At 37.0% G+C, this 88,632-nt stretch carries 82 protein-coding genes, 2 tRNA genes and 1 pseudogene (1 of these 85 cut by a window edge); 30 read left to right on the top strand and 55 right to left on the bottom strand.

Translation table 11 applies throughout. The features are described 5' to 3' along the window. Positions 1–63: 63 nt before the first annotated feature. The 13 genes from INT04_RS11945 to gpt form a co-directional block, all read right to left on the bottom strand. Positions 64–156: transfer RNA gene (locus tag INT04_RS11945), tRNA-Ser, on the bottom strand. Between the two features lie 464 nt (positions 157–620). Beyond that, positions 621–809, bottom strand: coding sequence for a carbon storage regulator CsrA (gene csrA / locus INT04_RS11940; protein WP_004244778.1), 189 nt, complete (start codon positions 807–809; stop codon positions 621–623). A 221-nt stretch (positions 810–1,030) separates the two neighbouring features. After that, complete coding sequence (gene alaS, locus INT04_RS11935; RefSeq protein WP_193016350.1) at positions 1,031–3,658, bottom strand: alanine--tRNA ligase; 2,628 nt, start codon at positions 3,656–3,658, stop codon at positions 1,031–1,033. An 894-nt stretch (positions 3,659–4,552) separates the two neighbouring features. Beyond that, positions 4,553–5,620 carry a recombinase RecA gene (gene recA / locus INT04_RS11930; RefSeq protein ID WP_193016349.1) on the bottom strand — a complete coding sequence of 356 codons (1,068 nt, stop codon included), beginning with the start codon at positions 5,618–5,620 and terminating at the stop codon, positions 4,553–4,555. A 107-nt stretch (positions 5,621–5,727) separates the two neighbouring features. Then, the gene (gene pncC / locus INT04_RS11925) at positions 5,728–6,234 is read right to left on the bottom strand and encodes a nicotinamide-nucleotide amidase (protein WP_193016348.1); all 507 of its coding nucleotides are present in this window, start codon (positions 6,232–6,234) and stop codon (positions 5,728–5,730) included. Positions 6,235–6,270: 36 nt separating this feature from the next. Further along, positions 6,271–7,470 (bottom strand): lysophospholipid transporter LplT, encoded by a 1,200-nt coding sequence (gene lplT, locus INT04_RS11920; protein WP_193016347.1) that lies wholly within the window; start codon positions 7,468–7,470, stop codon positions 6,271–6,273. Further along, the gene (gene aas / locus INT04_RS11915) at positions 7,470–9,629 is read right to left on the bottom strand and encodes a bifunctional acyl-ACP--phospholipid O-acyltransferase/long-chain-fatty-acid--ACP ligase (RefSeq protein ID WP_193016346.1); all 2,160 of its coding nucleotides are present in this window, start codon (positions 9,627–9,629) and stop codon (positions 7,470–7,472) included. The genes lplT and aas overlap by 1 nt, the downstream gene beginning before the upstream one ends. 103 nt (positions 9,630–9,732) lie before the next feature. Beyond that, positions 9,733–10,245 (bottom strand): shikimate kinase AroL, encoded by a 513-nt coding sequence (aroL, locus tag INT04_RS11910; RefSeq protein ID WP_193016345.1) that lies wholly within the window; start codon positions 10,243–10,245, stop codon positions 9,733–9,735. 145 nt (positions 10,246–10,390) lie between these two features. Further along, positions 10,391–11,644, bottom strand: a complete 1,254-nt coding sequence (gene proA, locus INT04_RS11905; protein ID WP_193016344.1) for a glutamate-5-semialdehyde dehydrogenase — start codon at positions 11,642–11,644, stop codon at positions 10,391–10,393. Between the two features lie 11 nt (positions 11,645–11,655). Continuing rightward, positions 11,656–12,759, bottom strand: a complete 1,104-nt coding sequence (gene proB, locus INT04_RS11900) for a glutamate 5-kinase (protein WP_193016343.1) — start codon at positions 12,757–12,759, stop codon at positions 11,656–11,658. Positions 12,760–12,873: 114 nt separating this feature from the next. After that, the gene (gene crl / locus INT04_RS11895; RefSeq protein ID WP_193016342.1) at positions 12,874–13,275 is read right to left on the bottom strand and encodes a sigma factor-binding protein Crl; all 402 of its coding nucleotides are present in this window, start codon (positions 13,273–13,275) and stop codon (positions 12,874–12,876) included. Between the two features lie 71 nt (positions 13,276–13,346). Beyond that, positions 13,347–14,597 carry an esterase FrsA gene (gene frsA, locus INT04_RS11890; protein WP_193016341.1) on the bottom strand — a complete coding sequence of 417 codons (1,251 nt, stop codon included), beginning with the start codon at positions 14,595–14,597 and terminating at the stop codon, positions 13,347–13,349. A gap of 235 nt (positions 14,598–14,832) precedes the next feature. Then, positions 14,833–15,294 (bottom strand): xanthine phosphoribosyltransferase, encoded by a 462-nt coding sequence (gene gpt, locus INT04_RS11885; protein WP_193016340.1) that lies wholly within the window; start codon positions 15,292–15,294, stop codon positions 14,833–14,835. A 353-nt stretch (positions 15,295–15,647) separates the two neighbouring features. Between gpt and pepD the strand changes: the two genes are divergently transcribed. Beyond that, positions 15,648–17,105: a beta-Ala-His dipeptidase gene (gene pepD / locus INT04_RS11880; RefSeq protein ID WP_193016339.1), complete on the top strand. Its 1,458-nt coding sequence runs from the start codon at positions 15,648–15,650 to the stop codon at positions 17,103–17,105. Between the two features lie 296 nt (positions 17,106–17,401). Then, positions 17,402–19,564, top strand: coding sequence for a TonB-dependent siderophore receptor (locus tag INT04_RS11875; RefSeq protein WP_193016338.1), 2,163 nt, complete (start codon positions 17,402–17,404; stop codon positions 19,562–19,564). Between the two features lie 78 nt (positions 19,565–19,642). Here the strand turns inward: INT04_RS11875 and dinB are convergent, their stop codons facing one another. After that, positions 19,643–20,698: a DNA polymerase IV gene (gene dinB / locus INT04_RS11870; RefSeq protein ID WP_193016337.1), complete on the bottom strand. Its 1,056-nt coding sequence runs from the start codon at positions 20,696–20,698 to the stop codon at positions 19,643–19,645. 231 nt (positions 20,699–20,929) lie between these two features. Between dinB and INT04_RS11865 the strand changes: the two genes are divergently transcribed. Together INT04_RS11865 and INT04_RS11860 are read left to right on the top strand one after the other, a co-directional pair. Next, positions 20,930–21,802, top strand: coding sequence for a glycerophosphodiester phosphodiesterase family protein (locus INT04_RS11865; protein ID WP_193016336.1), 873 nt, complete (start codon positions 20,930–20,932; stop codon positions 21,800–21,802). 80 nt (positions 21,803–21,882) lie between these two features. Next, positions 21,883–22,095 (top strand): CsbD family protein, encoded by a 213-nt coding sequence (locus INT04_RS11860; protein ID WP_072070896.1) that lies wholly within the window; start codon positions 21,883–21,885, stop codon positions 22,093–22,095. A 132-nt stretch (positions 22,096–22,227) separates the two neighbouring features. Here the strand turns inward: INT04_RS11860 and nqrM are convergent, their stop codons facing one another. The 8 genes from nqrM to INT04_RS11820 form a co-directional block, all read right to left on the bottom strand. Continuing rightward, positions 22,228–22,455, bottom strand: a complete 228-nt coding sequence (nqrM, locus tag INT04_RS11855) for a (Na+)-NQR maturation NqrM (protein WP_036932601.1) — start codon at positions 22,453–22,455, stop codon at positions 22,228–22,230. A 19-nt stretch (positions 22,456–22,474) separates the two neighbouring features. Continuing rightward, positions 22,475–23,497, bottom strand: a complete 1,023-nt coding sequence (locus tag INT04_RS11850) for an FAD:protein FMN transferase (RefSeq protein ID WP_193016335.1) — start codon at positions 23,495–23,497, stop codon at positions 22,475–22,477. 80 nt (positions 23,498–23,577) lie between these two features. Then, entirely contained in the window at positions 23,578–24,804 is a 1,227-nt protein-coding gene (nqrF, locus tag INT04_RS11845) for an NADH:ubiquinone reductase (Na(+)-transporting) subunit F (protein ID WP_193016334.1), read from the bottom strand. 16 nt (positions 24,805–24,820) lie between these two features. Then, the gene (gene nqrE / locus INT04_RS11840; RefSeq protein WP_006534792.1) at positions 24,821–25,417 is read right to left on the bottom strand and encodes an NADH:ubiquinone reductase (Na(+)-transporting) subunit E; all 597 of its coding nucleotides are present in this window, start codon (positions 25,415–25,417) and stop codon (positions 24,821–24,823) included. 5 nt (positions 25,418–25,422) lie between these two features. After that, positions 25,423–26,052 carry an NADH:ubiquinone reductase (Na(+)-transporting) subunit D gene (locus INT04_RS11835; RefSeq protein ID WP_193016333.1) on the bottom strand — a complete coding sequence of 210 codons (630 nt, stop codon included), beginning with the start codon at positions 26,050–26,052 and terminating at the stop codon, positions 25,423–25,425. Then, positions 26,045–26,833, bottom strand: a complete 789-nt coding sequence (locus INT04_RS11830; RefSeq protein ID WP_193016332.1) for a Na(+)-translocating NADH-quinone reductase subunit C — start codon at positions 26,831–26,833, stop codon at positions 26,045–26,047. Before INT04_RS11830 ends, INT04_RS11835 begins: the two co-directional genes overlap by 8 nt. After that, positions 26,826–28,064 carry an NADH:ubiquinone reductase (Na(+)-transporting) subunit B gene (locus INT04_RS11825; protein ID WP_193016331.1) on the bottom strand — a complete coding sequence of 413 codons (1,239 nt, stop codon included), beginning with the start codon at positions 28,062–28,064 and terminating at the stop codon, positions 26,826–26,828. The genes INT04_RS11830 and INT04_RS11825 overlap by 8 nt, the downstream gene beginning before the upstream one ends. A gap of 3 nt (positions 28,065–28,067) precedes the next feature. Beyond that, positions 28,068–29,408 carry a Na(+)-translocating NADH-quinone reductase subunit A gene (locus tag INT04_RS11820; protein WP_193016330.1) on the bottom strand — a complete coding sequence of 447 codons (1,341 nt, stop codon included), beginning with the start codon at positions 29,406–29,408 and terminating at the stop codon, positions 28,068–28,070. A 415-nt stretch (positions 29,409–29,823) separates the two neighbouring features. Here INT04_RS11820 and INT04_RS11815 point away from each other — a divergent pair, with 415 nt between their 5' ends. Further along, positions 29,824–30,585 carry a L,D-transpeptidase family protein gene (locus tag INT04_RS11815; RefSeq protein ID WP_193016329.1) on the top strand — a complete coding sequence of 254 codons (762 nt, stop codon included), beginning with the start codon at positions 29,824–29,826 and terminating at the stop codon, positions 30,583–30,585. Here INT04_RS11815 and INT04_RS11810 read toward each other — a convergent pair. Together INT04_RS11810 and lpcA are read right to left on the bottom strand one after the other, a co-directional pair. Next, a complete protein-coding gene (locus INT04_RS11810) occupies positions 30,556–31,323 on the bottom strand; it encodes a class II glutamine amidotransferase (RefSeq protein ID WP_193016328.1) in 768 nt (255 codons plus the stop codon). The genes INT04_RS11815 and INT04_RS11810 overlap by 30 nt on opposite strands. A gap of 50 nt (positions 31,324–31,373) precedes the next feature. Further along, the gene (gene lpcA, locus INT04_RS11805) at positions 31,374–31,952 is read right to left on the bottom strand and encodes a D-sedoheptulose 7-phosphate isomerase (protein ID WP_193016327.1); all 579 of its coding nucleotides are present in this window, start codon (positions 31,950–31,952) and stop codon (positions 31,374–31,376) included. Positions 31,953–32,190: 238 nt separating this feature from the next. On the opposite strand from lpcA, the gene fadE reads away from it, so the two are divergent. Beyond that, complete coding sequence (gene fadE / locus INT04_RS11800; protein ID WP_193016326.1) at positions 32,191–34,638, top strand: acyl-CoA dehydrogenase FadE; 2,448 nt, start codon at positions 32,191–32,193, stop codon at positions 34,636–34,638. A 111-nt stretch (positions 34,639–34,749) separates the two neighbouring features. Here fadE and lysA read toward each other — a convergent pair whose 3' ends face one another. After that, the gene (lysA, locus tag INT04_RS11795) at positions 34,750–35,991 is read right to left on the bottom strand and encodes a diaminopimelate decarboxylase (RefSeq protein ID WP_193016325.1); all 1,242 of its coding nucleotides are present in this window, start codon (positions 35,989–35,991) and stop codon (positions 34,750–34,752) included. 112 nt (positions 35,992–36,103) lie between these two features. Between lysA and INT04_RS11790 the strand changes: the two genes are divergently transcribed. Next, complete coding sequence (locus tag INT04_RS11790; protein ID WP_193016324.1) at positions 36,104–37,030, top strand: LysR family transcriptional regulator; 927 nt, start codon at positions 36,104–36,106, stop codon at positions 37,028–37,030. Here INT04_RS11790 and INT04_RS11785 read toward each other — a convergent pair. Beyond that, entirely contained in the window at positions 37,007–37,927 is a 921-nt protein-coding gene (locus INT04_RS11785) for a LysR family transcriptional regulator (RefSeq protein ID WP_193016323.1), read from the bottom strand. The two genes, INT04_RS11790 and INT04_RS11785, sit on opposite strands and share 24 nt — an antisense overlap. 105 nt (positions 37,928–38,032) lie before the next feature. Here INT04_RS11785 and INT04_RS11780 point away from each other — a divergent pair, with 105 nt between their 5' ends. Both INT04_RS11780 and INT04_RS11775 read left to right on the top strand, forming a co-directional pair. Further along, positions 38,033–38,905 (top strand): MBL fold metallo-hydrolase, encoded by an 873-nt coding sequence (locus INT04_RS11780; protein ID WP_193016322.1) that lies wholly within the window; start codon positions 38,033–38,035, stop codon positions 38,903–38,905. Then, positions 38,893–39,561: a DsbA family protein gene (locus tag INT04_RS11775; RefSeq protein WP_193016321.1), complete on the top strand. Its 669-nt coding sequence runs from the start codon at positions 38,893–38,895 to the stop codon at positions 39,559–39,561. Before INT04_RS11780 ends, INT04_RS11775 begins: the two co-directional genes overlap by 13 nt. A 123-nt stretch (positions 39,562–39,684) precedes the next feature. On the opposite strand, the gene INT04_RS11770 is transcribed toward INT04_RS11775, so the two are convergent. Beyond that, positions 39,685–40,317, bottom strand: coding sequence for an A24 family peptidase (locus INT04_RS11770; protein WP_193016320.1), 633 nt, complete (start codon positions 40,315–40,317; stop codon positions 39,685–39,687). Positions 40,318–40,568: 251 nt separating this feature from the next. Between INT04_RS11770 and rsmE the strand changes: the two genes are divergently transcribed. From rsmE to ruvX, 4 genes are all read left to right on the top strand, one after another. Continuing rightward, a complete protein-coding gene (gene rsmE / locus INT04_RS11765) occupies positions 40,569–41,300 on the top strand; it encodes a 16S rRNA (uracil(1498)-N(3))-methyltransferase (RefSeq protein WP_193016319.1) in 732 nt (243 codons plus the stop codon). 10 nt (positions 41,301–41,310) lie between these two features. Then, complete coding sequence (gene gshB, locus INT04_RS11760) at positions 41,311–42,267, top strand: glutathione synthase (RefSeq protein WP_193016318.1); 957 nt, start codon at positions 41,311–41,313, stop codon at positions 42,265–42,267. A gap of 143 nt (positions 42,268–42,410) precedes the next feature. Beyond that, on the top strand, positions 42,411–42,974 hold the full coding sequence (locus tag INT04_RS11755; protein ID WP_193016317.1) for a YqgE/AlgH family protein: 564 nt from the start codon (positions 42,411–42,413) through the stop codon (positions 42,972–42,974). After that, positions 42,974–43,393 carry a Holliday junction resolvase RuvX gene (gene ruvX, locus INT04_RS11750; protein ID WP_193016316.1) on the top strand — a complete coding sequence of 140 codons (420 nt, stop codon included), beginning with the start codon at positions 42,974–42,976 and terminating at the stop codon, positions 43,391–43,393. The genes INT04_RS11755 and ruvX overlap by 1 nt, the downstream gene beginning before the upstream one ends. Before the next feature lie 12 nt (positions 43,394–43,405). Here the strand turns inward: ruvX and INT04_RS11745 are convergent, their stop codons facing one another. Next, positions 43,406–44,431 (bottom strand): type IV pilus twitching motility protein PilT, encoded by a 1,026-nt coding sequence (locus INT04_RS11745; RefSeq protein WP_193016315.1) that lies wholly within the window; start codon positions 44,429–44,431, stop codon positions 43,406–43,408. A gap of 21 nt (positions 44,432–44,452) precedes the next feature. On the opposite strand from INT04_RS11745, the gene INT04_RS11740 reads away from it, so the two are divergent. Genes INT04_RS11740 through hemW form a run of 5 tightly spaced genes read left to right on the top strand, consistent with a single transcriptional unit; the run spans position 44,453 to position 48,289 of the window. Beyond that, positions 44,453–45,151: a YggS family pyridoxal phosphate-dependent enzyme gene (locus INT04_RS11740; RefSeq protein WP_193016314.1), complete on the top strand. Its 699-nt coding sequence runs from the start codon at positions 44,453–44,455 to the stop codon at positions 45,149–45,151. A gap of 15 nt (positions 45,152–45,166) precedes the next feature. Continuing rightward, the gene (gene proC / locus INT04_RS11735; protein WP_193016313.1) at positions 45,167–45,985 is read left to right on the top strand and encodes a pyrroline-5-carboxylate reductase; all 819 of its coding nucleotides are present in this window, start codon (positions 45,167–45,169) and stop codon (positions 45,983–45,985) included. An 18-nt stretch (positions 45,986–46,003) separates the two neighbouring features. After that, positions 46,004–46,561: a YggT family protein gene (locus tag INT04_RS11730; RefSeq protein WP_193016312.1), complete on the top strand. Its 558-nt coding sequence runs from the start codon at positions 46,004–46,006 to the stop codon at positions 46,559–46,561. Between the two features lie 11 nt (positions 46,562–46,572). Then, entirely contained in the window at positions 46,573–47,166 is a 594-nt protein-coding gene (locus INT04_RS11725) for an XTP/dITP diphosphatase (RefSeq protein ID WP_193016311.1), read from the top strand. Beyond that, positions 47,159–48,289: a radical SAM family heme chaperone HemW gene (hemW, locus tag INT04_RS11720; protein WP_193016310.1), complete on the top strand. Its 1,131-nt coding sequence runs from the start codon at positions 47,159–47,161 to the stop codon at positions 48,287–48,289. The genes INT04_RS11725 and hemW overlap by 8 nt, the downstream gene beginning before the upstream one ends. Positions 48,290–48,430: 141 nt before the next feature. On the opposite strand, the gene INT04_RS11715 is transcribed toward hemW, so the two are convergent. The 5 genes from INT04_RS11715 to trmB form a co-directional block, all read right to left on the bottom strand. Beyond that, a complete protein-coding gene (locus tag INT04_RS11715; RefSeq protein ID WP_193016309.1) occupies positions 48,431–49,381 on the bottom strand; it encodes a siderophore ABC transporter substrate-binding protein in 951 nt (316 codons plus the stop codon). A 175-nt stretch (positions 49,382–49,556) separates the two neighbouring features. Then, positions 49,557–50,294, bottom strand: a complete 738-nt coding sequence (locus INT04_RS11710; RefSeq protein ID WP_193016308.1) for a DUF2884 family protein — start codon at positions 50,292–50,294, stop codon at positions 49,557–49,559. A gap of 22 nt (positions 50,295–50,316) precedes the next feature. Further along, positions 50,317–51,243, bottom strand: coding sequence for a glutaminase B (glsB, locus tag INT04_RS11705; RefSeq protein WP_193016307.1), 927 nt, complete (start codon positions 51,241–51,243; stop codon positions 50,317–50,319). A gap of 74 nt (positions 51,244–51,317) precedes the next feature. Further along, a complete protein-coding gene (locus INT04_RS11700) occupies positions 51,318–51,644 on the bottom strand; it encodes a YggL family protein (RefSeq protein WP_193016306.1) in 327 nt (108 codons plus the stop codon). Next, positions 51,644–52,363 (bottom strand): tRNA (guanosine(46)-N7)-methyltransferase TrmB, encoded by a 720-nt coding sequence (trmB, locus tag INT04_RS11695; protein WP_193016305.1) that lies wholly within the window; start codon positions 52,361–52,363, stop codon positions 51,644–51,646. Before trmB ends, INT04_RS11700 begins: the two co-directional genes overlap by 1 nt. A 218-nt stretch (positions 52,364–52,581) precedes the next feature. Between trmB and mutY the strand changes: the two genes are divergently transcribed. From mutY to INT04_RS11670, 5 genes are all read left to right on the top strand, one after another. Next, positions 52,582–53,622, top strand: coding sequence for an A/G-specific adenine glycosylase (gene mutY / locus INT04_RS11690; protein WP_193016304.1), 1,041 nt, complete (start codon positions 52,582–52,584; stop codon positions 53,620–53,622). A 29-nt stretch (positions 53,623–53,651) separates the two neighbouring features. Further along, positions 53,652–53,924 (top strand): oxidative damage protection protein, encoded by a 273-nt coding sequence (locus INT04_RS11685; RefSeq protein ID WP_193016303.1) that lies wholly within the window; start codon positions 53,652–53,654, stop codon positions 53,922–53,924. A 63-nt stretch (positions 53,925–53,987) separates the two neighbouring features. Beyond that, positions 53,988–55,058, top strand: coding sequence for a membrane-bound lytic murein transglycosylase MltC (gene mltC, locus INT04_RS11680; RefSeq protein WP_193016302.1), 1,071 nt, complete (start codon positions 53,988–53,990; stop codon positions 55,056–55,058). 249 nt (positions 55,059–55,307) lie between these two features. After that, a tRNA-Phe gene (locus tag INT04_RS11675) sits at positions 55,308–55,383 on the top strand. A gap of 304 nt (positions 55,384–55,687) precedes the next feature. Next, the gene (locus tag INT04_RS11670) at positions 55,688–56,161 is read left to right on the top strand and encodes an Hcp family type VI secretion system effector (protein ID WP_193016301.1); all 474 of its coding nucleotides are present in this window, start codon (positions 55,688–55,690) and stop codon (positions 56,159–56,161) included. An 82-nt stretch (positions 56,162–56,243) separates the two neighbouring features. On the opposite strand, the gene INT04_RS11665 is transcribed toward INT04_RS11670, so the two are convergent. Both INT04_RS11665 and INT04_RS11660 read right to left on the bottom strand, forming a co-directional pair. Beyond that, entirely contained in the window at positions 56,244–56,567 is a 324-nt protein-coding gene (locus INT04_RS11665) for a hypothetical protein (protein ID WP_193016300.1), read from the bottom strand. Next, positions 56,560–57,363: a DUF4225 domain-containing protein gene (locus tag INT04_RS11660; RefSeq protein WP_193016299.1), complete on the bottom strand. Its 804-nt coding sequence runs from the start codon at positions 57,361–57,363 to the stop codon at positions 56,560–56,562. The genes INT04_RS11665 and INT04_RS11660 overlap by 8 nt, the downstream gene beginning before the upstream one ends. A 753-nt stretch (positions 57,364–58,116) precedes the next feature. Between INT04_RS11660 and INT04_RS11655 the strand changes: the two genes are divergently transcribed. Continuing rightward, positions 58,117–59,373 (top strand): Zn-dependent hydrolase, encoded by a 1,257-nt coding sequence (locus tag INT04_RS11655; RefSeq protein ID WP_193016298.1) that lies wholly within the window; start codon positions 58,117–58,119, stop codon positions 59,371–59,373. On the opposite strand, the gene INT04_RS11650 is transcribed toward INT04_RS11655, so the two are convergent. Further along, a complete protein-coding gene (locus INT04_RS11650) occupies positions 59,367–60,251 on the bottom strand; it encodes a helix-turn-helix domain-containing protein (protein ID WP_193016297.1) in 885 nt (294 codons plus the stop codon). The genes INT04_RS11655 and INT04_RS11650 overlap by 7 nt on opposite strands. A 674-nt stretch (positions 60,252–60,925) precedes the next feature. Between INT04_RS11650 and INT04_RS11645 the strand changes: the two genes are divergently transcribed. From INT04_RS11645 to INT04_RS11625, 5 genes are all read left to right on the top strand, one after another. Further along, positions 60,926–62,539: a M10 family metallopeptidase C-terminal domain-containing protein gene (locus INT04_RS11645; protein ID WP_193016296.1), complete on the top strand. Its 1,614-nt coding sequence runs from the start codon at positions 60,926–60,928 to the stop codon at positions 62,537–62,539. Positions 62,540–62,871: 332 nt separating this feature from the next. Continuing rightward, entirely contained in the window at positions 62,872–64,293 is a 1,422-nt protein-coding gene (locus INT04_RS11640; protein WP_193016295.1) for a serralysin family metalloprotease, read from the top strand. Between the two features lie 194 nt (positions 64,294–64,487). Beyond that, positions 64,488–66,200, top strand: a complete 1,713-nt coding sequence (locus INT04_RS11635) for a type I secretion system permease/ATPase (protein ID WP_193016358.1) — start codon at positions 64,488–64,490, stop codon at positions 66,198–66,200. Between the two features lie 16 nt (positions 66,201–66,216). Beyond that, positions 66,217–67,542 (top strand): HlyD family type I secretion periplasmic adaptor subunit, encoded by a 1,326-nt coding sequence (locus INT04_RS11630; protein ID WP_193016294.1) that lies wholly within the window; start codon positions 66,217–66,219, stop codon positions 67,540–67,542. Beyond that, positions 67,542–68,894, top strand: a complete 1,353-nt coding sequence (locus INT04_RS11625) for a TolC family outer membrane protein (RefSeq protein ID WP_193016293.1) — start codon at positions 67,542–67,544, stop codon at positions 68,892–68,894. The genes INT04_RS11630 and INT04_RS11625 overlap by 1 nt, the downstream gene beginning before the upstream one ends. Positions 68,895–69,393: 499 nt before the next feature. Here the strand turns inward: INT04_RS11625 and arnT are convergent, their stop codons facing one another. Together arnT and INT04_RS11615 are read right to left on the bottom strand one after the other, a co-directional pair. Beyond that, positions 69,394–71,040 carry a lipid IV(A) 4-amino-4-deoxy-L-arabinosyltransferase gene (gene arnT / locus INT04_RS11620; RefSeq protein WP_193016292.1) on the bottom strand — a complete coding sequence of 549 codons (1,647 nt, stop codon included), beginning with the start codon at positions 71,038–71,040 and terminating at the stop codon, positions 69,394–69,396. A gap of 365 nt (positions 71,041–71,405) precedes the next feature. Further along, a complete protein-coding gene (locus INT04_RS11615) occupies positions 71,406–71,744 on the bottom strand; it encodes a carboxymuconolactone decarboxylase family protein (RefSeq protein WP_193016291.1) in 339 nt (112 codons plus the stop codon). 135 nt (positions 71,745–71,879) lie between these two features. On the opposite strand from INT04_RS11615, the gene INT04_RS11610 reads away from it, so the two are divergent. Then, a complete protein-coding gene (locus INT04_RS11610) occupies positions 71,880–72,266 on the top strand; it encodes a DUF1992 domain-containing protein (protein WP_193016290.1) in 387 nt (128 codons plus the stop codon). A gap of 59 nt (positions 72,267–72,325) precedes the next feature. On the opposite strand, the gene INT04_RS11605 is transcribed toward INT04_RS11610, so the two are convergent. The 17 genes and pseudogenes from INT04_RS11605 to INT04_RS11525 all read right to left on the bottom strand — a co-directional run. Then, positions 72,326–73,900 carry an AbgT family transporter gene (locus INT04_RS11605; protein WP_193016289.1) on the bottom strand — a complete coding sequence of 525 codons (1,575 nt, stop codon included), beginning with the start codon at positions 73,898–73,900 and terminating at the stop codon, positions 72,326–72,328. 590 nt (positions 73,901–74,490) lie between these two features. Next, entirely contained in the window at positions 74,491–74,808 is a 318-nt protein-coding gene (locus tag INT04_RS11600; protein ID WP_193016288.1) for a helix-turn-helix domain-containing protein, read from the bottom strand. Positions 74,809–74,830: 22 nt separating this feature from the next. Further along, positions 74,831–75,682, bottom strand: coding sequence for an adhesin (locus tag INT04_RS11595; RefSeq protein WP_193016287.1), 852 nt, complete (start codon positions 75,680–75,682; stop codon positions 74,831–74,833). 20 nt (positions 75,683–75,702) lie between these two features. Further along, positions 75,703–76,254 carry a fimbrial protein gene (locus INT04_RS11590; RefSeq protein WP_193016286.1) on the bottom strand — a complete coding sequence of 184 codons (552 nt, stop codon included), beginning with the start codon at positions 76,252–76,254 and terminating at the stop codon, positions 75,703–75,705. Positions 76,255–76,264: 10 nt separating this feature from the next. Continuing rightward, a complete protein-coding gene (locus INT04_RS11585) occupies positions 76,265–76,729 on the bottom strand; it encodes a fimbrial protein (protein ID WP_193016357.1) in 465 nt (154 codons plus the stop codon). Between the two features lie 42 nt (positions 76,730–76,771). Next, entirely contained in the window at positions 76,772–77,329 is a 558-nt protein-coding gene (locus INT04_RS11580; RefSeq protein ID WP_193016285.1) for a fimbrial protein, read from the bottom strand. Positions 77,330–77,340: 11 nt separating this feature from the next. After that, entirely contained in the window at positions 77,341–78,099 is a 759-nt protein-coding gene (locus INT04_RS11575) for a fimbria/pilus periplasmic chaperone (RefSeq protein ID WP_193016284.1), read from the bottom strand. Between the two features lie 45 nt (positions 78,100–78,144). Further along, positions 78,145–80,766: pseudogene (locus tag INT04_RS11570) on the bottom strand (outer membrane usher protein). Positions 80,767–80,786: 20 nt separating this feature from the next. Then, entirely contained in the window at positions 80,787–81,347 is a 561-nt protein-coding gene (locus INT04_RS11565) for a fimbrial protein (protein ID WP_319022968.1), read from the bottom strand. Positions 81,348–81,434: 87 nt separating this feature from the next. Beyond that, complete coding sequence (locus INT04_RS11560; RefSeq protein ID WP_193016283.1) at positions 81,435–81,962, bottom strand: fimbrial protein; 528 nt, start codon at positions 81,960–81,962, stop codon at positions 81,435–81,437. A gap of 1,944 nt (positions 81,963–83,906) precedes the next feature. Beyond that, entirely contained in the window at positions 83,907–84,227 is a 321-nt protein-coding gene (locus INT04_RS11555) for a helix-turn-helix domain-containing protein (RefSeq protein ID WP_226894083.1), read from the bottom strand. A gap of 21 nt (positions 84,228–84,248) precedes the next feature. Then, positions 84,249–85,076 carry an adhesin gene (locus INT04_RS11550; protein ID WP_193016282.1) on the bottom strand — a complete coding sequence of 276 codons (828 nt, stop codon included), beginning with the start codon at positions 85,074–85,076 and terminating at the stop codon, positions 84,249–84,251. A 21-nt stretch (positions 85,077–85,097) separates the two neighbouring features. Further along, a complete protein-coding gene (locus INT04_RS11545; RefSeq protein ID WP_193016281.1) occupies positions 85,098–85,646 on the bottom strand; it encodes a fimbrial protein in 549 nt (182 codons plus the stop codon). Positions 85,647–85,656: 10 nt separating this feature from the next. Then, positions 85,657–86,142: a fimbrial protein gene (locus INT04_RS11540; RefSeq protein WP_193016280.1), complete on the bottom strand. Its 486-nt coding sequence runs from the start codon at positions 86,140–86,142 to the stop codon at positions 85,657–85,659. Positions 86,143–86,153: 11 nt separating this feature from the next. Beyond that, positions 86,154–86,699, bottom strand: a complete 546-nt coding sequence (locus INT04_RS11535; RefSeq protein WP_193016279.1) for a fimbrial protein — start codon at positions 86,697–86,699, stop codon at positions 86,154–86,156. A gap of 13 nt (positions 86,700–86,712) precedes the next feature. Next, positions 86,713–87,471, bottom strand: coding sequence for a fimbria/pilus periplasmic chaperone (locus tag INT04_RS11530; protein WP_193016278.1), 759 nt, complete (start codon positions 87,469–87,471; stop codon positions 86,713–86,715). A 54-nt stretch (positions 87,472–87,525) separates the two neighbouring features. After that, positions 87,526–88,632, bottom strand: the 3' end of a protein-coding gene (locus INT04_RS11525; protein WP_193016277.1) for an outer membrane usher protein. It continues 1,509 nt past the right edge of the window; the window shows 1,107 of its 2,616 coding nt (coding positions 1,510–2,616); its start codon lies off the right edge, out of view; the stop codon is at positions 87,526–87,528.

The following is an 88,632-nucleotide window of genomic DNA, read 5'->3' as shown; positions in this document are numbered from 1 at the left end:
ACCTCTGACCGCTCGGTTCGTAGCCGAGTACTCTATCCAGCTGAGCTAAGGATGCAATCTAAATGGCGGTGAGAGAGGGATTCGAACCCTCGATGCAGCTTTTGACCGCATACTCCCTTAGCAGGGGAGCGCCTTCAGCCTCTCGGCCATCTCACCATATTTAGAACCACTCGAAGAAGTTCTTACTGAACATCTCGTCTCTGTGTGGCGCACATATTACTTTCTCAGCCTAAGAAGTCAAACAATTTTTCTCAACTTTTTACGAATATAGGTTTGTTTGAACACTTCACAAACAAACTGATGCGTTTATCAGCAAGAATGACCAAAAAAGTTCTAAACGTAATGATATCTCTGATGAAAAATCATTCAAGTATTTTATTCTTTTAGTAAATATATTTATTCACGAACCAAATAATTATGAAGCGAATGATTAGAGGTAAAAAGACTTTCAATTCTGTCAATCAGAATAAACGGATAGTGTAATAATAAATGCAGTTCAAGGAGAGCGATGATTGGAACCAGAAAGGAATATTAAGTCTTATAAAGAGAAAAGCGCCCAGACCCGGCAAAAGTGTGGACGCTTACGAATGAATTGTAACTAACTAAAAATAGGAATTACTTTAGTAGTTATCAGTAGGCTGAGTTTTCTCGGCCTGAATTCGTTGATAGATCTCTTCACGATGGACAGATACTTCTTTGGGTGCATTTACGCCAATACGTACTTGGTTACCTTTAACCCCTAAAACGGTTACGGTCACATCATCGCCTATCATAAGCGTTTCACCAACTCGACGAGTTAGAATAAGCATTCTTTGCTCCTTGAAAATTTACAAGAGTCGGGTCTCTAGAATTTCCCGGCCATTATCCATCATACATTGTCAATTCGTATAATCATTATTTATCACAAGTAACTCATACTTCATAACAAAATATAAATTTAGTGACTGATTATTTAACGGATCATCAATATCTCTATAAGGCGTTATCTCTATAAAATCAGAGATAGCGCCTTTTTTCAGGTCATCATCGCTTAAAGATGCGATTCAACCCACTCGTCAACACTTGCTAAAGCCGTAGGTAAAGCATCAATATCAGTACCACCCGCTTGAGCCATATCAGGGCGACCGCCGCCTTTACCACCAATTTGCTGTGCTACAAAACTAATTAACTCACCAGCTTTAACTTTAGCAGTCAAATCTTTAGTGACCCCAACAATTAAGCTCACTTTACCATCAGAAATAGTAGAAAGCACAATAATTGCTGAACCCAATTGATTTTTTAAATCATCAACCATCGTTCTTAACATTTTTGGCTCAACACCATTAAGCTCACGAACTAAAAGTTTGATACCTTTCACATTTTTAGCTTGGCTACCTAAAGACGAACTTTCTTGAGCGGCTTGCTGATCTTTTAGTTGTTGGAGTTCTTTTTCTAATAAGCGATATTTTTCTTGGACCGTCTTAATTCTTTCGACCAAGTTTGTACCATCACTTTTTAGGACTTGTGCAACAAGAGAGATAAGATCTGATTGTTCATGAACACTCTCAATTGCTGTAATACCTGTAATCGCTTCAATACGACGAATACCGGCAGCAGTACCTGATTCACTGATAATACGGAATAAACCAATATCACCCGTTCTTGAAGCATGAGTACCACCACAAAGCTCAGTAGAAAAATCGCCCATGGTTAAAACACGAACACGTTCATCGTATTTTTCACCAAAAAGTGCCATGGCACCTTTTTCTTTAGCGTCTTCCAGATCCATTAACTCCGTTACAACAGGTGAGTTAAGGCGGATTTGCGCATTTACAATATCTTCAATTTCTCGTAATTGTTCTGGTTTAACTGCTTCAAAATGAGAGAAGTCAAAACGCAGATATTTATCGTTAACTAAAGAGCCCTTCTGCGTTACATGCGTACCTAATACTTGGCGTAATGCAGCATGTAATAAGTGAGTTGCTGAGTGATTTAAGCGAATAGCATCACGGCGAGCAATATCAATGGCTGCATTGATTTTATGGTTAACAATAAATGACCCTACGTTAACTTTACCAATATGACCAATAGCTTTACCGTATTTTTGCGTATCTGTGACTTCAAACAGGCTATCTTTACCCGCAAGAATACCTTTATCCCCAACCTGACCACCTGATTCTGCATAAAATGCGGTTTTATTTAAGAAGATAATTCCTTCTTCACCCACTTTTAGTTCAGTCACTGATTGTCCGTTGTGGAAAATGGCCGTGATCGTACCCTGTTGTTCATCATGATCATAACCAGAGAAATCACTGCGGCTATCAACTTTGATAAGATTATTATAGTCAGTACCAAAGCCACTGGATTCACGAGCACGTTTACGTTGCTCTTCCATCGCTAATTCAAAGCCTTTTTCATCAACTTTGATATTTCTTTCACGACAAACATCAGCGGTTAAATCAAGAGGGAAGCCGTAAGTATCATAAAGGCGGAAAGCTGTTTCACCAGGAAGAACGTCATCTGTTAATTGAGCAAGCTCTTCATCTAACAATTGAAGACCGCGTTCTAATGTACGAGCAAACTGCTCTTCTTCTGTTTTTAATACTTTTTCAACAGTAACTTGCTGGCGTTTTAACTCATCACCCGCTTCTGCCATCACGTTAATTAATGGTGCAACTAATTTATAGAAGAAAGTCTCTTTCGCACCAAGCATATAACCATGACGAACAGCACGACGAATGATGCGACGCAACACATAACCGCGACCTTCATTAGAAGGAATAACACCATCACAAATCAGGAATGAACAAGAACGAATATGATCAGCAATAACACGTAATGATTTATTACTTAAATCAGATGCATTGGTTACTTTTGCAACTGATTCAATTAATGAACGGAATAAGTCAATATCATAGTTAGAGTTTACATGCTGTAGAACAGCAGTAATACGTTCTAATCCCATTCCTGTATCAACAGATGGTTTTGGCAGTGGGTCCATAGTGCCATCTGATTGACGATTAAATTGCATGAAAACGATATTCCAGATCTCAATATAGCGATCGCCGTCTTCTTCTGGTGATCCAGGAGGTCCACCCCAAATATGGTCACCATGATCATAAAATATTTCAGTACAAGGTCCACAAGGACCTGTATCACCCATCTGCCAGAAGTTATCTGATGCAAATGGTGCGCCTTTATTATCACCAATACGGATTATTCTTTCGGCTGGAATACCAATTTCTTTATTCCAAATATCGTATGCTTCATCATCTGATGCGTATACTGTTACCCAAAGTCTCTCTTTAGGTAAGTTGAACCATTCTTTGCCAGTTAATAATTCCCAAGCAAAATTGATTGCATCATGTTTGAAATAGTCACCAAAACTGAAATTACCTAGCATTTCAAAGAAGGTATGGTGACGAGCGGTATAACCCACATTTTCTAAATCGTTATGTTTACCACCAGCACGCACACAGCGTTGCGCGGTTGTCGCTCGGGAATAAGGTCTATTGTCCAATCCAAGAAATACATCTTTGAATTGGTTCATCCCTGCGTTTGTAAACAGCAATGTTGGATCGTTATTTGGAACCAAAGAACTGCTAGGTACTATTTGATGTCCTTTAGTATGAAAAAAGTCGAGAAACGCCTGACGGATCTCAGCGGTGCTTTTGCTCATAATTATCCCGAAATCAAGCTGGAAAAACAGAAATTAGAAATCTAGTTAGAGGAGGTTTATTATTACCTCTACTTAGCCAACGAATACATAAGTAGGGATAAGATAGAATTTCTTCTGTCAGAAGTAAAACCCCCGATAAACTTATTCGTGTTGACATTGTAAATCGTCTAGTTTTTTTCTGAAAGTGGGATTGTTATCTGAGAATGGGACTTTTCTCTATTTAAGCGTGATTTTTCTAGAAAATAGTAGTAATTTAAAGTGTTTTCATTTTGTAATTATTAAAAAGTATTTGTTATTGCTGATTTTTTATGGACTTACTTACTACTCATGCCTTTTTCCTGAATAATTTTTTTTCTCATAATATCTAGCAATAAACGCATAAGGATTATTACTTAAAGCAAACAATAAAATCACGATAACTTACTAAAATAAAAGTGCTTCTCAGTATAAAATCTATCTTACCTCTAAATACATTCTTTAATATTACCTTAACCACCTTCAAATATTTTGATGATATTTATCTCTATAAGTCAATTATTTACTATCTGGTGCTATCAAATTATTGTAATGATAATTATTTATATTACTTGAATACTATAATATATCATCAAAATTTCACTATATAACATTTAATACAACACACTAATAAGTGCTGGTAAAAAATATCGTTATATGAAGTAAAGTAGAGTTAAAGGCTATTTATAATAGGAATAAAACAAAATAAGTCTAAGATAAGCTCAGTTTTAGATAAATAATACGACATACAACAAAAAGGAAGCCTTTTAAGGCTTCCTTTTTTAAGTGAGTTAAATCACACTAATTGACTAGTTGTTTTTTATTACAAGAACGGTAACCAGTCTAGACACATAGTCAATTTAGTGATTATCCGAAAGATTAATCTTCTTTATCTTCGGCATCTGCAGCATCACCATCATTAGTGAAATCAGCAGCACTTGTAAATTCACCAGCATGATTTAATAACATTTCACGTAATTTAGTATTTAACTCATCGTACATTTCTGGGTGTTCTTTTAAATAAGTCGTTGCATTGGCTTTACCTTGGCCAATTTTTTCACCATTGTAGCTGTACCACGCACCTGCTTTTTCTACCAATTTATGTTTAACACCTAAATCAATAAGTTCACCGAAAGTATTAATACCTTCGCCATACATAATTTGGAATTCAGCTTGTTTGAATGGTGCAGCAATTTTATTTTTTACGACTTTAACACGAGTTTCACTACCAACAACTTCATCGCCATTTTTGACAGACCCGATACGACGAATATCTAAACGAACTGATGCGTAGAATTTAAGTGCATTACCACCTGTTGTCGTTTCTGGATTACCAAACATAACACCAATTTTCATACGGATTTGGTTGATGAAAATAAGTAATGTATTGGAGTTTTTCAGATTACCCGCTAATTTACGCATTGCTTGACTCATCATACGAGCAGCAAGACCAACGTGTGAATCACCGATTTCACCTTCGATTTCGGCTTTTGGTGTTAAAGCAGCAACGGAGTCAACAACGATAACATCAACAGCACCAGAACGAGATAACGCATCACAAATTTCTAAGGCTTGTTCGCCCGTATCAGGCTGGGAGCACAGTAGGTTATCGATATCTACGCCTAATTTTTTAGCATAGACAGGATCTAACGCATGTTCAGCATCGATAAACGCACAGATTTTACCTTCACGTTGTGCTGAAGCGATAACTTGTAATGTCAGTGTTGTTTTACCTGAAGATTCTGGGCCATAGATTTCAACAATACGACCACGTGGTAAACCACCAGCACCTAAAGCAACGTCTAATGATAAAGATCCTGTAGAGATGGTTTCAACGTTCATGGAACGATCTTCGCCCAAACGCATGATAGACCCTTTACCAAATTGCTTTTCAATTTGACCAAGTGCTGCGGCCAATGCTTTTTGTTTGTTTTCATCAATAGCCATGTTATCTCCCTCAGGGCAGTGAAACATAAGGATGAGTCACTACCATTAAAACGTGTATGATTTTGCTTGTTGAAACTCATTATACTGTATAATCATACAGTATCAAGTTAATTATCAATAATTTCTTTAATTATTGATTTTAAAGAAAAAATAACAGATTCTGCTCTTATTTGCTCTCGTGTACCATAAAATATACTGTGTTTTGCAGTAACTTGAATTCCTGTTGATGTTTTAACAGCAAAGCCAAACCACACTAAACCAACAGGTTTGTCTTCACTACCACCACCAGGGCCCGCTATACCACTCACCGAGATAGCAAAATCTGCGTTAGCTGCTTTAAGTGCACCTTCTGCCATTTGGAGAACGACTTCTTCACTGACAGCACCGAACTTAGCCAAGGTTTGTTCATCAACACCGATCATTTCATGCTTTGCTTCATTACTGTATGTGACAAAGCCTCGGTGATAATAATCAGAGCTTCCTGCAATATCTGTGATAATTTTTGCAATCCATCCGCCAGTACAAGATTCTGCAGTTGTTATCGTGCACCCTTTTTTAATCAATGCATTACCCATCTCAATACTAAGACGGGTCATTTCATCGTAATTTATCATTAAGGCTCATTTAACCTCTATTCTAAATGTCGTTTTTTAAGATTTCTTTCTGGTGCGATCCCATAGCCATAGCCCACCAATTGCCAGTGCAAAAATAACACCAAAACCAATTCCAATAGCGATAACAGAAACACCAATACTGGTGACCAGTGAGAATAGGCCTAGCATTAATAACATTGCCGTATTTTCACCTAAATTTTGTACGGCGATGGCATTACCCGCTCCCACACTGCGCTTTCCTTTGTCTTGTAATAGCGCATTCAATGGCACCACAAAGAAACCACCAAAAATACCAATAATAATTAGAATTAAATAGGATGGAATAATTGAGGTTTGCAACGAAAAATAAACAACACCAAGACCAATCAACACACCTGCTGGCATACAACGACGTACTGTTTTCAGTGTTACAAACTTAGCCGCTAATCCAGCCCCTACAACAATACCTATAGCCACCATCGCATTTAATATCGTTGGTGTAGTGTTATCAGTCATTCCTAATGCAATAGGTACCCACTGAACAAGTAAAAAGCGCAACGTCACCCCTGCCCCCCAAAACATACTTGTTCCGACTAAAGAAAAACGACTCTCTTTATCACTCCATAAGGTACGTGTTGCCTTAATAAATTGAGCAAATATTTTTTTGATATTCCACCCACGCCCAATTTGTGCGACGGATAATTTAGGTATACCAAAGTTAACAAACACAGCGAGAGCGTACATTGCTGCACAAACACCTAACGCAAAAATGATGCTCCAATCAGAAAGCAAACCACCAATTACAGAGCCTAGCAAAATAGCGGCAATGGTTGATGCTTCCATTAAACCATTCGCCTTAACTAAACGATCGCCATCTGTTAATTCACCCAAAATACCATATTTGGCAGGCGAATAAACAGCAGCACCAATACCGACTAGGGCATAACCTAAAAAAGGATCAGAACCAATACAAATAAGAACTGCGCCGACAAACTTTAAGATATTACCACTGAGCATGACCCGTCCCTTCGGGTTACGATCAGCAACTTGCCCCACAAAAGGTGCTAAGAGAATAAAAGCCAGCACGAAGACCATTTGTAAAACAGGTTGGCTCCATTCAGGATAAAGAGCCGATTTAAATTGGGCTAAGATGGCGAAAAGCAATGCATTATCTGCAAAAGCGGAAAGAAATTGTGATAACAAGACTGCTTTCATTCCTCTGCTCATCAGAGGAGGCTGGCTAATATTCTCTGACATTAGTTATTTTCCTGTTCAGCTCGTTTTTTCAATGAGACAAAATCCGTTTTCCCACTTCCTAAAACAGGAATTTCTTTGATAAAACGAATATCCTTCGGTACGGCTATTTCAGCAACGCCTTCCGCTTTAGCCAACGTTGATAACGTACTACGTTCTAATTGCTTATCTGTTGTGAACAGTACCAGTGACTCACCTCTACGCTTATCACTGATTGTCACAACCGCGTGCTCTCCCGTAGACGCTTTACGTGCTAGTTGCTCCACACCTTCAAGAGAAACCATTTCACCTGCAATTTTTGCAAAACGCTTCACTCGCCCTTTAATAGTACAAAAACCTTCACTGTCGATAGCAACGATATCACCCGTGTCATACCACCCTTCTTCATCAATACCTTCCGCATTCGTTGCTACTGGTATTTCTAGTTTTTCGGGGGATTCAACACGTAAATACCCCATCATGACATTAGGCCCACGTAATTGTAACCGTCCACCTTCAGCAATACCGTTCATTGGAATAAGACGGCTTTCCATACCCGGTAATAAGCGTCCAACAGTGTGTGTTTTTGCGCTCATAGGAACGTTGATCGAAACGACAGGAGCACATTCTGTTACTCCATAGCCTTCTAAAATACGAATACCGAACTTTTCTTGCCATAAAATACGGGTTGATTCCGAGAGCTTTTCAGCACCAGCAACCACATATCTCACTCTGGCAAAATCATAAGGATGAGCAAATTTTCCGTAGTTCCCTAAAAAGGTTGATGTACCAAATAATACGGTACAGTTTTGGTCATACACCAATTCAGGCACAACACGATAGTGTAATGGGCTTGGATAAAGAAAAACACGCGCCCCCAAGCAAATTGGGGTTAATAGACAAGCCGTAAGACCAAAAGCATGGAATAACGGTAATGCTGACATAAATTTATCTTTAGGTGAAAAGTCAGCAATAGCCCGAATTTGGTCTACGTTAGCCAGAAGGCTGGAGTGGCTATGAACAACACCTTTAGGTGTCCCCTCAGAACCAGAGGTAAATAGAATAACAGCGGCATCACTCGCTTTTTGCGGTAACATCGCTTTATGTGGCGCAATAAGGTGTTTGAAGATCCAGCGCTTATCTTCGCTGGTGACACTCTCTTTGAGATCCTCAAGATAAATCCAATTAGCTTCTGGTGTTTGTTCAGGAATATGTAATAAATTCCCTTTCTCCAAAAATTGGCGTGACGTGAAAATGGTTTTGATTGATGCCGCCTTCATTGCATTTTGCACACCTAAACTACCCGCAGTATAGTTTAGCATTGCCACAACTCGTTGACGCATAGTAGCACCTAATAGCGCTGCAGCTGTCACTGTTGTATTTGGGAGTAGTAAACCAATACGCTCGCCAGGCTGTGTATAACGTTCAATCAGTCGGCTCATCCCTAACGTTTTTTTCAGTAATCCTTGATAAGAATCTTCTTTTAAATTGATATCTGAAATTAACGGGCTAAATCGACCATACTGAGACATTGCTTGTAAGAATGCTTCATACAGTGTGATATTCGAGCGTGTCTCCATGATGGCATTCATCATGATATCACGCATTGCTTCACCCGCTAGTCGGCGTCGCTCAGAAGATTTTTCAGCTTTAGGCATCGGTAAATCAACTGCAGGAAGTACTTTAATTGTAATTCGAGGAAAGAATTGGGCTTTTACTCGTAAGCTTTTACGTACCCGAGAAAAATAGCTAAATTCAGCACCTTCAATTCTAACAGGAACAACCTTGGCACCTGATTTTGCCGCAATAAAGGCTGCACCTTCATAAATTTTCATCAATCCATTTGTGACCGTAATCCGCCCTTCAGGAAAAATGACAACGGGACGCCCTTTATCCACTTCTTTAACTAATTGACGTACAGCCATTGGATTCGCTGGATCTAGAGGCACAATATCGGCATAACGGCCTAACCATCTTGTCGTTTTTGAAGAAGCAACAGAGGTATAAACAGCAAATACTGGATTAATAGGCAGGAACAAACGTAATAATATACCATCAATAAAAGAAGTATGATTTGGTGTAATTATGCATTTGTCATATTGCGAAAACTGATTAACAAGTCCTTCAATTCTTATTCTAAATAAGAATTTAAATAGTGTTTTAAAAAACGCTATCAACATCATATCCATATCTCATTTTGCTATAATTAGCCTTACTATAAATAGGATATGATAAAAATAAAATAGATGTCCTCTGTTTTGCCCTTTATATCGGACGACTTCCTAATTATTTGGCGAGTTTTGCGAGAATTACCGCAATAATTTCATTTATAGATAATCCAGCATCAACAATAATATCTGCACATTGCAAATATAAAGGTTCCCGTTCAGTCAAAACATCCTGCATTTCTAACACTAAAGTTTTACCCGTCAAGCTTGGTCTTTGTGCTTCATTAGGATCTTGGGATAAGCGTTTAACTAAAGTTTCAACCGATGATTGTAAATAAACCGTAACACCCGAAGATTTCATATAAGCACGATTTTTATCTGCTAAAATCATTCCTCCGCCTGTTGAAATAACTTGGTTAGGTTGGCTTACTTGAACAAGTGCTTCAGATTCAATTTGACGAAAGAAATCCCAGCCTTTTTCTTCGACCATAGAAGATATAGTTTGTTGATATTTTTGTGTTATCCAATAATCCGTATCAATAAATTTATAGTCTAAAGAGAGAGAAAGTGCTTTACCTACTGTTGTTTTTCCTGCGCCTCGAGGTCCGATAAGGTAAATTGTACTTTCCATAAAATGCACTATCTCCATAGTGTGTCCCCTTAAAAGGGTGTAATAAATAATTTACATACTGTAAAGTGTAAAACATCATACCTGATGTAACAAAAAAATAAAGCCACACTTAAAAAAAGTATGGCTTATTTAATAATTCTAGCAATCAACGACGTAATGTATTATCGCCATAGCCTATCCATTTATAGGTTGTTAGGGCATCTAGTCCCATAGGGCCTCTGGCATGTAATTTCTGTGTACTGACTGCAACTTCAGCACCTAAGCCAAATTGCCCGCCATCCGTAAAACGTGTACTCGCATTGACATACACCGCCGCAGAATCTACTTGACGAACAAAGCGATCAGCATTAGCAATACATTGCGTTAAAATCGCGTCTGAATGGGCAGTACCATAACGACGAATATGACGAATTGCCTCCGTTAAATCACTCACCACTTCTACGTTTAAATCAAGTGATAACCATTCATCACAATAATCTGCATCTTTTACATCAACGACTGTTGCCCCACCTTTTTTCAGGCCAGCAAAAGCTTTCTCACTTGAGTGTAAAATGACCTGTTGAGCTGCCATAGCATTACTTAGCTGTGGTAAAAATACATCTGCAATGCTTTCATGGACTAAAAGTGTTTCTAAAGAATTACAAGCACTTGGACGCTGAACTTTTGCATTCACAATAACAGTTAATGCTTTTTCTAAATCGGCACTTTCATCAACAAATGTATGGCAAACACCAATACCACCAGTGATAACTGGAATAGTCGATTGTTCACGACAAAGTTTATGTAATCCCGCACCACCACGAGGAATAAGCATATCAATATACTCATCCATCTTTAGCATTTGAGCGACTAACTCGCGATCAGGTTGTTCAATTGCCTGAATGGCACTCGCAGGGATATTACATTTTTCTAACGCTTTTTGAATAACAGCAACAACCGCTTGGTTAGTATGGTGAGTCTCTTTCCCACCACGAAGAATAGCTGCATTACCCGTTTTTAAGCATAAAGAAGCAACATCGATCGTTACATTAGGACGAGCCTCATAAATAACGCCCACAACACCTAATGGCACACGGCGACGCTCTAAGCGCAAACCACTGTCTAATATACGCCCATCAATAATTTTCCCCACGGGATCTTCTAAGCGACACACTTGTCGTACGTCATCCGCAATCGCTTTTAAACGTGCAGAAGTCAGTAATAAACGATCAAGCATAGCGGCATTAATATTGGCTTCGCGTGCCGCATACATATCTTTTTCATTAGCGGCAAGAATTGACACTTCTTGTTCCTCTAACAAATCAGCAATGACCAGTAATGCCTGGTTTTTTTGCTCTGTTGATAATTGAGCTAAATGCCAAGATGCCTCTCTTGCTGATTTACCCATTTTTTCTAACATCAGAAGGCTCCTTAGCTAACAATCATATCGTCACGATGTACAGCCACACTGCCATACTCGTAACCTAAAATTTGACTAATTTCTTGTGAATGGTGCCCAGCAATTAAACGCAGTGCATCACTATTATAATGTGCAACGCCATGAGCTAGATCTTTCCCCAATAGGCTTTGAATTCTAATCACACACCCACGAGAAAAATCACCTTTGATTTCTCTGATGCCTTTAGGTAAAAGAGAACTTCCTTTTTCTTTAATCGCTTTCTCTGCCCCTTCATCAACCACAATTACGCCTGCGATTGGTGCACCAAAAATCCATCTTTTACGTGCTTCTAATGGGCTTTGTAAGCCATGAAATAGAGTTCCAACAGGTTCATTTTCGATAACTTTAGCGATCACTTCCGGTTGTATACCTGCGGCAATCACGACATCAATTCCTGCACGCCCAGCAACACTTGCGGCTTGCAATTTTGTTGCCATACCACCCGTACCTAAACCCGATACACTATCACCCGCCATTTCGCGTAATTCATCATTAATATCAAATACTTCAGGAATAAGTTTAGCATCAGGATTGCTGCGAGGATCGGCAGTATAAAGCCCTTCGATATCCGTCAGTAATAATAGCTTATCTGCGCTTCCTAAAATGGCTGCTAGGGCTGAAAGGTTATCATTATCACCCACTTTAATTTCTGCGGTAGCAACAGCATCATTTTCGTTAATAACAGGGATAATATGGTTATCTAATAATGCATGTAATGTATCACGTGCATTTAAAAAACGTTCTCTATCTTCAATATCCGCGCGCGTTAACAGCATTTGACCGATATGAATACCATAGATAGCAAATAGCTGTTTCCATACTTGAATTAATGCACTTTGACCTACTGCAGCAAGCAACTGCTTAGAAGCAATTGTTGCGGGTAAATCAGGATAATTCAAATACTCTCGGCCTGCTGCAATTGCACCAGACGTAACGATAATAATCCGGTGACCTTTTTCATGTTGTTTAGCACATTGGCGAACCAGCTCAACAATATGAGACTGATCCAGACGTCGTGAACCACCAGTAAGTACACTTGTCCCTAATTTAACAACCAGTGTTTGGCTGCTACTCATAACATTTACCATTCTTGTTGATTATTTAAAAGATAATACACAGTTTTATCAGGAGAGGCGCGTTATGCCAACCGACATAACGCAAAATCTATGAAAAGTTGCCCTAACACAAAATTAGGGCTGAATGGGGAGAGGAAATTTGTTCATTTTTTCGTCTGGAATAAGTGTCATGTTTAATTCACTCGCGGCCGTTTGAAGAAATGCATGAAAACGAATAAGTGTTTCATTGATTGGTTCAATAACATCATTTTTACTTAAATTCTGCTGGATCCAATCACCATTCTTATCAAATAACCCAATTTGATAAGAATAAATGAGCTGTCCATTGTCGCGTTCCAAATTCATCCACCAGCCCCAAAACTCACGTTTTTCTGGCACGACTTTTTTATTGACACAAACGGCTAAACAGTCAAAAAAGAACTGGCTCTCTTGGCATTGTTGCTCTCGGATGTAGGGGCCGATTTGAGCAAAACGCTTTAATAACTTACCTCGGGTAGGGTACAAAGATGAAGTCATAAATTCAGTCTCCTTAGAAACCCTACTGTTATATAATCAATTATAATTAGCAAGTTATTGTTCAAAATTAATTATATTAATTTATCATAGATCCAATCTGCACTTTTTTGTAGCGCAAGCTCTAACCCTTCATAAAGAGGTTTTTCATTAATAGCAAGAATATCGCCATCCATAGAAGAACGGGCAATTAATTGTGAATCTTCTTTAGGGCTCATTTCATCACCTTTCCAATAAACCCCCATCATAGGAACAGGAATTCGTCGGCCAATCAAACCTTGGTTTTTCAATGAATAACTGCTTAATGATAATCGAAGATTATTTTCATCAATATTCCATAATCCTAATCGACTCGCTAATACATCAAGATACATGACAGGAATTTTTTTCTGTAACTCAGGTTGAGTAAAGAAAGTATGAATTAATGGCCCCAAGGCAACTACACCTTTGATTAATTTGGGATAGATATACGCTAAACGTACCGCAATATTGCCACCAAAACGAAAGCCCATAACACCAACACGCGTATGATCAACCCAAGGTACTTCAGAAAGTTGTTTTAAAATCTCACCTTGCAGTTGGCACGTATCTTCTGTCAGTTTCTGTTTTACCGAGTAACCAATTGAAGGCATATCAAGCGTCAACATAGCAATACCTTTAGGCGATAAATAATCTCTAAAGAAACTAACATAATCGCTTTGTAAACCATCTAATCCACCACAAAATAACACGGTAGGATAAGGGCCTCGGCAATCTTTTGGCAAGTGTAGAAAACCCGTTGTAGTTCCTTTCCCTTCTAATTTAAACGTGAGTTTTTTCACTTCAAAAGATGAAAATTTTGTCGCATTCTCAAATGCTTTCATTGACAACGTAACGGCTTGATCTGCTAAAAAATCACCATTAATAAAAGGATATGCGGCAATACTATACAGATGTGCAGCACGTAACCAACAATCAGCAGCTGCATCTCCTGACTCTTTACGCAATGCCTTTTGTTGCCAGATCATGGCTTGATGTGACCATTCATATGACCAACCGCCTTTACGGTATCCCACAACGGTATCAATAAATTTATCATCGCTGCGGGGAGCATCCTGCACAGCTATTCGGCTTAACACTTCTTCTATCTCAATAGGAGAAATACCTCGCCAAATCCAAAGTAATCGCTGAATAGTACGATACCAATTTTGCTGGCTTGTGCCATTTAGCACAGTATAGGTATTAATATTCGATTTTGGGTGTGTGTACTGAATTAGCGTCGAGGTTTCAGCGTGCCTTGCTCGTGGCTTAAATAAAGTTTCAGAAAGGTTTGTATTATTTGCCATATCACTCTTCAAATCAGTTGATATCGTATAAAGGGGCTTAAAAGTCTGGCTTTATCATAGCACGAAATCAATAGGAACAGAGTGTGTCACAACAGGTGATCGCACGAAGACACAATGTAAAAGAGAGAGAAGACCTTATATCCCCACCCGCATTGAGCGAGGGTTTACGGCGGATCTTGCTAAAGTAAAAATCCCCGCCAGAGCGAGGATCTCAATGTGAACCGCTAAACAGATACTATTTTTGATCGCAAACAGGTGGAACAAAGGCAACCCCCATATCCCAAGGCTGTTCAATCCATGTGTTTTGTGGAATATCAACCACAAAATCATCCACTAATGGGCGCCCTTCCGGTTTTGCAAAGATAGTAACAAAATGGGCTTTTGGATACATATCACGAATAACTTTTGCCGTACCACCGGTATCCACTAAATCATCAACAATGATAAAGCCTTCACCATCACCTTCTGCTTTTTTTAAGATTTTGAGGTCACGCTGATGATCATGATCATAGCTAGAAATGCAGACTGTATCCACATGACGGATACCTAATTCACGAGCAAGGAGTGCAGCAGGAACTAATCCCCCACGGCTGACAGCAATAATGCCTGTCCATTGTTCGACTGGTAGTAAACGTTGCGCCAATTGACGGGCATGTATTTGCAACATATCCCACGTTACAACATATTTTTCGCTCATAATATTGTGATCCTAGCTACTTGAATGCAAGAGAAGCTTTTTTTTGCGGAAAAAAAGGTTGCGCGAGATTATAGTGATTTGAGCGCCTAAAAACCAGAGAAAACGTGCAAACAGGTGAGATTATCCTCATTTTTTTCTGTATTGCCTTTTTATGATTAAAAAATGAACCATATAAAAAATGAATGCAAATAGAGATCTAATTTCTTAGATAACGATGTGAATAGAATGGCGCATTCAACAGAAGAAAGTGATATTCTCAATTATATTGGCGTATAACGCTCAGAATAATAAAGCTAACCCTTAAAAAAGCGGTAGGCTATTAATAACACAGATGCTGTTAGAGGAGATCCACCGTGTCTGAACTATCTACTCTATCCCCACAACCACTATGGGATATTTTTGCAAAAATTTGTTCGATTCCACATCCATCACATCATGAAGAAGCCTTAGCTTCCCATATTCTCTCATGGGCAAGTGAGAAAGGTCTTTTTGCCGAGCGCGATGCTGTTGGCAATATTTTAATTCGCAAGCCAGCAACTAAAGGTATGGAAGATCGTAAAACTGTTGTTTTACAAGCACACTTAGATATGGTGCCACAAAAAAACAATGATACGGTTCACGACTTCACTAAAGATCCTATTCAACCTTATGTTGACGGTGAATGGATCAAAGCGAAAGGTACAACATTAGGTGCTGATAATGGTGTGGGTATGGCGTCTGCATTAGCAGTTTTAGCTGATGACACCGTAAAACACGGCCCATTAGAAGTGCTATTAACCATGACGGAAGAAACTGGCATGGATGGCGCTTTTGGTTTACAACCGGGTTGGTTACAAGCTGATATTCTTATCAATACAGACTCTGAAGAAGAAGGTGAGATCTACATGGGTTGTGCGGGAGGTATTGATGTTAAAACCACTGTCAGCCTCTCTTATGATGCCATCCCAGCAGGTCATGTTGTTAAACAACTGGTTCTTAAAGGATTAAATGGCGGTCACTCTGGTGGTGATATCCATTTAGGCTTAGGTAACGCAAACAAATTATTGGCTCGCTTTTTAGCAAATCATGCTGAAGAGTTATCACTAAAATTAATTGATTTTCACGGTGGTACATTACGTAACGCGATCCCTCGTGAAGCAAACATTATTTTTGCAATCCCTGCGGATAAAGCAAGCCAACTAGATACCGTAAAAGCAAAATTTGAAGCGTTGCTAAAAACTGAATTAGCGATTGCTGAAAAAAATCTAAACATTGAATTAACAGATACAACAACTGACAAAAAAGCGTTCACCGCAGATTGCCAAGAACGCTTAATCAACCTACTTAACGCGATGCCAAATGGTGTTATTCGTATGAGTGATGATGTTGAAGGTGTTGTTGAAACATCATTAAACGTCGGTGTTGTTAGCATTATTGATGATAAAGTCGAAATCCTGTGCCTAATTCGTTCTCTAATTGATAGTGGAAAAACTTATGTTGTTAGCATGCTAACAGCATTAGCGAAACTGGCTAAAGCAGATATCGAAACCAAAGGTGGTTATCCAGGTTGGAAACCAGATGCAGACTCTCCTGTTATGCATTTAGTTCGTGACACTTATCAACAACTGTTTGATAAAGTGCCAAATATCATGGTTATTCACGCTGGCCTTGAGTGTGGTCTATTCAAAAAACCTTATCCTGAAATGGATATGGTCTCTATTGGACCAACTATTCGTGGTGCACACTCACCAGATGAACGTGTTCATGTTAAAAGTGTCGGCCAATACTGGCAGTTATTAACTGCGATTTTAAAAGCAATCCCAGCTAAATAAGTACACTTAAAAAATCATAATGAAACCCGCTTTATTGGCGGGTTTTTTGTAGCTAAAACCATAACTAAAAAATAATTCACCTCTCCTATTCATACTCAATTTCCCTTAAAGATCATAATTTATTCACTATATAGCCAATAACTGAGTCACTTATTCCATTATGGAATAACAATTTAACCTTAATAATTTAAATATATAGAATGCCAATCATTATCATTAGCATTAATGATTTCGGAGTGATATTTTCATGGCTTCCGCATTTAAAGTTAAAAAATAAAAAATAAAAGGGTTCTATTGTGTCTAATAAAAATTGCGTTGCTAGTGCCTTTCTCGCCTTACCTTTAAGTTTACTTTCTATTCAAATTCAAGCGGCGGTCAATCAAAATACACCTGAAAAGATAACTGTTATTGCGTCTCCATCACAAGATCCTCAAGCGCCTGTTTCCGGTTTTGTAGCAACAAAAACGTTATCAACAAATAAAACACCGACTGAAATTGAAAAAACACCACAGTCTATTAGCGTTATTACGCGTGATCAAATGGATGCTCAAGATGTCAGTTCAGTTTCTCAAGCATTACGTTATACGCCCGGAGTTTTTACAGAATATCGTGGAAGTTCTAATCGTAATGACGAGGTTTTTATTCGAGGGTACAGTTATGCACCTCGTTTTCTGGATGGCCTAAGCTATGGAATGGGAGCTTCATCATCAACGGGTGCAATTGATCCATGGTTATTAGAGCGCGTTGAAGTTGTTAGAGGACCTGCATCTGTTCTTTATGGTCAAGTAAACCCGGGGGGTCTTGTTGCTATGACAAGTAAAAGACCGACTGCATCCCCTATTCGTCATATTCAAGTACGAGCAGGCAATGATAAATTAGCAGAAACCGCTTTTGATTTTTCAGGTGCATTAAGCGATGATAATCGTGTACTTTATCGTCTAAACGGTATTGCAAAAACACAACACACACAAATAAAAAACGATAAAGAAGAACGTTTTGCTCTTGCTCCTGCTATTACTTTCTTACCTAATGAACAAACTCGCTTAACGCTATTAAGCTTTATTCAACAAGAGCCTGAAGCGGGATATCGTAATTTTTTACCTGCTTATGGTACGGTTAAAAACACTCCTGCGGGTACTATTCCCTTTGATTTTGATGTCAACAATCCCGATTATCATAAATCATGGCGTCAACAATATGGTATAGGTTATGAATTTGAACACGAATTTAATGACTCACTAAAAATTATACAAAATGCTCGATATAGCCATATTAATCAGAAGTATAAATACCTTGTATTTGGATCTTTGAGAAAAGATAACCCTTATATTCTTGAACGCCGAGCACAACAAGAGCAGCGTGAAACAGATACTTTAGGAATAGATACTCGTTTACAAGCCGACTTCACTACTGCAAAACTTAATCATACTGTGATTGCGGGTATTGATTATCAGTGGAGTAAAGATCAAGATAATTTACTCCGTGCAATGGGCTCTGAGTACGATCTTGATTGGCGTGATCCTAATTATCACTATCCCATTGATATGAGCTTACAAAAACCGGCGACCGACCAGTTACAAAAACGTGATCAAATCGGGTTATATCTACAAGATCAGATCCAATGGAAAAATTGGATCTTACTTGCAGGATTACGCCAAGATTGGGCTCAAGTTCGAACTCATGATTTCTTAGCTAACAGTTATGACCAACAAGATGATAATAAGTTAACGGGTCGTGCAGGGCTTTTATATGCTTTTGATAATGGTATTTCGCCATATATTAGTTATAGCACTTCGTTTGAACCTAATTTACAAACTCGTCGAGCACCAGGAAGTGCTCCTTTTGAGCCTAGCGAAGGCCACCAATTAGAAGCAGGAATTAAATATCTCACACCGAATGAGCAAACATTGGCGACACTCTCTGTTTATCAATTACAACAACGCAATGTTACCAATTACAATGCTGAAAAAGCGTATTTTGAACCAGTGGGTGAAATTAGAAGTCGTGGTGTTGAAGCACAAATTAATAGCCAATTAACTGAAAATATTTCATTTATCAGCAGTTATGCTTATACCGATACTGAAGTAAGAAAAACTATTATTGCAGGAACTCAAGGAAAAGTACTACCTAGAGTTCCTAAGCATATGGCATCACTTTGGGGTCAGTATGATGAAACATCAGGGCTATTTAATGGTGCTAAAGCAGGCGTTGGTGTGAGATATGTAGGTGTATCTCAAGGTGATACCAAAAATACATTCAGTGTACCTGCTGTCACGCTTTACGATGCCATGATTGGTTATTCATTAAGTGAGCTATCACCTTCTTTAAAAGGAGCTGAAATTCAACTTAATATGAATAATATTGCGAATAAACACTATGTGGCATCTTGTGCGGGTGATACTGCTTGTTTTTATGGGATCGGTAGAACGATGACAGCAACAATGAATTATCGCTGGTAATGATACATAAGTTAGCTACGCACTAATTAAATATATTAACCATAGCTTATCTGTTGATTGGCTATGGTTTTTTTAATCTTATAACGCTAAAAGAAGTTGCCGTTCTATTTGTGGATCTTGCAAAGTGACATGAAATCCGATCAACCGCACACCTCGGCCATTTCTACGCTCATGCCATGCTTGGTAGGCAATATTTATTAAATCGGCTTTTTCTAAAATAGGATGAGTATGCTCTTGTGTCGTTAATTGAAAATCATCAAATTTTAGCTTAACACCTTGCCTTGCTATTCTTAAATCAGGTTTTACTTTTGTTAAACGTCTCTCTAATTCATTATACAACCCATCAAGCAATGCTAAGCAGTCATCCCACGAATTAATATCACTAGCAAACGTCCGCTCAACCCCCACTGATTTTCTTAACCTATCAGGGTTAATTTCACGCTCATCAATACCATGACTGCGTTCCCACAAATTTTGACCAAATTTTCCGAGTGCTTTTACTAAAGAAATAACATCCGTATGGCGAATATCAGCACAGGTTTCTAATCCCATTTCTTGTAATCGAGCAAAAGTTACTTTACCAACACCCGGTATTTTATTAAGTGGTAATTTTAAAATAAAATCATCAACTTGTTCTGGTGTAATAACGCATTGTCCGTTAGGTTTATTAATATCAGAGGCAATTTTGGCAAGAAATTTAATCGGTGCAATACCCGCAGATGCAGTGAGATTTAATTCATTAAAGATTTGTTGGCGAATTTCTTGCGCCATCAAGGTTGCAGATCCATGACAGTGCTTACTGTTGGAAACATCAAGGTAAGCTTCGTCAAGTGAAAGAGGCTCAATAAGGTCAGTATAACGGGAGAATATTTGACGGATCTTTACTGATGTTTCTTTATAGAGTGCCATTCTGCCAGGTAGGACTTTTAAATGAGGACATAATTTTAATGCTGTTGCTGTTGACATAGCACTACGTACCCCAAAGCGGCGTGCGGGATAATTTGCAGTACAGATAACACCTCGGCTAGAAGCATTTCCACCAACCGCAATTGGGATCTCTTTTAGTGCTGGATTATCTCGCATTTCAATCGCAGCATAAAAACAATCCATATCAACATGAATAATTTTACGCATACAATCACCTCATTTATTTCACTGTTTAAATATACAGTAAATAAATATTAACTACAATTTTTATTCTTTTTTCCTCCCTCTATCGAGGTGTATTTCTCATAAAAATCTGAATTAGTCCGTTTATTTATAGAATTGTCACAAAGTGATGATAAATTATTTTTGCTTGTTTATTACTAATATTTATTTTAGCTATTGTTTTGTAACTATATATAAAACAAGGAAATAACTTTTATGGTTAAATTATTCATCGCAATTTCTCTCTTTTTTTATTCTGCAATTCTTATGGCATCTCCTAAAATTATCGCACATCGTGGTGGCACAGCTGACGCCCCTGAAAATACTGAAATAGCTATAAAAACAGCACTCGCTCATCAAGCTGATGCAATTTGGATCACCATTCAATTATCAAAAGATAACATTCCTGTACTTTATCGCCCTAGTGACTTAAAAAGCTTAACTAATGGGCAAGGTGCTATTTCTGAATTTACTGCTCAGCAACTTAAACAATGGGATGCTGGTTATAAATTTGGAGAATCTCAGCAATTTCCTTATCGAAATAAAGGTGTCACCATTCCTACCTTGGATGCAATCTTAACTCAATTTCCTACCACTCAATTTTATATTGATTTAAAATCACCAGATGCTGATCCTGTTATTCAAGGTAAAGCGATGTCTGCCCTGCTAAGTAAACATAATGCGCTAGATAGAACACGTATCTATTCTACAAATACAGCATTTCTTGATGCCTTACCTGCCAATGTACAACGATTTGAAAGCCGCGATGTCACTCGTGATATTCTAGCTAATATCACCATGAGCCATACCTGCTTGTTACCTGAAAATTTAGATATCACCCGTTGGTATGGTCTTGAGTTACATCGAAAAGTTGAAGTCGTTGAGAAATATACATTAGGTGAAGCTCGATCTGCTTCAATTCTTAGCTGGGATAAAGATGCAATGTCTTGTTTTCGTGCTGGTGGTAATGCCCATATTGTTCTTTTTGGGATCAATACAGAAAAAGATTATATTCAAGCCACAGAGTTAGGTGCAGATGCCATTATGGTTGACTCTCCTGCTAAAATGAAAGAATTTAGAAAAGAGTAAATAAGCCTATTTAGGCTTTCGCTTTATTCTCTTCTACACTTAATAATGTCATCCGATAGAAATAAGTAAGGAGGAATAAAGTGTTAAACAATAAAATTTCTGGTGATTGGAATTTATTCAAAGGAAAAGTAAAAGAAAAATGGGGAAAGATCACCCATGATGAACTTGATATTATCGAAGGTACACGAGAGCAACTAATTGGTAAGCTTCAAGAGCATTATGACTATTCCTATGAAGAAGCCAAAAAAGAAGTTTTAGAGTGGGAGGGGCAAAACCCTTATCCATGGAAGTAAGCCTTTATTACAAGGGTTCGCTTTTTATTATCCTACTTCTATTCTATTAAAAAACTTTTTTAGAATGCATAAAATAAAAAGAGTGATGGCAATTAAAGTCCATCACTCTTTTTTATCTAAATATATTTATTATTAAAGAATTCGATTCTTTTTTAGCAACTCTTCACGGGCAGACTCTTTTGCCATGCGTTTTTTACGTGCATCGCAAGGTTCTGGGCAATCACACTCTTTTTCGATACCCATAGCCCCTAAACCACCGCAACTGCCTTGAAGACTTTTACGTTTTACAATATATCCTAATGCCATACCAAAGAAGGCAATCAAGAATAAGATGAAGGCAAAAAGAAATATTTTTAGCATAACCTTCTCTCCTTAAATTCTATTTTTTCAAGAATGGGGCGAATGCTTTACTATAACGCTCTTCAAACCCAGTTTCTGTTTTAACTATCATAAAGACAGGTATATTTAACGCATTTGCTACTTCTAGCCCTTTATCAGGTCCTAAGACATTCAATCCTGTTGAAATACCATCAGCACTCATGCACGTTGGTACGATCACCGTGATAGAAACAAGGTTATGTTTAATAGGATGGCCTGTCGTTGGGTCAATAGTATGAGAAAAACGCACACCATCTTCTTCAAAATAATTACGATAATCACCTGAAGTGGCAATCGAGTTATCACCCGGTTCAATGATTAACTGAACACTCTGTTTTGTGCCATCATTCGCTGGTTTTTCAATCGCTATACGCCAAAGCTTGTCATTACCATTCACACCTTGCGTTCTTACTTCACCGCCAATATCAACCATATAGTTAGTGATATTCTGTGAAATTAAATACTCAGCAACAGCATCAACACCATAGCCTTTAGCAATCGAAGAGAGATCGACATAAAGTTCAGGGATCTTCTTGATCAGTGCATTACCTTCAACAGCAAGGTAATTAATGCCAATCCACTGTTTACGTTTGGCTAATTCATCAGCAGAAGGTTGGTGAGTAAATCGGCCTTCTGGGCCAAATCCCCATAAATTGACTAATGGTCCAACAGTGACATCTAAAGCACCGTCCGTGATTTTATTAATACGAATGGCTTCACTTACTACTTTAGCGGTAGCAGGCGAAACAGGAAATGGCGTATTAATTTCACGACTTTGATTGAAACGACTCAATTCAGAATGAGGGCGATATGTTGACATTTGATCGTTAACTTCTTCAAGAATACGATCGATCTCTGTTTGTAAGACGTTTTGTGGAGGTGAATTACTATCAGGGACATATTTAATTGAGTAATAAGTTCCCATAGTTTCGCCTTCTAATACCTGCTGTTTTTCACCACATGCAGACAATAGAACTAAAGCAGACAGCATCACTATCCAATTTATCATCTTTCTTTTTAACATAACTCTCTCTTCTGATCATGAGCGCCCACATAAGTGGGCGCTTGTCATTTCATTCATTTATGCTTTATCGGAAGTTAGGATCAACCGCCAAAGTCATCCAGCATAATGTTTTCATCTTCAACGCCTAAATCTTTGAGCATTTTAATAACTGCTGCGTTCATCACTGGCGGACCACACATATAGAATTCACAATCTTCTGGTGCGGGGTGATTTTTGAGGTAATTCTCAAACAACACATTGTGAATAAATCCAGTATATCCCGTCCAGTTATCTTCAGGTAAGGCGTCTGAAAGTGCGACATTCCATGTGAAGTTTTCGTTTTCTCTTGCAAGCATATCGAAATCTTCAGTGTAGAACATTTCACGAACAGAACGCGCACCATACCAGAAGCTGATTTTACGTTTAGAATGTAAACGTTTTAGCTGATCAAAAATATGTGAGCGCATTGGTGCCATACCTGCACCACCACCAATAAAGATCATCTCAGCGTCAGTTTTCTTAGCGAAGAATTCACCAAATGGCCCTGAAATTGTCACTTTATCACCTGGCTTTAATGACCAAATGTACGATGACATTATGCCTGGTGGTACATCAGGATTACGTGGTGGCGGTGTAGCAATACGCACGTTTAACATGATGATGCCATGCTCTTCAGGGTAGTTTGCCATTGAGTAAGCACGTACTGTGGTTTCTTTTACATCAGAAACGTAGCGGAATAAGTTAAATTTATCCCAGTCTTCACGATACTCTTCTGGCACTTCAAAATCTTCATAACGTACCGTATGAGGAGGACATTCAATCTGAATAAATCCACCAGCACGGAAAGGCACAACCTCACCTTCAGGGATTTTTAATACTAATTCTTTAATGAAAGTCGCTTTATTATCGTTTGAGATAACTTCGCACTCCCATTTTTTAACACCAAAAATTTCTTCTGGTAATTCTAATTTCAGGTTATTTTTTACGTTTACCTGACACGCTAAACGGCAACCTTCTTTAGCTTCACGCTTGTTAATATGTGAAAGTTCCGTCGGTAAAATATCACCGCCACCTTCAAGCACTTTAACGCGACACTGACCACAAGATCCGCCGCCGCCACAAGCGGATGAAATAAAAATACCTTCGTTTGATAATACGTTAAGTAATTTATCACCTGCTGGTGCATTAAAGCTTTTTTCTGGGTCTCCATTGACCTCAACAGAAATATCCCCTGTATTGACCAGCTTTGATTTTGCAAACAAAATCAACGCTGTTAGTACCAATACAATCAGGGTAAACATCACGACACCTAGAATAATTATATCCATGAGTTCTTCTCACCCTTTATAGCTGAACACCAGAGAAGGACATGAAACCTAATGCCATCAACCCTGTGGTGACAAAAGTAACGCCTAATCCTTTCATACCTGCCGGTACATCCGCGTATTTCATTTTCTCACGGATAGAAGCCAGTAATACAATGGCTAACATCCAACCAATTCCAGAACCGAAACCATAAACAATAGATTCGCTAAAGTTATAGTCACGTTGTGCCATAAATGACACGCCACCGAAAATGGCGCAGTTAACAGTAATCAGTGGCAAGAAGATCCCTAATGCGTTATAGAGCGCAGGAAAATAGCGGTCTAAAATCATTTCAAGGATTTGTACCAATGCCGCAATCACACCAATGAAAGTGATAAAATTTAAGAAACTTAAATCAACGCCTTCCATTAGGGCATTATCACGTAACACATAGTTGTAAACTAAGTTATTCAGCGGTACGGAAAGACCAAGAACAACGGTAACAGCGATACCTAATCCAAATGCTGTTTTTACATTTTTAGATACCGCGAGAAATGTACACATTCCTAAGAAGAATGCGAGCGCCATATTTTCAATAAAAACAGCACGAACAAACAGGCTTATATAATGTTCCATGGCGATTAGTCCTCTTCAACCTGTGCAGGTTTTAATGTACGTAATCCCCAAATTAGCAACCCAATGATAAAGAACGCACTTGGTGCTAACAGGAATAAACCATTAGGCTGATACCAGCCACCGTTTTGGATAGACTCCATCACCGTTATGCCGAATAATTTACCAGAACCAAAAAGCTCACGTAAAAATCCAACAAGGATCAGGATAACGCCATATCCTAAGCCATTACCAATACCGTCCATAAAGCTTTCAATTGGAGGTGCTTTCATTGCATAAGCTTCAGCACGCCCCATAACAATACAGTTAGTAATAATAAGGCCAACGAAAACAGAAAGTTGCTTAGATATTTCATACGCATAAGCTTGTAGAATTTGGTCAACAACGATAACTAATGAAGCAATAATCGCCATTTGAACAATAATACGAACACTACTTGGTATGAAATTACGAATAAGTGAAATAAAGAAACTTGAGAATGCGGTAACGAGTGTGACAGCTATGGTCATCACTAACGCGGTTTCAAGTTTTGTTGTCACAGCCAGTGCAGAACAGACGCCAAGTACCTGTAAGGCAATCGGATTGTTATCTAACAATGGCCCAAGTAAAACGCGTTTAATTTCTTTTGTATCAGCCATTGATTTCTCCTTCACGAACTTTTTTCAGGAATGGGCCGAAACCTTTTTCACCTAACCAGAAATCGAACATATGCTGAATGCCATTTGAGGTCAGTGTTGCGCCAGAAAGGCCGTCAATTCCATAAGGATTGCCAAACGCGGCACCACTACGCACAATCTTAATAGCAGGAACACCTTCTTCATTAATCAGGCGCTTGCCTTTCCATTGTGCTTTCCATTGTGGGTTATCAACTTCTCCCCCTAAGCCAGGTGTCTCACCATGAGCATAATAGGTAATACCTTTTGACGTTACACCATCAATATCAACCGCAATAAAAGCATACATAACAGACCATAAGCCAGAACCATAAACAGGCAACACGACTTCGGTAGTTTTACCTTGTTCATCAAGAACAAAGTACACTTCAGCTGTATTTGCACGTCGGCGAATTTTAGCTGCGTCATCTTCTGGTGATAATGCAATTGAAGTGTCGTCACTGCGTAATGCTGTATTTAAGTCAAAATTACCTGTGCTATCAGTCAGCTCACCTGTCTGAAAGTTTACAATTTTTGCTTTGATACGAGTGTCATACACTTTCAATACGTCTGTCGCACTCATTTTGGGAACAAGCAGACCAGCAACATCAAGAATATTACGTTGCTTATCAAGAAGTTTTTGCTCTTCTTGCTTAGATTTCAGCCCAACAGCAGCTCCCGCGACTACAACGGAACACACAAGACACAGAATAAATACAACGAGGAACGTTCTTGCAACGCTATCTTTGTTTTTCTCTTTAGCCACGAGCTTTTCTCCGCTTAATATTCGCCTGAACAACCACGTAATCAAACAGTGGTGCAAATAGGTTTGCGAATAAGATTGCCAGCATCATACCTTCTGGGTAAGCCGGATTGACGACTCTAATAAGCACAGCCATTACGCCAATCAAAATACCGTAAGCCCACTTACCTTTATCAGTAAACGAGGCGGATACGGGGTCTGTTGCCATAAACATCATACCGAAAGCAAAACCACCTAAAACTAAGTGCCAGTGCCAAGGCATTGAGAAGAGAGGATTGGTATCTGAACCGATAAAGTTAAACAGATATGACATCACGATCATGCCGACCATTACCCCAGCAACAATACGCCATGAAGCAATACGAGCAAAAACAATGACAGCACCACCGATTAAGATCATCAGTGTTGAAACTTCACCAATTGAACCTGGAATATAGCCAAGGAAAGCATCCATCCAAGAGATAGGCTGCTGAGTGATCGTGTTTAACAACGCACTTTCGCCAGATACAGACCATTGTGATAATGGCGTAGCACCCGAGAATCCGTCAGCCGCAGTCCAAACTAAATCACCTGAAATTTGAGCAGGATAAGCAAAAAATAGGAATGCACGGCCTGCTAATGCTGGGTTTAAGAAGTTACGACCTGTGCCACCAAAAATCTCTTTCGCAATCACTACACCAAATGTAATACCTAATGCGGCTTGCCAAAGCGGTAATGTTGGAGGAACAATCAAGGCAAACAAAATAGAGGTAACAAAGAAACCTTCATTAATTTCATGTCCGCGAATGAAAGCAAAAAGCACTTCCCAAAATCCACCTACGGCAAAAACAACCAGATAAATAGGTAAGAAGTAAGTTGCACCAAGTAGCATCTTACTTCCCCAACCTGCATCTGCTGTTAATGACGCACCAAGGAATTCAGCGAGGCGATAGTGCCAATCTGAAGCAATAATTTGCTGTAATTCAACACCGCTATATAACTGATTAAGTGCAGGAATAGCTTGATGACCAACGTTATACATTCCCCAAAACATTGCTGGGAAAACGGCTAGCCAAACCAAGATCATCATACGTTTTAGGTCAATGGTGTCACGAACATGCCCACCATTATGCGTTACGGTACCTGGTGTATAAAATACCGTAGTCACCGCTTCATAAAGTACGTACCATTTTGCTAATTTGCCACCGGGCTCAAAATGGTGCTCTACTTTTTCAAATAAGTTTTTCAAACCCATGAGTTACCCTTCCTGCTCAATTTTGGTCAATACTTGGCGCAGTGCTGGGCCATACTCATATTTGCTTGGGCAAACATAAGTACATAATCCCAAATCTTCTTCATCCAATTCCAAACAACCTAATGCTTGAGAACTGTCAGTATCACCAACAACTAAATCACGTAATAAATGCGTTGCCATAATATCTAACGGCATAACACGCTCATAGTTACCAATTGGTACCATTGAACGTTCACCGCCATTCATCGTGGTTGTAAAAGCAAAGCGTTTATTCTTTAAGAAGTGACCAATCGTTGTACGAGTGATAGAAAATTTATCGCTACCCGGCATACCCCAACCAAATAACTCTTTATCACGGCCTTCACGCAATACAGAAACTTGGTTATGGAAACGACCTAAATAATGATGAGCTTCATCTGATTTCCATCCCCATAGTACAGAGCCAGAAATAATGCGGTTTTCATCATCGATTAATTGATCTTTGGTTAACTCATAAAGATCAGCGCCCAAACGAGTGCGCACTAAACGAGGTGCTTTCACTTGTGGACCCGCTAATGCAACAACACGTTCAGTATATAAAGAACCCGTTGTAAACAAATAACCAATAGCAATCACATCTTGGTAGTTTAAATGCCAAACCATTTTCTTCGCACTGACTGGTTCTAAGAAATGAATGTGAGTTCCTACCAATCCTGATGGATGTGGACCCACAAATTGGTTATAGCTAATTTGTCCATCATTTAATTTAGCGGGTGATTTTTCACCATGACAAACATAAACTTTTCCCTCGGTTAATCGAGTTAAAACAATCAGGCCATCATTAAATGCCTTCTCATTTTGCTCAATGATAACCATAGGGTCTGCAGCCAGCGGATTGGTATCCATTGCAGAGACAAAAATTGCAACTGGTGTAGTGCCTAAGTGCGGAGTACGACTATAAGGACGCGTTCTTAACGCAGTCCACATTCCCGAATTAACAAGGTTGTTTTCAACCTGTTCTCGGGTTAATTCTGACAGCGTAGCGCTATCATAACGGTTAAAAGTGATCTCTTCGTCGCCATCAATTTCGATAACGATAGATTGGAACACACGGCGTTCGCCGCGGTTAATTTCAACAACTTTACCACAAGCTGGGCTCGTGAAAACGACACCGGCATTCTTTTTATCTTCAAAAAGAATTTGCCCTTTCTTTACATGCTCACCTTCCGAAACCACCATAGAAGGACGCATACCAACATATTCTTCGCCTAGCAATGCTACGCGTCGAATAGTGGGTCCGTCTTCTATCACTTGGGCAGGCGCTCCTGCAATTGGGAGGTCGAGTCCTTTTTTAATTTTAATCATAAGATTTGCACAAGTTTATCAGTTAAACCCTAAGCTACAAATTCACCCCGAAAATGTAGCGACTCTGTAATAAAAACACCTTAAGGTCTTTTTAAGCCTTAAGTTATTTATCTCCGATAATTGTTACTATTTTCTCTTATTCTGCCGACCTGAATTTTATCATCTCAGTCTAAACCTGTCTGACAATTCGAGTGATTTAGCTCAAGCAAATAAGAATATTATTTTGACTGAAACGTTAACAACTCGTATAAACCGAATTAAAATATCATCTTTCTCGACGAGCGATTAAAATTCATACAGAATATTTTGTAAAAGAAAAGAAACTCTAGTAGATTTTAATTTACAAATTTATTGCTTCATCGCAATCTACGATCTACTTTATCAACAAATTTTAAGCTATTTTTCTGATAAAACCATGACCAGTCACGCAAAACAACTAATCAGTTTTTTAACATTAATGTTAACTTCTTTATTAGTTAACGCTGAGAACAGTTCAAAATTTCTAATGGAACCTGTTGAAAAAAACACAGGCAAGCCTATCTATATCCAAATTTTCAAAGAAGAAAGCCTACTTGAACTTTATACAGAAAAATTAGATGGGCAATTAGAAAAAGTACGTACTTACCCTATTTGTAGCTATTCTGGTGGGTTAGGCCCTAAAAAATCTCAAGGCGATTTAAAAAGCCCAGAGGGCTTTTATCAGGTTAATTTCTCACAATTAAACCCGAATAGTCGATTTTACCGAGCTATTAACCTAGGATTTCCTAACCAATACGATAAATCAAAAGGATATACTGGCGACTTTTTGATGATCCACGGGGCGTGTAAATCTGTTGGCTGCTACGCAATGACAGATTCGGTGATGGATGAAATTTATCAATATGCTGAAATGGCGCTAAAAGGTGGTCAGTCTAAGATCAATATTCATATTTTCCCGTTTAAAATGACTGCCGAAAATATGAAGAAGCATCAGTATTCAACCAATATGGATTTTTGGCAACAACTAGCCCCTGCTTACCAATATGTTGAAGAACGTAAACAGATCCCTTCTGTTATCGTTAAAGATGGACACTATCTTGTCAACAACAACTCAATTACGCCTAATCAAGCCACCCTTAATTTATCACAAAAGAGTGAAAACAAATGGTTACAGAATTCGCATACCTCGATCAAATAACACAAATTCACCAGCAGGAATACGTTGCCAAGACTCATTTCCCGTCAAAGGAAGTGTTGATATAACAGAAACCACATCATCTGACTGTGTATGTTGCTGAAAATCAATCTCAACATCATGATCAAGTAACTTCGCTTTCCCAAAAGGTGCTTTGCGTGTTATCCAATGCAAATTGGTTGAACAATATGCCATAACAAATCGACCATCGGACAACAGCATGTTAAAAACCCCTTTTTGCCTTAATTGATCAGACAAAACGGCAATAAAACGAAAAACTGCCTGCCAATTAGCCGGTGTTCGTTTATAGCGATTTTCGAGCTGATTTAAGATCCAGCAAAAAGCTTTTTCACTATCAGTCTGCCCTATAGATCTAAAACGTCCGGTTTCCAGCGATTGATACCCTTTAAGTTGCCCATTATGGGCATAAGTCCAGTTTTTACCCCATAACTCGCGAGTAAACGGATGGGTATTCTCTAAGGAGACATTACCTCTATTTGCTTGGCGAATATGCGCAATTACCGCCTCTGATTTAATCGGGTACTCTTGAACAAAGCGAGCGACTGGTGATATTGCACTAGCTTGAGGATCTTTAAATGTACGGCACCCCAATCCTTCATAGAAAGTAATTCCCCAACCATCTTTATGAGGCCCTGTTTTGCCCCCTCTCGGAATTAATCCACTTAGACTGAAAGTAATATCTGTTGGTACATTTGCACTCATGCCTAACAATTCACACATCGCTCACTCCTTTTCGTCGATATTTATTGCTGACTTATAGCAATATCAACTTATTTTTCCATTTCTTTTTCAATTAATTGGATCAGAATATGGATAACTTTGATATGGATTTCTTGAATACGATCAGCATAACCAAAATGAGGCACACGAATTTCAATATCCGCAGTACCGTCCATTTTCCCACCGTCTTTACCCGTTAGCGTAATAACTTTCATGCCCTTTTCACGTGCAGCACTAATCGCTTTAATAATATTGCCTGAATTGCCAGAGGTTGAGATTCCCAGTAAAACGTCACCTTCTTTACCTACAGCTTCGACATAACGAGAGAAGATATATTCATAACCAAAATCATTACTCACACATGAGATATGGCTTACATCTGAAATAGCAATAGCAGGATAACCTGGACGATTTTCACGATAGCGTCCGGTTAACTCTTCTGCGAAATGCATCGCATCGCAGTGAGAACCGCCATTACCGCAAGATAATACTTTGCCTCCAGCCTTAAAAGAATCAGCTAATAACACCGCCGCTTTTTGGATAGCGTCAATATTTGCATCATCTTGAAGAAAACGAGAAAGAGTATCGGCTGCTTCTGTTAATTCACCACGGATAAGATCTTGGTACATAGGATTTTTACTCCAGAAAGGGTAATCGAAATTTTCTGTTTCTCAGTGTAACGGATTAGATGACATGAAAGAAGATACCCTTTGTCGACAAATGCTAACTTCTCTCATTTACGAATAAATTGTGAGCTATATTGTAATTAGGATGTAAACATATTGATAAAAATTGGTGACTAGATTAGATCTAAATAACAAACAACAGGTCTGACCTCTGATCTCTTGCTAAATACAGGAGTTTATTATGACACTACTCAGTATCGTACTTTTTATTATTCTTATTGGCGTGCTTAGTTATCGCAAGTTCAGTATTGCGGTAAGTAGTCTCGCACTTATTGCTTATACTTTAGTCATGGGTGTTGCCAATATTTGGAGTTACTGGCTACTCCTTCCCGTTGCACTCGTTTTATTACCTTTCACACTACCTTCTATTCGTAAAGCCTACATCTCGACACCTGCACTTAAAGCATTTCAAAAAGTCATGCCTTCAATGTCAAAAACAGAGCAAGAGGCGATTGATGCAGGTACAACATGGTGGGAAGGTGAACTCTTCCGCGGAGCCCCTGATTGGAAACAACTGCATAATTACCCTAAACCACAGTTGACTGCAGAAGAACAAGCTTTCCTTGATGGCCCTGTAGAAGAAGTTTGTCGCATGACAAATGACTTTGAAATTACTCATGAATTAGCTGATTTACCTCCTGAGATTTGGCAATACCTTAAAGAAAATCGTTTTTTTGCGATGATCATTAAAAAAGAGTATGGCGGGTTAGAATTTTCTGCTTATGCTCAATCTCGAGTACTACAAAAATTGGCTGGTGTATCAGGTATTCTGGCGATTACGGTTGGTGTACCTAACTCTTTAGGCCCAGGTGAATTACTGCAACACTACGGTACTGATGAGCAGAAGAAACGCTATTTACCCGGTTTAGCCAAAGGTGATGAAATTCCTTGTTTTGCCCTAACCAGTCCTGAAGCTGGCTCTGATGCTGGTGCTATTCCTGACAGTGGTGTGGTATGTATGGGAGAATGGCAAGGAGAACAGGTATTAGGCCTTCGTTTAACATGGAATAAACGCTATATCACACTTGCACCTATCGCAACTGTATTAGGATTGGCGTTTAAATTACGTGATCCTGACCATCTATTAAGCGATGACGAAAACCCGGGCATTACCTGTGCGTTAATTCCAACTGATGTCAAAGGTGTTGAAATCGGTCATCGTCATTTCCCACTGAACGTGCCATTTATGAATGGACCGACTCGTGGTAAAGATGTTTTTGTTCCTATCGATTACATCATTGGCGGACCAAAAATGGCAGGTCAGGGTTGGAGAATGCTGGTGGAATGTCTCTCTGTTGGTCGAGGCATTACTCTACCTTCAAACTCTACCGGTGGATTAAAAAGCGTGGCAATGGCAACTGGGGCGTATTCTCGCATCCGTCGTCAGTTCAAAATTCCAATTGGTAAAATGGAAGGGATTGAAGAGCCATTGGCACGTCTGGCTGGTAATGCCTATCTTTTAGATTCTGCGGCAACCTTAATTACTACGGGTATTATGCTAGGAGAAAAACCTGCCGTATTATCCGCTATCGTAAAATATCATTGCACTCACAGAGCACAGCGTGGCGTTATTGATGCAATGGATATTGTTGGAGGGAAAGGGATTAGCCTTGGGCCTTCAAACTTTGTTGCACGTTCTTATCAAGGTTCTCCAATTGCAATCACTGTTGAAGGTGCCAACATTTTAACACGTAGTATGATCATTTATGGCCAAGGTGCTATCCGTTGCCATCCTTATGTATTAGATGAAATTGCAGCCGCACGAGACAATAACCTACATGATTTTGACCGTGCTTTATTTGGCCATATTGGTCATGTAGCAAGTAATACTTTACGTAGTCTATGGTTAGGTATCACCAATGGTCGATTAAGTACTTCACCAACCAATGATGAAACTCGCCGTTATTATCAACAAATTAACCGCTTGAGTGCCAATATGGCACTATTGTCTGATGTTTCTATGGGGGTGTTGGGGGGAAGTTTAAAACGTCGTGAACGTATCTCAGCTCGCTTAGGTGATATTTTAAGTCACATCTTCCTCGCCTCTGCTGCGCTTAAGCGTTATGAAGATGATGGTCGCCATACTGCTGATTTACCATTAGTACATTGGAGTGTAAAAGAGTGCTTATACCAAGCTGAAAATGCGATTGATGAACTACTGCGTAATTTCCCAAGTCGGATGATCGCAGGCACTATGCGCGCTATTATTTTTCCGCTTGGTAAAGCGCAAAAATTACCATCCGATAAATTAGACAGTAAAGTGGCTCAAATTATTCAGCAACCCTCTGAGACACGTGATCGTATTGGTAGGGGCCAGTTCTTAACACCGAGTGAGCACAATCCACATGGCTTAATGGAAGAGGCACTACTTGATATTCTGGCCGCAGAGCCTATTTTTGACCGTATTTGTCGCCTCTATGAGAAAAAATTTAGCTTTACTCAATTAGATAAATTAGCCGACAAAGCATTAGCGGACAAACGAGTAACGCAAGAAGAAGCCGATATCTTACGTAAAGCTGAACAAAGTCGTTTACGGAGTATCAATGTTGATGAATTTGATTTTGATGCACTGGCGGTGCCCGTAAAAAAGCCTAAAACGAGTGATGCCAAAACAGATAAAGCAGCCTAGTCAATTTATATAAGGGTAAATCACACACCCAATAAAACAAAACACCTCATCACTAAACAAGTCATGAGGTGTTTTTATTTCAATAAAAACATATCTAATAAAAAGGACTTACTAGAAATTTAACTCCAACGCTAATAATTCTTCTATTGTTTGACGGCGCCGAATTAATTGAGGAGTCCCTTTTGTCATCAATACTTCAGGAATAAGAGGACGGCTATTATAATTAGATGACATTGAAGCGCCATAAGCCCCTGTATCATGAATAACGATATAATCACCCACTTGAGCCTTAGGTAACAAGCGCGGTGCAACCATCCCGCCCTCCTGTTGAGTAAAAACATCACCTGATTCACAAAGTGGGCCTGCAACAATAGTTTCTTGTTGCTCAGTAAGCGGCTTTACTTTCCCATCACTATTTAACAATGATATTTGATGATAACTGCCATACATTGCAGGACGCATTAAATCACTGAAGCCCGCATCCACCAGCACATAATGACGATCCCCCATTGATTTGACAGCTCTCACTTGTGAAATTAATACACCTGATTCAGCCATTAAGAAACGACCTGGTTCTATTTCGAGTTCAATGTCATGGCCTAAATGTTGTGCAATACGCTGACGCGCGTTATCCCACAAAGAAAAATAGTGATTTAAATCTACGACTGCATCACCTTCTTGATAGGGTGTGGATAATCCTCCCCCCGCAGAAATAGCTTTAATATCGACTTGGGAAGTTAACACTTGCTCTACCATGGCATCACAGACACTTGCAAGGTGCTGATAATCAACACCAGAACCAATATGCATATGAAAACCAATTAAACTTAAATTGTATTGGCGGATAATGGCTAATGCTTCAGGCACATCCTTATACCAAATGCCATGTTTACTGTTTTCCCCCCCCGTATTGGTTTTTTGGCTATGTCCATGACCAAATCCAGGGTTAACTCTAATCCAGACAGCATGACCTTGATTACACTCACCTAATTGACGAAGCATATCAATAGAGCCTGCATTAACAGGGATATCTAACTCTACAACACGCCTAAGGGTGCTTTCATCCAATAAATCAGCCGTAAAAACAATCTCACTTCTTTCTCTACCCGCTTGATAGCCAGCAACTAAAGCACGCTCTATTTCCCCTAATGAAACCGAGTCAACTTTTACGCCTTGTGCTTTCATTAAACGTAAAATATGAATATTTGAGCACGCCTTTTGAGCAAAACGAACCACATCAAACGATTTTAATTGTGCAATACGTTCAGAAATTGTATCGCCTTGATAAATCCATAATGGCGTTCCATAAGTTTGTGCGAGTTGGTATTGAGCCATAGTGATTAATGTTGTCATGATATTTACTCATAAAAGTCGCTGGTGAATAAAATGATTATTGATTAACTTGATGGGGAATAAAAATATCAAATACGCTACACTCTATTCACTTTTGATATGGGAATAATAAATGAAAGCTCCTTTTAATTGGCGGCATATTGAAATTTTTCATGCTGTGATGACGACACAAAACCTCACTGAAGCAGCTGAATTATTAAAAACCTCACAGCCTACTGTCAGTCGAGAGTTATCTCGCCTTGAGCATCTATTATCATTTAAATTATTTGATAGGATAAAAGGTCGTCTTCAGCCAACCACTGAGGGATTACGTTTTTTTGAAGAGGTACAGCGCTCTTATTATGGTCTAGAACGAATAATTAATGTTGCTGAGAGTATTCGTCATTTTCGACAAGCTGAGTTAAATATCACTTGTTTACCTGCCTTTGCTCAATCATTGCTGCCTTCAATTTGTCGGCAATTTATTGATCAATACCCCGATGTTAATTTAACCATTGTTCCTCAAGAATCCCCTTTATTAGAAGAATGGTTATCAGCTCAACATTATGACTTGGGATTAACCGAACACACTCAAACACCCGCTGGAACTCGACAAGAAACACTATTAACACTCAATGAAGTTGCCATATTGCCTAAATCTCATCCATTGTGTCAAAAATCGTTATTACACCCATCTGATTTTAAAAATGAGCGCTTTATCAGCTTGTCAGTAAATGATACTTATCGACAACTTATTGATACCGTTTTTATTCAAGAAGGAATTTCACGACAATTAGTGATGGAAACACAAAGTGCCGCCTCTATTTGTGCCATGGTCCGCGAAAATATCGGTATTTCGATTGTTAATCCTATAACAGCACTCGATTATCTAGATAAATCGCTTTGTCTGCGCCCTTTAAGCTTTACCATTCCTTTTACCATCAGTTTAATAAGCCCTTCTCATCGCCCATCTTCTCAACTTGTCTCTTATTTCATTGATGTAATGAAAAGAACATTAGCGGACTATCCAAAGCATTTAACACTCGCCTTTTCCCGATAAAGCCAACCAATAAGGTGATGATGAAAACCATTCAACTAAGAAATCTAACAACGCACGTACCGCTGCAGGCATATTTTGTCGGCTGGCTAAAACAGCATAAATCCCCATCGGTTGAGCTTGATAATCAGTCAGTATTCGCACCAACTCACCGTTTTCAAGATAAGGCTTTGCTGAATAATAAGGCTGTAATGATATTCCTGCCCCTCTTAACGTAGCTTGTAGTAAAACAACTGATTCATTCGCACTTAAATTACCCCCTACAGGTACTGAATAACGTTCATTACCTTGATTAAACTCCCACAAACTACGACCAAAAAAGCGATAAGTCAGACATTGGTGTTGGGCCAGTTCATCTGGCGTTTGAGGCATCCCTTTTTTTGCCAAATAATCTTTGTGAGCACACACCACAGAAAGGCACGTTGCCAATGAACGAGCAATTAAATTAGGTTCAAGATGATTCGTAATACGCAATGCGATATCAATACGTTCTTCCACCAAATTCACGGTTTGATTAGTGATTTGTAAATCAACCGCAATTAAAGGATAACGTTCCATAAACTCACATATTGCCACTGACAAAATACTATTTGCTAATGATTGTGAACTGGTAATACGAACAAGCCCACTGATTTGATGACGATCTTTTGGAATATTGGCAGGAATACGTTCAGCCATTTCTAACAGCTGTAAACTCTGTTCATATACCATTTCACCTACTGATGTTAGGCTTTGTTTGCGTGTTGTTCTATGCAATAAACGTACGCCTGCCCACTCTTCCATCTCATTTAAATAGCGCGTCACCATAGCCCTAGACATGCCTAGATAATCAGCAGCTTTTATCATGCTACCTTGCTTCACAATGGTTACAAAAACGTCTGATGCTTTTATCTTATCCATTTTATTTGCTCGATTTGCGCAACAATGTATTGACTAAAATGTGGTTTTTCTCTTGTTTTATGCAACCTATTATAGTCAGCAACAACACTATGGAGAAAACAAAAGATGAAAAAATTACTTCCTTTAACACTTGCTACTAGCGCCTTCTTCGCAACTTCTGCTCTAGCAACAGAACTTACATTAGATATTTATAATCCAGGAGAAGCGAGTGTTTTCCCTGTTTCATCTGAAATTATCTATGGTGATAAAGATGTCGTTTTAATTGATGCTCAATTTCAAAAAAATGATGCTCAAGTCTTAGTCAATAAAATCAAAGCATCAGGAAAAAACTTAACTTATATCTATATTAGCCATTCTGATCCCGATTTTTATTTTGGATTAGATGTGATTACTGATGCATTTCCAAATGCTAAAGTCATTGCAACTGCACCCACGATTAATGCTATTAACGAAACCCAAGCAGGAAAACTTGCCTACTGGGGGCCTATTCTTAAAGAAAATGCCCCTAAAAAGATCATCATTCCTGAGGCACTAACTGGTGATAGTTTTTCCCTTGAAGGCGAAACTATTTCGATTAAAGGGTTAGACGGTCAATCCCCAGATAGGACATATCTTTATGTTCCAAAACTTAATGCCGTGATGGGTGGTGTTTTAGTTTCTGAAAATATTCATGTTTGGTTAGCGGATACACAAACTCTGACAGAGCGCCAACATTGGGTTAGTTCGTTACAGCAAATAAAATCACTATCCCCAAAAACCGTTATTCCTGGTCACTATTTACCTAAAGCAACGTATAATCTACAAGCCGTTGACTTCACAATGAATTACTTGGCTGAAGCTGAGAAAAATCTTGAAAAAACGAAAAATTCAGATGAATTTATTGCAGCGATGGAAAAAAATCATCAGAATTTAGCAGATAAATCAAGCCTAGAACTTAGTGCAAAAGTACTAAAAGGAGAGATGCAGTGGCCTCAGTAGCAAGCAATACAGGTAATACCCAAGGTACTAAAATATTGCACTATGTTTATGATCCTCTTTGTGGTTGGTGCTATGGCATTGCTCCCCTGATTGAAGCGGTAAGCAATACGTTTCCAAATACCATTAAGTTACATGGTGGTGGATTGTTTACACCAGCAAGAGCTGTAACGGGTGGTCAATCATGGAAAGAGCATGTCACGCCAATTGATGAGCGTATTAGTCAACTATCAGGTCAAGTTTTTAGTCCTGCATACCGTGATAATCTGGGTAATACGGAGATGGTATTAAATTCTCTGTTACCTATTTCAGCTATCCTTGTTGCTGAAATCATGGGAAATCGTGATATTTATTTATTAAAAGCATTACAAGAAGCTTATTACCTTGATGGCTTAAATATCAGTGATAAAAACACACTGCTGTTTATCGTGAAAAAACTTGGCTTTGATGTTGAGCTGTTTGCATCTTTACTGGCTGAAATTAGCGAAAAACAAATTCAGCAACATTTAAGCCAGACACAACAATTAATGTCTCAAGTTAATGGTCGCGGTTTTCCGACTTTATTTATTGAAGATAACCAAGGTTATCACCTGATACCAGTTGAAAAATATTTAGGTGATACAAAACGTTGGCAGCAATTTATACAAGAAAATCTATAATCTTCTTTTCAGTGTGCTGATTTATTTCCGCACACTGCCTTTTTTTATTTTCACCCTATGATTTTTATTCATTATCAATAAAAAAATCAGTATGTTAGCGATAATTTCAATACTATTATCGAGCTATAAATAAAGACCTAATATCATCAACGTTGAAAATGAAAGGCAAGAGCCCAATGCTACTTTTGTTAAATATTCTTTTGTTGTTATTAATACCGTGCAATAGATACCTACCCCCAGAAAAGAGCCAAGCAAAAGAATATAAGGTAATGCCTCAAACCCACACCACGCACCAATAGCACTAAATAATTTTATATCACCAAAACCTAATACACATTTTTGGTAAATAAAATATCCCCATAAATAAACACCATAAAAAACACTCGTTCCAGCCAAAAAACCATAAAAAGCGTGGTCAAAAGGGACCAAACCAAACGTTGTATAATTACACAACAATCCCAAAAATATTAACCAAAACGTTAAATTATTAGGTAATAGAAAATAATCAGCATCAAAAAAAGAAAGTGTTAATAAATAAAAACTTAGTATCGATAATATTACAAATAAAGAAAATGAATAAATAAAAGTCCCCCAATAAAGACAAATCACAAAATAACTAAAAACTAACTGATAGCGCCGAGATTTAGGTAATAAAAACAATAAAGAAAGAGGCACAATAGATTTAATCACCTCCCCAAAAACATCAAAAAAAGTAGAAATATAAAATTTTTCAAATCGTAATCGAGTGAATGGCATAAATATAGACTCCTTAAATACATCGTTATCCTAGTTTATTGACTGTATAAGAGAATAATTTTCATGCCGAGCGTTTCCCTTACAATTACACTGAAAACATGAAATTTTGCGACAAAACACGCAAGAAAATTCGCGCTATAATCACAGCAAAAGCAAAGTGATAACTTGCATGCCATAATGTCATGCGTATGATGCATATCACATATTTTATTTATCACGGTTAACCATCTTTAACGTAAGGGTTTCACGTTATGCGTATTCCTCGCATTTATCATCCAGAACTGCTCACCACAGGCTCTCAAACCGCATTAGATGATGAAGCATCTAATCATGTTGGGCGTGTATTAAGAATGTCTACAGGGCAAAAATTGGCTCTATTTGATGGTTCTAATCAAGTGTTTGATGCAGAAATCATTGAAAGCACAAAAAAATCCGTCATTGTGCAAATTAATGAAGGCATTATTGATGATAAAGAATCCCCTCTCGACCTCCATTTAGGGCAAGTACTTTCACGCGGCGAGAAAATGGAGTTTACTATTCAAAAATCCGTTGAGTTAGGTGTAAACACGATTACTCCACTGATCTCCGAACGCTGTGGTGTTAAACTTGACCCAAGCCGTTTAGAGAAAAAACATCAGCAATGGCAAAAAATTATTATTTCAGCATGTGAACAATGTGGTAGAAATATCCTTCCACAATTAATGCCAGTGATGTCATTAGATGAATGGTGTGCTCAAAATGATGATAGCTTAAAGCTTAATTTACATCCGAGAGCAAACCAAAGTATTAATACCTTACCCTTACCTGTTAAAAAAGTGCGCTTGTTGATTGGCCCTGAGGGGGGGCTTTCTCCTGAAGAAATCGCCATGACAGCAGAACACCATTTTACTGATATTTTATTAGGTCCTCGTGTATTAAGAACTGAAACAACAGCACTCACCGCAATCACCGCTTTGCAGGTTCGGTTCGGCGATCTGGGATAAAGGAGAAGTAATGATTAAATTAGGTATTGTGATGGATCCTATTTCCTCCATCAAAATCAAAAAAGACACCAGCTTTGCCATGCTATTAGAAGCGCAACGTCGTGGCTGGGAAATTCATTATATGGAGATGAACGATCTTTACCTACATCAAGGTGAAGCACGTGCTCGTACTCGTTTACTCAGCGTAGAAGAAAATCCAGAAAAATGGTTCGAGTTTGGTCAAGAGCAAGATATTGCTTTAGGCTCTCTTGATACGATTTTAATGCGTAAAGATCCGCCTTTTGATACTGAATTTATCTACGCAACCTATATTCTAGAACGCGCCGAAGATATGGGAACATTAATTGTCAACAAGCCACAAAGCCTACGTGACTGTAATGAAAAGCTCTTTACCGCATGGTTCCCGACATTAACACCCGATACTTTAGTAACTCGTGAAGCTAAGCATTTACGCGCTTTTCATGAAAAACATGGCGATGTTATTTTTAAGCCATTAGACGGTATGGGTGGTGCGTCTATTTTCCGCTTAAAAAAAGACGATCCTAACGTGGGCGTGATTATTGAGACATTAACAGACCATGGTCACCGTTTCTGTATGGCGCAAAATTTCTTACCTGAAATTGTCGATGGTGATAAACGGATCCTAGTAGTCGATGGCGAACCTGTTCCTTATTGCTTAGCACGTATCCCAGCAAAAGGGGAAACTCGGGGTAATTTAGCTGCGGGTGGCCGTGGTGAAGCGCGTCCACTAACAGAGAGTGATTGGGCAATTGCACGTCAAGTCGCGCCAATTCTCAAACAAAAAGGCCTTATTTTTGTTGGCTTAGATGTTATTGGCGACCGCTTAACTGAAATTAACGTCACTAGCCCAACTTGTGCCCGTGAGATTGAAGCAGCTTATCCTGACGTCTCTGTTACAGGCATGTTAATGGATGCTATTGAAGTCCGTTTAAACAAAAAAAATTAACTTTTAAACGCTGAAATTAAAAGGGTTTAAAAGTATGAACCTAGCCCCCACATATGAATAAATAAGCGGTATACATTAAGAAAGACAATGTATAAAAGGGCTAGGTTTTTTACTAAAAATGATCAGGGAACAGTATTACTATTATGAATTTACTTAACCATTTTCTTATTGCTATGCCTTCATTAAGCGATCCGTTATTTGAGCGTTCGGTCGTCTATGTTTGCGAACATAATGAAAACGGTGCGATGGGCTTAATTATTAATAAACCTATCGAAGACATCTCTGTAGAAGGTGTATTAGACCAACTGGAAATTTTTTCAACGGACAGAGACGAAACGATTAGCTTACAAAAGCCTGTGATGTCAGGCGGCCCAGTTGCAGAAGAGCATGGTTTTATCTTACATACCCCTGTTTCAGGCTTTAGTTCTAGCATCAAAATTAGTGATAGCACCATGATCACCACATCTAAAGATGTGTTAGAAACCTTAGGTACAACTCGGCAACCAGAAAAAACATTAATCTCTTTAGGTTATTCCAGTTGGGAACAAGGCCAATTAGAAAAAGAGATTTTAGAAAATAGTTGGCTTACAGTTGAAGCATCGCCTCAAATTATTTTTGATACCCCTATTGCTGAACGGTGGCATAAGGCAGCTGAATTAATTGGAATTAATATCCACACTATTTCACCTATAGCGGGTCACGCATAATGTCAAACAGAACAGTAATGGGCTTTGATTTTGGCACTAAAAGTATTGGTGCTGCTATTGGTCAAGAAGTCACAGAAACAGCTAGACCTTTAGCTTCATTTAAAGCTAAAGATGGCATTCCTGATTGGACTCAAATTGAAAAAATCATAAAAGAGTGGCAACCGGATTTAGTTGTTGTCGGCCTACCGCTTAATATGGATGGCACGGAACAATTAGTCACAACACAAGCAAAAAAATTTGCTAATCGCCTACATGGTCGGTTTGGTGTACAAATTGCTTTGCATGATGAACGTCTTAGTACCGTTGAAGCGCGTTCTCACCTTTTTGAACGTGGTGGCTATCGTTCATTAGATAAAGGCAGTGTGGATGCAACATCTGCCGTTATTATTCTTGAAAGTTGGTTTGAACAACAACGTTAAACCAATAAGTGTTTATTTTACGCTATCATTGGACAGCGTATCTTTGATTAATCCTTCATGTTGACGTTGCTGACGACTTAGCATGAAGGTCTGCATACCATATTCACTGCCTGTTTGCATAAGCGTCAACACTTGATGATATTTACCTTCTCTAATAAGGTGCGAAATACCCTGTGTGACTTGCATTATTTCAAATAGCGCAACTCTTCCTCCTTCTGTTGACGGTACTAATTCTTGTGAAATTATCGCTCTTAAACTGCATGCCAATTGTGATGATATCCATTGCCGCTCATTACCTGAAAATACGTTAGTGACACGTTCAAGTGTTTGTATTGCGCCTTGAGTATGCAATGTTGCGATGACTAAATGCCCTGTTTCTGCCGCCGTTAATGCTAATTTAATACTTTGTGCATCTCTCAATTCACCTAGCATAATAACATCCGGATCTTGACGTAAAGCACTCTTTAATGCACTTGCTATATTCTTAACATCATGTCCTATTTCTCGCTGTTGAATGAGACTTTGCTTATTAATATGTATAAATTCAATCGGATCTTCTAATGTTAAAATATGTTGGCGTTGGTATTGATTTAAATAATTAATCATTGCCGCTAAAGTCGATGATTTTCCACTCCCTGTAGCGCCTGTTACTAAAATAAGTCCGTGAGAATGGCGTTCTAATAGCATTGCGATAGATTCAGGTACTCGAAGTTTATCCAAGGAAGGTATTTGTGTTTCAATTATTCTTAATACTGCAGAAACCCCCTTTTGTTGACGAAATAAATTAACGCGAAGCCGTTGTCCATTTGATAAAGTGAGTGCTGTATCAATTTGTCCTTCATCCTCAAAAATATGCTTTTGGTCTTCACTTAAAAAAGGGTGTATCCACGCTAAGAGAATATCAGAAGTGATAGGTTTACATTGATTTTGTTGATAAAGTACACCATTGATCCGTAATCGTGGTACATCACCACAACAAAGGTGCAGATCAGAGGCTTTATGCTTTACACTATATGCAATTAAATTTTCCATTTTCATCTTATTATCTCCTGAGTTGCCATGAATACTATTAAACAGAATCTCGTCAATGTCAGGTCCCACATTGACATAGCGGCGCAAAAATGCGGCCGTTCTTCAGAAGAAATAACATTACTTGCAGTGAGTAAAACAAAACCTGCGAGTGACATCGAAAAAGCAATCGCGTGCGGGCAAACTGAATTTGGTGAAAACTACGTTCAGGAAGGTATCGATAAAATTAATTACTTTTCTGATAACAGCTCGTTGGTTTGGCACTTTATTGGCCCTTTACAGTCAAACAAAACACGTCTTGTTGCTGAACATTTTGATTGGTGCCACACCATAGATAGACTAAAAATCGCCCAAAGATTAAGTGATCAACGCCCTGATAAAATGCCGCCTTTAAATGTATTAATTCAAATCAATATCAGTGATGAAAACAGTAAATCAGGTATTAATCTGACTGAACTTGATGGGCTGGCGGCACAAATTTCTATTCTTTCAGGCATTAAATTACGCGGATTAATGGCTATTCCTGCACCTGAAAGTCATTATGATAAGCAAGTTGAAATACTAGAAAAAATGCATCTCGCCTTTAAGCAATTACAATCTCAATATCCCAATATAGATACATTATCTATGGGAATGTCCAGTGATATGGAAGCCGCTATTGCTTGTGGCTCAACACTTGTTCGTATTGGAACAGCAATTTTTGGCGCAAGAGATTACGCGGCTAAGTAAAAAATAGAGGTTTATATGGAACATCGTAACATTGCTTTTATTGGCGCTGGAAATATGGCTCAAGCCATTATTGCTGGATTGGTTCAAGGTGGATATCCAGCACATCAAATAACCGTCAGCTCACCTTCCTCCATTCGCCGTGAACCTTTAGAAAAAGAGTTCCATATTCATAGCACAGATGACAATATTAACGCGATTCAAGACGCTGACGTTATTGTGTTAGCGGTAAAGCCTCAAATGATGGAAGCAGTTTGTAAGCCCTTACAAAATATCGATATGAGTAAAAAGTTAGTCCTCACTATCGCTGCGGGCATTCCTGCTGCGCGTTATAATGACTATTTTACGACTCAATTACAGCTTATTCGTATTATGCCAAATACCCCAGCACTTGTTGGTAAAGGCTTAAGTGGTATGTTTGCACACAATTCGATTTCATCCCAAGATAAACAGTTTGCAGACAACCTCATGAAAAGTGTAGGGACGACGGTTTGGGTAGAGCAAGAATCGGCTATCAATGATATTATCGCCGTGGCGGGTAGTGCGCCTGCTTATTTCTTCTTGTTTATGGAATCAATGCAGCAAGAAGCTGAACGTTTAGGTTTTTCACCTGAAGTGGCAAGAGCCATCGTGCAACAAGCGGCTAGTGGCTCTACCGCCTTAGCTGAAAAACAACATACATTACCTTTCTCAACACTGCGTGAACAGGTAACATCAAAAGGTGGAACGACAGCGGCTGCATTAATGCAGTTTTATGAAGGTAGATTACCTGAAAATGTCGCTTCTGCTATGCAAGCTGCGATTAAACGTGCGCAAGAAATGGAAAAACAATTTTAATTTCATCAGGGCCAACTAATGAATTTTTTAAATTTCGTCATTCTGACTCTTCTTCAACTCTACACATCAGTGCTCCTATTACGTGTTTGGATGCAATGTGTCAGAGCTGATTTTTATAATCCTTTTTCACAATTTATTGTCAAAATCACACAGCCTATCATTCGCCCATTAAGAAGCTTTATTCCTTCTATCGGCTCTATTGATACAGCATCCGTTTTACTGGCCTATATCTTAGTTTTATTAGGTATTATTATTCCATCTTACCTATCAGGCACATCAATTCCTTTCTCGCTCATGTTTCCGTTTGCTCTTATTGAGCTATTAACAGCTGCGGGTAAAATAATTTTTTGGTTGATTATTATCCGCGCTATTCTTAGCTGGGTAAGCCAAGGCCGTAACCCTATTGATCATCTTTTATTTCAATTAACAGAACCTTTAATGTCGCCTATTCGCCGTGTTATTCCTGCGATGGGTGGTTTAGATTTCTCTGCAATGATTGTTATCCTTGTTCTGTATGCTCTGAATTATCTACGTGTAGATGTTTTACAGTGGCTACTTAGCGTCACTCTTTACTAAGGATAAATAGCATGCAAAAAGTGGTTCTCGCAACAGGAAATCCGGGTAAAGTCAAAGAATTAGCATCACTGCTTTCTGATTTTGGTTTACATATTATCGCTCAAACAGAGCTTGGTGTTGATTCTGTTGAAGAAACGGGTTTAACCTTTGTTGAAAACGCGCTGATTAAAGCGCGTTATGCTGCAAAAGTGACCGGTCTTCCTGCTATTGCTGATGATTCTGGTATTTCAGTTGATGCTTTAGGTGGTGAGCCGGGTATTTATTCAGCGCGTTATGCCGGTATTGACGCTAATGATCAACAAAATCTGGATAAATTGCTTAATGCAATGAAAGATGTTCCTGCAGAAAAACGCCAAGCACAATTTAACTGTGTACTGGTTTATCTGCGCCATGAAAACGATCCGACTCCGCTGATTTTCCACGGTATTTGGGAAGGTATATTAAGCACTGAAATGCAGGGTGAAGGTGGATTTGGTTATGATCCTATCTTCTTTGTTCCTGAATTAAATTGCACTGCGGCGCAATTAACTAAAGAACAAAAAAATCAGTATTCTCATCGTGGTAAAGCACTTAAATTAATGTTGGATGCCCTTAAGAATGCTTAAGTTGCCCCCATTAAGTTTATATATTCATATTCCTTGGTGTGTACAAAAATGCCCTTATTGTGATTTCAACTCACACACTCTAAAGGGTGAAGTACCGCATCAAGAATATGTGCAACATTTACTCAATGACTTAGATGATGACCTTATTCACGTTGGCTCTCGTGAAGTCCAAACCCTATTTATTGGGGGCGGTACACCTAGCTTATTAAGTGCTGAGTCAATGGCTGATTTACTCTATGGTGTTAAAGAACGCTTAGCGGTTAGCCCGAATGCAGAAATTACCATGGAAGCGAACCCAGGAACGGTAGAAGCTGAACGCTTTGCTGGATTCCAACGTGCTGGCGTAAATCGTATCTCTATCGGTGTGCAAAGTTTTGGTAACGATAAACTGATCCGCTTAGGGCGTATTCATGATGCTGATGAAGCTAAAAATGCTGCTCGTTTAGCCAAAGAATTAGGCTTACGTAGCTTTAATTTAGATTTAATGCATGGATTACCAGACCAATCATTATCTCAAGCACTTTCAGATTTACAGCAAGCAATAGAGTTATCCCCACCGCATTTGTCTTGGTATCAATTAACCATTGAACCCAATACACAATTTGGCTCTCGTCCGCCCAAATTACCTGATGACGATATGCTGTGGGATATTTTCTCAGAAGGCGATAAATTACTGACTGCTGCAGGTTATCAACAATATGAAACATCAGCATATTGTAAACCGGGCTTTCAATGTGAGCACAACTTAAATTATTGGCGTTTCGGGGATTATTTAGGTATCGGTTGTGGTGCACATGGAAAAATAAGCTTTGAAGATGGTCGCATAATGCGAACAGTAAAAACCAAGCATCCTAAAGGTTTTATGGAAGGTCGTTATCTCCACCAGCAAAATTTTGTTGATAATGATGACCGTCCATTTGAATTTTTTATGAACCGTTTTCGTCTATTAGAAGCATTCCCAAGACAAGATTTTAGCGATTACACTGGGCTTTCTGAAGAAGTTATTCGCCATCAAATAGATGAAGCTTTGGCCTTAGGTTATATCAGTGAATCAAACACTCACTGGCAAATTACACCTCATGGCAAGCTGTTCCTCAATTCATTGCTTGAGTTATTTCTTTAATATGACTAATTTTAAATAGCTAACTTAAAAATATGCCCAACTGTTATTCATGAACTTACCCCAGTTCACATTCACAGTTGGGCATTTCTTTTTATCATAAGCCTTAAAACATCACAAAAGTCTTAAGAGTTAATCTATTACTTAAAGTGCACTCTCTACTGCTTCAATTTGTTTAGTTAAGCTATCTAAACCACCACCAGAGAGATACCAAAGATCAGCTTGCAGATAAACAATCCCCCCATTTTTATAGGCTGAAGTTGTTTTTATAGCATCATCTTCAAATGCTGTTTTTTCTAATTTACCCGCGCCAATAGCTTCGCTACGATCCACAATTAAAATAACATCTGGATTAGCTTTTGCGATCATTTCTGATGTAACTACACGGCGTTTACCTTTATCTTCTTCCGCAACCGGCGGTAACTCAGCCCTTTTCGCCTTAATAACATCATAAACAACACTTTGATTATTAGGCATTAAATTACCCGCGTTATGCATCAACACTAATACTTTTTTATCAGACTCAGCCGCTTTTTTCTGAGCTTGCTCAATCATGCTATTTAGCTTTGTCAGTTGTTCCTGAGTTGCTTGTTGTTTATCAAATAACTCACCCATTAATTTGATATTCGCTTCAACCGAATCAAGATAATTAGCGCTATTCGTACCTAAATTAACGGTCGGTGCAATTTTTGCTAACGCGTCATAAGATGCACCTTGGCGCCCCGTAATAATGATTAAATCAGGTTTAATTTCAGCTAGTTTTTCTAAGTCAGGCGCTTTCATACCACCAACATTAGCGACATTACTTGCGATACTTTCTTTAATATAAGCAGGTGCATTCCCCAAAGGTAATCCCACCACTTTATCGGCTAACCCTAATTGAACTAAAGAATCATATAAACCGAAATCAAATAGAACCACTTTTGAAGGGTTCTTAGTGACTGACGTTTCACCCAACAGGTGTTTAATCACCATATTGTCATTCTGCTGACTAATGACTTGGTTAGGTTGATATTCAATTGGTGTTTTGCTTAACGCAGAGAAACTTGTTACAGAAAGGATAGATGCGATAACTAAAGGAAGGATCTTCTTCATTAATTTTGCCCTGTTTAAGTGGAATACTCAAACAGGGCATTCTAAACAGCTCACCTCACAAGTCAATTGAACAAGAATGATTTTCATTATTATTTTCAATTATTGTGAGTTAACAATTTATAAAGCTTATTAACTACAAGGGGAATAACGTCATTATCTATTAATTTTTAATGAATTATTTTTTTAATGAATTAATAAGTTCGATACGTTGGTTTTCCATTTGGCTAATTTTCCCACAAACTTGCTGACCAAATTGAGAAAAATTAGCTTCTTGCTGTTTCCATTCTTGATCTATGATTTTCTGGAAACCATCTAAGCTACCTAATAATCCACCTAATGCTTTTTTGCTATCACCACCCGCGGCCGCTAATAGCTGTTTTTTACCTAATTCATTAATACTGTCTTGCAACATGCCCCCAAGGCTGTTTTCAATAATTTCACGCCCTTTAATTTCAACTTGCTTAATCGCTTGAGAATGAAAGGTGATATTATTTGGCTCTACAGTCACAACTTTATCCATTTGTTGATTAAGATCTTTTTCTAATCGACTTAATCTATTAAGAATATTGCTCTCTTTACCAAAGGCTTCAATCACCACTTTATCCAACACCTTACGAGAATCTTGTAATTTAACACCCGTCTCAGTTCTTAACCAAGGAACATCTTGCCTTACTGTGGCCTGATATTTTTTTGCTAACGCTTGTTGTTGTGGCGTCAACGTGGCACTTTTTTCATTTTGAAGTAATGTGCCGTCAGGATAAATCACCATTAAGCCATTTGCTCCTGCGACTTCGACAAACTCAGGAGTAATGCGTAAATCGTCTTTTGGCATTACCGCACAATCAAAGCTTGGTAATGCATTTGCTGTTCCTGCAACAAAAAACAGCGCTACAGCAATATTTCTTAAATTCATAACAACTCTCCTGAAAACATGGCTAAAATATCGAACGCCCTACTTTGTTTGCTAATAGTTCAAGTGCTGCACAACCTGCTAATGAGTTACCTGATTTATCCAGCTCGGGTGACCAAACCGCAACAGTAAAAGCATCAGGAACAACAGCAACAATACCGCCGCCAACGCCTGACTTTCCGGGAATACCAATCCGAAATGCAAATTCACCGGCACCATCATACATGCCACACGTTAACATTAACGCATTTATCTGGCGGGTTTGTCTTGGCGTAATAATCTGATTTTTATTACCAACACTAATGCCTTGGTTCGCTAAATAGCTAAAACAACGGACTAACTCAGTGCAACTCATTTCGATGGAACAATAGTGAAAATAAGTTTCAAGCACTGTAATAACGTCATTCTCAAAGTTATCAAATGATTTCATCAAATAGGCAATTGAAGCATTTCGACTAAGATGTTCCATCTCCGATTTTGCCACAGCCGAGTTATAACAAATATCGGGGGTATCCGTTAGAAGGCGAATAACCTCAAGCATTCTCTGCTTTGGTGCACTTAATCGTGACTGCAACATATCAGTAATAACAATGGCGCCGGCATTAATAAATGGATTTCGAGGTATCCCTTTTTCCATTTCTAGCTGTATTAAAGAATTAAAAGGTAAGCCTGAAGGTTCTTTTCCAACACGTTGCCAAATTTCATTTTCTTCATAACGTGTTAAAGCGAGCGTTAAACTAAGTACTTTAGAAATAGACTGAATAGAAAAACGTTTATCTGCCATACCTGATTGATAAAGTTCACCATCAACCGTATAAACGGCCATAGCAAGCCTATCTGGCGATACTTGAGCTAATGCAGGAATATAGTCTGCGACTTTCCCCTGCCCTATTAATGGGCGAATTTGTTGCAAAATATCTGACAGTAATGCGTTAGATAACGTTGTAGTCACAGTCCCTTCCCCAGACAGACAAGGGCATCCTTTTGGATGCCCTTGTTATTATTTGCTAAATGTATAACTTTCTATCAGTCCCACCAGACATCAAATAATTCAGACGTCTGTACATCTTGCATTTTGTTCTCTTTTAGGAAGTTTTCGACTAATTGGCGATGCTCTTCTGTACATTTGCCAATTTGTTGTAAGCAGATTAAGCCTTCCCAGCTCAGGTAACCACTTGCATCAAATGCTAGCCCATTTGGCTCAATAACGTTGAGGATCAGGTCATCAACAAAGCGATCTACTTCCTCAATTGGGGTATTTTCTGGGAAAGTCCATTTAACTGAAAAACCTAATTCCTGAAATTCATCGATACGCAATTTTTTGCGTAAACGGCGACTACGTTGTTTAGCCATTATTTTACCCTCTTGAACATAAGATCCCATACACCATGCCCTAAACGATGACCGCGTTTTTCAAATTTAGTCACTGGGCGTGTTTCTGGTCGTGGTACATAATCCTGAGTTTCTGACAAATTTTGATAACCTTCAACATTTGTCATCACTTCAAGCATGTGTTTTGCATACGGTTCCCAATCTGTCGCCATATGGAAAACACCGTTTGTCGTTAATTTTTTTAAAATTAATTCTGCAAAAGGCACTTGAACAATACGACGCTTATTATGGCGTGCTTTGTGCCATGGATCAGGGAAAAATAACTGAACCATTTTTAAGCTATTATCAGGGATCATGTGATTGAGTACTTCAATCGCATCATGACACATGACTCGCAAGTTACTTAACTGTTCCTCTTCAGCATTAGCAAGGCACGCCCCAACACCTGGTGCATGCACTTCAATACCGAAATAATTATTTTCTGGCGTATTTTTTGCCATAGTCACGAGCGATGCGCCCATGCCGAAGCCAATCTCTAAAATAACAGGTGCTTCGCGTCCAAAAACCTGACTGAAGTCGATGGGTTCCGGTTCATATTCAATACCAAAAGTAGGCCACTGTGCCTCTAACGCTTGCTCTTGACGAGGTGTTAAACGACCTTGTCTGCGAACAAAACTACGAACGCGTCGTAAAGCTCGCCCTTCTTCATTGAATTCCGGAGAAATTACATTTTTGATCATGTCTAGTACTGTCAGTCATTAGGCCAATTAATTACTTAAAACCGTTATAATGTCGTTATGGTATAAACTTAACCGACATTATCCAAAGATCCCTAAGTTTAGCAAGAGTCACTCTTAGAAGCATCACCCTATAAGATAAATATTAAGAGTGTTTACAGTTTATTCTCACTGTGGTGCAATCTTACTCTCAATTAGAATATGAGTTAATAAAATAAAAAATGATGGAAGCTCTGCAATTTTCGCAAGTCGTACTCAATTGGTACCACAAATATGGGCGTAAAACGCTCCCTTGGCAGCAAGAAAAAACGCCTTATCACGTTTGGTTATCAGAGGTCATGCTACAACAAACCCAAGTTGCCACGGTTATTCCTTACTTTAAACGCTTTATTGGGCATTTTCCGGATGTGGACGCATTAGCCAAAGCCCCTCTTGATGAAGTTCTTCATTTATGGACAGGTCTTGGTTATTACGCTCGAGCTAGAAATTTACATAAAGCCGCACAACACATTGTAGATAAACACCGAGGGCAGTTTCCTGATACCTTTGAGGCCGTTTGTGCTTTACCGGGTGTTGGACGTTCAACCGCTGGCGCTATTTTATCGTTATCACTGAAAAAACCTTACCCAATCCTTGATGGTAATGTGAAACGTGTTTTAGCTCGTTGTTATGCCGTTGAAGGCTGGCCAGGTAAAAAAGAAGTTGAAAATAAGTTGTGGGAGATCAGCGAAAACGTCACCCCAACTGTAGGTGTCGAGTATTTTAATCAGGCAATGATGGATTTAGGGGCAATGGTTTGCACCAGAAGCAAACCTAAATGTGAACTATGTCCACTAAATACAGGTTGTATCGCTTATGTTCAAAACAATTGGGCGGATTATCCTGGGAAAAAACCAAAAAAAGTTATCCCAGAAAAAACAACTTATTTTCTTATTTTACAATATGATAATCTTGTCTGGTTAGATAAAAGACCACCAGCAGGAATATGGGGCGGATTATTTTCCTTTCCTCAATTTGAGACAAAAATGCTTTTAGAACAGTGGTTAGCTGAACATGGACTCGAAAACAATAAATCAGAGCAATTGATTTCATTTCGACATACCTTTAGCCACTTTCATTTAGATATTGTGCCAATTTGCGTAAAACTTTCGACGTTTACCTCTATGATGGAGGCGCAAAAAGGACTTTGGTATAACTTACAGACACCTGCAACCGTGGGGTTAGCAGCGCCTGTAGAGAATTTACTTAGACAATTAGCCTAAGCTAATCCCTGCAATATTGAGGATTTATTATGAGCAGAACTATTTTTTGTACTTTCCTAAACAAAGACGCTGATGGACTCGATTTTCAGTTATATCCTGGAGAGATTGGAAAGCGCATTTTCAATGAGATCTCAAAAGAAGCATGGGCTCAGTGGATGACAAAACAAACCATGTTAATTAATGAGAAAAAACTTAACACCATGAATCCTGAAGATCGCAAACTATTAGAACAAGAAATGGTACGATTTTTATTCGAAGGCCACGATGTTCATATTGATGGCTACACACCACCTGAAAAATAATACTCACTTTGCCAGAGCCTTTTAGGCTCTGGTCTTTTATTCACCATAGTGATGCAATTGACCATGAAAAAAATCCTTCTCTTGCTGATTATCGCCCCTCTACTCATTTCATGTAGTAGCCAATCACCCAAAACCGTTGAACCGACTTACACAAAAGATACTAATGCATTTGATATTCTTATGGGTCAATTTGCCAATAATATCGAAATGATTTGGGGTATGAAGGAAGTTTTAATAGCGGGCCCCAAAGATTATGTAAAATATACAGATGCTTATAAAACGCGTAGCCATATTAATTTTGAAGCAGGTACAATCACGATAGAAACATTAGGCGGTGATGCCCCTCAATTTCAATTACATAAGGCAATTGTCACCACACTATTAATGGGTGAAGATCCAGGCTCTATCGATCTCTATTCTGACGTCAATAATATCCCCCATAGCACAGAGCCTTTCTTATCTGGTCAGGTTCTTGATAATACGGGACAGCCTATACGCTGGGAATGGCGCGCCAATAAGTTTGCAGATTATCTGATTGCTAACAAATTGCAAAAACGTCAATCTGGTATAAATACCATTTGGTATGTCACCATTAATTTAGTCCCGAATCACCTTGATAAACGTGCTCATAAATATTTGCCATTAGTTCAGCAAGCTGCTGCTAAATATGGTGTTGAACCTTCTCTTATTCTGGCCATTATGCAAATTGAATCCAGTTTCAATCCTTACGCTGTCAGTAGCTCTGATGCGTTGGGTCTAATGCAGATTATGCCAGCCACCGCAGGACGGGATGTATTCCGGATGCAAGGTAAATCAGGACAACCAAGCCGTAGTTATTTATTTGATCCTGCTAATAATATCGATGCAGGCGCTGCTTATATCTCGATATTACAAAATAGCTACCTTGGCGATATTAAAGATCCTGTTTCACGCCGTTACGCTGTTATACAAGCTTACAATGGTGGTGCAGGCAGTGTGTTGCGTGTCTTCCATAGCGATAAGAAACAAGCTGCCGCAATGATTAACAACTTAGACTCCACACAAGTGTATACAACATTGCGTAATAAACACCCTGCTGATCAATCTCGTCGTTACCTTGAAAAGGTGAGTACCGCTCAACGTAACTATCGTTAATCAATACTTAATCTAAAAACAAAGCTTCCTCAATAAATTTGGGGAAGCTTTTTTACTTTTGAGACTGAATAAGTGGCTTTATCACCCTATATTTTTAAGTATCACAAAACACTTTCAGCTTTATTTTTACTCATTTCTCACGACAAGTAGCCTTTTATCAATCAATAAGTTTAAAAAAACAGCAATCAAACAATTTTGTGATAAATAACGTTGACGAGCAAGGCGATATCGGGTTTAATACGCCCCGTTGCCCGAATAGCTCAGTCGGTAGAGCAGGGGATTGAAAATCCCCGTGTCCTTGGTTCGATTCCGAGTTCGGGCACCATCTTTAGAAAAACCAGCCTTAGGGCTGGTTTTTTGCTTTCTGCGCTTTATAAGTTTTTGAGTTCCCCTTTTCTTAAAGTCTGCCTTGCTACCTTGATTCTTAACTTGTTCACTCAAAATATTATTTTTTCTTTATACTTCTGATATCTAATAATTACTTCATGTGAATTGCTATAGTATTTAGATAGCAATCTATTCTCTTTTTAATATAATGAATTCTTAAATTAATCTAATGTAATTAACATTAGATTAAATTTAGCTTTAGGTGAACATGAAGTTTAATTATACAAAAAGGAAAATAATTAATGTCTAATAATATTTATTTAAGAATAAATGGAAATGTTCAAGGAAATATTTCAGCTGGATGCTCTTCTTACGATTCACTTGGCAATAAATACCAAAGCTCTCACTTAAATGAAATATTAGTTATAGCGTCCACATTTGATATATCAAGAAGACAAAATTTAAGTCATGCCCCTCTTTCTATAACCAAACATGTTGATAAATCAACACCATTACTAATTACGGCAATTACAAATAACGAAATTTTAAAGTGTGAAATTGATTACTATAGAACTTCTCATACCGGCGCCCAAGAGAAATATATGACGGTTGTTTTAACAAATGCTTCTATTGTCAATTACTCACAAATACATGCAAGTACCTTAACTCAAAGTGATTCATTACCTAGCGAAATTATCACTATACAATATGAAAGTATTACCTGTAACCATATAATGGCAGGAACGTCTGGATATAGTATTTCTGAACTAAGTTAATCAGTAAAAATTTAATGGTGAATTTAATATCTTGATTCACCATTAATTAAATTTATTTTTCATAAAATATCAATATGATAAATTACTTTTTTTTGCCAAATGTTAGTGAGATACAAAGGTAAAGTGCAAAAAAAAGACAGCTATAGCGAATAATATCTTTATTACCAGACCTTATAAATAATTCGCCAATAAAAAATTTATCACCAAATTTGAATATAATAAGACAACAACTTCCACATAAACCAACAACTGTAAGATAAATAAGATCTAAAAATCTATTTTTTTTACAAAGAATATAGAGTTGAGTTTTATATAAAATGAAAAATAAAAATAATGAAGATAGATAAAATAGAAAAAGCTCCAACCATCCAAAAGGAAAAGGTGATAACACATCAAAATTATTCACTTTTATTTTCCTCTTCATATAAATCGTATGTAGAATAAATAGCCATACCGTCAAAAAAAATCTCTGACATAAGAGGCACCCTATCCATAGTTTTCCATGATGTTATAAAATCACTCTTAATATAATGAAATAACTTCCATGCATCTTCTTTAAGAACTGGTTTTAGTAGTGATGCACCAGATAAACTTAAATCAATCACATTATAAAATATATCCGCTTCATTATCGCCATAACCTAAAGCTTTAGATGCTGCTCTATATCCGTTTTTTACAGGTCCACTATATTCCTCTCTAAATAATAAATAATATCCATTTTCAATCATACTATTTACACCTTGAGATACCATTCCAACCCCTAAACTACTGCATAATGTTCCGACAGATCCCACACAAGAAGCTCCCCCTCCATATATTTGCATTGCTCCGCTGACAAAACCTACTTGTTTGAGTATTAATTTATTATTTTCCTCACTTTCTTCTTTTTTACGTATTATTTCAAAAAGCGCATATTGCATTATGCTTCGATTTCTTAGTAAATTATCCTGTAACTCTAACCTTTCAATTTCATCGGAGATATTATCTAATCCTGCTGATAAACTTAAGCAATAACTACTTACCTCTAATTCTGTTCTAGCAATCAGTTGTTCTATATCATTTAAGAACATCATTCTTGAAAAAGAATCACCAATATATTGATAGGCAAATTTCATTGCTATTTTTCTTAAATAACTGGATTCTCTTCTTAACGTATCTCTATACACATCACTATAACTATAGTCTAGTTCATACTCAGTCATTTCTTTCACATCCTTATTGAAAATAAAAACTTAAGTGATATCTCATCCGAATTATCGACTACTATAGTGTAATGCTTAACAATCCTTATCAATAGTGAATATTTGGTTTTCTACTTATTAGAGAGATAAAAGTTCATTTAACTAAAAAGATAAAATAAATAGACTATAAATCTAGGTATATAAGATAAGACATTATCTATTTTAACAATTGGAAAATTGAATTTATATAAATACCTCTATATATTTACACGATATTTATGATACTTACAGGAAAACCCAACATTTATCTGATAATGTTATAAATATTATTTAATATAAAAACTGATATCTTTATTAATACAAAAAAGTCAGGAATATTTTTAATCATCTTTATTATTAGTATATAAATCACAATTTAAGTAATTTTTAAAATAATAAATTTACCACTAATAATAATTCTTATTTTCATTTTTAAATTAAAAATATAATTTTAAATATGCTTAAAATAAAAACCGATCGCTTTTATAACATTTATCACACAAATTAAGTTCATTTAAGAAATACTCCAGATATATATCTCCTTTTAATTAATACCTATCTCACAGAATATGAAATTCACCTTAATTGTCATTGACGAAATATAACTTCAGCAGTAAATATAATAAGCAATGATTATAAAAACAGTGACCATCTTTGAAGATGGCTTTTTTAATCCTTAAATTGTCTCATTTTTTAGACAAAGAGATATTACAGAAACCACGGGAGAATTTTATTATGAATCAACAAGATACAGCAACTCATTATTCAATTAATGATATGAAAGCGTTAATTGAAACAATGCAAATTTATAAAAAAGATAACAGTGGTAAAGGAATTACTCGTATTGCTTACGGCGAAGAAGATGAAGCTGCGCATCTGTACCTTGCTGGTTTAATGAAGGAAGAAGGTCTTGAAGTTTATCGTGATGGCATTGGTACACTTTACGCACGCTTACCGGGTAAAGATCGCTCATTGCCCGCGGTAGGTACAGGCTCTCATCTTGATACGGTACCTCAAGGTGGTGCTTATGATGGCGCTTTAGGTGTGATTGCAGGTTTCTATGCTTTAATGCAATACAAACCACAACAACTTAAACGAGACCTTGAACTTGTTGTTTTTCGTGCTGAAGAATCTAGTCGTTTCGGGTTTTCATGTATTGGAAGTAAAGTATTAACAGGAAAAATAGATAGAGCTCGCTGGGAACAAAACAGAGACGATGACGGCAATAACTTCTTTGAAGTTCTGAAATCATTAGGTTATCAATACGATAAATTAGATAGCTGTTTAGTTAAAAACGATCGTTATAGTGCTTTTGTTGAACTTCATATTGAGCAAGGTAAACGCCTCGAAAATGACAAAAAAACCATTGGTATTGTTAATGGTATTGCGGCACCAACTCGTTTTTCAGTCACAGTAAATGGCCATGCGGATCACTCTGGTGCAACCCCTATGTACCAACGCCAAGACGCGCTAGTTGCGAGTGCTGGCATTATTACCGATATCAATCGAGCAGCATGTACAGAAGCTGTTTATGGTACGGTGGGTACGGTAGGTAAACTTAATGTTGTACCTAACTCCATGAACGTTATTCCTGGACAGGTAAAATTCTCAGTAGATATTCGTGGTATTGATACTGAAAGTATTCAGCGTGTTGTACAACGCCTAAATAATAGTGTTGAAAAAGCAGAAAAAGATTTTGGTGTTTCTATTGATGTTCAACCCATTTCTGCTGAATCGCCTGTAAAATTAGATGATTCTATTTGCCAAGTTATAGAAAGCTTGTGCCAAAAAAACAATATCGACTATATGACTATGCTCAGTGGTGCTGGTCATGATTCAATGAATATGGCATCACTTTACCCAACGGCGATGATCTTTACGCCATCCGTTGCAGGTATTAGCCATCATCCTGATGAATTTACCGAGTTTAGTGATATTGCTGTTGCTGCTGATTTATTAGCAGAAACATTAGGTACATTAGCAAATCAATAATGGCTAACTATTTGTTTTAAAAGCTTAATAGCATCATCATCTTTAGTGGCTTTTAACCATAATTTATCAAAGAGAGACTGATATTGATATATCGCCTCAGTTGACGAAGTTACGGTAGCAATGCCCGTACTGACATTAGGAAATTCGCCTAAACGGAACGGGCTGACAGCTAAAGAAAGAGGAACTTTATCTTGATAAAATAATTGAAAAGTAAGAGACGGCATAGTATCTGAAATTATTGCAATATTAAGATAACTATTTTTTTGCTCTAGCTTTTCAATTAAATGAAGAATTTCACTTTTTGCTCGTTGTCTTCTCTCTTGTTGTAATGTTTTCGTTAAATTAACTGAGCCTAGCATACCAACATAAAGAAATTTTTCGATTTGTTGCTGGCTAATAAGGTTATAAATATGAGGTGAATGTAAGGATTGATGCTTCTTACGCTCTTTTAAAATGGATAAAACTTCTTGTTGTTTTTCAGACAGAAGATTTAAAGGTGATGCTTCCGTTAGCATTTCAACTAATGTTTTGTCATAACAATCTGAAGTTAATAAATAAGAGAATGGTTCGAAGTGGGTATAAATATGTGAAGATTGAGTCTCAAGTTGGCGCATTCGTTCGAAAAAACCATTTGCACTTGAGTAATATTCAGTATTGATCCCCAACAAACTAGTTAGTGAAGTATTTAATAATCGAGCAAGGCTATCGAGTGTTTCAATTTTAACAATTTCGCCTTTTTCTAGCCGATATACAGCAGCACGAGAAATGCCTAAGCTTTCTGCAACATCTTCAGCTTTTAATGAAGAGGCTATACGATAAGCACGTAGTCTATAGCCAATGGATTGGTAATCTATTTTTTCTCTAGGTATGTAAGGCATAGCTATAATTGGCTCCCAAATGCACAAAGTACCAGGGTAAAGTAATGGAACAACAATAAGATGTTAGTCAAGACAGTTTAAATTAAACCAAAAATAAAAAGAATCACCTTTCTCACAATGGGGTAAATAAAAGAAATTTGCAGTAAAAAGTTAGTCTATATCAATAAACCTGTCTCCTAGCAGGTAACCTCACCAGGGTTAAAGCAGTAAAAACAAACAACAATAAAAAAATAAAAGGCGTTGTAATTGAGATTACAGCGCCTTTTTCATGATTTAATTAACTAAATACTCTAAAAACATCGTGCTTCTCCCTTGAGACACTATTTCATAGCGATGGCTTGTAGGATAAACGTCTGTTTTTATATTTTGGAAAAGTACTCATTTAGTTTCAATCATTTTTTGGTGGTATAGCAAAGGGCTAATATAAATTGTTATATTTTTGGCAAAAAATAAGCGAATTCGATAAGGATAGCAAAATACTTCATCAAGAGATTGAGAAGCAAATTGATGTTCAACAACATGCCCGATTGATAAAAAATTTATTATCATTTTTTATTTATAGATTAATTTAACATTTAGCACTCATTAGCTTGTTTCTTTTTTTAAAAGAAAAATATAAAGTAATATATAATATATCTAAAATTAAAAATGGATTTTTAATAGGAATATATTAAATGACAAAGCATGAAATCTCACCAGGGATAAGCACAATTATTGATGTAATTAAAAATAAATCACCACTAAAACGATGGAGTAAAATTAATAAAGAAGATATTTTTACAGAAATAACATATAGCTTCCCTAATTGGAGTATTTTAAGAAGTGACGAGTATAAAACCATCACAACATTAAATAACCATCAACAAAATTTAGCAGAGAAAACATTACAACAATGGTCTGACATTACAAATATAAAATTCATAAAAAAAGACAATAAGTATGATACCAATATTAAATTCGGCGCTTATAACAATGTAAATGAAATCACAAAAGATACATCTCACTTAGTAAGTGGTGTCGCAACCTTTCCCATTAACAAAACAAAAGAAAATAAAGAAATAAATAAAATAACTGATTATAGTGATGGAGGCCATATTTGGATTAATTTATCTTCGACAGTACGTATAAAGAAATTCAATAAAAACGAGATAACTGAAGAACAAAAAAACAAAGTTAATTTATTCAAAGAAAAAGCAGACAATATAAAATATTATTTTATAGAAACAGATACTCATATTACTTTATATAAAAATATTAATGAAAATGCTCATATAAATAATCAATCGAAAGTATTAGAAAAAGGAAATGGAGAAACTTTCGTTTTTATACATGAAGCAGCCCATGCGCTTGGTTTACTTCATACCTTTCGTGACAATCCTAATAATCCAAATATAGAAGAAAATAGCTTAAAATATTCTGTTATGGCATATCGCGCACCAAAAATAGAAGATGCGGATTTTAATGGATACTTTCCTATGTCTCCATTATTAATCGATATATATGTCATTCAAAAATTCTACGGGGTAAATATAACCACAAGAATAGATGATACCATCTATGGTTTTGATTCTAATACACAAAGGGATTATTATAGCTTAACTTCACCAGAAGATATTATGATCAGTTGTATTTGGGATGCTGGAGGAATTGATACACTTGATTTCTCTAAATATAACGTAAACCAAAAAATAGAACTTAATGAAGGCGCATTTTCTGATATAGGAGGATTACGAAGCAATATCTCTATCGCATATGGCTCTATCATTGAAAATGCACTGGGTGGCAGCGGAAATGATATTATCAGTGGCAATAATGTAGATAACCATCTTTATGGTAATGATGGCAATGATATTATTTATGGCCATAATGGTAATGACATTCTTTATGGTGGAAAAGGCGGTGACTTACTTTGTGGTGGAGAAGGGAATGATACACTTTATGGTTCTGATGGCTATGATATTCTTTGGGCTGGAAATGGAAATAACCAACTGAATGGTGGAAACGGAAGGGATCTTTTTATTTTTACACTTAATGACACCTATAATAACCATAATAAAATTATGGATTTTAATAAAGATGAAGACTTCATTTTTTTTGCTGATAATAATAATATAATTATTAATCTAAAAAATTCAATTAATAAAGATGAAATTTCTTTATCAAGCAACTACAACAGTATAAATAATATGACTAAAATATTTATTAAAAATGAAATAAAACCAGAAAAAACATATCATACTATAGATATTATTGGTAATTTAACTTTAGAAGATATTTTTAATTTTTAATAGCATAAAAATTCAATTCAAAAAAAATATAACTTATAACTATATAGAGTGAGTTTTAAGTTATATTAAAAAAATAAACATATAAAATAACAAAATAAAACAATAACGATAAAAGAAATTCCCCACGGGAATATAACTTTAATTCTATTTACCTAATTAAATTATTCTGACTTAAAACACACCTCACTTCACAATTATTTAAAAACGTATTTTCCCCCTCTGGATTAATATCTATAAATGTCTATCTTTATTATCGCTGGCACTCGCCAGATAATTAAACTATTTTCAATATGAAAATAAATTCAACCTAAAATTGATATCCGGAGGATATTATGGGTTCTTCTTTATTAAAAAAAGCAGTAGGATTATCTAATGTTTCTGATTTATTAGATAAGAGTGGAATTTTTTATAATTTCTCAGCAAAGACCCTGCCTTCTTTTGATTATGATTCCGCAGGAAAGCATATAGCCCGTGAAAACTCCACATGGAACGGGAAATATGTTATTGGACAAGCGGCAGAAGTGACATATTCATTCCCTACTTGGGCAGGTAAAAAGTTTAATGACTTTGGTGATAAAAATCCCTATGGATTTAATGACGCACAAAAAGAGCATGCAAAACAGTCTTTGGATGCATGGTCTGATATCTCGAATATTAAATTTACTGAAGTAGGACCAAATACCAAATCAGATATTACGTTTGGGAACATTACTGATCCCTATGGCAAATTCCAAGCTTATGCAACATTACCGAATACCCATGATTATTATGGGCGTGATGTTTCAGGCCAAGCCTGGTTTAGTGATTATTATTATGCTGGCAATACAACACCTGAACTAGGTAATTATGGACGTTTAACCATCATCCATGAAATTGGTCATGCGCTTGGTTTAATGCATCCTGGTGATTATAACGCAGGACAAAATGTACCTGGTTATTTAAAATCTGATTACGCTGAAGACAGTCGCCAATACACAGTGATGAGTTATTGGGATGAATATGAAACAGGCGCGCACTTCCAAGGTGCTTATGCGGGTGCTCCTCTACTTCATGATATTTCAGCCATGCAATATCTCTATGGCGCAAATACAGCAACCAGAACAGGTGATGATGTTTATGGTTTTAATTCAAATACGGGAATTGATTATTACACCGCAACAAGCAGTAATGATAAGTTAATATTCTCAGTTTGGGATAGTGGTGGTAATGATACATTTGACTTCTCAGGATATTATCAAGATCAAGTAATTGATTTACGAGAGGGTCATTTCTCTGATATTGGCGGACTACAGAAAAACGTTTCTATTGCGCAAGGTGTCACAATAGAAAATGCAATCGGTGGCTCTGGTAATGATATTATCTACGGGAATGATGCTGATAATATTCTCATCGGTGGTGGCGGTAACGATATTCTATATGGTGGTGGGGGGCAAGATACATTATGGGGTGGCACTGGTAGCAATACTTTTGTCTATAAAGAAATATCAGATTCTCTTGTATCAACCGCTGATAAGATAATGGATTTCAAATCGGGCATTGATAAAATTGATCTATCAGAACTCATCGAAAACACCTTTAGCAATAAACTCCTTAATTTTGTTGATAATCTTACTGGTCGCTCAGGCGAAGCAACAGTGAAATATGATCACTCAACAAACTCAAGTGAGCTTGCCATTAACGCTTATGGTTATGGCCCTGATTTCAAAATTGATATCGTAGGATTGGTTAATTACGAAACTGATTTTATTGTTTAAATCTTGATTCGACAGGAGAAATTTATTTCTCCTGTCTTTCTTTTACCTAAGTGGATTTATTTTTATATTCATTTATTTAAATAAATATAAATTGAACAATTCACATTAGTGGAAAGAAATATAGAAAATAGCAGTAAAACAGACAGTAAAAAAATCAGGAATAACACTATGTCAGTAAAAAAAATAATAATGAAATAACGAGTATCATAAAAGAAAGGAAAAAAGTTTTCCTTTCTATCGGAGTATTTACTGCATTAATAAATATTTTAATGCTAGTTCCTTCTATTTATATGCTACAAGTTTATGATCGAGTCTTACCATCAGGTAATGAAATGACTTTATTGATGTTAACTCTCATCATGTTAGCTCTCTTTATTTTTATGGGCGGATTGGAATATTTAAGAAGTATTATTGTAATTAGAATGAGTAATAAGCTAGATTTATTACTTAATTCTCGTATTTATACTGCCGCTTATCAAGCAAAACTAAATAAAGCATCAGATATTAATTCCTCTCTCGCATTTAATGATTTAATCACGATCCGGCAATTTATTACCAGTCATGCTATTTTTGCCTTTTTTGATTTACCTTGGTTCCCTATTTATCTTCTTGTTATCGCATTATTCAATCCATGGTTGGGGTTATTTGCATTATGTGGTGCATTAATTTTATTTACTCTGGCTATTTTTAATGAGTATTTATCTAGAACATCATTAAAAAAAGCAAATGAATTTGCGAACCAAGCTCAAGTTATACAAGGACATCATTTTGAGCACCCTCAACCGATTGAAGCAATGGGTATGTTAAGCCATTTACGGACTCAGTGGCAAATTGCACATTTTAAATATTTACAAGCACAAACAAAAGCAAGTGATAACGCCGCCAGTGTTAATGCCGTCACAAAAGTGACTCGCATGGCATTACAATCCTTGATGCTAGGGTTAGGAGGATGGCTTGCAATTGATAATACAATTAGCCCAGGAATGATGATCGCAGGCTCAATATTATTAGGCCGCGCATTAGCGCCTATTGAGCAAGTTATTGGCGTATGGAAAAACTGGGATAGCAGCAAAGAAGCCTATAAAAGGTTAGTAACATTATTAAAAATGTATCCTGAAGAAAATAAAAAGATGACATTACCTACCCCAAAAGGGGAATTAACCGTTAATATTAACCAAGCACAATATCCTCAAACTGAACGGATCCTATTAAACAATATTCATTTTTCACTTAATCCTGGTGATGTATTAGGTATTATTGGACCAAGTGCTTCAGGTAAATCCTCTTTAGCTAAATTTATTGTTGGTATATGGGAAGTAGCAACCGGCACAATACGTCTTGATAATGCAGATATATTCCAATGGAATAAAGGTGAAGTTGGCCAATATATTGGATATCTGCCTCAAGAAATTGCCCTTTTTCCCGGTACTATTGCCGAAAATATTGCTCGTTTCTCAGAAATAGATCCGCAAAAAGTAATCCAAGCGGCAACAATGGCAAATGTTCATGAAATGATTTTACGTTTCTCTGACGGTTATGAAACTATTATTGGTGCTCACGGTGAAGGATTATCGGGTGGACAACGACAACGAATTGCTTTAGCTCGTGCATTGTATGGTAACCCTACTTTAGTTGTTTTAGATGAACCAAACTCTAATTTAGATGATTTAGGGATTAAAGCATTAATACAAGCCATACAAATACTCAAACAAAATAAAAAAACCGTTATTTTAATTACTCACCAAAAACAATTGCTCTCAGTAACTAATAAACTTTTAGTTCTTTTCGATGGACAAACTAAATTATTTGGTTCAACAACAGCTGTTATTGCTGAGCTAAATAATTCATCAACAATAAAAAGCACACCAACATCGACCAGTATACCAATAACTCAAAACCATTCTTAATATTGAGAAAATTATTATGATCACAGAAAAAAGTGAAATCGATTTTATAAATGATATTTCAGATGATCCTAGAAAATTCTTGATAATAGGATGGTCCGTTATCCTTCTAGGTTTAGCTATTTTTATTTTTTGGGCTGCATTTGCACCTTTAGATAAAGGCGTATCTGCCACCGGCAATGTCTCAATTTCAGGTAATAAAAAAAGCGTTCAAGCTTCCGTTGAGGGTATTATCACTGATATTTTTGTCAAAAATGGCGATAGTGTAACTGAAGGACAAACGCTTATTCAGTTAAGTCCCATTCAATCAAAGGCATTGGTAAAATCTTTATCAGATCAATACGATAATTTACTCCTTACTCAACAACGCCTTAATGCACAACTCAATGAAAAAAAAGAATTTGTTTTAGATCCTAATGAAAAATATTATTCACCTTTAGAGAATGTAACTAAATTATTACTGCTTCAAAATAGATTGCTTAATGAGAAAAACATTGAATTATACAGTGAAATAAATGGGTATAACGCTATTATTGATGGAATTTCAAATCGCTTAATTCATTTAAAAAAATCCACACAAAATAAGCAACATCAAATTAATAGCCTGCAGAGCCAAATAAAAGATTTATATACTCTCGCCAATGAAGGCTATATTCCTCGCCATCGTTATCAAGAAGTTGAGCGTGAGCTTGCTGAAAATAATAACCATCTTAATGATACATTTGGACAAATAAGTACATTAGAAAAACAGAAGTTGGAATATGAGCAAAAAATATTGCAACGCAATGCTAATTTTTACCAATCAGCACGTACTGAGCTTAATCAAGTTCAATTACAAATGAGTGAAACAGAAAAACAACTTATCATCGAAATAGATAAACTGAAAAAGATGCAAATTACCGCCCCAATTTCAGGAATAGTCATGGATTTATCTGTTTTTACCCAAGGTGGTGTTGTAAGAACAGGTCAAACATTAATGGAAGTTGTTCCTCAAGATCATCAATTAATTATTGAGGCACGTTTAGCTCCTCACCTTATTGATAAAGTTACCCTTGGTCTTCCTGTTGATTTGATGTTTAGTGCATTCAATCAAAATACCACACCTAAAATTCCTGGAGAGGTAACATTAATTTCAGCAGATAGACTTATTGATGAAAGAACAACAGAACCTTATTACCAAGTGTTTATTAATGTTAAAGATAATACTCTTCTTACAGACAACAAAAATAAATTAAAAGCAGGAATGCCGGTTGATGTATTTATTAATACAGGCGATCGTTCATTACTAAATTATCTCTTTAAACCTGTTTTAGATAGGATCCATACTTCATTGACGGAAGAATAATGATGCGAATAAAAAAACTCTCTGCCATTATATTTATATGGATGCTAAGTTTTCACACTTTTGCCATCAGTTTGTCTGATCTCTATTTTTTAGCAGTAAAAAATGATCCTACTTTTAATGCTGCGCTTAAAGAACAGGTTGCGGGGAAAGAGTATGAAAATATTGGATTATCACAATTACTTCCTAGCGTACATATAAATTACCAAAATAACCCACGGAATTGGCAACGAAAAGTTTTTCCAATTAACACGAATCAAGGAGAAATACGAAGAACAGAATATCAAAATTATCAAAGTCATTCTGTTAGTGCGATTATTAGTCAACCTTTATTTGATTACACTGCATTTAGTGATTATAAATCATCAGTAATACAAACATTATTATCAGATAGCCGTTATCAAGTGAAATTCTCAGAGCTAGTAATTAGATTAGTAGATAACTATATTGAATTGGCTTATGCTCAAGATAAGTTATTATTAAATCTTTCTCAGCAGGATATTTATAAGAAACAACTAATTTCTAGCCAACGTTTATTTGAATTAGGTGAAGGAACAAAAACTGATATTTCAGAAATTCAAACAAGATTATATTTAACTCAATCTCAATATACTGATATTCAACTTGAATTAGAAAGTGCTAAAAATAAATTAGGTTCTATGATTGGTACATCACTTCCTTATACTGAACAGATTGCAAAATTGAATAGTCATAAATTTATATTACAACCTCTTGCTTCTAATAATTACGAGTCATGGGAAAAAGAAGCAATGCAAAATAATCTTAATATTCAAACCGCTCGTTATGAAATGGCGATAGCAAAACAAGAAATAGAAAAAAATAGGGGGGAGTATTTTCCGACAGTACAACTTTATGCTTCTTATTCAAATAGTGATTCTGATAGCAATAATACGGTAAATCAGAAATATCAATCAGCCAATATTGGTTTTTATGTTAGCTTGCCTTTATTTAATGGGGGAAAAACAACGGCTTCAATGCGTCAATCTACTGCACTGTATCAAATGAGTGCTTTTGAAAGAGATGCCATAATTCAACAAATTACGCAAGAATTGCGTCATCAATATCAAATTTGTACGACTAGTAATATTAAATTAAATGCATATGAACAATCGGTTTCCTCTGCAAAACTTCAATTAGATGCGACACAGAAAAGCTATATTGGTGGACAAAGAACAATGGTGGATGTTCTTAATGCAGAAGAATTATTGTATCGTGCTCAACAAGATTTAATAAAGGCTAAATATGACTATATTCAAGCTTGGGCATTATTACATCAATATACCAATACACTGGATATTGAAAAGATAAAATTAATTGAAGGTTATTTTCAATAATATTAATAAGTTATGTTTCTACTAAGTGATAATTTATTATAAAAGGTATTAAGATAATAAAAGTCCTACATCATGTATGGATATAGGACTTTAAATTATAAGTAATAATCAATTACTTATTTTAGCTAGCAGGTATCATCACTTCTTTTTAGTACCGTACAACGTTAATACACGGTGAGTAAGAGCAATTGATGCTAGACCGATAAAACACTCAGCTAGGAAAATCAGCATAAATTACCCCCATTCATAAGTACATTTTGTTTGGGCGGGGGTTCTGATAAAGTAAAGTGACTTGTCATATAATGCTTAGCTAACTCCGATTTAATGGACACATTTTAAACCTATCATTAAAACGAAAAAGAGCAAAATATATTTATCAGCAAAATCTATTTTTTAACTGAGATCACATAAAAACAACACAAAAAATCAAATTTACATAATAAGTAAAGCACATTGAATATGCTCTAATTTATAATGCAGAAATAGTGTGTTAAATCAGCTAATTAAAGAACACAAAAGTTAAATCGCCCTGTTTTTCTATAATAGGTTTTACTTTTAGCTGGTTTATTACTGATAACATTTCTTTTCGCTCAGGCCGTACTAAAACAATCGCAATCCCTTGATAATTGTTCTCTTCAATAAAACTCACAAGCTGCTTAAGGCTATAGTATTTATTTTGTACATCAGAATAAGCTAAACCATAAGCGAGTTCCCCTTTTGTCTCCGTTAAACGGATATCAGTACGTTTTAATCCCCATGCCAATGATGTACCAATACCGACTTCATCTGTCAGAATATAGGGTTTATCTGCCAACTCTTTATAATAGTAATTAATTATATTTTCAGGCGTACTTTTACTTTCAACCTTATTAGGGATAGCATAACCAATGACTAGACTTAAACCTACGGAGCAAAATAATGTTAACATATGCGTCGATTTAAATAATGAGTAAATGCCCATTACACTCCAAAACATAAAGCCCGTAATAGCCAGTAGTGCTTTATATTGTTCATCTGCTTCATATAACGTAAATCGTGAAGAGTAAAACGAATAAACAATAATAGAGATACCCACGATCCCGAAGACAATATTTATCATTGCATTAAAATTATGGATTTTTCCATTTTGTTTATTTTTTAACGCCTCCATATAGTGTGCTATCAATATTGATAAAGGCACAAAACAAGGCAACATATAAGTTAATAACTTGCCATTAGAAGCAGAAAAGAAAGCAAAAAAGAGAAATAACCAGAATGAAAAATAGAGAGTGCCTTTTTTCAAGAAAAAGGCTGATTTAAGCGCTCCGAATAAAAATCCTAACCACGGTAAAATCCCCAAAACAACAATAGGTAAATAAAACCACATAGGTTGTGATCTTGCTGACTCTTTTGCAACAAAACGCTGAACATGTTCAATCCAGAAAAAATAATTCCAATAATCAGGCGCTTGAAGTGTAACTGAAATAACCCAAGGTACTGCAATAATTAGCATAGTGACAAGCGCTATGGGTGCATAATAAAGCACTTCTTTTAATCGAGATAAACTAATTGCGGTGACAACAAAAACAAGTGCAGGTAATACAACCGCAATAAAGCCTTTAGTTAAAAGTCCTAGTCCACAGAAAATACCCACTAAAGCATAAGCACAAATTTTTGATTTTCTATTCGTTGTAGATAATCCACTTAAAAAATAATACATTGCTATCGTCACAAACATCGTCACGATCGGATCAAGAATATTATAAGTACCAATCGCTAATACAAGAAATGAAGATAAAAATACCACTAGCGCATTAAAAGCGAGGGCATGATTATGCCAAACGATCATCGCCGCCCGATAAACAAATAATCCCGTTAATAATGTTGAAGTCACTACAATAATACGGACAGAGAAATGACTTTCTCCCAATAACCACTGTGCAATATTGTTTAGCCAATACCCTAAAACAGGTTTTTCAAAGTAGCGAATATCGAGTAAATAAGGTACAGACCAATTGCCTGATGCTAGCATTTCTCGACTAATCTCAGCATACCGAATTTCATCTGGTTGCCATAGCAATCTACTTTCCAGAGGAATAAAATAAGTCAGAATCACAAAGAGGAAGAGTAAAAACCATTTATATCTTTCTACAACATCAATGCGCATACATTCCTCATAAATATTATTGAAATTTTATATTAAATAATCTATTAACTTAGAATAGTTATCTTATAAAAAATTCAATTATTATTTATTAATTTATAATTAACTAGCACACACCATATTAAGAAAAATTAGCCTCATAAAATATTTAATTTTTATTAAATCATACACATATGAATTGATAGAGTTGATTGCTTTAAATAATAATATTTTAATTTATTATTAATTTATTTTTAATAATAGATATTTTTTATTTTACCGATTTTAACTTAAACAAAAAATAAACAAACTATAAGAAATAAAAAAACCAGAATGAACTTATTCTGGCCTTATGACTATTCTATTTTAGTTATATAATGATAAAAACCTTATTTACTAAATTCTTTAAAAGCACCCATAGTGTTGGCAGCATACATAACTGAAGGGCCACCGCCCATATAAATAGCAACGCCTAATGCTTCCGCGAGTTCTTGTTCTGTTGTTCCTAATTCTACCAGCGTCTTTGTATGAAACCCTATACAGCCATCACAGCGATTTGCTACAGCAATGGCAATGGCAATCAACTCTTTTGTTTTTGCATCTAAAGCACCCTCTTTTCCTCCTGCTTTAGTCGTACTCATAAACGCTTTCATCACTTCTGGAATATTTTGAGACAGTGCGCCCATATTATTTGCAATGTCTGTTACTATTTCTTTGTACTTACTCATTAGATATCCCTTACTTTTAATATATATTTTTATATAATATAAAAACATAATATCAAATCATATAATTTGATCAAGATAAATTGAGTATGCGTGATCTTTTCCGCTTAAAATAATCTCAAAATAACGAGGTTTACAATGTCAATTATTGATGAATGGGCTGAACGCCACATTGAACAAGCACTACAAAAAGGTGAACTATCATCACTTAAAGGTGAAGGTAAACCGCTAATCCTTGATGATAATAGTCATGTACCTGAGTCGCTTAGAGCAAGCTATCATTTATTAAAAAATGCAGGTTTCTTACCTCCTGAAATACAAGATAGAAAAGAAGCATTATCTCTAGCCGAAATTCTAAGTACGCTGAGTGAAACAGGAGAAGAACATGAATCACTACAAAAGCGGTTATCATTGCTTGAATTAAAATTACAACAAGCAGGTTTAGATACTCAATTTTTACATGCAGACTATGCCAGCCAATTAACTGATAAATTGGCAAATCATAAAAAAGAAATGGATAAATAATAAGAATAAAAAGGAAAAAGCCTATACATCCCTGTATAAGCTTCTGTTATAGAATGAAATTAACCTGCGGTTGGTGTGTAATAGATTGGTGAACCAGGACCGACTGGTAAATGGAATACAAACACCCACAAGTAAAATAAGAGTGACCAACCAATTAAGAAAATCACGGAATACGGCAACATCATAGAGATCATGGTGCCAATACCTGTGTCTTTCTTATATTTTGTTGCGACTGCTAATATCAAACCAAAGTAACTCATCATTGGTGTAATAATATTAGTGACAGAATCGCCTATTCGATATGCCGCTTGAATTGTCTCTGGTGCATAACCGGCAAGCATTAACATTGGTACAAAGATAGGCGCAGTTACCGCCCATTGTGCCGATGCTGAACCAATCATTAAGTTAATAAAAGCACAGATTAAGATAAAGCCTAAGAACAGCAGCCCACTTGGCATATCAATACTGTTAAGTAATGCAGCACCTTTAACAGCTATTACCTGACCGATGTTTGTCCAACCAAAGAACGCAACAAACTGAGCCGCAAAGAAAATAATTACTAAATAAAGACCGAGCGTACTCATCGAATTCGCCATGGCATCAACAATGTCTTTATCTGTGCGTATCGTTTTAGCAATCCACCCATAAACAATACCCGGGATTGCAAAGAACAAGAAAATAAAGACAACGATAGATTTTAAGAAAGGTGAATTACCAATAAGCCCTGTTTCTTGGTTTCTCAATATGCCATTTTCAGGAACAACCGTTAGCGCCAAAATCACGCCCATCACAATAAATGTCCCTGTTGCAGCCCATAGTGCTTTCTTTTCTAGTGGCGTAACTTCAGCCGCATTCCTTAAATCATTTTCTTCATCATCAAGTTCGTTACCGTTATAAGGCCCTAGTTGAGGCTCAACAATTTTTTCCGTAATGAAGTAACCTAAGAAAGTAATAAGGAATGTACTGACAAACATAAAGTACCAGTTTGCTTCAGCACCAACGATATAGGTTGGATCAATAATACGTGCCGCTTGCTGTGTAATACCTGATAATAATGGATCTATTGTGCCTAAGAGTAAGTTCGCAGAATACCCTCCTGAAACCCCTGCAAATGCAGCTGCAAGACCCGCTAGAGGGTGTCGCCCTAACGAATGGAAGATAATCGCTGATAACGGGATTAACACCACATAACCTAGTTCAGCCGCGGTGTTCGACATAATCCCCGCAAAAACAATAGCTAAAGTGGTCATTTTACGGGGTGCTTTCATTACCACTAAACGCATCACTGCAGATAATAATCCTGCGCGTTCAGCAATACCAACACCCAATAACGCCACCAGCACCGTACCTAAAGGCGCAAATCCAGTAAAATTAGTGACGACATTAGCCAATATACGGCGAATACCCTCTGCATCTAACAAGCTAATAATATGGATATAGCCATCATCTGCACGCCCTTTCGCACCTTCAGGTCGGGGGTCTTGTACTGTTACACCAAAATATTCACCAACTGCTGAAGAGACAAGTAAAATGGCAATTAAAATAATAAATAAAATAACGGGATGGGGTAGCGCATTTCCTAACCATTCCACAGTACGTAGAAAGCGACTGCCTCCCTGTTTTTTTGTTTGCATGATTTATCCTTTTTATAAAAAAAAACAGAAAATGCACAGTACACAACCCTTTTTATTATGACTATCTGTTAATACTAATTATTAATTACTTATTTAAGATAATAACCCGAATAAAGTCATTAAATTAAATAATTTAATCATTAAAAAACAACAAGATAAAAACAAAAAAAAGAATTACAAACCACTTACATTAAAATTAATTTATAATATCTAAAATTAAAAAATGTGCATAAGGTAACATTTATTAACATTTTAGTGATGATTTATTAACCTTTTGAGATTGAAAATCTATTGAATCAAGCGTGAAAAGTGATTAAACACTCCGATAAACCTGATAGTAACGATAGTAATTACTATAGAAGGGGAAATAAAGGCAAATAAATAACTATAACAGGTTAAAAAATTAGAATATTTGTAACATAAAGAGGGAGGTTTATAGTAGATATTGAATACATTAATATACGTTGAATAAAGTAGAGGTAAGAAGAAAATAAATAATTGAAAGGGAACATTCTAATGATAATTAGATAAAAAAGAAGGCTAGATAATGCTTGCCTTCTTTTCTACATTCCATAAAAAATGGCCGTTAATTAGAAGATAATATCTGGCGTAGATTCCGCCATAAAGTGTATACACTTACCCGTATGCCTATCTTCAATATCTTCTTCAACATCAAAACAATCTTCAAAAAACCAATAAATTGGGGTTTTTAAATAGATGGCCAAAGTCACAAGGTAACTCAAATCGATTTTATTTAACCCGCGTTCATAACGTGAAAACTGTTGCTGGCTAATACCAAGCTTTTCGGCAATTTGGGCCCCCGTGTAACCAAGCTCTTTGCGTTTTTTCTGTATTCTTTTGCCAACTAACTCATTCACATTGATGTCTATAAAATTATAATCCACCATGTTTTAACCTACTCTATATCTACTATGGTAATGTTAAAATAAGGGCACCAGAACCTGAGAAGAACCCGGCATCTACACGACCATTAGCATGTAATTCTGAAGTAACTGTCACAGATGTTGCTCTATTTTTAGGAACATAAATGATTGCACCATCTTCACCAGGATATTCTCCTGTATTACCTTTTAAATATAAATCTGCATATAAGCTATTATTTGGGCGTAAAGGTATGCGATCACTCACCATACCAGTTGCAATTACTTTTACCGTCATATCTTTATTACAGGTAATATTAATCGTTTTTGAACGGCGAGCATTCTCTATTTCATTTTCATTAATTTCGCCGTAATCTAAGTTCACTGACCCATCAATAATTTGGCAAGCACCAACAGGAGGTGGGGCAATACCACAAGATGAGCCCGGTAATAAAAATCCATCATCTGCAATACCACCTGATTTTGGCTGATAGAATAAGCCAACACATTCCTGAAGAAGAGAAGGATCAACACCCCGGTGCACTGCTTTTGTCGGCCCATAAGGTAAGGCTAATTTAGCCAAAACAGCTAGCCGTAATTGTTCCATTGTTCGATAATTTTGTGCATCATTTAGTATCACTTTTGTTGCAGTACCGCCTGAACCATTAGCCTCATGTCGGTGATTAACAGTGATATAACACTTTTTCCAGCCATAACACGGGTTTAATGTAGTGGCAGGTTCAGGATCCCAACGCTGAATAATAAAGGTGTAGTCAGCACCTTTTGATCCAACAAGTTTAGACTCTGTTATATAAGAAAATATCGCTGCCATTGATGATGCTGAAAAAAGCATCATTACACTAAAGATAAATAATGCTGATAATCGTTTTGGGGTAAACATAGTAACCTCAATCGTAAAGATTAATCATAATTCAGATGGAATGTGGCTATTGCACTAAAACGGCCTCGTTTTATTGACTCATTCGCAATAGCATTGGGTTCTGCTTGTATAAATGCACGGAACCTTAAAATCGAATCCCCTGAATTTAAGGCGATATTGCTGGTTTCTTGATTAATCTGCAGTGGAGTGCCATCTGAATTTTCTAGCCCAATGGCAATGCCTTCAGCTTGACTTCCCGCACTTAATGCAAGAAAACCTTGCCCAACCATGGCTTGATTTTCAGTACCACTGAATGTCACTCTTACTTTCTTATTAATAGAAAGATCACATTCTGATAAGTGAATTTTAAAGGCTTGGCTATTTGTTCTACCCGCACCAATATAAAATGTTTTATCAGGCACATTACCAAATTCCAGAGAAATGGTTTCATCACCAGGCCTTATCACACAAGGTTCATCCACCAACGTGCCATAAAGTCGCATATTATTCGGTGCTGCATTAGCTGTTGTCAGTGTTCCCATTAGTAGCGTTAACCCGCAAATGACAGGAAGCGATAATGTCTTAAATTTCATTTTCACACTCCTATTGATATTCAGCGAGTAATGTTGCTGTTACTTCGAATGGGCCTTTTGCCAATGTACTGCCCGGTTTTTTCACCGGAACAGCTTGAATAACAGGGGGCTTAGTGGGCGATATAATGACACGCTCATTTAAAATAAAAGGTTCTCCATCACGTATCATATGTATGGCTAAATTTGCCATATTGGTCTGTAATCCTGCATCATCAAATTGGCTTTTAGGGCCAATAATTGACAAGGTAAGATCCCAACCTTTTATATTTTGATCGCACTTTAATGTGTAATTCACCGGTTTTGTATAGTTAATTCCATCAACTCTATGAATACCTACATTATGACCAAAATAAACTTCAATTAAGTTATTATTTTCAATAACGCAAGGTGGCGGAATTAATAACGTACCAAATAATTTCATATTGGGTTCATCTGCCGCACTCACTGATAATGGAACCATGACAAGCAGAGTCATCAAACAAACATTTTTCAATTTGCTATACACTGTTCTGACTCCTTACTGGTATTCAATACGAAGTGTGGCTATTGCAGAAAAATCACCACCCGTTAATGTTGCTGAATAATCACGAACAGGTATTGCCTCAAGAGCGGGTATATCAGGGTAGGTGAAATTGACAGTTTGCCCTAATCGCAACATCTTATTCTGATAGAGAATATGTACCCCTAATCCAGTAATATTAGTTTTTAAGGCATTATTATCAAAACCAGCACTTCCTCCGACTACAGATATTTTCATTGCATTAGTCGGCATTTTTTTACATTCAACGTTGTAAGTTATAGGTTGTTTATAGTTAGTTCCATCAATTCGCGTACTCATTACTTCACCAAAGTTCACTTCAACCATTTGACCATTATTAATGACACATGGAGGTGGAGCTATAACATAACCAGATATATACACAGGCACCATACCCGGTGAAGCGCCCGCTGCCATGGGTGAAACTGTACTTGATGATGTACTTGCAACAGCAGCTGAACTCAGGACACCAGTAAATGTTGTCATTAATAAAATCAACACTGCTTTGCTTGTGTTAAACCGCTGTTCCATATCCATAAATAAGCCTATTAATTTCCAGTTGCTGTTTCTACAACCTTACAGTCATTGCCGCTACAGCTAAATTTCAAACGAGGGCGTCCACCGTAGTCATTGATATAACTTAATACTGGCGATGCACCAAATGCAGAAGCCTTTAGGTTCAGATCTGCGCTACTTTTTGGATCAATCATTAAAGGAGTAAACCCTGTTAGACTTTCACCTTTTAACCCCGTCAACCCATCAACAATTGTTACAAAATAAGATGTTGGATTATTGACCTGATAGGTATCCCCTTTTTTTGTTAGGGTGATTTTTTCCTGCCATGGATTGGCTAAATCTGTTTGTGTCGCATAAATAGCCGCTGGGCGGTAAAATAATTTAATGCGCGTTTGTAACGCAATTTGTAGTACGTTCGGTTTATCACTGCGCGGTGGAATTTCACGTAAGTTAAAATAGAACACACTTTCTCTATCTTGGGGCAATGTAGATACGTCAGGTAATCCTTGTATTTTTATTTGGCTTTTATCACCTGGTTCAATGCGTTGAATGGGAGGCAACACAATTAATGGACTTTCCACTTTTTGTCCATTTATATCTTCCATCCAACCTTGTGCTAAATAAGGCAGATCTTTATTTTGGTTACTGACATTAAGGCTAACTGATTTATCAGCACCATTAAAAATGATACGAGTTCTATCCAATGCAATCGCAGCAATGGCTTGCTGAGTAAATACCATGCCCGTCAATAATGTGGTTGCTACAATGAATGAGCGCTTTGATAACATCATTTTTAATTACTCTTTTGTTTATAAAATCGTTTAATTTTCCCCTTCTCAACCTTCAGTTTTGACTAATTGTGGTTGAGACGGTGATTCGGTTCTCTCTTCTGCTGGGGAAGAGGTTGATGGAGTGGCTCCACACGTTAATAATAGTGAAGAAATAAAATAACCTTCATCTAACTTAGGAACTTGTACTGTGCACTGTTTTTTACCACTCCAACGTACATCTAAAATATCACCAGAGTTTATTCCACTTAGATAAACATTACCGCTATCATTCACAATGCCTAGCTCACGACCTTTAACTGTGGTAATGCTGGCACCGAATGGTGGATAAGTACCGTCTTTTAAGCGAACAATCGCCATCGCTTTTTGTCCTGAAATAACATCAAACTCACGGTAGCCAATTGCCCCTTCTGTCAGGGTTAATTGCTGAATTGAACGCACTGCATCAACATCATCAGGTAATTTATCTAAATCAATAGTCGCACTATTACGATAGTAGTTATTAATATCTGGAAGAACTGCCTTACCAAAATAGTTAGTATAGCTAACGGCCCCTAAACTTCTCACTGGTACTCCAGAAACGCCATTAGTATCAACTAATAGACGCGCCGCTCCCGGCATTGCTGTACGGTGGAATGCGCCACCTTTTGGTGTTAACGTTGCCCCACCTTGTAGTGATAAGGATGCCGATGTATTTTCACCCTGAATATGACTTGCACTTGCAGTAACTAATGCTGTATCACCATAACGGGTATAATAGGCGTCAGCTGATGGACGACCACGACTACTCAAACCAGCACCTAAACGATAGTTATTGTTATCATCAAGGCGGTCGAAATAGCTCACATTATGTGAATTACCATGCTTATTAATCACCGTGTTATAACTAATTGTAGCCCTATCGCTCCATGGCATACTGACATTCAGGTAAACACCATCATCATTATTACCGTTAAATTTATTGCGATAAGCAGATAAGTTAACATTAATATTTTTAAAACTACCAATATCCATAAACTTAGATAAAGATAAGTTGTAGTAATCGTTATCAGGCTTATTCCAATACGTTTGGTGGTTATAGTTAAGATAAGCACTCAAACCTATATCTGGGAATTGCTTACTTAATGTTATGGTATAGAGCTCTTTGTTATTATCGCGGTTATTGTCACGATAACGACGATCCAAATATTGCTCCATACTCATAAAGTCACGTTCTGAGAAGCGGTAACCGGCGAAAGTCACCTGACCATTAATTTCTTCAAAACGTTTAGAGTAACTGACTCGATAAGAACCACCGTGGTAGTTGTTACCATCATTAGGAATTTTCGCCCATGAGTGTGTCGCATCAAATGAAATTGCACCTAATGCCATCAAGTCACGACCAATACCTACAGAAACAGAGTTATAATCCCCTGCAACTAATGAACCCCCATAGAGTGACCAACCATTAGCAACACCCCATGAAAACTCACCCATTGCAAAAACAGGCCCTTCAGTATGGTGATCCATATCAGAAGGTTTACCTGCTGATAATTTATATTGCACACGACCCGGACGTGTTAAGTAAGGGATACTTGCGGTATCCATTTAATATTCTTGTACAGAGCCATCTTGTTCTTCAACACGAATATCAAGCTTACCGCTTATTGCATCATTTAGATTCTGTATACGGAAAGGTCCTGGAGCAACCTGAGTTTCATAAATCACACGGCCTTGCTGACTAATCGTCACTTTGGCGTTAGATTTTGCAACACCTGTTACTTCAGGCGCATAACCTCTTAAATTAGGCGGTAACATTTGGTCATCAGTCAGTAAACTGATACCCGTAAAACGGAAGTTATCGAAAATATCAGAGCGTGAATAAGTCTCACCCATAACAAGGCGAGCACCCCACTGAGTGATTGCTCTATAAAGATAATATTGACTCCAATCAAAATCATTTTCTGTACTACTATTTACACCTGTTGTGTGTTGGTAGCTTGCCTGCCAATCAGCACGAAAACGCCAAACGCCTAAATTAGCACCTGCTGTACCATTACCCGTCACTTGTTGTGTTTGTTTGCCGTTTGCCGGATCGTTTACGTTAGCATTCAGGTTATAGTCAAAAATAAGTCCTGAAATACCTTCATCCCAACGAGATGGTGGATCCCAATCTTCGGTTGAATACTCAACATAGGCTTGAGGAATAGTGATAACAAAGCTACCCGCACCTAAGTTAGTACTTGTTGTCATACCGGGTATTGATGACTCATTAAGACAGGCATCGCCATCTTTCCAAGTCACCGCTTTAAGCCACTCAGGTTTCAATGTAAATTGATTGACTAATTCGCGAGGAATACAAGGAATACTCGCTTTAGGATCACTTTCGGGAACAATGTAATTAATGGTATAGAGATCAGGTAATTCATTATTGTTAACTTTAACAATAAACTCATACTTACCGGGCATAATATAGCCAGCACGAGAGAAGTCAGATAAATCAATATTTTGTTTGTCTTTTAAGTCAAGAATATCAGAGTTAAACTCGATATCACTGGCTGCAAATGCCATACTAGAGGCGCTCGCCATACCAGCAATAATTAAATAGATCAATGCTGCGACAGGTCGAATTGTATGCTGATTACTCTTTTTTTCTGCTTTTCTTGAAGCAGTTTTGAATGATTTAGCCATAAATAATCCAACCAATCCATTTAATAGTATTCGAGTTTAAAACGCAGGGTTGCTTGATAATTACCTGCTCGTGGGATGTCGTTATTTTTAACAAGCTTTGCTTGATACAACAAAGATAACGACTTGGTATCAATATCCACAGGTGGTAATGGTTTCCCTGGTGTTACCAATCTTCCGTAACGGTCAGCAATAGCCAATGAGGCTCCTTTTGCATCGCCGAAAAGTTGGAATAATCCGTTCTGTGCGGGGCCTTCAAAAGTAGCAATAAAACGAGGACGTTCAGCTTGTGTACCTTTTTGGTCAACAAGAGAACATTCTGTTAATCGAATTGAAAAATATTCAATAGGGCCTTGGCCTTCAACAGCTAAGGTTGGAATAGAAACTGTACTTAAAGAAATAACTTGCTCTCGGCTTCCTGCTGAGATAGTACATGTTGGCTCTAAAATAGAACCTTGTAGACTAACCACGCCGAATCGCTGATGTGATTTTACATCTTGCTTTAAGTCTGTCACTGCCATTACAGGCTTAACAAATAATCCTGTTGCAACAAGTAATAACAGTGGCACCATATTGCGATTCATTGTTTTCTACTCCATAAAATAAACCATAAAAGTAAAACTAAAGATAAAGCCCTATACATCCTTATACAGGGCTTAAAAGAACATCTATTATTGGTAAGTTAATGCGAAAGTTGCGATCGCAGTAAAGTCACCAGGTACGGCTGCATCTGTTGCAGAACCTTTTAAATAAGCTGCGAAGTTCAGGTCATTAGAACCATCACGCAGATTTTGAGCAGTAGTTGGTTCACCTAATTTAATTTGTGTACCACCAGCATCTGTAATAACAACAGCTGCGTTTTGCGCTAAACCTTCAATACCTAAAGAACCTGGCAGAATAGCGGCTGCTTCAGCACCAGTGAAGGTAGTTTGAACTGTTTTATAAGTTTCAGTAGAGCATTGCAGTAATTTAATTTTGAAAGTATTAGAAACGCTACGACCACCATCTTTCAGTGCGTTTGCTGATACTTGTCCTAATGGAACGCGTTGGTCACCTGAGTTAGGATCGATTGAACATGGAGCATCGATGATTGAACCCCAGAATTCTACAGTACCATGACCTTGGTCAGCAGCGAATGCAGAACCAGCAGCAACTGTTAAGCCTAAACCTAAAACTAAACCTAATTTATTTAATTTCATCTTTATGTTTCCTGAAAATATAAGAACGAAGATATTTAAAATAATAAAATTCAATATAAGCAACTTGCTTAAATGAATGACACGCTAAATAGAGTTTCTATATTTTGATAAATTTCATCCAGCCAATTTCATATTAATAATGTTAATAATGAAATTAGATAAATGGGTCATATCAAGTTGGATGTATTATTCGCTTTGATTTTATTTAAGTCAAACCAGCCAATTTTAATTAAATCTATTTTTATTAATTTACTGATATTAGGTGTATTTTTTACATTTTCATACAAATTATTACTTTTCGAAAATGGTCTAAATGGATTTAAAAACCAAATAAATACTCTTAATACGAGAAGTATAAGATATAAACTCTGCCATTTTAAAATTTAAAGTGAAAAGATCTTATTGTCTTTTTATGAATAGGAGTAATTGTCAATTAAATAATATTTTGAATTTTATTTCCTTTAACCTAATATAACTAAATTTTTACATTATGAAACAAATCAAATGTAACACGTTGATTTTATTAAATATCAAAATAACGAAATTGTTAATAGATTTATTATCATTATTTACTCTCACAAAAATATCATGCCAATATTACCCATTAAAGATCATCCAAAATAGACCGAAAAATATAAACACCAATAAAAATTAATCATATCTCATTGTATTTGTTATTATTTATAATAATTACACCTATTATAATTGCTTAAATTTACAATAAATAACATATAAAAATAAAAATAATCATAATTGATTGATTTAAAAGAATTTGTATTAAAAAAGAAATCAAGAAAAGAATATAATGATAATAATTTAACACTCTAATGTAGGTATTAATACATAGGATTTTAACCTCAAAAAGTGAATTTTTTATATAATTTTCATTTTTTGATTAAAAACATATTCAGATGTTAACTAACTGATAATTCAAAAAAGAAATTCGTGTAATGAGCATTTTTTCCACATAAAAGAGTACAATCACAATCACTTGATTAAGAATAATTACGCTTTTTTTGGGTAAATTTTTTAATGTATTAATTAAATCAAACTTCAAATATTTTATTTATTGATTTATTAGTTTATTGACTATTTTACGTATTGCTACTAATTTCATTATTGTAGTATTCATATTATTGAATCACCACAGTAACTACATTTTTTTATCCAAATAAAAACATTATAAAGTACATTTAATTTACATTAGGTTTATATACAATTAACATTACTCGCGTAACGCGTATATTTATTAGTCGTTATTACTTGTTTTTTAATTATCTAATCTTTTTCAATAAGAATAATGTAATTATTTCATTCTCATTTTATTTTAGGAATAGTTTTATATAATATGAATATATTTAGCTAACTATTGAATAGTTAATTAATGTAAATAAGCAAGTTTCAGTGTGTATATTAAATATTGTCTTTTATCGACTAATTGATAATTAGTTAATTAGTTAATTTAAAACGGACGATTTCATTAATATTATTTAATCATTAGATCTAAAAGACCCAAAGAGAGCATCTTTAAAAGAAGTGCCTTTTCTGACTATTTTAGTTAGCTTTATTTAACTTTACTCTCATGTAATAAAAAAAATACCCTCAACCCTATAGGTGAGGATATTTTTTGAAATACACGTTTTAAGAGTATTCTTATTTGGATTTTCTATTAAATTACCTTTTCCGGCTATAAATAATATCTAAAAATGATGAGTTAATAATTATTGAGATACCTATACACTTATAAGCTATAAACATTTCATCATCTATCGCCTTTTTTTAGTATTTAATGTAAGCAATAATTCAAATTTTACTGTTCCTATTTAACCAACTTTAGTCTAAAAAAAGGGCAAGGACTCATCCTTGCCTTACCAATTTGGTAATCAATCAAAGAAAAAGCATACACACTAAAACACCAAATTGAGTCTCATTTAGCGATATGTATCAGTACAAAAAGACATCTGGTGTTGCTTCAGCAATGATGCTACTGCGTTTATCAATACGTTGGTTTTCTGATGAGGACTTTATTACAAAACAGTCTTCAAAAAACCAATGAATAGGGGTGTTAAGATAATTAGCAAGTAAGACCAGATAACTTAAATCTATTTTATTCATCCCACGTTCATAGCGAGAAAACTGCTGTTGACTAACGCCTATTTTTTCAGCAATCTGCATACCGGTATAACCTAATTCTTTACGTTTTTTCTGAATTCGTTTTCCAACTAACGCATTAACATCAATATCTGTAAAATCGTAATTCATCATAATATTCACCCATTATCATGATTAAGGCATCGTTAAAATAATTGAGCCTGAACCAGAGAAATAGCCCGGTGCAACACGACCATTCGTGTGCAGAATCGATTTAACCTCTACAGGTATCGTTCCATTTTTAGGCACATCAATGACAGAGCCTTTTTCACCTGGTTTTCCATCAAGGAATAAATCAGCATACAAACTGTTATCTGCTCGTAATGGAACTCGCCCACTGTCTGAGCCTGATGCAATAACCAGTACTCTCATCGCTAAGTTACAAGTCACATTGATATTTTGAGCACGTTCAGCATTTTCTAAACTTACTTCGTCAATATCACCATAATTAAGGTTTACAGCACCTTCCGTTATTTTGCAGGCACCAACAGGTGGCGGTGCAATACCACATAATGATCCCGGTAATAAACGTCCATTTGGGGACCATCCTCCTTCCTTAGATTCATAAAATAACCCAACACACTCTTGGTTTGAGGTAAGAGGATCACCATCGTGTCGTGCCGTTCCTTGTATTGGGAAACTTTCAACTCTCATTACCGCATCACGGACGCCTGCTAAATAACGCTCTTTTTCAACTCGAACAATGCTTCTTACCGCCGAACCAGGAGAACCATTAGCATCATGTTTATGGTTAATTGTTATCCAGCATTTACTCCAGCCATAACAAGGGTTTGGCGTATAGGCATCTTCAGGATCCCAACGCTGAATAACATAGGTATACGTTGCGTGAGCTGGTTCACCCTCTGAATGTGTAATATAAGAAAAGATAGATGCCATCGCGGGCGCTGAAAACAGTAGACCTATCGCAATACACAGAGCCGGAAATCGTTTTAATATAAACATGTAAAACCTCAATCCTAATAATTAGTCATAATTCAAATGGAATGTGGCTATTGCGCTAAATGGACCACGTTTAATAGATTGATTAGTAATCGCATCCGGCTCCCCTTGAATAAAGGCGTAAAAATTTAAAATAGTGTCATCCGCATTTAATGAAAGTTTGTCTGTCTCTTTATTAACAGGTAGCGCATTTCCGTTTTCAGATTCCAATCCAACCGCAATACCTGCGGCTTGACTACTTGGGCTTATTGCTAAAAAACCTTGCCCTGCCATGGCTTGATTTTCATCACCTTTAAACGTTATTTTGACGCTTTTACCTATGGTTAAATCACATTCAGATAAGCGTATTTGAAATAATTGGCTTGGCGTTCTTTGATACGCATAAAGGTTCTTATCAGGAATATTGCCAAAATCTAATTCAACGGTTTCATCACCGGGTTTTATCGTGCAAGGCTCATCAACTAATATGCCGTGAAAGTACATATTGTCGGGTGCAGAGAAAGCGGGTGACGTTAACCCCGTATACATGGCTAAACCCAACACGAACGGGATCGATAATCTTTTTGTGTTCATCAATACGCTCCTATTGGTATTCAGCGAGAAGTGTCGCCGATACTTCAAATGCGCCTTCAGGTAAGGTGCTACCCGGTTTTTTTACAGGTACCGCTTGGATCACAGGTGGATTATCAGGCGATATCGCAATGCGCTCGTTTAATTTAAAAGGCTGACCATCCTGCGTAAGATGAATGCCCAAATCAGGAATATTGGTTTGTAATGCGGCATCATCAAATTGAGTTTTAGGACCAATAATAGAAAGCCCTAAATCCCATCCTTTTGAATTCGGATCACAGACCAATCGATAATTCACCGATTCGGTATAATTAATACCATCCACTTTATGAATACCGACGTTATGCCCAAAATAGACATCTATCAGTTCGTTGTTGCTGATAACACAAGGTGGTGGCACTAATAAAGTGCCAAATAACTTCATGTTTGGAGTGTCTGCACTCATGATAGAGTAAGAATTCAGCAATAAAATCAGACACATATATTTTACTTTATTCATTTTCTGACCTCTTACTGATAATCCACATGCAGTGTGCCACTTGCAACAAAATCACCACCCACTAGCGTGGCACTCTGATCACGAACCGGAATGGCTTCTAATTCAGGCAAATTGGGATAGGTAAAATTAATCGCTTTACCTAAATCTAATAATTGCCCTTGATATAGAATACGGACCCCTAAACCTGTAATATCGGTTTGTAATGCATTTGAATCGAACCCAGTTGCACCGCCTGTAACATAAACCTTCATCGCATTTGTCGGCATTTTTTGACACGTCGCGGTATAGTGGATAGGTTGCTTATAACTGATGCCATCAATACGCGTACTCATCACCTCGCCAAAGTTAACTTCAATCATTTTGCCGTCATTAATTACACAAGGCGGTGGTGCAATAACATTGCCCGAAATATTGATATAAACAATTCCGGGAATAACATCTTTCACCGCTCTGGCGGGTAAATTCGCAACAGCAGTAAAACTTAGGCCTCCAGTAAATGTTGCCAGAATAAAAATCAACACTGCTTTGCTTGGGCTAAACCGCTGTTCCATTTTCATAAAATAGACCTATTTAGTATCCTGCTGATGTTTCTATCACTTTGCATTCATTGCCATTACAGCTAAATTTCATCTGTGGGCGTCCACCATAATCATTGATATAACTTAAGACGGGCGATGCCCCAAACACGGAGGCATTCAGGTTTATCGTGCCTGTACTTTTAGGCGCAATCATTAATGGCTGAAAACCGTCAAGACTTTTTCCTTGTAATCCTGCCAATCCATCGACTAACGTCACGTAATAAGGTGTTGGATTATTGACTTCGTAACGATCACCTTTTTTCGTTAATGTGATCTTTTCTTGCCAAGGATGCGTTAAATCAGTTTGTGTGGCATAAATAGATGCGGGGCGATAAAACAATTTGATCCGTGTTTGCAATGCTATTTGCAACACATTGGGTTTATCACTACGAGGCGGAATTTCACGTAAGTTAAAATAGAAAACACTTTCTCTATCTTGCGGTAACTTGGCAATGTCAGGTAATGATTGCACTTTTACTTGGCTTTTATCACCCGGTTCAATACGTTGGATAGGAGGTAAAACCAGTAATGGATTATCAATACGCTCTCCATTCTCATTTTCCATCCAGCCTTGAGCTAAGTAAGGCAACTCTTTATTTTGATTACTGACATTTAAGCTAATAGATTTATCTGCACCATTAAAAATGACACGTGTTCTATCTAAAGCAATTGCGGCAATAGCTTGACTAGTAAAGATCATTCCCGTCAATAAAGTGGTTGTTACAATAAATGAGCGCTTTAATAACATCATTTTGAATTACTCTTTTTGTCTAAAATTGTTTTACCGTTCCCCGCTTTTCTCACCCTATTGTGTTATCAATCGAGGCTGAGGTAAGGGTTCTGTTCTTTGATTGGCAGTCGAAGATGCGGCATCTCCATCACCACAGGTCAGTAAAAGTGAGGACATAAACAGCCCTTCGACCAATGTTGGAATACGGACTTTGCACTGTTCTTGGCCATTCCAACGAACACTTAATACATCATTGGTATTGATACCCGTTAGATAGACGTTTCCACCATCGTTCACAATACCTAGCTCACGACCTTTATCTGTTGTGATACTGGCACCAAATGGAGGATAAGAGCCGTCTTTTAAGCGGATCACTGCCATCGCTTTTTGCCCTGAAACCACATCAAAATGGCGGTAACCTATTGCACCTTCAGTCAATGTTAATTGTTGAATTGATCGTAAGGCTTCAACGTTATCCGGCATCTGATCAAGGTCGATGCTGGCACTACTACGATAGTAATCATTGATATCGGGTAGCACTGCTTTACCAAAAGTATTTGTACGGGTAATTGCACCAATACTCTTAACAGGTACATCTGCAACGCCATCGGTATCAATAAGTAAACGCGTACTTCCTGTACGACTCGTACGGTGTAATGCACCACCTTTTGGTGTGATAGTCGCACCGCCTTGTAGTGATAATGTGGCCGAGGTATATTCGCCAGTAATATGGCTCGCACTGGCTGTCACCAATGCAGTATCTGCATAATGCATAAGGTAGGCATCAGCAGAGGGTTTACCATTACTGCTTAAACCAGCCCCAACTCGATAACTACTATTATTATCAAGACGATCGTAATAACTGACATTATGTGAATTGCCGTGTTTATTAATGACAGTGTTATAGCTGATTGTTGCTCGATCACTCCAAGGCATGCTGACATTCATATAAACACCATTATCATTGGTGCCATTGAACTTATTACGAAATGCCGACAGGCTAAGATTGATATTTTTAAAGCCACCAATATCCATTGTTTTCGCCAACGATAAGTTGTAGTTATCGTTGTTAGGTTTATTCCAATATGTTTGATGGCTATAGTTTAAGTAAGCACTTAAGCCCCATTCAGGGAACTGCTTACTGAACATAATGGTATAAAGTTCTTTATTGTTATCTTCTTC

Origin of the sequence: Proteus sp. FME41, from assembly GCF_014897315.1 — a bacterium.
Lineage (GTDB): Bacteria > Pseudomonadota > Gammaproteobacteria > Enterobacterales > Enterobacteriaceae > Proteus.
Note: the sequence above shows the minus strand (reverse complement) of the source record. Positions and strands in the feature narration are given on the sequence as shown.

Coding starts and splice junctions, on each gene's coding strand:
- INT04_RS11715 (WP_193016309.1), bottom strand. CDS start 49,381: ATGAAGAAGATCCTTCCTTTAGTTATCGCATCTATCCTTTCTGTAACA.
- INT04_RS11815 (WP_193016329.1), top strand. CDS start 29,824: ATGACCAGTCACGCAAAACAACTAATCAGTTTTTTAACATTAATGTTA.
- INT04_RS11700 (WP_193016306.1), bottom strand. CDS start 51,644: ATGGCTAAACAACGTAGTCGCCGTTTACGCAAAAAATTGCGTATCGAT.
- INT04_RS11650 (WP_193016297.1), bottom strand. CDS start 60,251: ATGCCTTACATACCTAGAGAAAAAATAGATTACCAATCCATTGGCTAT.
- fadE (WP_193016326.1), top strand. CDS start 32,191: ATGACACTACTCAGTATCGTACTTTTTATTATTCTTATTGGCGTGCTT.
- gpt (WP_193016340.1), bottom strand. CDS start 15,294: ATGAGCGAAAAATATGTTGTAACGTGGGATATGTTGCAAATACATGCC.
- arnT (WP_193016292.1), bottom strand. CDS start 71,040: ATGCGCATTGATGTTGTAGAAAGATATAAATGGTTTTTACTCTTCCTC.
- INT04_RS11575 (WP_193016284.1), bottom strand. CDS start 78,099: ATGATGTTATCAAAGCGCTCATTCATTGTAGCAACCACATTATTGACG.
- INT04_RS11755 (WP_193016317.1), top strand. CDS start 42,411: ATGAATTTACTTAACCATTTTCTTATTGCTATGCCTTCATTAAGCGAT.
- INT04_RS11670 (WP_193016301.1), top strand. CDS start 55,688: ATGTCTAATAATATTTATTTAAGAATAAATGGAAATGTTCAAGGAAAT.
- INT04_RS11580 (WP_193016285.1), bottom strand. CDS start 77,329: ATGGATATGGAACAGCGGTTTAACACAAGCAAAGCAGTGTTGATTTTA.
- gshB (WP_193016318.1), top strand. CDS start 41,311: ATGATTAAATTAGGTATTGTGATGGATCCTATTTCCTCCATCAAAATC.
- INT04_RS11685 (WP_193016303.1), top strand. CDS start 53,652: ATGAGCAGAACTATTTTTTGTACTTTCCTAAACAAAGACGCTGATGGA.
- INT04_RS11560 (WP_193016283.1), bottom strand. CDS start 81,962: ATGAAATTAAATAAATTAGGTTTAGTTTTAGGTTTAGGCTTAACAGTT.
- INT04_RS11565 (WP_319022968.1), bottom strand. CDS start 81,347: ATGAATCGCAATATGGTGCCACTGTTATTACTTGTTGCAACAGGATTA.
- INT04_RS11610 (WP_193016290.1), top strand. CDS start 71,880: ATGTCAATTATTGATGAATGGGCTGAACGCCACATTGAACAAGCACTA.
- INT04_RS11745 (WP_193016315.1), bottom strand. CDS start 44,431: ATGAAAATGGAAAATTTAATTGCATATAGTGTAAAGCATAAAGCCTCT.
- recA (WP_193016349.1), bottom strand. CDS start 5,620: ATGGCTATTGATGAAAACAAACAAAAAGCATTGGCCGCAGCACTTGGT.
- mltC (WP_193016302.1), top strand. CDS start 53,988: ATGAAAAAAATCCTTCTCTTGCTGATTATCGCCCCTCTACTCATTTCA.
- INT04_RS11820 (WP_193016330.1), bottom strand. CDS start 29,408: ATGATTAAAATTAAAAAAGGACTCGACCTCCCAATTGCAGGAGCGCCT.
- INT04_RS11835 (WP_193016333.1), bottom strand. CDS start 26,052: ATGGCTGATACAAAAGAAATTAAACGCGTTTTACTTGGGCCATTGTTA.
- INT04_RS11530 (WP_193016278.1), bottom strand. CDS start 87,471: ATGATGTTATTAAAGCGCTCATTTATTGTAACAACCACTTTATTGACG.
- INT04_RS11630 (WP_193016294.1), top strand. CDS start 66,217: ATGATCACAGAAAAAAGTGAAATCGATTTTATAAATGATATTTCAGAT.
- INT04_RS11710 (WP_193016308.1), bottom strand. CDS start 50,294: ATGAATTTAAGAAATATTGCTGTAGCGCTGTTTTTTGTTGCAGGAACA.
- INT04_RS11585 (WP_193016357.1), bottom strand. CDS start 76,729: ATGACTCTGCTTGTCATGGTTCCATTATCAGTGAGTGCGGCAGATGAA.
- INT04_RS11540 (WP_193016280.1), bottom strand. CDS start 86,142: ATGAATAAAGTAAAATATATGTGTCTGATTTTATTGCTGAATTCTTAC.
- trmB (WP_193016305.1), bottom strand. CDS start 52,363: ATGATCAAAAATGTAATTTCTCCGGAATTCAATGAAGAAGGGCGAGCT.
- nqrM (WP_036932601.1), bottom strand. CDS start 22,455: ATGCTAAAAATATTTCTTTTTGCCTTCATCTTATTCTTGATTGCCTTC.
- INT04_RS11790 (WP_193016324.1), top strand. CDS start 36,104: ATGAAAGCTCCTTTTAATTGGCGGCATATTGAAATTTTTCATGCTGTG.
- INT04_RS11850 (WP_193016335.1), bottom strand. CDS start 23,497: ATGTTAAAAAGAAAGATGATAAATTGGATAGTGATGCTGTCTGCTTTA.
- rsmE (WP_193016319.1), top strand. CDS start 40,569: ATGCGTATTCCTCGCATTTATCATCCAGAACTGCTCACCACAGGCTCT.
- aas (WP_193016346.1), bottom strand. CDS start 9,629: ATGATGTTGATAGCGTTTTTTAAAACACTATTTAAATTCTTATTTAGA.
- INT04_RS11655 (WP_193016298.1), top strand. CDS start 58,117: ATGAATCAACAAGATACAGCAACTCATTATTCAATTAATGATATGAAA.
- INT04_RS11740 (WP_193016314.1), top strand. CDS start 44,453: ATGAATACTATTAAACAGAATCTCGTCAATGTCAGGTCCCACATTGAC.
- INT04_RS11590 (WP_193016286.1), bottom strand. CDS start 76,254: ATGAAATTTAAGACATTATCGCTTCCTGTCATTTGCGGGTTAACGCTA.
- csrA (WP_004244778.1), bottom strand. CDS start 809: ATGCTTATTCTAACTCGTCGAGTTGGTGAAACGCTTATGATAGGCGAT.
- lplT (WP_193016347.1), bottom strand. CDS start 7,470: ATGTCAGAGAATATTAGCCAGCCTCCTCTGATGAGCAGAGGAATGAAA.
- INT04_RS11605 (WP_193016289.1), bottom strand. CDS start 73,900: ATGCAAACAAAAAAACAGGGAGGCAGTCGCTTTCTACGTACTGTGGAA.
- aroL (WP_193016345.1), bottom strand. CDS start 10,245: ATGGAAAGTACAATTTACCTTATCGGACCTCGAGGCGCAGGAAAAACA.
- frsA (WP_193016341.1), bottom strand. CDS start 14,597: ATGGCAAATAATACAAACCTTTCTGAAACTTTATTTAAGCCACGAGCA.
- nqrE (WP_006534792.1), bottom strand. CDS start 25,417: ATGGAACATTATATAAGCCTGTTTGTTCGTGCTGTTTTTATTGAAAAT.
- INT04_RS11645 (WP_193016296.1), top strand. CDS start 60,926: ATGACAAAGCATGAAATCTCACCAGGGATAAGCACAATTATTGATGTA.
- alaS (WP_193016350.1), bottom strand. CDS start 3,658: ATGAGCAAAAGCACCGCTGAGATCCGTCAGGCGTTTCTCGACTTTTTT.
- INT04_RS11595 (WP_193016287.1), bottom strand. CDS start 75,682: ATGTTTACCCCAAAACGATTATCAGCATTATTTATCTTTAGTGTAATG.
- crl (WP_193016342.1), bottom strand. CDS start 13,275: ATGACTTCATCTTTGTACCCTACCCGAGGTAAGTTATTAAAGCGTTTT.
- INT04_RS11615 (WP_193016291.1), bottom strand. CDS start 71,744: ATGAGTAAGTACAAAGAAATAGTAACAGACATTGCAAATAATATGGGC.
- lysA (WP_193016325.1), bottom strand. CDS start 35,991: ATGACAACATTAATCACTATGGCTCAATACCAACTCGCACAAACTTAT.
- INT04_RS11535 (WP_193016279.1), bottom strand. CDS start 86,699: ATGAAAATGGAACAGCGGTTTAGCCCAAGCAAAGCAGTGTTGATTTTT.
- INT04_RS11770 (WP_193016320.1), bottom strand. CDS start 40,317: ATGCCATTCACTCGATTACGATTTGAAAAATTTTATATTTCTACTTTT.
- INT04_RS11730 (WP_193016312.1), top strand. CDS start 46,004: ATGAATTTTTTAAATTTCGTCATTCTGACTCTTCTTCAACTCTACACA.
- INT04_RS11555 (WP_226894083.1), bottom strand. CDS start 84,227: ATGATGAATTACGATTTTACAGATATTGATGTTAATGCGTTAGTTGGA.
- INT04_RS11660 (WP_193016299.1), bottom strand. CDS start 57,363: ATGACTGAGTATGAACTAGACTATAGTTATAGTGATGTGTATAGAGAT.
- pncC (WP_193016348.1), bottom strand. CDS start 6,234: ATGATAAATTACGATGAAATGACCCGTCTTAGTATTGAGATGGGTAAT.
- proB (WP_193016343.1), bottom strand. CDS start 12,759: ATGAGTAGCAGCCAAACACTGGTTGTTAAATTAGGGACAAGTGTACTT.
- INT04_RS11865 (WP_193016336.1), top strand. CDS start 20,930: ATGGTTAAATTATTCATCGCAATTTCTCTCTTTTTTTATTCTGCAATT.
- INT04_RS11545 (WP_193016281.1), bottom strand. CDS start 85,646: ATGAACACAAAAAGATTATCGATCCCGTTCGTGTTGGGTTTAGCCATG.
- nqrF (WP_193016334.1), bottom strand. CDS start 24,804: ATGGATATAATTATTCTAGGTGTCGTGATGTTTACCCTGATTGTATTG.
- INT04_RS11810 (WP_193016328.1), bottom strand. CDS start 31,323: ATGTGTGAATTGTTAGGCATGAGTGCAAATGTACCAACAGATATTACT.
- INT04_RS11785 (WP_193016323.1), bottom strand. CDS start 37,927: ATGGATAAGATAAAAGCATCAGACGTTTTTGTAACCATTGTGAAGCAA.
- ruvX (WP_193016316.1), top strand. CDS start 42,974: ATGTCAAACAGAACAGTAATGGGCTTTGATTTTGGCACTAAAAGTATT.
- proC (WP_193016313.1), top strand. CDS start 45,167: ATGGAACATCGTAACATTGCTTTTATTGGCGCTGGAAATATGGCTCAA.
- INT04_RS11825 (WP_193016331.1), bottom strand. CDS start 28,064: ATGGGTTTGAAAAACTTATTTGAAAAAGTAGAGCACCATTTTGAGCCC.
- INT04_RS11550 (WP_193016282.1), bottom strand. CDS start 85,076: ATGTTTATATTAAAACGATTTCCGGCTCTGTGTATTGCGATAGGTCTA.
- mutY (WP_193016304.1), top strand. CDS start 52,582: ATGATGGAAGCTCTGCAATTTTCGCAAGTCGTACTCAATTGGTACCAC.
- proA (WP_193016344.1), bottom strand. CDS start 11,644: ATGTTAGAAAAAATGGGTAAATCAGCAAGAGAGGCATCTTGGCATTTA.
- dinB (WP_193016337.1), bottom strand. CDS start 20,698: ATGCGTAAAATTATTCATGTTGATATGGATTGTTTTTATGCTGCGATT.
- INT04_RS11640 (WP_193016295.1), top strand. CDS start 62,872: ATGGGTTCTTCTTTATTAAAAAAAGCAGTAGGATTATCTAATGTTTCT.
- INT04_RS11725 (WP_193016311.1), top strand. CDS start 46,573: ATGCAAAAAGTGGTTCTCGCAACAGGAAATCCGGGTAAAGTCAAAGAA.
- INT04_RS11780 (WP_193016322.1), top strand. CDS start 38,033: ATGAAAAAATTACTTCCTTTAACACTTGCTACTAGCGCCTTCTTCGCA.
- lpcA (WP_193016327.1), bottom strand. CDS start 31,952: ATGTACCAAGATCTTATCCGTGGTGAATTAACAGAAGCAGCCGATACT.
- hemW (WP_193016310.1), top strand. CDS start 47,159: ATGCTTAAGTTGCCCCCATTAAGTTTATATATTCATATTCCTTGGTGT.
- INT04_RS11625 (WP_193016293.1), top strand. CDS start 67,542: ATGATGCGAATAAAAAAACTCTCTGCCATTATATTTATATGGATGCTA.
- INT04_RS11600 (WP_193016288.1), bottom strand. CDS start 74,808: ATGGTGGATTATAATTTTATAGACATCAATGTGAATGAGTTAGTTGGC.